Origin of the sequence: Chitinasiproducens palmae, from assembly GCF_900095735.1 — a bacterium.
Classification (GTDB): Bacteria; Pseudomonadota; Gammaproteobacteria; order Burkholderiales; family Burkholderiaceae; genus Chitinasiproducens; species Chitinasiproducens palmae.
In genome coordinates, this window is record NZ_FNLO01000010.1 from 143,436 (window position 1) to 232,025 (window position 88,590).

The 88,590-nt window shown below is 65.7% G+C and carries 71 protein-coding genes, 3 tRNA genes, 2 pseudogenes and 1 riboswitch (1 of these 77 cut by a window edge); of the genes and pseudogenes, 30 read left to right on the plus strand and 46 right to left on the minus strand.

Annotated features, from left to right (window positions below; translation table 11 throughout):
• The 4 genes from rpoD to BLU54_RS16480 form a co-directional block, all read right to left on the minus strand.
• Positions 1–386 carry the 5' portion of an RNA polymerase sigma factor RpoD gene (gene rpoD / locus BLU54_RS16460; protein ID WP_091910964.1) on the minus strand. 1,669 nt of this gene lie to the left of the window's left edge, so the window shows 386 of its 2,055 coding nt (coding positions 1–386); the start codon lies at positions 384–386; its stop codon lies off the left edge, out of view.
• A 1,017-nt stretch (positions 387–1,403) separates the two neighbouring features.
• Complete coding sequence (gene dnaG, locus BLU54_RS16470; protein ID WP_091910966.1) at positions 1,404–3,368, minus strand: DNA primase; 1,965 nt, start codon at positions 3,366–3,368, stop codon at positions 1,404–1,406.
• Positions 3,369–3,455: 87 nt separating this feature from the next.
• Positions 3,456–3,905 carry a GatB/YqeY domain-containing protein gene (locus BLU54_RS16475; RefSeq protein WP_091910968.1) on the minus strand — a complete coding sequence of 150 codons (450 nt, stop codon included), beginning with the start codon at positions 3,903–3,905 and terminating at the stop codon, positions 3,456–3,458.
• A gap of 117 nt (positions 3,906–4,022) precedes the next feature.
• The gene (locus BLU54_RS16480; RefSeq protein WP_091910970.1) at positions 4,023–5,237 is read right to left on the minus strand and encodes a BaiN/RdsA family NAD(P)/FAD-dependent oxidoreductase; all 1,215 of its coding nucleotides are present in this window, start codon (positions 5,235–5,237) and stop codon (positions 4,023–4,025) included.
• A gap of 423 nt (positions 5,238–5,660) precedes the next feature.
• Here BLU54_RS16480 and tsaD point away from each other — a divergent pair, with 423 nt between their 5' ends.
• Positions 5,661–6,704, plus strand: a complete 1,044-nt coding sequence (gene tsaD / locus BLU54_RS16490; protein WP_091910784.1) for a tRNA (adenosine(37)-N6)-threonylcarbamoyltransferase complex transferase subunit TsaD — start codon at positions 5,661–5,663, stop codon at positions 6,702–6,704.
• 130 nt (positions 6,705–6,834) lie between these two features.
• Here tsaD and folE2 read toward each other — a convergent pair whose 3' ends face one another.
• The 4 genes from folE2 to BLU54_RS16510 form a co-directional block, all read right to left on the minus strand.
• Positions 6,835–7,650, minus strand: coding sequence for a GTP cyclohydrolase FolE2 (gene folE2, locus BLU54_RS16495; protein WP_091910786.1), 816 nt, complete (start codon positions 7,648–7,650; stop codon positions 6,835–6,837).
• Between the two features lie 346 nt (positions 7,651–7,996).
• Positions 7,997–9,904 carry a 1-deoxy-D-xylulose-5-phosphate synthase gene (gene dxs / locus BLU54_RS16500; protein WP_091910788.1) on the minus strand — a complete coding sequence of 636 codons (1,908 nt, stop codon included), beginning with the start codon at positions 9,902–9,904 and terminating at the stop codon, positions 7,997–7,999.
• 182 nt (positions 9,905–10,086) lie between these two features.
• A complete protein-coding gene (locus tag BLU54_RS16505; RefSeq protein ID WP_328586141.1) occupies positions 10,087–10,953 on the minus strand; it encodes a polyprenyl synthetase family protein in 867 nt (288 codons plus the stop codon).
• A 40-nt stretch (positions 10,954–10,993) separates the two neighbouring features.
• The gene (locus BLU54_RS16510; RefSeq protein ID WP_407919438.1) at positions 10,994–11,284 is read right to left on the minus strand and encodes an exodeoxyribonuclease VII small subunit; all 291 of its coding nucleotides are present in this window, start codon (positions 11,282–11,284) and stop codon (positions 10,994–10,996) included.
• A 273-nt stretch (positions 11,285–11,557) separates the two neighbouring features.
• Between BLU54_RS16510 and BLU54_RS16515 the strand changes: the two genes are divergently transcribed.
• Positions 11,558–12,664, plus strand: coding sequence for an aromatic ring-hydroxylating oxygenase subunit alpha (locus tag BLU54_RS16515; protein ID WP_091910793.1), 1,107 nt, complete (start codon positions 11,558–11,560; stop codon positions 12,662–12,664).
• A gap of 319 nt (positions 12,665–12,983) precedes the next feature.
• On the opposite strand, the gene polA is transcribed toward BLU54_RS16515, so the two are convergent.
• Positions 12,984–15,737, minus strand: coding sequence for a DNA polymerase I (gene polA / locus BLU54_RS16520; RefSeq protein ID WP_091910795.1), 2,754 nt, complete (start codon positions 15,735–15,737; stop codon positions 12,984–12,986).
• Between polA and BLU54_RS16525 the strand changes: the two genes are divergently transcribed.
• Positions 15,738–16,481, plus strand: a complete 744-nt coding sequence (locus tag BLU54_RS16525) for an LOG family protein (protein WP_091910797.1) — start codon at positions 15,738–15,740, stop codon at positions 16,479–16,481.
• Between the two features lie 16 nt (positions 16,482–16,497).
• Here the strand turns inward: BLU54_RS16525 and BLU54_RS16530 are convergent, their stop codons facing one another.
• Positions 16,498–17,997, minus strand: a complete 1,500-nt coding sequence (locus BLU54_RS16530; protein ID WP_091910799.1) for an AMP nucleosidase — start codon at positions 17,995–17,997, stop codon at positions 16,498–16,500.
• A gap of 192 nt (positions 17,998–18,189) precedes the next feature.
• Here BLU54_RS16530 and BLU54_RS16535 point away from each other — a divergent pair, with 192 nt between their 5' ends.
• The 3 genes from BLU54_RS16535 (at position 18,190) to BLU54_RS16545 (ending at position 20,537) form a co-directional block, all read left to right on the plus strand.
• On the plus strand, positions 18,190–18,627 hold the full coding sequence (locus BLU54_RS16535) for a hypothetical protein (RefSeq protein ID WP_235837996.1): 438 nt from the start codon (positions 18,190–18,192) through the stop codon (positions 18,625–18,627).
• Positions 18,628–18,715: 88 nt separating this feature from the next.
• On the plus strand, positions 18,716–19,693 hold the full coding sequence (locus BLU54_RS16540) for a homoserine kinase (RefSeq protein ID WP_091910801.1): 978 nt from the start codon (positions 18,716–18,718) through the stop codon (positions 19,691–19,693).
• A 52-nt stretch (positions 19,694–19,745) separates the two neighbouring features.
• On the plus strand, positions 19,746–20,537 hold the full coding sequence (locus tag BLU54_RS16545; protein WP_091910803.1) for a BPSS1780 family membrane protein: 792 nt from the start codon (positions 19,746–19,748) through the stop codon (positions 20,535–20,537).
• Positions 20,538–20,738: 201 nt separating this feature from the next.
• Here BLU54_RS16545 and BLU54_RS16550 read toward each other — a convergent pair whose 3' ends face one another.
• On the minus strand, positions 20,739–23,042 hold the full coding sequence (locus tag BLU54_RS16550) for a UvrD-helicase domain-containing protein (RefSeq protein ID WP_091910977.1): 2,304 nt from the start codon (positions 23,040–23,042) through the stop codon (positions 20,739–20,741).
• A gap of 588 nt (positions 23,043–23,630) precedes the next feature.
• Here BLU54_RS16550 and BLU54_RS16560 point away from each other — a divergent pair.
• Both BLU54_RS16560 and galU read left to right on the plus strand, forming a co-directional pair.
• Complete coding sequence (locus BLU54_RS16560) at positions 23,631–26,522, plus strand: valine--tRNA ligase (protein WP_091910807.1); 2,892 nt, start codon at positions 23,631–23,633, stop codon at positions 26,520–26,522.
• A gap of 96 nt (positions 26,523–26,618) precedes the next feature.
• Entirely contained in the window at positions 26,619–27,500 is an 882-nt protein-coding gene (gene galU, locus BLU54_RS16565; RefSeq protein ID WP_091910809.1) for a UTP--glucose-1-phosphate uridylyltransferase GalU, read from the plus strand.
• A gap of 150 nt (positions 27,501–27,650) precedes the next feature.
• Here galU and BLU54_RS23435 read toward each other — a convergent pair whose 3' ends face one another.
• Positions 27,651–28,472 carry an AraC family transcriptional regulator gene (locus BLU54_RS23435; protein WP_139169731.1) on the minus strand — a complete coding sequence of 274 codons (822 nt, stop codon included), beginning with the start codon at positions 28,470–28,472 and terminating at the stop codon, positions 27,651–27,653.
• Between the two features lie 191 nt (positions 28,473–28,663).
• Between BLU54_RS23435 and BLU54_RS16580 the strand changes: the two genes are divergently transcribed.
• From BLU54_RS16580 to BLU54_RS16585, 3 genes are all read left to right on the plus strand, one after another.
• Complete coding sequence (locus tag BLU54_RS16580) at positions 28,664–30,940, plus strand: TonB-dependent siderophore receptor (RefSeq protein WP_211435369.1); 2,277 nt, start codon at positions 28,664–28,666, stop codon at positions 30,938–30,940.
• Positions 30,941–31,113: 173 nt separating this feature from the next.
• Positions 31,114–31,311, plus strand: coding sequence for a hypothetical protein (locus tag BLU54_RS23440; protein ID WP_235837997.1), 198 nt, complete (start codon positions 31,114–31,116; stop codon positions 31,309–31,311).
• Between the two features lie 42 nt (positions 31,312–31,353).
• Positions 31,354–33,591, plus strand: coding sequence for a phosphocholine-specific phospholipase C (locus BLU54_RS16585; RefSeq protein WP_091910814.1), 2,238 nt, complete (start codon positions 31,354–31,356; stop codon positions 33,589–33,591).
• 233 nt (positions 33,592–33,824) lie between these two features.
• Here the strand turns inward: BLU54_RS16585 and BLU54_RS16590 are convergent, their stop codons facing one another.
• From BLU54_RS16590 to BLU54_RS16610, 5 genes are all read right to left on the minus strand, one after another.
• Entirely contained in the window at positions 33,825–34,052 is a 228-nt protein-coding gene (locus BLU54_RS16590; protein WP_091910981.1) for a sulfurtransferase TusA family protein, read from the minus strand.
• 190 nt (positions 34,053–34,242) lie between these two features.
• Entirely contained in the window at positions 34,243–35,277 is a 1,035-nt protein-coding gene (locus BLU54_RS16595; RefSeq protein ID WP_091910816.1) for a threonine aldolase family protein, read from the minus strand.
• Between the two features lie 85 nt (positions 35,278–35,362).
• Positions 35,363–38,008, minus strand: coding sequence for an alanine--tRNA ligase (gene alaS / locus BLU54_RS16600; RefSeq protein ID WP_091910818.1), 2,646 nt, complete (start codon positions 38,006–38,008; stop codon positions 35,363–35,365).
• A 522-nt stretch (positions 38,009–38,530) separates the two neighbouring features.
• Positions 38,531–40,261 (minus strand): gamma-glutamyltransferase, encoded by a 1,731-nt coding sequence (ggt, locus tag BLU54_RS16605; protein WP_091910820.1) that lies wholly within the window; start codon positions 40,259–40,261, stop codon positions 38,531–38,533.
• 373 nt (positions 40,262–40,634) lie between these two features.
• Complete coding sequence (locus BLU54_RS16610; RefSeq protein ID WP_235837998.1) at positions 40,635–40,895, minus strand: hypothetical protein; 261 nt, start codon at positions 40,893–40,895, stop codon at positions 40,635–40,637.
• 268 nt (positions 40,896–41,163) lie between these two features.
• Between BLU54_RS16610 and BLU54_RS16615 the strand changes: the two genes are divergently transcribed.
• The gene (locus BLU54_RS16615) at positions 41,164–42,867 is read left to right on the plus strand and encodes a glutamine--tRNA ligase/YqeY domain fusion protein (protein WP_091910823.1); all 1,704 of its coding nucleotides are present in this window, start codon (positions 41,164–41,166) and stop codon (positions 42,865–42,867) included.
• A gap of 114 nt (positions 42,868–42,981) precedes the next feature.
• Here the strand turns inward: BLU54_RS16615 and BLU54_RS16620 are convergent, their stop codons facing one another.
• Positions 42,982–43,230 (minus strand): hypothetical protein, encoded by a 249-nt coding sequence (locus BLU54_RS16620; protein WP_091910825.1) that lies wholly within the window; start codon positions 43,228–43,230, stop codon positions 42,982–42,984.
• Positions 43,231–43,595: 365 nt separating this feature from the next.
• Between BLU54_RS16620 and trxA the strand changes: the two genes are divergently transcribed.
• Entirely contained in the window at positions 43,596–44,444 is an 849-nt protein-coding gene (trxA, locus tag BLU54_RS16625) for a thioredoxin (RefSeq protein ID WP_091910827.1), read from the plus strand.
• A gap of 191 nt (positions 44,445–44,635) precedes the next feature.
• On the opposite strand, the gene BLU54_RS16630 is transcribed toward trxA, so the two are convergent.
• Positions 44,636–45,481: a tRNA threonylcarbamoyladenosine dehydratase gene (locus BLU54_RS16630; protein WP_091910830.1), complete on the minus strand. Its 846-nt coding sequence runs from the start codon at positions 45,479–45,481 to the stop codon at positions 44,636–44,638.
• Between the two features lie 115 nt (positions 45,482–45,596).
• On the opposite strand from BLU54_RS16630, the gene pdxH reads away from it, so the two are divergent.
• Positions 45,597–46,235, plus strand: coding sequence for a pyridoxamine 5'-phosphate oxidase (gene pdxH / locus BLU54_RS16635; protein ID WP_091910833.1), 639 nt, complete (start codon positions 45,597–45,599; stop codon positions 46,233–46,235).
• Positions 46,236–46,331: 96 nt separating this feature from the next.
• Positions 46,332–47,630, plus strand: a complete 1,299-nt coding sequence (locus BLU54_RS16640) for an SAM-dependent methyltransferase (RefSeq protein WP_091910835.1) — start codon at positions 46,332–46,334, stop codon at positions 47,628–47,630.
• A gap of 509 nt (positions 47,631–48,139) precedes the next feature.
• On the opposite strand, the gene msrA is transcribed toward BLU54_RS16640, so the two are convergent.
• Positions 48,140–48,682, minus strand: coding sequence for a peptide-methionine (S)-S-oxide reductase MsrA (gene msrA, locus BLU54_RS16645; RefSeq protein ID WP_091910985.1), 543 nt, complete (start codon positions 48,680–48,682; stop codon positions 48,140–48,142).
• A 157-nt stretch (positions 48,683–48,839) separates the two neighbouring features.
• Here msrA and kynB point away from each other — a divergent pair, with 157 nt between their 5' ends.
• The gene (gene kynB / locus BLU54_RS16650) at positions 48,840–49,484 is read left to right on the plus strand and encodes an arylformamidase (protein WP_091910837.1); all 645 of its coding nucleotides are present in this window, start codon (positions 48,840–48,842) and stop codon (positions 49,482–49,484) included.
• 29 nt (positions 49,485–49,513) lie between these two features.
• Here the strand turns inward: kynB and BLU54_RS16655 are convergent, their stop codons facing one another.
• The gene (locus BLU54_RS16655) at positions 49,514–50,152 is read right to left on the minus strand and encodes a peroxiredoxin (RefSeq protein WP_091910839.1); all 639 of its coding nucleotides are present in this window, start codon (positions 50,150–50,152) and stop codon (positions 49,514–49,516) included.
• Between the two features lie 1,044 nt (positions 50,153–51,196).
• Here BLU54_RS16655 and BLU54_RS16660 point away from each other — a divergent pair.
• The 3 genes from BLU54_RS16660 to BLU54_RS16670 all read left to right on the plus strand — a co-directional run bounded on the left by BLU54_RS16660 (position 51,197) and on the right by BLU54_RS16670 (position 52,359).
• On the plus strand, positions 51,197–51,484 hold the full coding sequence (locus tag BLU54_RS16660; protein ID WP_328586142.1) for an ElaB/YgaM/YqjD family protein: 288 nt from the start codon (positions 51,197–51,199) through the stop codon (positions 51,482–51,484).
• A 78-nt stretch (positions 51,485–51,562) separates the two neighbouring features.
• A complete protein-coding gene (locus BLU54_RS16665; RefSeq protein ID WP_091910844.1) occupies positions 51,563–51,949 on the plus strand; it encodes a phage holin family protein in 387 nt (128 codons plus the stop codon).
• Positions 51,946–52,359 carry a hypothetical protein gene (locus tag BLU54_RS16670; protein WP_091910846.1) on the plus strand — a complete coding sequence of 138 codons (414 nt, stop codon included), beginning with the start codon at positions 51,946–51,948 and terminating at the stop codon, positions 52,357–52,359. Before BLU54_RS16665 ends, BLU54_RS16670 begins: the two co-directional genes overlap by 4 nt.
• A 721-nt stretch (positions 52,360–53,080) precedes the next feature.
• On the opposite strand, the gene BLU54_RS23445 is transcribed toward BLU54_RS16670, so the two are convergent.
• From BLU54_RS23445 to glyA, 5 genes and pseudogenes are all read right to left on the minus strand, one after another.
• Positions 53,081–53,710 carry a hypothetical protein gene (locus tag BLU54_RS23445; RefSeq protein WP_139169732.1) on the minus strand — a complete coding sequence of 210 codons (630 nt, stop codon included), beginning with the start codon at positions 53,708–53,710 and terminating at the stop codon, positions 53,081–53,083.
• A complete protein-coding gene (locus tag BLU54_RS16680) occupies positions 53,707–54,816 on the minus strand; it encodes a prepilin-type N-terminal cleavage/methylation domain-containing protein (protein ID WP_170845185.1) in 1,110 nt (369 codons plus the stop codon). The genes BLU54_RS23445 and BLU54_RS16680 overlap by 4 nt, the downstream gene beginning before the upstream one ends.
• Positions 54,809–55,729, minus strand: coding sequence for a hypothetical protein (locus BLU54_RS16685; protein ID WP_091910852.1), 921 nt, complete (start codon positions 55,727–55,729; stop codon positions 54,809–54,811). The genes BLU54_RS16680 and BLU54_RS16685 overlap by 8 nt, the downstream gene beginning before the upstream one ends.
• A 1,100-nt stretch (positions 55,730–56,829) precedes the next feature.
• Positions 56,830–57,303: pseudogene (gene nrdR / locus BLU54_RS16690) on the minus strand (transcriptional regulator NrdR); the annotation flags it as partial.
• 8 nt (positions 57,304–57,311) lie between these two features.
• Positions 57,312–58,559, minus strand: a complete 1,248-nt coding sequence (gene glyA, locus BLU54_RS16695) for a serine hydroxymethyltransferase (RefSeq protein ID WP_091910857.1) — start codon at positions 58,557–58,559, stop codon at positions 57,312–57,314.
• A gap of 117 nt (positions 58,560–58,676) precedes the next feature.
• Positions 58,677–58,773, minus strand: a riboswitch (ZMP/ZTP riboswitch).
• A 192-nt stretch (positions 58,774–58,965) separates the two neighbouring features.
• Here glyA and ybgC point away from each other — a divergent pair.
• The 10 genes from ybgC (at position 58,966) to BLU54_RS23825 (ending at position 68,980) form a co-directional block, all read left to right on the plus strand.
• Positions 58,966–59,418 (plus strand): tol-pal system-associated acyl-CoA thioesterase, encoded by a 453-nt coding sequence (gene ybgC / locus BLU54_RS16700; RefSeq protein WP_407919435.1) that lies wholly within the window; start codon positions 58,966–58,968, stop codon positions 59,416–59,418.
• Between the two features lie 59 nt (positions 59,419–59,477).
• Entirely contained in the window at positions 59,478–60,155 is a 678-nt protein-coding gene (gene tolQ / locus BLU54_RS16705; RefSeq protein WP_091910859.1) for a protein TolQ, read from the plus strand.
• Positions 60,156–60,221: 66 nt separating this feature from the next.
• The gene (gene tolR, locus BLU54_RS16710; protein ID WP_170845186.1) at positions 60,222–60,668 is read left to right on the plus strand and encodes a protein TolR; all 447 of its coding nucleotides are present in this window, start codon (positions 60,222–60,224) and stop codon (positions 60,666–60,668) included.
• Positions 60,665–61,795, plus strand: coding sequence for a cell envelope integrity protein TolA (gene tolA, locus BLU54_RS16715; protein ID WP_091910864.1), 1,131 nt, complete (start codon positions 60,665–60,667; stop codon positions 61,793–61,795). Before tolR ends, tolA begins: the two co-directional genes overlap by 4 nt.
• 87 nt (positions 61,796–61,882) lie before the next feature.
• Positions 61,883–63,166 carry a Tol-Pal system beta propeller repeat protein TolB gene (tolB, locus tag BLU54_RS16720; protein ID WP_091910990.1) on the plus strand — a complete coding sequence of 428 codons (1,284 nt, stop codon included), beginning with the start codon at positions 61,883–61,885 and terminating at the stop codon, positions 63,164–63,166.
• Between the two features lie 17 nt (positions 63,167–63,183).
• Entirely contained in the window at positions 63,184–63,696 is a 513-nt protein-coding gene (pal, locus tag BLU54_RS16725) for a peptidoglycan-associated lipoprotein Pal (protein ID WP_091910866.1), read from the plus strand.
• A 14-nt stretch (positions 63,697–63,710) separates the two neighbouring features.
• Entirely contained in the window at positions 63,711–64,454 is a 744-nt protein-coding gene (gene ybgF / locus BLU54_RS16730) for a tol-pal system protein YbgF (RefSeq protein WP_091910868.1), read from the plus strand.
• 267 nt (positions 64,455–64,721) lie between these two features.
• Positions 64,722–64,798: transfer RNA gene (locus BLU54_RS16735), tRNA-Pro, on the plus strand.
• 298 nt (positions 64,799–65,096) lie between these two features.
• Entirely contained in the window at positions 65,097–67,799 is a 2,703-nt protein-coding gene (locus BLU54_RS16740) for a class I SAM-dependent methyltransferase (RefSeq protein ID WP_091910870.1), read from the plus strand.
• The gene (locus tag BLU54_RS23825; RefSeq protein ID WP_170845187.1) at positions 67,799–68,980 is read left to right on the plus strand and encodes a glycosyltransferase; all 1,182 of its coding nucleotides are present in this window, start codon (positions 67,799–67,801) and stop codon (positions 68,978–68,980) included. Before BLU54_RS16740 ends, BLU54_RS23825 begins: the two co-directional genes overlap by 1 nt.
• 190 nt (positions 68,981–69,170) lie before the next feature.
• On the opposite strand, the gene BLU54_RS16750 is transcribed toward BLU54_RS23825, so the two are convergent.
• The 20 genes and pseudogenes from BLU54_RS16750 to BLU54_RS16850 form a co-directional block, all read right to left on the minus strand.
• Positions 69,171–69,683, minus strand: a complete 513-nt coding sequence (locus BLU54_RS16750) for a nucleoside 2-deoxyribosyltransferase (protein WP_091910872.1) — start codon at positions 69,681–69,683, stop codon at positions 69,171–69,173.
• A gap of 253 nt (positions 69,684–69,936) precedes the next feature.
• Complete coding sequence (gene cls / locus BLU54_RS16755) at positions 69,937–71,226, minus strand: cardiolipin synthase (protein ID WP_091910874.1); 1,290 nt, start codon at positions 71,224–71,226, stop codon at positions 69,937–69,939.
• A 450-nt stretch (positions 71,227–71,676) separates the two neighbouring features.
• On the minus strand, positions 71,677–72,393 hold the full coding sequence (locus BLU54_RS16760) for an extensin-like domain-containing protein (RefSeq protein WP_091910876.1): 717 nt from the start codon (positions 72,391–72,393) through the stop codon (positions 71,677–71,679).
• 701 nt (positions 72,394–73,094) lie between these two features.
• The gene (gene map, locus BLU54_RS16770) at positions 73,095–73,883 is read right to left on the minus strand and encodes a type I methionyl aminopeptidase (protein ID WP_091910881.1); all 789 of its coding nucleotides are present in this window, start codon (positions 73,881–73,883) and stop codon (positions 73,095–73,097) included.
• 402 nt (positions 73,884–74,285) lie between these two features.
• Positions 74,286–74,361 (minus strand) — tRNA-Lys (locus tag BLU54_RS16775).
• Between the two features lie 152 nt (positions 74,362–74,513).
• A pseudogene (locus BLU54_RS16780) lies at positions 74,514–74,798 on the minus strand (MerR family transcriptional regulator); the annotation flags it as partial.
• A gap of 37 nt (positions 74,799–74,835) precedes the next feature.
• Positions 74,836–75,240, minus strand: coding sequence for an integration host factor subunit alpha (locus BLU54_RS16785; RefSeq protein ID WP_091910885.1), 405 nt, complete (start codon positions 75,238–75,240; stop codon positions 74,836–74,838).
• 45 nt (positions 75,241–75,285) lie between these two features.
• Entirely contained in the window at positions 75,286–77,718 is a 2,433-nt protein-coding gene (gene pheT, locus BLU54_RS16790; RefSeq protein ID WP_091910888.1) for a phenylalanine--tRNA ligase subunit beta, read from the minus strand.
• 51 nt (positions 77,719–77,769) lie between these two features.
• Complete coding sequence (pheS, locus tag BLU54_RS16795) at positions 77,770–78,789, minus strand: phenylalanine--tRNA ligase subunit alpha (protein ID WP_091910891.1); 1,020 nt, start codon at positions 78,787–78,789, stop codon at positions 77,770–77,772.
• A 164-nt stretch (positions 78,790–78,953) separates the two neighbouring features.
• Positions 78,954–79,307, minus strand: coding sequence for a 50S ribosomal protein L20 (gene rplT, locus BLU54_RS16800; RefSeq protein ID WP_091910893.1), 354 nt, complete (start codon positions 79,305–79,307; stop codon positions 78,954–78,956).
• A gap of 25 nt (positions 79,308–79,332) precedes the next feature.
• On the minus strand, positions 79,333–79,530 hold the full coding sequence (rpmI, locus tag BLU54_RS16805; protein ID WP_091910896.1) for a 50S ribosomal protein L35: 198 nt from the start codon (positions 79,528–79,530) through the stop codon (positions 79,333–79,335).
• A 151-nt stretch (positions 79,531–79,681) separates the two neighbouring features.
• Entirely contained in the window at positions 79,682–80,203 is a 522-nt protein-coding gene (infC, locus tag BLU54_RS16810) for a translation initiation factor IF-3 (RefSeq protein WP_091910899.1), read from the minus strand.
• A gap of 38 nt (positions 80,204–80,241) precedes the next feature.
• Positions 80,242–82,149 carry a threonine--tRNA ligase gene (gene thrS, locus BLU54_RS16815; RefSeq protein ID WP_091910901.1) on the minus strand — a complete coding sequence of 636 codons (1,908 nt, stop codon included), beginning with the start codon at positions 82,147–82,149 and terminating at the stop codon, positions 80,242–80,244.
• 271 nt (positions 82,150–82,420) lie between these two features.
• A tRNA-Val gene (locus BLU54_RS16820) sits at positions 82,421–82,497 on the minus strand.
• A 70-nt stretch (positions 82,498–82,567) separates the two neighbouring features.
• The gene (locus tag BLU54_RS16825) at positions 82,568–84,802 is read right to left on the minus strand and encodes a RelA/SpoT family protein (protein ID WP_091910903.1); all 2,235 of its coding nucleotides are present in this window, start codon (positions 84,800–84,802) and stop codon (positions 82,568–82,570) included.
• Between the two features lie 147 nt (positions 84,803–84,949).
• Positions 84,950–85,303 carry a RidA family protein gene (locus BLU54_RS16830; protein WP_091910905.1) on the minus strand — a complete coding sequence of 118 codons (354 nt, stop codon included), beginning with the start codon at positions 85,301–85,303 and terminating at the stop codon, positions 84,950–84,952.
• A gap of 38 nt (positions 85,304–85,341) precedes the next feature.
• Entirely contained in the window at positions 85,342–86,244 is a 903-nt protein-coding gene (locus BLU54_RS16835; RefSeq protein WP_091910908.1) for an alpha/beta fold hydrolase, read from the minus strand.
• Between the two features lie 63 nt (positions 86,245–86,307).
• On the minus strand, positions 86,308–86,958 hold the full coding sequence (locus BLU54_RS16840; protein ID WP_091910911.1) for a CoA transferase subunit B: 651 nt from the start codon (positions 86,956–86,958) through the stop codon (positions 86,308–86,310).
• A gap of 2 nt (positions 86,959–86,960) precedes the next feature.
• Positions 86,961–87,665, minus strand: coding sequence for a CoA transferase subunit A (locus BLU54_RS16845; protein ID WP_091910913.1), 705 nt, complete (start codon positions 87,663–87,665; stop codon positions 86,961–86,963).
• A gap of 131 nt (positions 87,666–87,796) precedes the next feature.
• Positions 87,797–88,216: an acyl-CoA thioesterase gene (locus BLU54_RS16850; RefSeq protein ID WP_139169734.1), complete on the minus strand. Its 420-nt coding sequence runs from the start codon at positions 88,214–88,216 to the stop codon at positions 87,797–87,799.
• Between the two features lie 262 nt (positions 88,217–88,478).
• Between BLU54_RS16850 and BLU54_RS23450 the strand changes: the two genes are divergently transcribed.
• Positions 88,479–88,590, plus strand: a 112-nt coding sequence (locus BLU54_RS23450; protein WP_139169735.1) for an FAD-binding protein, incomplete at its 3' end; no start/stop codon positions are given.

The following is an 88,590-nucleotide window of genomic DNA, read 5'->3' on the forward strand; positions in this document are numbered from 1 at the left end:
GCGTTCGGCGCATTGTCGTTGAGCAGCAGCGTCTCGGCATCCGGCGCCTGCTCGTAGACCGACACGCCCATGTCGCTGAACGTGCCGATGATGTTCTCGATCGCCTCGGCCTCGACGATGTCGTCGGGGAGGTGGTCGTTGATTTCGGCGTAGGTCAGGAAGCCGCGCTCCTTGCCCAGCTTGATCAGCGCGCGCAGCTTCTGGCGCCGTTCCTCGAGCTCCTCGGCCGTGCCCGGCTGGTGCGAAGCGAACGCGTCCTTGAGCAGCGCCTTTTCCTTGGCCCGGCGGTCGCGCGCCTTCTGCTTTTCGACCTTGCCGGTGCTGGCGCTTTCCGGAGCCGGTGTGGTCTCTTCGTCGTGGGAAACTTCGTTCAACGGTTTCTTCATGGAGTTCGCCATAGCGGCCTCGTTGCCGTCGCATGTCGCGACGTGAAAGTCGGCCGGATGTTCCGTAATGCAATACGCCGTCCGTACCGCGCTGCCTGTCCGACAAGGCTGCGACCCGGGCCTGCTGCCCTGTCGTGCCCGCTCACCGGCATGCATGCCGGGTACTATTGGCCGTCGCTCGCGGCCATCGGGGGGCCGATTCCGAGGTGTCCCGTCGCGCCATGCCCACTCGCATGCCGCCTCCACCCGTCTTGCGCGTCGCTCCACTGGAGCCGATCATGGCGTCATCCCGGCCCTGTCGCCGGCGCCTTGTGCGCTTGGGTAGAGACACTCGTTCACGGAAACCCTCGATTATAGCACGCCATCAGCCTTTTTCCGGGCTAATTGCTTGTTTCGATGCGGCTATCTCGTCGGCAGGGAAGCAGATAGGGGTCGAATCCGCGATCACAAGAGGGGAAGGACGCACTGCCTGTGCCGAAGCGCAGCGGGATGCACACGGCCATTGCGCAGCCCCCAGCCGCAGTAGCATCGCGCCCCGCAACCCGGGCAGCGGCGCGGCAAGCGCGCCGGGCGCTCGGGGCACAAACCGGGGCCAGCACCCAGACAAGCAATCAGTGTTCAGTGCTCGAACACGGAACGCGAGACCCGGCTTTCGGCACGATGCCGGATCGCGCATGTGAGCGGAACGCGCGCACCGGCGACACCGCGTTCCAGCAGGCGGCCGTCGCCTGGGAAGCGCCCTTGCCGGGCATGCGCCCGCCCTTCGATCGCCGGCCATGTGCACGACAACCGTGACGAATCATGGCATTTGAGGGTGTCGCCGGCGCCCGACACCGTGAATCCGAGCCGCACTGCCGCCGGGGCCGCGATCGATGTAAGCCGCGATTTAAGCCCTGATGCAAGCCCTGATGCAAGCCCTGATGCAAGCCCTGATGCAAGCCCTGATGCAAGCCCTGAGGGTAAGCTCCGATGCAGCCCCGAGGCAAGCCAGCAGGGAGTCACCGGCCAGCCCTCCCTTCAGGCTTCGGTTGACGACACCGGCGCCAGGCCGCGCTTGAGTTCGATCGCCAGGCGCGAGAGCGCCGCGAACTCGGCCGTCTCGTCGGCGCTGAGCGCGCCCTGGCGGCTCAGGCGGCTGAGCCGTTCGCAGCAGGCGTCATACCGCATGCGGGCCAGCGCCCCGTGTACTTCCGCTTCCGCCGATTGCTCCAGCTCGCGATGGCGAGCGGCCTGCGCGGCGTCGCTCGGATCGTAGAGCAACAGGTCCCGCGCATTTTCGTCGTAGCTGAGGATCTCGTCGAAGGCATCGACGAAGGTTTCCGCATAGGCGCTGCGGCGCAACGCATCGGCGAGATGCCGGAACTCGGCGTCGTCGCCGAGCGCCCGTGCCTGCTCGATGACCTCGGCGAACAGCGCGTGGTGGCGCGCGCAGAGCGCCAATGTATCGGTGGCGTCCGCATCCAGTGCCGCCGCGACCCGCGGGAACATCAGCAGGTTGCGCAGCGCCCGCTGCTCGGTGCCCACCACGCGCCGACGCTCGGCGAACGGCGCGGCCGCGACCCGGCGCGGGGCGGCGCTGGCGGCATGCAGCTCCACCTCGCAGAGTTCGGCCACTTCACCGACCGACAGCCCCAACCGATCGGCCAGCGCGTGCAGGATCTGCACGCGCAATGCGTTCTTCGGCAACGCGCGCAGCAACGGTTTTGCGTCGAACAGCGCCTTGGCGCGTCCTTCGGGACGGTCCAGCGCCTTGCCGGCAACCGCTTCGCTCAGCAGGAAGTCGGAAAGCGGCGTGGCCCGCGCGATCTCCCCGGCGAAGGCCTCGCGGCCGAACTCGCGCACGAAGCTGTCCGGATCGTGCTCGGCCGGCAGGAACAGGAAGGCGATCTCGCGCTGATCGGCTGCATGTGGCAACGCGGCCTCGAGCGCGCGGCGCGCGGCGCGGCGGCCGGCCTTGTCGCCATCGAAGCTGAACACGATGCGATCGGTCTGGCGCACCAGCTTCTGCACGTGCACCGGCGTGCAGGCGGTGCCGAGCGTGGCAACCGCATTCGGAAAACCCAGCTGCGCCAGCGCGACGACGTCCATATAGCCTTCGACGACCAGCACGAAACCCTGTTCGCGGATCGCCTGGCGCGCCTCGAACAGCCCGTAGAGTTCGCTGCCCTTGCTGAACAGCGGCGTTTCCGGGGAATTCAGGTATTTCGGTTCGCCGCTGCCCAGCACCCGCCCACCGAAGGCGATGACCTTGCCGCGGCTGTTGCGGATCGGGAACATGATCCGATCGCGAAAGCGGTCATAGCGCCGCCCCTCGCCGTCCGGCCCGGATTTCTTCTCGCTGACCAGCACCAGTCCGGCGTCGACCAGCGCCGCGCTGTCGTAATCCACGCCCGCGGATGCGAGATTCTGCCAGCCGTCGGGCGCATAGCCGAGGCCGAAGCGCGCCGCGATCTCGCCGCTCAGCCCACGCCCTTTCAGATACTCGATCGCGACCGGCGCGCCGCGCAGTGCCCGACGATAGTAATCGCAGGCCAGTTGCATCACTTCCACCAACGGCGCCGCTTGCCGCGCGCTGGCCGCCGGCACCGCCGCCTCGACGTGCGAGCCATCGCCGTCCGGAGAAGCCGGCCCATCGCCGCCATGGCTCGCACCGGCGCGTGGCGGCGCGCCACGCCCGCCCGGCCGGTTCGACTCCTGCGGCACGGTCAGGCCCTGGCTGTGCGCGAGGTCGGCGACCGCTTCCGGGAAACTCAGTCCCAGATGCTCCATCAGGAAGCTGATCGCGCTGCCATGCGCACCGCAGCCAAAGCAATGGTAGAACTGCTTGGTCGCGCTGACCGTGAACGACGGGCTCTTTTCGTTATGGAACGGGCACAGGCCGCTGTAGTTCGCACCGGCCTTCTTCAGTTTGACGTGCCGGCCGACCACCTCGACGATGTCGACGCGGTTCAGCAGGTCCTGGAGGAAGGCGTTCGGAATCATGCGCGGCCTCCGCAAGGCAGCCGCGGCCATGCCCGGCGCGCCGAACGCGGCGCCGGCATCGCGTGCCCCTGGACGACCTTCATCGGCTCACTGCCCGGCAAGCGCCGCCTTGACCTGCGCCGAGACCGCCGACATGTCCGCCTTGCCCGCCAGGCGGGGCTTGAGGAGCGCCATCACGCGGCCCATGTCCTGCGGCCCCGACGCTCCGGTCTCGGCCACGGCAGCGGAGACCTGCGCGGCGACCTCGGCGGCGTCGAGCTGGGCAGGCATATAGGCAGCGAGCACGGCCTGCTCGGCTTCCTCGCGCTCGGCCAGGTCCTCGCGGCCCGCGTTGCGGTATTGCTCGATCGCATCCCGTCGCTGCTTGATCAGTTTCTCGACCACCTGCGTGACCTGCGCGTCGTCCAGCGCGATCTGCTCGTCGACCTCGCGCTGCTTGATCGCCGCCAGCAGGAGTCGGATGGTGCCGAGGCGCGCCGTGTCGCGTGCGCGCATGGCGGCCTTCATGTCATCGGAGATACGTTCTTTCTGGCTCATCGTGGCGTCGGCATGTGAAGCGCGCGCGCTCGTCATGCGGCGCGCGGCGGCCGCGGCGGGTTCGTCGCGGCGGATGCGCCGACTATAGCATGGGCTTCCCCGGCACCGCCGGCCGCCTCAGGCGGCGCGCGTCTGCTCGGCCGCGGCGCGCGCGGCGGCCACGCCGGACGCCCACGCCCACTGGAAGTTGTAGCCGCCAAGCCAGCCCGTCACATCGACCGCCTCGCCGACGAAGTACAGGCCCGGCACGGCGCGCGCCGCCAGCGTGGACGACGACAGGTCGCGCGTGTCGACGCCGCCACGGGTCACTTCGGCCTTGCGCCAGCCTTCGGTGCCGGCAGGCAGCACCTGCCATGCATTGACCGCGGCGCCGAGCGCGCGCAGCGCGCGGTCCGGCAGGTCGGCCAGCCGCGCGTCGCCAGTCACGCCGGCGCGCGACAGGGCAGTCGCCACCAGGCGGGCCGGCATTGCGTCGGCGAGCATGGTCGCGACGCTGCGACGGGCGCCATGCTTTTCGCCGATCAGCCATGCCGCCAGATCGCGTCCGGGGGCGAGGTCGATGACGATCGGTTCACCGCTGCGCCAGTAGCTGGAGATTTGCAGGATCGCGGGACCCGACAGCCCCCGATGCGTGAACAGCAGATCCTCGACGAAGCGGCCGGCGCTGGCGCCGGCACCGGTGCTCACGCCTGCTTCGACGGACAGGCCGGCCAACGCCGCGTAGGCATCCCACTGCGCGGTGAAGGTCAGCGGAACCAGCGCCGGCGTCGGCGACACGACGCGCAGACCGAAGCGTTCCGCAAGCCGATAGGCGAAGTCGCTGGCGCCGATCTTCGGGATCGACAGGCCTCCCGTGGCAATTACCAGCGCTGGCGCGGCCAGCGGACCGGCATCGGTGTGCAGCAGGAACGAGCCGTCGGACTCGCGCTGATAGTCGCGCACTTCGACCGGATGGCGGATCGCGACCTGACCGGCGGCGCACTCGCGGCGCAGCACCTCGATGACCTGTTCGCTGGAGTCGTCGCAGAACAATTGCCCGCGATGCTTCTCATGCCAGCGCACACCATGCCGATTCAGCAGCGCGATGAAGTCGGCCGGCGTGTAGCGCGCCAGCGCGGAGCGACAGAAGCGGGGATTGTCCGACAGGAAGGCCGCAGGTCCGGCATCGCGGTTGGTGAAGTTGCAGCGTCCGCCGCCCGAGATGCGGATCTTTTCGGCGATCCGCTTCGCATGGTCGAGGACCACGACGCGCCGGCCAAGCTGTCCAGCAACCGCGGCACACATCAAACCCGCGGCGCCGGCGCCGAGCACCGCAATATCGAATTTTTCCATCCGGCATTGTAACGGCTGGCGCATCTGGCGGCGCATCTGGCGGCGCATCTGGCGGCGCATCTGGCGGCGCATCTGGCGGCGCATCTCGAGGCGCATCTCGAGGCGCATCTGGAGGCGCATCTGGAGGCGCAGCCAAATGCACATCGGAGGCATCGGAGGCATCGGCGCGGTCGTCGGCTGCCACTGCCCGGCGCGGGAGGGAGCCGGGCAAACGCGGTATACTCGCGCGGCCAGTTTGGTCCCGCTTTGCCGTGCTTCGGCGCCGCTTCGGTCGTCGTCTTCGCTGGCTTCGCCCGACGCAACGCGCGCCCTGGCGTTGCTCGATACCGAGAGGCGAGGCAGCGAGCGCCCGATGACGCCATCGCTCGTGCCGCTGCGACCCTGCCCTTCGCCACACTCCCCATCCGTTTCCGGCACCAACCCATGCTCGTTCTCGGCATCGAAAGTTCCTGCGACGAAACCGGCCTCGCGCTCTACGAGACCGGTCACGGCTTGCGTGCTCATGCGCTGCATTCGCAGATCGCCATGCACCGCGAGTACGGCGGCGTGGTGCCGGAACTGGCGTCGCGCGATCATATCCGCCGCGCCTTGCCCCTGCTGGAAACCGTGTTGGCGGAAGCGGGCGTCGGGCGGCAAGCGATCGATGCAATCGCGTACACGGCCGGCCCGGGTCTTGCCGGCGCGCTGCTGGTGGGCGCGAGCGTGGCGAATGGGCTGGCCTTTGCGCTCGACCGCCCGGTCGTGCCGATTCATCACCTCGAGGGTCATCTGCTCTCGCCCCTCCTTGCAGACCCGCCGCCGGCTTTCCCGTTCGTTGCCCTGCTGGTATCCGGCGGTCACACGCAACTGATGCGCGTCGACGACGTCGGCGAATACACGATACTCGGCGAAACGCTGGACGACGCGGCGGGCGAGGCCTTCGACAAGACGGCCAAGCTGCTCGGCCTTGGTTACCCCGGTGGTCCGGCGGTGTCGGCGCTTGCGGCACAGGGGCGGCCGGGCGCGGTAACGCTGCCGCGGCCGATGCGTCATTCCGGCGATCTGGATTTCAGCTTCAGCGGTCTGAAGACAGCCGTCCTGACGCAGGTGCGGGCGGCTGAACGCGACGGACGGCTCGACGACGCGTGCCGCGCCGACATCGCACGCGGCTTCGTCGACGCGGTCGTCGACGTGCTGGCCGAGAAGTCGCTCTCGGCGTTGCGGGCGAACGGGCTTGGCCGTCTGGTCGTCGCCGGCGGTGTCGGCGCCAACCAGCAGTTGCGCGAGCGGCTGAACGCGCTGGCTGCCAAGCGACGCTTCACCGTCCACTACCCCGATCTGGCCCTCTGCACGGACAACGGGGCGATGATTGCGCTGGCCGGCGCCTTGCGGCTCGCGCGTTGGCCCGAACAGGCGACCCGCGACTATCGCTACGGCGTCAGCCCGCGCTGGGAACTGGGCAAGCCGCAGCCGCGTCGCGCCGCCTGAAACGGGCGCACCATGCGGCTCGAATCGCCGTCCCTACAAACAAAACGCCGCCGACGAAGAAGCCTTCGCCGGCGGCGTTTTCATTTCGGCTGCCGCGGCCGGGCCGCCGCGCTAGCAGCGCGAACCGGTCTCAGCGCAGCGCAATGCGCTTGTCGTGCTCGATCAACGCATAGGCGCTGTGATTGTGGATCGACTCGAAGTTCTCGGCTTCGAGCACATAGGCTGCAACCGCCGGCTCGGTGTTCAGGCGGACAGCGATGTCGCGCACCAGATCCTCGACGAACTTCGGGTTCTCGTAGGCGCGCTCGGTGACGAACTTCTCATCCGGACGCTTGAGCAGGCCCCACAATTCGCAGGACGCCGCTTCCTCGGCGATGCGCACTAGCGCATCGATCGAGATTTCGCCCGACAGTTCCGCGTCGATCGTGACGTGGGACCGCTGGTTGTGTGCGCCGTATTGCGAAATTTCCTTCGAGCACGGGCACAGGCTCGTCACCGGTACCAGCACCTTCAGGCGCAGACCGGCCGGCTGCCCCGCGCGTGCATGGGCGACCAGCGTGACCTGGTAGTCCAGCAGGCTGCGCACGCCGGACACGGGCGCCACCTTGGAGATGAAATACGGGAAGGTGACGGCGATCCGGCCCGACTCGGACTCCAGACGCAACAACATCTCCTGCGCCATCGCGCCGAACGACGCGGCATCGAAAGGCTGCGCATGGTCTTCCAGCAGCGCGACGAAGCGCGACATGTGCGTGCCCTTCTGCTCCGGCGGCAGATGCACGTCTAGGTCGAAGGTGCCGACGCTCGGTTGCACGCCGCCGTCGGCCGTGCGCACGCTGATCGGGTGGCGCACGCCACGCACGCCAACGCGCTGAATCGGGATCTGGCGCGTATCGACGCTGCTCTGCACGTCCGGCATCGCGAAGCCAGGGATCATTTGGTTCATGACGTTATTCACCGGCTATCCGGTTGTTTCGGCCGCATCTTGTCGACCGGAGTGAAAAACGAGGCGCGGCGGACGGCGCACCGAACGAAGCCGCCGAGCTTGTCGATTCCGCGGCGCGGCGGCCCACGAGGGCACGGCAGTCTGTCGAAAACCGGACACGTCCAGAGGCGTCGGCATGACGCCGCGACCCGGCTGCGGCCCTAGTCCGTTCCCACGCCGAAAGGCACCGCCACGATCGGTCTCATCGACCCGCTTCATCAACCCGCCTCATCAGCCCGCTTCACCGACCCGCCGCGCCATGCCTGACCATACGGCATGCACGCGGGCGATCGAACGGCCGCCATGCTCAGGCGACCAGCTTGCTTGCCTTCGCGGCCTCGGCCGACTGCTCGGGGAAACGCGTCCGGATCGATGCGGCGATGCCGGCGGCGTCGAGACCGCAAGACGCCAGCAGCTTCGCCGGATCGCCATGATCGATGAAGCGATCGGGGAGGCCCAATTGTAGTACGGGCGGATTAACCCCACGCTGCAACAGGGCTTCGACGCACGCGGAGCCCGCGCCGCCCATGATCGCGCCTTCCTCGACGGTGACGAATGCATCGTGCGTTGCAGCCAGCGACAGCAGCAACGCCTCGTCGACCGGCTTCACGAACCGCATGTTCACGACGGTCGCGTCGACGATCTCGCCGGCGGCAAGCGACGGCGCGACCATCGACCCGAAGGCCAGGATCGCCACCCGCGGCGCCGTGCCGATCGCCCGCGCGGTCTCGCGCACCACTTGCCCCTTGCCGACCGGCAGGGCTTCCAGCTTCTTGACGGTGGCGACGCCCGCGCCGGCACCACGCGGATAGCGTACCGAGGCCGGCGTGCCAAGTTGCACGGCGGTGTACAGCATCTGCCGGCACTCGTTTTCGTCCGCCGGCGCCATGATCGTCATGTTCGGCAGGCAACGCATGAACGGGATGTCGTAGGCCCCCGCGTGGGTCGCGCCATCGGCGCCCACCAGTCCGGCCCGGTCGATCGCGAAGGTCACCGGCAGGTTCTGCAGCGCCACGTCGTGCACCAGTTGATCGTAGCCGCGTTGCAGGAACGTCGAGTAGATCGCCACCACCGGCTTCAGGCCTTCGGCGGCGAGCCCGCCGGCGAACGTCACCGCATGCTGTTCGGCAATACCGACGTCGAAATAGCGTGCCGGGAAGCGCTGCTCGAATTCCACCAGCCCCGAGCCCTCGCGCATGGCCGGCGTGATGCCGACGATCTTCGGGTCGAGCTCGGCCATGTCGCACAGCCATTCGCCGAACACCTGCGTGTAGGTCTTCTTGCTCGCCGCGGCCGGCTTGATGCCTTCGGACGGATCGAACTTGCCGGGGCCGTGATAGAGCACCGGGTCGGCCTCCGCCAGCTTGTAGCCCTGCCCCTTCCTGGTGACGACGTGCAGGAACTGCGGCCCCTTGAGCTGCTTCAGGTTCTGCAGCGTCGGAATCAGTGAATCGAGGTCGTGGCCGTCGATCGGTCCGATGTAGTTGAAGCCGAATTCCTCGAAAAGCGTCGCCGGTACGACCATGCCCTTCGCGTGCTCTTCCAGCTTGCGCGCCAGTTCCAGCACCGGCGGGGCAACGCGCAGAACGCGTTCGACGTTCTTCTTCGCGGTCGCGTAGAACCGACCGGACATCAACCGGGCCAGGTAGCGGTTCAACGCGCCGACCGGCGGCGAGATCGACATGTCGTTGTCGTTGAGCACGACGATCAGCGGCACATCGTCGAGCACGCCAGCGTTGTTCAGCGCCTCGAACGCCATGCCCGCGGTCATCGCGCCATCGCCGATCACCGCGATCGCATGCCGGTCCTCGCCTTTCAGCCGGCTCGCCACCGCCATGCCGAGCGCCGCCGAGATCGACGTGCTCGAGTGCGCGGTGCCGAACGTGTCGTATTCGGACTCGCTGCGGCGCGGGAAGCCTGAAATGCCGCCGAGCTGACGCAGCGTCGACATCGCGTCGCGGCGGCCGGTCAGGATCTTGTGCGGATACGTCTGGTGGCCAACGTCCCAGACGATGCGGTCCATCGGCGTGTCGAACACGTAATGCAGCGCGATGGTCAGTTCGACCGTGCCGAGATTCGACGACAGATGGCCGCCCGTCTGCGAGACACTTTCGAGCAGGTAGGCGCGCAATTCGTCGGCGAGCGCCGGCAGCGAGGCGCGCTCCAGCCGGCGCAGCGCGGCCGGATCGTCGATGGTTTTTAACAGATCGTACATGTCGTTCAATTCTAGAAGACTTGGGCACCGGCGCCAGTGCCGTTACATTTGACTACGTTGCCGTGCGATCGGATGGCGCGGTAGCCGGCATATCCGCCGTATGCCCGAAGCCAGGGGCGCGTCGGCGGCCACTGAGCGTCGGCTACCGCCCGCCATGCATCGGCGCGCTCGACCGCCGCGCTTCAGTACGCGCGCTCCACCACGAAATCGGCCAGTTCACGCAGCCGGCGGGCGCGCGCCCCGAACGGCTCGAGTGCCCGTCCGGCGTCGGCCCGCAAGGCCCGCGCCAGTGCCCGGGCTTCGTCCAGCCCCAGCAAGGAAACGTACGTCGGCTTGTCGTTCTCCGCGTCCTTGCCAGCCGTCTTGCCCAGCGTCGCCGAGTCCACCGTCACGTCGAGAATGTCGTCGACCACCTGGAAAGCCAGCCCGACCGCCGCGGCGTACGCATCGAGCGCCTCGCGCGCGGCCGCATCGGGCGCCTGCGGCGCACACAACGCACCCAGGCGAACCGCCGCGCGCAGCAGCGCGCCGGTCTTCATCCGGTGCATGGTCTCCAGCGCCGGCCGGTCGAGCGCCACCCCGACGCTCATCAGATCGATCGTCTGACCGCCGGCCATGCCCAGCGAGCCGCTGGCGTGCGCCAGCTCGCGCGTCAATGCCACCTGCTGCGTGGCCGGTACCGGACAGGCGGCAATGGTCTCGAATGCCTGCGACTGCAGCGCATCGCCCACCAGCAACGCAGTGGCCTCGTCGTAGGCGACATGCACGGTCGGCTTGCCGCGCCGCATCGCGTCGTCGTCCATCGCCGGCATGTCGTCGTGCACCAGCGAGTAGACGTGAATCATCTCGATGGCCGCCGCCGCCGCGTCCAGCGCGTCGACCGGCGCGCCAAATACCGCCCCGGCCGCATGGCACAGCAGCGGCCGCACGCGCTTGCCGCCGCCGAGGACCGCATAACGCATGGCCTCGTGCAAGCGGCCCGGCGCCTGCGACGCGGGCGGCAACGCCCGGTCGAGCGCCGCTTCGGTGCGGGCGGCAATGCCTTCCATCCAGGCGCGCAGATCGTCCCGATCGTCGTGCACCGGTGCCTCAGACATCGTCGCCTCCCGCGGCGCGCAGACGCGCCGGGTCCAGCGCCACGGTGGCATCGGCCTCCAGCACGCGAACCTGCTGTTCCACCTGCTCGAGCTGGGCCTGGCAATAGGCGACCAGGGTCGCGCCGCGGCGATAGGCGGCCAGCGAATCTTCCAGGCTCAATGCCCCACCCTCCATCCGGGCGACCAGGGTCTCGAGTTCGGCGACCGCGTCCTCGTAGTTGCGCGGGGCGTCGGCAGCGCCCGACTCCGGCCGTTCGTCGGTGGCATTCATGGTCTTGTGCACGTCGGGCATGCGCGGCGGGGTGGGCATTCGGGACAAGCGGGCCATTTTACGGCAAACGGGCCGAACCGGCCCACGGCCGACCAGAAGTTTCGGCAAGCCCCGGCCGCGCCCGCCGCGCCGCCCACCGACGCCCCACCGAGCGCGCCTGCGGCCACACCGGCGACGGCGCGCCGCACGGACCCGCGTAGCGGGAAGATGTATAATCGATCGCTTTACTTCAATTTGCGCAACGGTTGCGTTGTTCGCTACTTCACGTATCAATTGGGAGTGGGAATGTCCAATCTGAGCCAGGCGCTTGCCCTGCAGGCCGCCCAAAGCCAACTGCCCGTTTCGGCGTATTTCGACGAAGCGCTCCATCGCCGCGAGTTGGCGACTCTGTTCGCGAACGGTCCCCGCTATGTCGGCCACGAACTGATGGTGCCGGAGAAAGGGGACTACTTCGCACTGCCCGCCGAGAAGGAAGGCCGGGTGCTGGTGCGAAGCGACGAGCAACGCATCGAGCTGTTGTCCAATGTGTGCCGTCATCGCCAGGCCATCATGCTGAACGGCCGGGGCAAGGCCGACAACATCGTCTGCCCGTTGCACCGCTGGACGTACGATCTGAATGGACAGTTGCTCGGCGCGCCCCACTTCGCGAACAAGCCGTGCGCGAACCTGCGCGGCACGCCGCTCGTCAACTGGCAGGGTTTGTTGTTCGAGGCGTCCGGGCGTGACATCCAGGCCGACCTGGCCTCGCTGGGCACCGCGCAGCACTTCAATTTCGCCGATTACCGCTTCGACCACGTCGAAGTGCACGAGTGCGCATACAACTGGAAGACGTTCGTCGAGGTCTACCTCGAGGACTACCACGTCGTGCCGTTTCATCCGGGGCTGGGCAGCTTCGTCTCGTGCGACGACCTGAAGTGGGAATTCGGCAACGCGTACAGCGTGCAGACGGTCGGTGTGCACAAGGCGCTGGAAAAGCCGGGCAGCCCGATCTACCGCAAGTGGCACGACGAGGTGCTGCGCTTCCAGGGCGGCCGCACGCCGCCGTTCGGTGCGATCTGGATGCTGTACTACCCGAACCTGATGATCGAGTGGTATCCGAACGTCCTGGTGGTGTCCTGGCTGATTCCGCGCGGCCCGCAGCATACGACGAACATCGTCGAGTTCTACTACCCCGAGGAAATCGCGCTGTTCGAGCGCGAATACGTCGAGGCAGAGCGCGCCGCCTACATGGAAACGGCGGTGGAGGACGACGAGATCGCGCTGCGCATGGATGCCGGACGGCTGGCGCTGTTCGAGCGCGGCGAGGATGACGCCGGACCCTACCAGAGCCCGATGGAAGACGGCATGCAGCACTTCCATGAGTATCTGCGTCGGGAACTGGGGCCGATCTGAGCGTTCCAGCCGCGTTGACCGCGCACTACGGCAGGCATGACGGCGGTGCCGCCATGCCTGCCATGCCTGCCATGCCTGCCATGTCCGCCGTGGTCGCCGTGGTCGCTGTCCCCGCCGCGCCTGCAAGCCGTGGGCGCAGGCAAACGCGAGCGTGGCAAGACTGGGCGGGCCTGTCGCACCCGTCCTGACCGCTTCCGCTTCCGCTTTCGCTTCCGTTTTCGTTTCCGTTCACTGACGAACCGGGCAACCGGCGCCGCGCCGCCGCGATGTATCCCGCAGTCCAGGCGCCTGCCGCGACGTCCACCCGACCGCGCACGATTCAGTGTGCGCGTTCCCAGTTCGGTCCGACACCCACCTCCGCCAGCAGCGGCACCTTCAGTTCGGCCACGCCGCACATCAGCGCGGGCAGCCGCGCCTTGACCTCGTCGAGCACCGATGCGGGCGTCTCGAGGACCAGTTCGTCGTGCACCTGCATGACCAGCCGGGCGGGCGACCCGCTCGCCTCGAGCCAGTCCTGCACGGCGATCATCGACAGCTTGATCAGGTCGGCCGCGGTGCCTTGCATCGGCGCATTGATCGCGGCCCGCTCGGCCGCCTGGCGGCGCGGGCCGTTGCCGCCATTGATTTCGGGCAGCCACAGGCGCCGTCCGAACACCGTCTCGACATAGCCCTGCGCGCGCGCCCGGATCCGCGTTTCCTCCATATAGCGCGCAACGCCTGGATAACGGGCGAAGTAGCGGTCGATGTAGACCTTGGCCGCGTCGCGCGCGATGCCCAGGTTCGACGCCAGTCCGAACGCGCTCATGCCGTAGATCAACCCGAAATTGATCGTCTTCGCCACTCGCCGCTGCTCGGTCTCGACCGCGTCGGGCGCGACGCTGAAGATTTCCGCGGCCGTCGCACGGTGCACGTCCTCGCCGCTGGCGAAGGCCTTGAGGAGATTCGCGTCGCCCGAGATGTGCGCCATGATGCGCAATTCGATCTGCGAATAATCGGCGGAGACGATCACATTGCCCGGCCCGGCCACAAACGCCTCGCGAATGCGGCGCCCTTCGGCCGTGCGCACCGGAATGTTCTGCAGGTTTGGCTCGTTCGAAGTCAACCGCCCCGTCACCGCCACCGCCTGTGCGTAATTGGTATGAACGCGCCCGGACGCCGGATCGATCATCTTCGGCAGCTTGTCCGTGTAGGTCGACTTCAGTTTCGACAGTGCGCGGTAATCGAGCAGCCGCTTTGGCAGCGGGTAGTCGTCGGCCAGCTTCTGCAGCACTTCCTCGTCCGTCGACGGCGTGCCGCTCGGCGTCTTCTTGACGACTGGCAGCCCGAGCTTGCCGAAGAAAATCTCACCGATCTGCTTCGGCGAATTCAGATTGAACGGGCCGCCGGCCAGGTCGTACGCCTCGGCCTCCAGCTCGATCAGGCGCTTGCCGATCTCGTGGCTCTGGCGGCCCAGCAGATCGCGATCGATCAGGACGCCGTTGCGTTCCATCACCTGCAGCACGCGCGCGACCGGCAACTCGATGTCCCGGTAGACGCGCAGCAAGCCCGCTTCCGCCTCGATCTGCGGAAACAGCGTGCGATGCAGCTGCAGTGTGACGTCGGCGTCTTCGGCCGCATACTCGCAGGCGCGCTCGAGGTCGACCTGCTCGAAACCGATCTGGCTCGCCCCCTTGCCGCACAGCGACTCATAGGTGATCGTCTTGATGCCGAGGTGGCGCTGCGCCAGCCCGTCCATGTCGTGATTGCGATGCGACTCGAGCACGTAGGATTGCAGCAGCGTGTCATGCGCGATCCCGGCGAGCTTGATGTCGTAATTGCCGAGCACATGCGCATCGTATTTCAGATGCTGGCCGACCTTCGCGCGCGCCGGATTTTCCAGCCACGGCCGCAGGCGCGCCAGGACTTCGTCGCAGGGCAACTGGATGTCGTCGCCCAGACCCACGTGCCCGACCGGCACGTACGCGGCATGGTGGGGCTCGACGCAGAACGACAGCCCGACCAGGCGCGCCTTGAGCGCGTCGAGCGACGTGGTTTCCGTGTCGAACGCCGTCAGCTCCGCCTGCTCGATTCGTTCGAGCCATGCGTCGAAGGTCGGCCAGTCGGTCACCAGCTCGTAATGGCGCGGCACGTCGACGGTGGCGGCCGGCGGCACGCCGCTGTCGGCCGGATAGGCGCCCTCCTCGCCCTGCGTCTCGGCTTCGAGCTCGCGCAGCCAGGTCTTGAAACCATGCCGGTTGTAGACGTCGCGCATCTCATCGCGCGCTTCGGGCTGGCCATGCAGCGACGCCTCGATCGATTCGAGATGCGGCGCCAGATCGCAGTCCGTGCGGACCGTGACCAGACGCCGCGCCATCGGCAGCCAGTCCAGCGCCCGCCGCAGGTTGTCGCCGACCACGCCCTTCACCGCTTCGGCGTGTTCGATCACGCCGTCGAGCGAACCGTATTGACCCAGCCACTTGACCGCGGTCTTCGGCCCGCATTTCTCGACGCCCGGCACATTGTCGACGGTATCGCCGACCAGCGACAGGTAGTCGACGATGCGGTCCGCCGGCACGCCGAATTTCGCGACGACGCCGGCCGGGTCGAGCGTCTCGTTCGACATGGTGTTCACCAGCGTCACGCGTTCGTTGACGAGCTGCGCCAGATCCTTGTCGCCGGTCGACACGACGACGTTCATGCCGGCTTCCGCCGCGCGCGTGCACAGGGTGCCGATCACGTCGTCCGCCTCCACGCCTTCGATCGACAGCAGAGGCCAGCCCAGTGCGCGCACGGTGTGATGGATCGGCTCGATCTGACGCGACAGATCATCCGGCATCGAGGGCCGGTTGGCCTTGTAATCGCTGTAGAGATCGTCCCGGAATGTCTTGCCACGGGCGTCGAAGACGCACGCGATATACTCTGCCGGATACTCGCGCCGCAGGCGCCGCAGCATGTTGATCATCCCGTACAGCGCGCCTGTCGGTTCACCGTCGGGCCCGCGCAGATCGGGCATCGCATGGTAGGCCCGATACAGATAGCTCGACCCGTCTACCAGCAACAGGGTTTTGCCCTGCAGGATTTGTTTTACCGACATATGACGAAAAGAAAGGTGATTCCGAGTCTGCGTTCGCTCGCAGATCAAGACCGCGCGACGGCCATGAAAGCGCGCGCATCGTGGCAGCTGTTCACGATTATGGCAGAGTTCATCGAGGCCACGGAGTACCTGTCGGAGATACGGCCAGCCGTCAGCATCTACGGCTCGGCACGCCTGAAGCCAAACACCAAGTACTACAAGCTGGCGCAGAAGATTGCCCGAAAACTGTCCGACGAGGGCTTCGCGGTGATCTCCGGCGGCGGTCCCGGCATCATGGAAGCGGCCAACAAGGGCGCGCACGGCGGCCAGGCACCGTCGGTCGGACTGAATATCGAACTGCCGCATGAACAGTCCGGCAACCGCTACCAGGACATCATGCTGCGCTTCCGGCACTTCTTCACGCGCAAGGTGACGTTCGTGAAGAACTCGGACGCGGTGATCGTGATGCCGGGCGGTTTCGGCACGCTGGACGAACTGAGCGAGGTGCTGACGCTGATCCAGACGAAGAAGTCACGCCTGGTGCCGATCATCCTGGTGGGCACGACGTTCTGGCAGGGACTGCTCGACTGGTTCCGCGACGAACTGCTCGCGATGAAACTGATCGGGCCGCACGACCTGGAGCTGATCCAGGTGATCGACGACCCGGACGAGGTGCGCGACGCGGTCCTGCGCTTCTACGAAAAACAGGACGCCGGCAAGAAGAAGCCGGTGAAGGCGCAGGACGACGACATGTTCTACCTGTAAACGAAGCGCGCCGCGGTCACTGGAACGCCACCTCGGCGAAGCTGCGCAGCTTGCGGCTGTGCAGCTTCTCAAGACCGTCGCGGCGCAACAGCTCCATCGCGCGCACGCCGATCTGCAGGTGCTGTTCGACCTGCCTGCGGTAGAAACTGTCGGCCATGCCGGGCAGTTTCAGTTCGCCGTGCAAGGGCTTGTCGGACACACACAGCAATGTGCCGTAAGGCACCCGGAAACGGAATCCGTTCGCGGCGATCGTCGCACTTTCCATGTCGAGCGCGACCGCGCGGCTTTGCGACAGACGCTGCACCGGCTCGCGGTGGTCGCGCAACTCCCAGTTGCGGTTGTCGACCGTGGCGACGGTGCCCGTGCGCATGATGCGTTTCAGTTCGACGCCTTCCAGGCGCGTGATCTGCGCGACGGCCTGCTCCAGCGCCACCTGCACCTCGGCCAGCGCCGGCACCGGCACCCAGAGCGGCAGGTCGGCGTCCAGCACGTGGTCCTCGCGCACATAGCCGTGCGCCAGCACATAGTCCCCCAGCCGCTGCGTGTTGCGCAGGCCGGCGCAATGCCCGAGCATCAGCCACGCGTGCGGCCGCAGGACGGCGATGTGATCGGTGATCGTCTTCGCGTTCGACGGGCCGACCCCGATGTTGACCATCGTGATCCCGGAACCGTCGGCGCGCTTCAGATGGTAGGCCGGCATCTGTGGCAGGCGCGGCGGCGCCGCGCCCTCGCCCACGCGCTCGCCGAGATTGGCGTTGTGCGTGACCCGATCGCCCGGTTCGACGAACGCGACGTACTGCGCGCGGTAGGCCCGTTCTTCCGGATCGTCGGTGGCGGTCATCAGCCGCTGCCCGAGCGCGACGAATTCGTCGATGTAGAACTGGTAGTTCGTGTACAGCACGTAGTTCTGGAAATGCTGCGGCGAAGTCGCGGTGTAGTGGCGCAAGCGGTGCAGCGAAAAGTCGACCCGCGCCGCGGTGAACAGCGCCAGCGGCCGGCTCTCGCCCGGCGCCGGTTCCCACGTGCCGTTGACGATGCGGTCATCCAGCGTGGCCAGATCGGGCGTATCAAAGATGTCGCGCATCGCGCGCAGGCGCGCCTGATCGAGTTCGCCTTCGAGATGGATGCCTTCGGCAAACGCAAAATGGATCGGCACCGGCTGCTCGGATTCACCGACCTCGATGCGCGTCGGCGGGTGGTTGCGCTTGATCAGCCGCAATTGCTCGCGGTAATAGTCACCGAACAGATCCGGCCGCGTCACTGTCGTCTCGAAGGTGCCCGCGCCCGCGACAAAGCCGTAGGACAGGCGCGAGTCGACGTGGAAGCTCGAATCGGTGGTGATCCTGATATACGGATAGCAGGCGCGGATGCCGGTGCGCGGCGGCTCGCCGGCCCGGAAACGCGCGAAGGCCTCGCGCAGCGTCGCCGTGTTGGCTTCGTAGATTTCGGCGACCCGCGCGACTGCCTCGACCGGATCGTCGTAGAACTTTGCCGCCTCGCTGCTCGTCTTGCTCATTGTTTCCCCACTTCGTTATATCCGTGCGCCGCCGGCGCTCACCGCCGGCTGGATCGGCGTCGTGCCACATTCTAAGCCTGGCCCGATGACGCGGGATCCGCGGCGTTTCGCACACCCTGCGCGTTCACGGCTATCGAATGTGCCGACGCGTGACGCCATTTGGTAGAATCGGCCCACCTCCGGAGAACTACCATGAAATTGACGATGGCCGCCGCCCTGCTGACCGGCACCCTGTTCGCCAGCACTGCCGCCATCGCCCAGGCGGTCGGTGCCGGTACCGTGCCTGCCGCGCCTGCCGTACCAAGCGCGCCGCAGAATGCCGCGGCATCGGAACGCGCCGCCAACGAGGCGGCCGGCCTGCCGGACCTCGATCAGGTCAATCGCCGCGACGCGGGCGGCAAGAGCGGTGTCGAGCTCAACGTGCAACGTCAGCCGAGCTTCTACACGCGCAGTGCCGGCGGCACGGCCGTCACCGAATACCGGGATCGGGGCAAGGCCACCGAGATCGACGTGCAATCGGGTTTCGGGACGCGCTATCAAATGTCGGCGCCCAGCGATATCTCGCCGCGTGTGCAGAACAGCGGCCCGACCAGCAACAACCGCCTGCCGTCGGTACGACTCAGCTACTGACGCCGCCAGGCGCAGACCCGGGCGATAGCCGCCCGGCCTGCGCACCCGTTCCCGTTCCGCCCTTAACCGCGCCCGCGCCGCTCCCTGCATGGCCGTTTTCACCGCCATCGGCGACGCTGAACTGCGTCGCTGGCTCGCCGACTATTCGCTCGGCGACGTTCTGTCGTTCGAAGGCATCGCCTCCGGCATCGAGAACAGCAACTTCTTCCTGACGACCACGGCGGGAGCCTACGTCCTCACCATTTTCGAGAAGCTTGCCGCACACGAACTGCCGTACTACCTGGAACTGATGCGGCATCTGGCGTCGCACCGCGTGCCGGTGCCCGACCCGATACCACGTCGCGACGGCGCGCTGTTCGGCCTGTTGGCAGGCAAGCCCGCGTCGATCGTCACGCGCTTGGCCGGCCGCGCACAGCTCGCGCCCGACGCGCGGCACTGCACCGAGGTCGGCACCATGCTCGCGCGCGCCCATCTCGCCGGACGGGACTTCGCGCTGGCGCAGCCGAACCTGCGCAGTCTCGACTGGTGGCTGTCCGTCGCGCCGGCCTTGCACACGCACCTCTCGCCCGCCGAGCGCAGGCTGCTCGATGCCGAACTCGCGACACAGCAGGCGTTCTTCGCCAGCGCCGACTATGCGCGCCTGCCGGGCGGACCATGTCATTGCGATCTGTTCCGAGACAATGCGTTGTTCGTCGAGGACGATCATGCCCCGCCGCGGCTCGGCGGCTTCTTCGACTACTATTTCGCCGGCAACGACAAATGGCTGTTTGACCTCGCGGTGACGGCCAACGACTGGTGCATCGATCTGGCGAACGGCGCACTCGATGCGGTGCGCCTCGACGCGCTGCTGCGCGCCTACCAGGCGGTGCGGCCCGCCACCACCGACGAGGCACGGCACTGGCCAACGATGTTGCGCGCCGCCGCGCTGCGCTTCTGGGTCTCGCGCCTGTACGATTTCCATCGGCCGCGCGCCGCGGCGTTGCTGACCCCGCACGACCCGGGTCATTTCGAGCGCATCCTGCGCGAACGCATCGCGCATCCGCCAACGCGGCCGCTGACTGCGTGATCTGGCCCGCCCGCTCTCCCTCCCTGCTCATGCCGAACAGAAACACGACGCCATGCATCTGAAACAGGTTCCCGCGAAGGAAGGCTATCAGTGGTTTCGTCAGGGCCTGACGATCTTCCGGCGCAATCCGGCCGGCATGCTGCTGACCTTCTTCTCCTATCTGCTGGTGGTCGGCCTGCTGTCGGCGATGCCGCTCGTCGGACACTTGCTCACGATGCTGCTGGTGCCGGCCGTGTCCGTCGGCTTCATGGCGGCGTGCCGCGACGTGCTGCTTGGCAAGCGGATCGGACCGTTGACGCTGCTTTCCGGCCTGCGCGAGCACGGCGCACTGGCGCGCCGCCGCTTGCTGTGGATGGGTCTGGTCTATCTGGTCTGCTCGACCGTCGTGCTGGCCGTCGCGGCCGCGATCAACAGCGACATCCTTGCCGACGTCCTGCCGGTCGATGCGCCGACGGGCAAGGAGGGCGAACTGCCGTCGATGTGGCCGATCGTGCTGTTCATGCTGCTGATGATCCCGGTCGGCATGCTGTTCTGGTTCGCGCCGGTGCTCAGCGCCTGGCACGACACCGGTGTGCGGCAGGCAATCTATATCAGCTGGCTGGCGGTGTGGCGCAACAGGGCGGCGTTCGTGGTCTACGGCCTGCTGTGGCTCGCGCTGATGCTGGTCGTGTCGTTGGCGGTCGCGATCCTGTTCCGGCTGCTGGGCGGCGCGACGCTGCCGACGCTGCTGATGATCCCGTTTTCGCTGGTGCTGACCACGATGCTGTTCTGCTCGTTCTATGCGACCTACCTGGGCTGCTTCGAAGGCCCGGAGATGGACGGCTTTCCGAACGTGCCGGCCTGACTCGCCGCGGCGTCGTCCGCCCCCCGAGCCTGGACTCCCGAGCCCGAAGTCCCGAAGCACGAAAGCACCTGGGCGGCCGTTCCGCCTGCCCCGACCGGCACGCCTCGAATGCCGCCGCCCCTCGCGCCGGCCACCGCCGCGACGCTGACCGCAGCGGCGTCGCGGCCGATCACGGCGGCCCGTCCGCCGCCACCTGGTCGGTCAATCGACGATCTGCAGCTTGGCCACGGCCAGCGACAGCCATTTCGCGCCGTGACGCTGGAACGACACGTGAGCACGCGCATCGGTGCCGCTGCCTTCCAGGCCAATGATCGTGCCTTCGCCGAACTTGTTGTGGAACACGGTCTGACCGGTGCGGTATCCCGTATCCGCGGCCCGCTGCTTGTCGGCCAGCGCGGTCTCGATATGGCTCGGCGGCGCGAACCAGTCCCGGCCCCAGCCCGCGTTGTCCCGTGCGCCGCCCCAACGGGCGCCGGCCTCGATGCGGGGCGTGAGCCACTTCAGCGTGTCGGCGGGCAGTTCGTCGAAGAAACGTGACCGTACGTTGTAGCGGGTCTGGCCGTGCAGCATCCGGCTCTGCGCGAACGACAGGTACAAGCGCTCGCGCGCGCGCGTGATCGCCACGTACATCAGGCGCCGCTCCTCCTCCAGGCCATCGATCTCGACCGCGCTGTTCTCGTGCGGGAACAGCCCTTCCTCCAGCCCGCTGATGAAAACCGCCATGAACTCGAGGCCCTTGGCGGCGTGTACCGTCATCAGCTGCACCGCGTCCTGTCCGGCTTGCGCCTGATTGTCGCCCGCCTCCAGCGACGCATGCGACAGAAAGCCGGCGAGCGGCGTCATCTGACGCACGAGCGGGGCACCCGCATCGATCACCTCGACTGCATCGCTGTCGTCGGTCAGCGCCGGCGCTGCGCTCGCGCCCGGCGCCATCGGCAGCGAGCGCGCCGGCACGTCCCGCCCATAGCCTTCCTCGGCGGCGAAGGCGGCTGCCGCGTTCACCAATTCCTGCAAGTTTTCGAGCCGTTCCTGGCCTTCCCGTTCCTGTTCGTAGTACGTGTTCAGTCCGCTTGCCGCGAGCAGGTGCTCGACCGTCTCCGGCAGGTTCAACGGCGCCGTTTCCGCGCGCACCTGTTCGATCAGCCGCATGAAGCTGGCCACCGCGGCGCCGGCCTTGCCGGTGAGCAGCGGTGCGGCCGCGGCCAGCGAACACTGGTGCAGCCGCGCCGTGTCGCTGAGCAGTTCCAGCGAGCGCGCACCGATGCCGCGCGTCGGGAAGTTGACCACGCGCAGGAAGGCCGTGTCGTCGTCCGGATTGTCGATCAGCCTGAGGTACGCGAGCGCGTGCTTGACCTCCTGCCGCTCGAAGAAGCGCAGGCCGCCATAGACCTTGTACGGCACGCCGGCCGCGACCAGCGCATGTTCGACGACGCGCGACTGGGCATTGCTGCGGTAGAGGATCGCGATCTCGCTGCGCGACATTCCCTGGTCCAGCAGCGCCCGGATCTCGTCGACGATCCAGTTGGCTTCCTGCTGGTCGGTGGCGGCCTCGTAGACGCGCACCGGTTCGCCGGCGCCGGCATCGGTGCGGAGATCCTTGCCCAGCCGGCGCGAATTGCGGGATATCAGGTGATTGGCGGTGTCGAGGATATTGCCGTGGGAGCGGTAGTTCTGCTCCAGCTTGATCCGGTGCCGTACCGCGAATTCGCGCTCGAAGTCGAGCATGTTGCCGACGTTGGCGCCGCGAAACGCATAGATGCTTTGGTCGTCGTCGCCCACCGCGAAGATCGCGCTGTGCTCGCCGGCCAACAGCTTCAGCCATGCATACTGCAGGCGGTTCGTGTCCTGGAACTCGTCGACCAGGATGTGCGAGAAACGCTGCTGGTAGTGCGCGCGCAGCGCGCGGTTCGAGTCGAGCAGCTCGTAGGAGCGCAGCAGCAGCTCGGCGAAGTCCACCACGCCCTCGCGTTCGCACTGGCTCTCGTACATCGCGTACAACTCGACGAAACGGCGGTTGAACGCATCGTTCGCATCGACCCGCGACGCGCGCAGGCCCTCTTCCTTCGCACCGTTGATGAAGTACTGAAGGTTCTTCGGCGGATACTTCTCGTCGTCGATATTGTTCGCCTTCAGCAGGCGTTTGATCGCCGAGAGCTGGTCCGCACTGTCCAGAATCTGGAACGCGCTGGGCAGGCCGGCGTCGCGATGATGGGCGCGCAGCAGCCGGTTGCACAGGCCGTGGAAGGTGCCGATCCACATGCCGCGCGTATTGATCGGCAGCATCGCGCCGAGCCGCGTCATCATCTCGCGGGCCGCCTTGTTCGTGAAGGTGACCGCCAGGATACCGGACGGGCTGACGCGGCCGCCCTCGATCAGCCAGGCAATGCGGGTGGTCAACACACGCGTCTTGCCGCTGCCGGCGCCGGCGACGATCAGCGCCGATTCATCGGGCAAGGTCACCGCGGCGTATTGTTCGGGATTCAGGTTGGCAAGCAGGTCAGGCATCGCAAAGGCATATAAGGGCACGGGGGCGTGCGAGGCGGACATGACGCGTTCGCCGGTTCCGAGGCCGACCGCTGGCCAGCCGGACCACCGCACCGCGCGTGGCACCGGCGAAGCGCGCGGCAGGCCAACATCGTCGAAGGACGCGCCACACGCAGCGATCGCGGCACCGGCGCGGGGTAGGCGCACAAACGGTGCAAAAACGGCGCAAAAACGGTACGGCGTCGGCGCGGGCTCGCGCACACAGCACGACAGCGCTCAACGGCGCACACGGCGGCGCACACGGCGGCGCGCACCACGGCAAGCACCACAGCGGCGCCGGAACGGCACAGCGCAACCGCAGCACATCGCGCGCCGATCCTGGCGGTACCGGGCCGATCGCGACGCAGCGGCGCTCGGCAACGTCGCTCATTATAGGCGCGTCCGCCCGCTGACCGGTGCGGCGCGCCGCTGCACGGTGGCCGCGCCGCGCCGTCAAGCCTTGCCGGCGCGCGGCGGGCGCGGCGGTTTGGCGCCGGATCGGCGCTTTTGCGACAGGACGAAACGTATAATCGGAGGTTTCCGGTTTTATCGCGGCATTTCCAAGAAACTATGAGCGACAGCGACTCCAACCTGGCCAAGAGCTTCGACCCGCAGACCATCGAAGCGCACTGGGGACCCGAATGGGAGCGGCGCGGCCTGGCCCGCCCTACCCTCGATCCGACGCGGGACGATTTCTCCATCCAGTTGCCGCCGCCGAACGTCACGGGCACGCTGCACATGGGCCATGCGTTCAACCAGACGATCATGGACGCGCTGACCCGCTACCACCGCATGCGCGGCGACAACACGCTGTGGGTGCCGGGCACCGACCACGCGGGCATCGCCACCCAGATCGTGGTCGAACGTCAGTTGGACGCTGCCGGGGAATCGCGCCACGATCTTGGCCGCGACGCGTTCGTGCAGCGCGTGTGGCAGTGGAAGGAGCAGTCCGGCTCGACGATCACCGGACAGATCCGCCGGCTGGGCAGTTCGATCGATTGGTCGCGTGAATATTTCACGATGGACGAGAAGATGTCGCGCGCGGTCGCCGAGGTCTTCGTGCGTCTGTACGAGCAGGGACTGATCTATCGCGGCAAGCGCCTGGTGAACTGGGATCCGAAACTGCTGACCGCCGTCTCGGATATCGAGGTGGTGTCCGAGGAAGAGGACGGCTACCTGTGGCACATCAGCTACCCGCTGGTGAATGGCGAGGGCACGCTGACGGTGGCCACGACGCGTCCGGAAACCATGCTCGGCGACGTCGCCGTGATGGTGCATCCGGAGGACGAGCGCTACGCGCACCTGATCGGACAGCATGTGATCCTGCCGCTCTGCGATCGCGAGATTCCGATCATCGCGGACACCTACGTCGACCGCGAATTCGGCACCGGTGTGGTGAAGGTCACGCCGGCCCATGACTTCAACGACTACCAGGTCGGCCAGCGCCATGGCCTGGCGCAGATCGAAATCCTGACGCTCGACGCGCGGATCAACGACAACGCACCGGCCTGCTACCGCGGCCTGGACCGCTACGAAGCGCGCAAGCGCATCGTGGCCGACCTGGAAGCGGCTGGACGCCTGGAAGCGACGAAGGCGCACCGCCTGATGGTGCCGCGCGGCGACCGCACCGGCGTCGCGATCGAACCGATGCTCACCGACCAGTGGTTCGTCGCGATGAGCAAGCCGGCGCCGGCCGGCACGCTGAACCCCGGCCGCTCGATCGCCGAGGTCGCGCTCGATGCGGTGCGCAGCGGCGAGATCACGTTCATCCCGGAAAACTGGAGCACGACGTATTACCAGTGGCTCGAGAACATCCAGGACTGGTGCATTTCGCGGCAACTGTGGTGGGGTCACCAGATCCCGGCCTGGTATGACGCCGAAGGCCGTGTCTATGTGGCGCGCAGCGAGGCCGATGCGCAAGTGCAGGCGCGCGCGGCCGGCTTCGACGGACCGCTGCGTCGCGACGAGGACGTACTCGACACCTGGTTCTCGTCCGCGCTGGTGCCGTTCTCGTCGCTGGGCTGGCCCGAGCAGACGCCGGAACTGAAGCACTTCCTGCCGTCGTCGGTGCTCGTCACCGGTTTCGACATCATCTTCTTCTGGGTGGCGCGCATGGTCATGATGACCACGCATTTCACCGGCCAGGTGCCGTTTCGCCAGGTCTACATGCACGGTCTGGTCCGCGACGCGGAGGGCCAGAAGATGTCGAAGTCGAAGGGCAATACGCTCGACCCGATCGACATCATCGACGGCATCGACGTCGAACGCCTGGTGGCAAAGCGCACGACCGGCCTGATGAACCCGAAGCAGGCCGCGTCGATCGAAAAGAAGACACGCAAGGAGTATCCGCAAGGCATCACCGCGACCGGCACCGACGCGCTGCGCTTTACCTTCGCGTCGATGGCCACGCTGGGACGCAATGTCAATTTCGATCTGGCCCGCTGCGAGGGCTATCGCAATTTTTGCAACAAGCTGTGGAACGCGACGCGCTTCGTGCTGATGAACTGCGAAGGCCACGATTGCGGCGTCGGCGCATGCGTCGGCGATTGCGGTCCGGAAGGCACGCTGCACTTTTCGTCGGCCGATCGCTGGATCACCTCGCTGCTGCAACACGTCGAAGCCGAGGTCGAGAAAGGCTTTACTGAATTCCGGCTCGACAACATCGCGAGCACCTTGTATCGCTTCGTCTGGGACGAGTACTGCGACTGGTATGTCGAGTTGGCCAAGGTGCAGTTGCAGACCGGCAGCGCCGCGCAGCAGCGTGCCACCCGCCGCACGCTGCTGCGCGTGCTGGAAACCATTCTGCGGCTGGCGCATCCGATCATCCCGTTCATCACGGAAGCGCTCTGGCAGAAGGTTGCGCCGCTTGCCGGGCGCTATCCCGATCACGCGGATAACGCGGACAAGGCGGATAACGCGGACAACGCGCCGGCGTCGCTGATGACGCAGACCTACCCGCGCAGCGTGCCGGAAAAGATCGATCCGGCTGCTGAAGCGTGGGTGGCCGAACTGAAGTCGGTCATCGATGCATGTCGTAATCTGCGCGGCGAGATGAGCCTGCCGCCGTCGCAACGCCTGCCGCTGCTGGCCAGCGGCGACACCGCGCGGCTGCAAGAATTCGCGCCCTACGTGCGTGCGCTTGCCCGTCTGTCGGAAGTGGCGATCCTCGACGACGAGGCCGCGCTGGACGCGCGCGCCTCTGGCGCGCCGCTGGCGGTGGTCAGCCGGTTCAAACTCGCGCTCGAAGTCGAGATCGACGTCGCCGCCGAGCGCGAACGGCTGGGGCGCGAAATCAAGCGGCTCGAAGGCGAAATCGCGAAGGCGCGGGGCAAACTGGGCAACGCGTCGTTCGTCGAGCGCGCGCCGGCGGCAGTCGTCGAACAAGAGCAGAAAAGATTGTCAGAATATGAGACCATCTTTGAGAAGCTGATCGCTCAGATGGACCGCCTCAAGGCAGCCTGAGGCCCTCCGCGATGAGGCAGCGGTCCGCGTTCGTGACGCGGACCGCACTGCCGTACTAGAACAACACTCAGCATCCAACCGATCGAGGTTCTCGCCATGCTAAAAGTAACAAAAGCCGTCTTCCCTGTAGCGGGACTCGGTACCCGGTTCCTGCCGGCGACGAAGGCCAGCCCCAAAGAGATGCTGCCGGTGGTGGACAAGCCCTTGATCCAATATGCCGTCGAGGAAGCGATCGCCGCGGGAATTACCGAGATGATCTTCGTGACCGGCCGCAGCAAGCGGGCGATCGAGGACCATTTCGACAAGTCGTACGAGATCGAAGCGGAACTCGAGGCGCGCGGCAAGGAAAAGCTGCTTGACCTGGTGCGCAAGATCAAGCCGGCCAATGTCGATTGCTTCTATGTGCGGCAACCGGAGGCCCTCGGCCTGGGCCACGCGGTGCTGTGCGCGGAAAAGCTGGTGGGCGACAATCCGTTCGCGGTGATCCTGGCGGACGACCTGCTGTACGGCAAGCCGCCGGTGCTGACGCAGATGGTCGAGGTGTTCGATCACTACCACAGCTCCGTCATCGGCGTTGAGGACATCCCGCGCGACGAGACTGCGTCCTACGGCATCGTCGATGGCAAGGAGTGGGAAGACAACATCATCAAGCTGTCGGGCATCGTCGAGAAACCGAAGCCCGACGTGGCACCTTCCACGCTGGGCGTGGTCGGCCGCTACGTGTTGAAGCCGCGCATTTTCCAGCATATCCGCAACCTGAAGACCGGCGCGGGCGGCGAATACCAGCTCACCGACGCGATTCAGGCTCTGCTCGCCGACGAGCAAGTGCTCGCCTACAAGTACCATGGCACGCGCTTCGACTGCGGCAGCAAGATCGGCTATCTGAAGGCAACGGTGGAATTCGCGCTGCGTCACCCGGAAGTGAAGGACGAGTTCGACGAGTACCTGCGTACCCGTTCGCCGATCCTCGAAGAGTGAACGGCGCGCCGGGACACTGCGCCCAGCGTGTCCCGGCTCCATGCGCTTTCCCAGGCGGCACCCGCTCGGGTCGCCGCCCTGTCGTGTGCCCCACCGACGCGTGCTTCACCGACCCGTTCTTCACCGACGCGTTCTTCACCGACGCGTTCGTCAGCCGACGTCCTGCCGCCTCAAGTAGCGCTGCGGGGTCTCGCCGAGTGTCTTTCTGAACATCGAGATGAAGGCGCTGGAACTTTGGTATCCCAGCTCCGCGGCGATCGTCGCGACCGGCATGCCCAATGCCAGTCGGGCAATCGCCTCCGTCAAGCGCAGCTGCTGACGCCACTGGCCGAAACTCAGGCCCGTCTCCTCCCGAAAAAGCCGGGCCAGCGTGCGCGCACTGGCACCGACGCGCTCGCTCCAACGCTCGATCGTGTCATTGTTGTCTGGCGCGGCGAGCATCTGCTGGCAAATCGCGCGCAAGCGCCGGTCGCTCGGCAGTGACAGCGTGCCACTGGAGATCGGCACGGCCCTGGCCAGTTCGAGCCTGAACAAGGCCAGCATCAAATCGAAGCGCTGGCTCGCATCGCAGTCCGCCCCGTCGGTCAACGCAACGAGCAATGCGTCGAGCAATGCATCGACGCGTAACGCCCGGCAACTGCGCCATCCGCCGTTCTGGAACGTGGCGTCGCTGTGCACATAAGCGGTCCGCACCGTCACTTCGCCGATCGCGTGCAACTCGTGCAGCGCGGCAGCAGGCAACCAGATGCCCTGAAACGGCGCGAGCGTCCAGATGCCGTCCACCGTCAGCACGCGCAGCACGCCGCGCGTGACGTAGATCAGTTGTCCTTCGTCGTGCGCGTGCCACAGTTCGCGAAAACCGCTCTCGTATTCCCACTGCCGACCGACTACCGGTACGTCGGCATCGGTGCGAATCGGCGCGTAGCGGTCACGCCACAATGGACGCTCTTGCTCTATTTCAATCTGTTCCATCGCAAACCGGCAACAAATCGTCCCGTTCGAGCAATTTGATGGCAGTACGTCTCGTTCCCGTCAGCAGTATGCTCGCTCAACATTTCGCGCGGCCGCATGCCGGCCTTTTTTGGAAATGCTTCTCATTATATTGCGACGGTGAGCGACGCGATCGAATGTCGCCGCCGAGGTCACGGGAACAGAAATCAACCATGCGAAAAATCGGGGCGCGGGAAGCACGGGGCGGCGCTTCGCCTGCGCGAGCAAAGGCCAAACTGGCAAAACACGTCGGCCGCAAGCCACGCGCAACGCCGACACACTGCGGCAACCCTCCCCCGCTCGGCGCCCGGGCGTCGCGGTATGTCGTGCTTGCAGCCGGCCTGCTGGCCGGCACGGCAGCGGCCCAACCTTCGAGCGGGACCGTCGATGACAGCCTCAGTGCGCTGCCGGCGGTGACCGTCAGCGGCCGCAGCGATCCCGCCACGTCCGTGGGGCCGGGCATCGGCTACACCGCCGCGCGCAGCGCGACCGGCAGCAAGACCGACACGCCGCTCGCGGAGATTCCGCAGGCGATCTCGGTGGTCACTGCGGAGCAGATGCGCGACCAGGAAGTTCAGTCGATCGGACAGGCGCTGCGCTACACACCAGGCGTGATCGGCGAGCAGTTCGGCGGACTGAACACGACAATCGACTACTTCGTGGTGCGCGGCTTTCCAAACCAGTTTCCGTTCATCGACGGGCTGGCAACCGAAACCTTCTTCACGTTGCTGGCGCCCGCGGTCGACCCGTATGCACTCGAACGCATCGATGTCCTGCATGGGCCCGCATCGGTGCTGTACGGCCAGACGGTACCGGGCGGCATGGTCAACCTGGTAACGAAGCGTCCGACGCGCGAGGCGCTACACGAAATCTCCGTGGAGTCCGGCAGCTACGGCAACGTCGGTGGCCGCCTCGACCTGAGCGGTCCGGTCACGCAGGATGCCCGCCTGCTGTACCGGTTCACCGCCGCGCTCGGCAGCAGCGGTTCGCAGCAGGATTATTATCAGGACAAGCGTGTCTACGTGGCGCCATCGCTGACCTGGCAGCCCTCGGCCGACACCACGTTCACGCTGCTGTCGCACTTCAGCTACCGTCGCAGCGGTTACCCGAGCGCCGATCTTCCGGCCGATGGCACGCTCTATCCGACTGCGCGCGGCCGCATCGGCACTGGCCTGTTCGACGGCGAGCCGGAGCACAATACGGTCCGTCGTGCCGAAAGCGCGATCGGCTACGAATTCGAACACCGCTTCAGCGACACGGTCACGGTCCGGCAACGCGCCCGCTACACCCATGTGGCACTGAATGAGGACGTAGTGGGGAACGCGGGTCTACAGGACGACTTCGAGACCATCGACCGGTACGGCTTCGCCGCCAAGGCGAGTGCCGACATCTTTGCGATCGACAACCAGGCGCAGTTCAAATTCGATACCGGGCCGCTGCGCCACACGGTTCTGCTTGGGCTGGACTACCTGCGCTCGATCGATCGTTGGGCGGAAAACGATGCGCTCTCCGTGCCATCGCTCAATCTCTATCGGCCATCGTACGGCGGCGCGATCGAATACGGCGGGGTCGACTACAGCGTCACCCACCATTTGAACCAGACCGGCCTGTATGCGCAGGATCAACTGCGCTTGGGCAAATGGGTCGCCACCTTCGGCGTCAGACAGGACTGGGCCAGAACCGACGAGTACGACCGCCTCGCCAATGTCACGACCCAGGAAAATACAGCCCGACGCCTGACCTGGCGCGCGGGGCTGGTGTACCTGTTCGACAACGGCTTCGCGCCCTACCTCAGCTACGCGACGTCGTTCCAGCCCGGCTTGGGCAGCACCTACAACGGCGCCGCACTCAAGCCGACTACCGGGCAGAGCGTGGAGGCCGGCATCAAATATCAACCGCCTGGCCAGAGCAGTTTTGCGATGCTGTCCCTCTACGACACGCTGCAAAAAAACGTGACAGAGCCGGACTACCTGCACCCGGACGGAAGCTTCGTGGTGCAGACCGGTGCGCAGCGGGTCAAGGGCGTCGAGCTGTCGGGCGTGCTGGACCTGGGCACCGGCCTGAAGGCGACCGCATCGTACAGCTATATGGACGGCACGATCACCGCAAGCGATCAGGGCTTCGCCGGCAATCGCGCGGTCAACGTCCCGCGCAACACCGTCAGCGCCTGGCTGGACAAGACGTTGTCGCAAGGGTTGTTCGCCGGCTTCGGCGTCGGCGCCGGGGTCCGCTACATCGGACGGCAATACGGCGACAGCGCGAATACCGTACGGATGCCGTCGGTCACGCTGGTCGACGCTGCGCTGCATCTCGACCTGGATCGTCACTGGCGCTTCTCGGTCAACGCGGCCAATCTGTTCGATCGCGTCTACGTCAACTGCCAAGCGGCCAACTATTGTGCGTATGGCCTGCGCCGCAACGTGATCGGACGCGCCACCTACGTCTGGTAAGCGGTCTGCATGGCGCCACTGCGAGCAGCGGTGTCGTGCCGCCGAAGGTCGAGGCGCCGGAAGCGCCCCCTCGCGATTCTTTCATTTGCTTGTCACTTCCGCTGTTTAGCCTTGCCGCAGCGCGCATCCGGGACACCGGCGCGGCGCGCTTCCCATCACGCAAGGCTATCCCCATGTCCAAACCGCTACCTCTGCTGAGCCGCCTGGCCATGCTCGCCGGGCCGCTCGCGCTGGCGAGCCTGCTGACCGCTTGCGGCGGCGACCACACGTCATCGCCGACCGCGCCCGGCACGGGCACCACGCCTGGCACGACACCAGGAAACGAGCAGCCGGGCAGTGCGCCGGCACCGCAGATGCGCTGCGCCCCCTGACCTGACGCCGCCGCTCACGCCGCCACCGGACAAGCAAAAACAATGACCTCTCGTCGCCAATTCCTGCAATCCGCCACCGGCGCCGGCCTCGCCGCCGCCGCGCTGGCCGCTTTCCCGCTGAGCATCCGCAAGGCGCTCGCGATCCCCGCGAACAACGCAACCGGTACGATCAAGGACGTCGAACACGTCGTGATCCTGATGCAGGAAAACCGGTCGTTCGACCATTACTTCGGCACGCTGAAGGGCGTACGCGGCTTCGGTGACCGCTTCCCGATACCGATGCCCAACGGCCGCAAGGTGTGGCAGCAGGAGCGCAGCAACGGCGCGCTGCTCACGCCCTACCATCTGGACGGAACCGCCAACAACGCGCAGCGCAGCAGCGGCACGCCGCACTCGTGGGTCGACAGTCAGCAGGCCTGGGACCACGGCCGCATCGCTCAGTGGCCGCGCTACAAGACCGACACGTCGATGGGCTACTTCAAGGAGCAGGAAATCCCGTTCCAGTTCGCGTTGGCCAACGCGTTCACCCTCTGCGACGCCTATCACTGCGCGATGCATACCGGCACCGATGCGAATCGCACGGTTCACCTGACCGGCACCAACGGACCGACCGCGCAGAACGTCGCGTATGTGAACAACGAATGGGACTGGATCAGCGGCACGCCCGGCTCGGACGCGGTCGGATACTCGTGGAAGACCTACGCGGAGCGGCTCGAGGATGCCGGTATCGACTGGATCTGCTACCAGAACATGCCGGACGAATGGGGCGACAACATGTTGGGCGCGTTCCGCCAGTTCCGTGCCGCCAACCTCGCATCCGGTTTCCCGGTTTCCAGCGGCGGCGAGCCGAATTCGCCGTATGCGGACACTGGACAGGCGCTGCCCTACCACGCGTACGACCGCAGCACCGACAACGCGCGTCAGCCGCTGTACAAGGGCGTCGCCAACACGCTGCCCGGCACCACGCCCGACACCTATCTCGATGCTTTCCGGCGCGACATCCGCGAGGGCAAGCTGCCGCAGGTGAGCTGGCTGAACGCCCCGTCGATCTATTGCGAACACCCGGGCCCGTCCAGTCCGGTGCAAGGCGCCTGGTTCATCCAGGAAGTCCTCGACGCGCTCACCGCCGTACCGGAGGTATGGAGCAAGACGGTTCTGCTGGTCAACTTCGACGAGAACGATGGCTACTTCGACCATGTCCCCTCGCCGTCCGCGCCGTCGCGCAATGCGGACCTGAGCCTGGCGGGCAGGAGCACCCTGTCCGAGACGGACATGGCGGCGGAGTACTTCACGCAGCCGCCGCCCGACGGCAGCACCAGCCAGCCGGCGCCGGACGGCCGCGTGTTCGGGCCCGGGCCGCGCGTGCCGTTGTTCGTGATCTCGCCGTGGAGCCGCGGCGGCTGGGTCGATTCGCAGGTCTTCGACCATACGTCGGTGCTGCGCTTCCTCGAAGCCCGCTTCGGCGTGCAGGAGCCGCACATCAGCCCGTACCGCAGGGCGATCTGCGGCGACCTCACCAGCGCCTTCAATTTCGCGACGCCGAACGACGAGGTGCTGCCCAAGCTTGCCGGGCGACTCTCGCGAGCCGCCGCGGACCAACTGCGCGCGCGTCAGGAAGCGCTGCCGGCAATGCCGCTGCCCAGCGACGTGCAGCTGCCGATCCAGGCGAGCGGTACGCGTCCTTCGCGCGCGCTGCCGTACGAACTGCACACCAGCGCGCGTTGCGACGCCAGCGGCACGGTCAAGCTGCTGTTCGCGAACACCGGCAAGCAGGCCGCGGTGTTCCATGTGTACGATCGCCATCATCTCGATCGGCTGCCGCGACGCTACGTCGTCGAGGCCGACAAGACGCTCGACGACACCTGGAACGCCGCTGCCGATTCGCTCGGGCGCTACGATCTGTGGGTGCTCGGCCCGAACGGCTATCACCGTCACTTCGTCGGCGACACCGCGCGGCTGGCCGACACGCACGTGCAAGCGGAAATCCGTGTCTGCTATGACATTGCGAACGGGAATGTGTACGCGGATCTGATCAACAGCGGCACGGCCGAATGCACGTTCACGGTGGCCGCGCCGGTATATCGGGACGACGGTCCGTGGACCGTGACCGTGCCGGCGGGCGGCGAGCAGTCGCTGCATTGGGAACTGGCCGACAGTGGCCGCTGGTACGACTTCGAAGTGAAGTGCAGCCACGACGCCACGTTCCTGCGGCGCTTCGCAGGACGCGTCGAAACCGGCGAGCACTCGGTCAGCGATCCGGCAATGGCCACCGACGCCTGAGCGACATTGAGCGGCGCGCGACCCAGGCACGGGTTGCGCGCCTGGCGGCCGACCTTGGTTTCGATGCCGGCTTTGCCGTTGGCGTCGACCCCGCAGCGGACCGCGATGTCGACCGCAATGTTGACCGCAACGTCACGGTGGCGCCCCGGCCGGGGGCGCCGGGCGCGCCGTCGATGCCATGCGCCCGGCAGGCGGCGCGTGCCAAGGCGACGCGCCGCCTGCCGGGCTTGCGGCTAGCGCCGCCGCATCAGGAACACGAACACCTTGTCCTCGACAGAGGACTCGACAATCTGATTGCCCGTCTGTTTCGCGAACGCAGCGAAATCGCGCTGCGAACCGGGGTCCGTGGCGAGCACACGCAGCACCTGACCGCTGTCCATGTCCGCAAGCGCCTTCTTCGCGCGCAGGATCGGCAGCGGACAGTTCAGGCCGCGTGCGTCGACTTCCTTGCTAACCTCGATCATCGTCTTTCTGCTGGCTGTAATTGTCTGGATCCATCGCTCACGGTCACGACGCGCAACACGCGTCGGCGGGCAGTGCAAGCCGTGCGTGCGCAGGCCCCGCGCCGAAACACCGGCGAGAGAGCGGCAACAACGCAGTGGCGGCAACGCACTGACGGCAAGGCAGCGGCCGCTTCGCGCGCGACGCGCGTCAGGCCGCCTGGCAAAACGTGCGCAGCTCGGCGGCAAAGCGTTCGACCGTCTCGGCCTCAGTATCCCACGCGCACATCAGACGCGCGCCGCCCGCACCGATGAAGTCGTAGAAGCGCCACCCCGACGCACGCAGCGCATCGGCCGCCTGCGGCGGAAATTCGGCGAAAACCGCATTCGCCTCGGTCGGGAAAACGATACGCACGCCCGGGATCGTGCGCAGCCGGTCGGCGAGCAGACGCGCCATCGCATTCGAATGACGCGCGTTGCGCAGCCAGACGTCGTTGTCGAGCAGCCCGAGCCACGGCGCTGAGATGAAGCGCATCTTCGACGCCAACTGGCCGGCTTGCTTGACCCGGTACTGGAATTCGGTGGCCAATGCCCTGTCGAAAAACACCACCGCTTCACCGACCGCCAGACCGTTCTTCGTGCCGCCGAAGCACAGCACGTCGACGCCGGCGCGCCATGTGATATCGGCCGGGTGCACGGCGAGACTCGCCACCGCGTTCGCGAACCGGGCACCGTCCATGTGCACTTTCAGGCCGTGCCGCTTCGCGACCTCGGCGATCGCGCCGACCTCGCCGGGCCGGTACACGGTGCCCACCTCGGTCGCCTGCGTGAGGGTGACCACACGAGGGCGCGGGTGATGCATGTCGCTGCGCCGGGTGATCGTGCGCTCGACCGCGTCGGGCGTCAGCTTGCCGTTGTCGCCCTTCACCGTCAGCAGCTTGGAGCCATTCGAGAAGAATTCCGGCCCGCCGCATTCGTCGGTCTCCACGTGTGCAAGCTCGTGGCAGATCACCGAGTGATACGACTGGCACAGCGAAGCGAGCGCCAACGAATTGGCTGCGGTGCCGTTGAAGACAAAGAACACTTCGCAGTCGTGCTCGAACAGAGCGCGGATGCGGTCGCATACACGTGCCGTCCATCGGTCATCGCCGTAGGCCTGCTCGTGGCCGCTGCCGTTGCATTGGACCATGTAGTCCAGCGCTTCCGGGCAGATGCCGGCGTAGTTGTCTGAGGCAAAGTGCTGCATCGTCCGCCTTTCTTCGGTGCAGGCCGCGCCGCGGCCCGTTGATCAGAGCGAGCGTGATTCGAGCGGCGCCGCGCGCCGCCCGCGCTCAGCGCAACCGTTCGCCGACCCAGCCCGGCACGTCGGTCAACGCAGCGGCCAGCCCGCTTGCATCGGTACCGCCGGCCTGCGCCATGTCGGCTCGGCCGCCGCCCTTGCCGCCGACGCGCTGCGCGACGAAGTTCACCAGCTCGCCCGCTTTCACCGTGCCGTTATCCGGCGCGGTGACGCCGGCGACGAGGCTGACCTTGTCGTTGCTGACTGTCGCCAGCACGATGGCCGCGCGGCCGAGCTTGTCCTTCAGGCGGTCGACCATTTCCCGCAGCGACTTCGGATCCACGCCGTCGACCGAGGCAGCCAGCACCTTGAGGCCGCCAACGTCGACCGCACCGGCAAGCAGTTCGTCGCCGCGGCTCGCCGCCGCCTTCGACTGCAGTTGCGCGAGGGATTTTTCGAGCGTGCGAAGCTGTTCCTGCAACTGCGCGATACGCGGCGCGATTTCGGTCGGCTGAACCTTCAGTGCCGCCGCCGCCTGCCCGAGTCGGCTGTCGAGTTCCTGCACGTAGCGCACCGCGTTGTCGCCGGTGATCGCTTCCACCCGGCGAATGCCGGCCGCCACGCCGCTTTCCGCGACGATCTTGAACAGGCCGATGTCGCCGGTGCGGGACACGTGCGTGCCGCCGCACAGTTCGCGCGAGGAGCCCAGGTCGAGCACGCGCACGGTGTCGGCGTACTTCTCCCCGAACAGCGCCATCGCCCCGCTCTTCACCGCGTCGTCGAAGTCCATCGTGCGGATCTGGGCCGGCGAATTGGCAAGCACCTCGGCGTTGACCAGCGCTTCGACGCGCGTGATTTCGTCCGCGCTCAGCGGACCGTGGTGCGCAAAGTCGAAACGGGTGCGCTCCGGATCGACCAGCGATCCTTTCTGCTGCACGTGTGTGCCGAGCACGTCGCGCAAGGCCTTGTGCATCAGGTGCGTTGCCGAGTGGTTGCGCGCGGTGCGGGCCCGGCGCATCGCGTCGACCTCCGCCTTCACCACATCGCCCACGCGCAGCGTGCCCTGCTCGACCCGGCCATGGTGGCCGACCACGTCGGCCATTACCTTGAGCGTGTCGCGGACCGCGAAGCGCACGCCGTCGGCCGCGATCACGCCCTGGTCGCCGGCCTGGCCGCCCGACTCCGCGTAGAACGGGGTGCGGTCGAGCACCACGACCGCGTCCTGGCCGGCTTGCACCTGCTGGGCGGCCGTGCCGTCGACATATAGCGCCACGACCGAAACGTCGTCGGCGACGATCGCTTCGTAACCGGTGAATGCGGTCTTGTCGCCGCGATATTCGAGACCCTGCGCCATCTTGAACTTGCCGGCGGCGCGCGCCTGGTCGCGTTGCCGCGCCATGGCGGCATCGAAGGCCACTTCGTCGACGCTCAGGCCGCGCTCGCGGCACACGTCGGCAGTGAGATCGAGCGGGAAGCCGTAGGTGTCATGCAGCTTGAACGCCACATCGCCAGCGAGCTGCCGCGGCGCATCCGGCTGCGCCGTGCTCGCCGTCTCGATGTCCGCGATGGCGTTTTCGAGGATCGACATGCCGTGCTCGATCGTTTCGAAGAAACGGGTTTCCTCCTGGCGCAGGATGTCGGTCACGCGGGCGCGCGCATCGGCGAGTTCCGGATAAGCGCCGCCCATTTCCTCGACCAGGTCGTCGACCAGACGATGGAAGAATGGCTGCTTGCGGCCCAGCTTGTAGCCGTGACGGATCGCACGACGCACGATGCGGCGCAGCACGTAGCCGCGTCCCTCGTTGCCCGGGATCACGCCATCGACGATCAGGAACGAGCACGCCCGGATGTGGTCGGCAATGACCTTCAGCGAGTTGTTGCCGAGATCGTCGATGCCGGTCTCGCGCGCCGCCGCGCGAATCAGCCGCTGGAACAGGTCGATCTCGTAGTTGCTGTGCACATGCTGCAGCACCGCGGCGATGCGCTCCAGTCCCATGCCGGTATCGACGCAGGGCTTCGGCAGCGGCGTCAGCGTGCCGGTCGCGTCGCGGTTGAACTGCATGAACACGAGATTCCAGATCTCGATGTAGCGGTCGCCGTCTTCTTCCGGGGATCCCGGCGGCCCGCCCCACACGTCCGGGCCATGATCGTAGAACACTTCCGAGCAAGGACCGCACGGACCCGTATCGCCCATCTGCCAGAAATTGTCCGATGCGTAGCGCGCGCCCTTGTTGTCGCCGATGCGGATGATCCGCTCGGTCGGCACGCCGATTTCCTTGGCCCACAGGTCGTAGGCTTCGTCATCCTCGTGGTAGACCGTCACCCACAGCTTGTCGGCCGGCAGCCGGTAGACCTCGGTCAGCAGTGTCCACGCATAGCGGATCGCGTCACGCTTGAAATAGTCGCCGAACGAGAAGTTGCCGAGCATCTCGAAGAACGTATGGTGGCGCGCCGTGTAGCCGACGTTCTCCAGGTCGTTGTGCTTGCCGCCCGCGCGGACGCTGCGCTGGGCGCTGGTCGCACGGCTATAGGGACGCTTGTCGACGCCGAGGAACACGTCCTTGAACTGCACCATCCCGGAGTTGGTGAACAGCAAGGTCGGGTCGTTGTTCGGCACGAGGCTGGACGATCGGACGATCGTGTGCCCCTGCGAAGCAAAGAACTGCAGGAATTTATCGCGAATCTCGGCGGCTTTCATGGCGTTCGGTCGGCTGGGGGGAGCCCTGGCAATGCACCGGCGAATGCCGGCAAACGCTCGATTATAAGAGATGGCGGTGCCGCCGGGTCGGCGGGCCATGCCAGGCTGCCGGAACGTCATGCCGAGCCAGGCCACGGTCGGCCGAGCTTGCGGTGCTGCCCCGCTGCGGCGGCTGCCGCCAGCGCGGTCCCGGCGCGCCGTCGAGACGCGCCGCCTGGCGCCTTACCGATAGTCGCGCCGGCCCGCGCGCCCGCTGCCTTGCCGGTGGTCGTGCGCCGCCCCGCCGGCCAAGCCGTCATCGGCTGGCGTCGGCGGGGAAACACCGACCGAGGGCCAACCGAGGGCCGACCGAGGGCGAGCGGCCGGTCGGCGGCGCCGCAGGGAACGAGCCGCGCAGAGCGCGCCCATGGGCCCGCATCCAGGCCCGCAATGGGCCTGAACACTGGCCGCGAAAACCCGCCCATCGGCGGCACAGCGGCCCGCATACGCGCCGCAGACAGTCCGGACCCCGGGGGCCGACGCTCAGCGGATGGTCAGCGTCACGCCCCGTCCACGCGGATCGGCGACCGGCAGCGGCGTGCGCTCCAGCACCTGGATCGCCTCCACGTCGCCATTGAAGGCCTGGCTCTGCAGCACGTAGCCGCGCGTCTTCAACGCTTCGGCGAGCGCGCCAGTAGCTGGCATGTACGGCTCGAAGTACAACGTGTTCTCTGGCAGCAACTGGTGATGGAAGCGCATCGCGGCCACCGCCTGCGCGAGCGGCAGGTGGAAGTCGTAGAGGTTCGTCACCACCTGGAAGATCGTCGTGAAGATGCGCGAACCGCCGGGCGTGCCGACGACCAGCGCAACCCGGCCGTCCCGCGTCAGGATCGTCGGCGTCATCGACGAGAGCGGCCGCTTGCCGGGCGCGATCGCGTTGGCATCGCTGCCCACCACGCCAAACATGTTCGGCACGCCGGTCTTGGCGGAGAAATCGTCCATCTCGTCGTTGAGCAGGAAGCCCGCGCCCGAGACGATCACGCCGGCGCCGAAATAGCCGTTGATCGTATAGGTGTTCGAGACCGCGTTGCCCCACTTGTCGACCACCGAGAAGTGCGTGGTTTCGGCGCGCTCGGGCATCGCGGTGCCCAGGCCCGGCTGAACGTCGCGCGTCGGGCTGATGGCGTCCGGGCGCACTTCGGCGGCCCGACGCGCGATGTAGGCGTCGTCGGTGAGCCGTGCGACCGGCACCTTGTAGGCGTCCGGGTCGCCCAGGTACTGCGCGCGATCCGCGAACACGCGCTTCTCGATCTCGGCGAGCAAGTGGATGTACTGCGGCGAATTCAGCTCGACGTTCTGGAAATCGGCCGCGCGCGCCGCCTTCATCTTCAGCAGCTGCACCAGCCCGATGCCGCCCGAGCTCGGCGGCGGCGCCGTGATCACGTCGTAGCCCTGCCAGCTTGCCTGGATCGGTGCCCGCCAGACGGCCTTGTAGTTCGCCAGGTCGCGCCGGTCGATCAGGCCATGGCCGCGCATCGCCTGCTCGATCAGGTCGGCGGTCTTGCCGCGATAGAAATCCTGGGCGCCATCGTTGGCGATCCGTTCGAGCGTGCTCGCCAGTTCTGGCTGGCGGAACACCTGCCCCTCGCGCATGCCGCCGAAGTACACGGCGAAGTTCGTGCGCCCGGCGAAGGTCTTCAGCGCCGCGTCACGCCGCTCGATCAGTTGCGCATCGACCACGAAGCCGTCGCGCGCCAGCGCAACGGCCGGCGCCAGCACCGCTTTCCACGGCAGGCGCCCAAAGCGGCGGTGCGCCTGCCACATGCCGTCGACCGTGCCGGGCACGCCGGCGGCGCGATAGCCGACCAGGCTCATGTCCTTCACGACCTCACCCTTTGCATCGAGGTACATGTCGCGCGTCGCGGCGACCGGCGCGCGTTCCCGATAATCAAGGAAATAGGGCTTGCCGTCGACGTAGAGCGTCATGAAGCCGCCGCCGCCGATATTGCCCGCCTCCGGATAGGTAACCGCCAGCGAGAACGCCATCGCAACCGCGGCGTCGACCGCATTGCCGCCGGCCTTCATGATTTGCGCCGCCGTGGTGGCCGCGTAACGGTCCGCGGCGGCCACTGCGCCGGCGTCCAGAACCGGCGTTGGCGGACTCTTCGCCAGCGCCAGATCGGGCAGCGGCAGAAAGGCGAGTGTCAGCGCGCCGCTTGCCGCCCAGCCGCGCAACCGCCGCCAGATTCCGATTCGTCCCGTGTCACGCGTCATCTCGCTCACGCTGTCCTCTCCCGTGCGCCCGGAATGGGCCGTCGGCTATCTTGCCGACAGCAGGCCCGTTTCGGCAAGTGGCAATGGTCCCGACGCCGGCCGCGAACGCATGAAAACGGCACACGGGACGCGGGACGGACGGCAACAGACAGCGACGGGACGGGAAGGACAAGGAAGGACAGCGACGGACAGCGATCGCAACGAGATCGGGGCGATGCGGGAGCGCGCGTCGGCTGGGCGCTCATCGACGGACACCGCAGTGCAACGGCGCTTCGATCAGACTTCGCGCTGCGTTCGAGCTGTGTTCGACCTGCGCTGCAGCGAACGCCGACTGCGTCGGAGGCGTCGCATCGAGTCAGGAACGGCTGGCGGGTCAGCGATGCGCGCCGATCGCGCCGCCCACCACCGCACCGCCGATGGTTCCGATCGGACCGCCGGTCAGCACGTAGCCCAGCGCGCCGCCCGCCGCCGCGCCCACTGCCGCGCCCTTCTGCGAGCGGCTCATCGATGCGCAACCGCCCGCCTGTGCCAGCACACCGACCGCCACCAGGCCGATGGCGGCGCGGCGTAATGCGGCGCGCACGCCGCGCTTGCGCGTCTGAGAAGCAATGGTGCGGGAGCCGTGCTGATTCATCTTTTTTTCCTTCCTGGGGCCGCGCAGTCCGCGCGGCGCATGCTTTGCAAATTCCACGCCGAGTGTAGCGGCATCGGTGCGCGGCGCGGCCACGGTTTTACGCGACGTTACAGCTGATGCAAATCGGCAAGACCCGGCTCCGCGGCGCGGCGCCCGCCCGCCGACCGGATCGAACGGCGGCATCGAACGGCGGCATGCCGCAGGCGGCCCCTGGCGTGCGGTAGAATCGCCGCTCCATCGCGCGCCATTGAAGAGACAGCCTGAGCGTATGAGCACCCCAACCAACGACGCGGTCGTCGCGTCGAATTTCATCCGGAACATCATCGACGAGGACGCGCGGACCGGCAAATGGCAGGGTCGCGTCGAGACGCGGTTCCCGCCGGAGCCGAACGGCTATCTGCACGTGGGTCATGCGAAAAGCATCCATGTGAATTTCGGACTGGCGCGCGACTACGGCGGCGTTTGCCACCTGCGCTTCGACGATACGAATCCCGAAAAGGAAAGCACCGAGTACGTCGACTCGATCATCGACGCGGTACAGTGGCTTGGCTTCTCGTGGGAGAAGGACGGCAACGCGCACCTGTACTACGCAAGCGACTATTTCGAGAAGCTGTACGGTTTCGCGTGCCTGCTGATCGAACGCGGCCACGCCTATGTCGACAGCCAGAGCGCCGACGAGATGCGGGCCGCGCGCGGTTCGCTGACCGAGCCCGGCAAGCCGTCGCCGTTCCGCGACCGCACGCCCGCCGAAAACCTCGACCTGTTCGCGCGCATGCGGGCGGGCGAGTTCGCCGACGGCGAGCATGTGCTGCGTGCCAAGATCGACATGGCCTCGCCGAACATCAATATGCGCGACCCGGTCATCTATCGGATTCGCCACGCGCACCATCACCGCACCGGTGATGCCTGGTGCGTCTATCCGATGTACGACTTCACGCACTGCGTGTCGGACGCGCTCGAGAACATCACGCACTCGCTTTGTACGCTGGAATTCGAGGACCACCGGCCGCTGTACGACTGGTTCCTCGACCGGCTCGCGGAAGCCGGACAGTTCGCGCGGCCGCTGCCGCAGCAGATCGAATTTGCCCGTCTCAAGCTGACCTATGCGATCACCAGCAAGCGCAAGCTGATCCAGCTCGTGCAGGAAGGCCACGTCGACGCCTGGGACGACCCGCGCCTGCCGACCATCATCGGCCTGCGTCGCCGCGGTTACACGCCGTCGGCGATCCAGCTGTTCTGCGATCGCATCGGCGTCTCGAAAGCGGATTCGTGGATCGACATGAGCACGCTCGAACAGGCGTTGCGCGACGACCTGGATCCGGTCGCCCCGCGAGCGATCGCGGTTCTCGATCCGCTCAAGCTGATCGTCGAGAACTTCCCGGAAGACGGCCGCGAGCCGTGCAGCGCGCCGGTGCATCCGCATCATCCGGAACGCGGACAGCGCGACTTCGTGTTCACCCGCGAACTCTGGATCGAGCGGGACGACTTCACGGAAACGCCGCCAAAGGGCTATTTCCGTTTGTTCCCCGGCAACAAGGTCAGACTGCGCTACGGCTTCGTGATCGAATGCATCGGCGCGGACAAGGACGCCGACGGCAACGTCGTGGCGGTCCGTTGCCGCTATTTCCCCGACAGCAAATCCGGTACCGAAGGTGCCAACACCTACAAGGTGAAAGGCAACATCCATTGGGTCAGCGCGACCGACGCGGTCGCCGCCGAGGTGCGTCTGTACGATCGTCTGTTCGCCGAGCCGCAGCCCGACGCCGGCGGCCGCGACTTCCTGCAAGCGCTCAATCCGAATGCGAAGCGCACGGTACGAGCGTTCGTCGAGCCGTCCGCAGGCGCGCTGGCGGCCGAGGCGCGCGTACAGTTCGAGCGCCACGGTTACTTCGTTGCCGACCGCCGCGACTCGGCGCCCGGACGCCCGGTGTTCAATCGTGCCGTCTCGTTGAAGGACAGCTGGGGCAAATAGGCCTGACCGCATGACCCGCTGAAACGAAAAACGGTCTGCCGAGGCAGACCGTTTTCTCATCCGCGCCCGGCAGGCTTCACCGGGCGGGCATCGACGCGTGAGCGACCGATCGTCTTACTTGTTGGCCGGATCGACGCTCGACGCGCCGTTGTTGCCCGCGCCAGCAGCCGAGTTCGTGCTGGTCGTGTCCGAATGCTTCATGTGACGATGCGACTTGCTCTTGTGGGTGCTGCCCGTCGGGGCCGCCGGTGCGATCGCCGCCGGGGCCGAAGCCGACGTGTCGGCTGCCGGCGACTGGGTCGCTTGTGCGAAAGCGGAGCCAGCGAACAGGGTGGCGGACAGTGCGATCAACAGTTTGTTCATATCAACGTACTCCAGATGTCGAGTTGCTTCGAAAAGCGATCACGATGCTCGTGAGGGTGTCGACGCCGCGTTCCACACCGCGGCGCGCAACCCCGACATGATTGCCTCGCTCCGACTCAGGCACGCATGACTCATGCCTGCCCGAACGCCGGCAGCCGACGCGCCAGACGACGCTACCGACGCATGGCCGGTGCGACCGAGCTAAACGCCTGCGCAGGAAGGCTTATTGCCACGAATGCGCGCCTTGCGCAGGGCGAGCGCGCCGCGCGGAACATCGGGGACGGTTGAGATCGCCTGGACCATCCCCAGATGATTTTTCGAAATTACGTGCAACCACGCGTAGATTTGCTCGCAAGGAGAAAGAAATGGACACCACGTTGGACACTTTCGAGGCAGACGTCATCGCGGCCTCGCATCAACTGCCGGTACTGGTCGATTTCTGGGCGCCTTGGTGCGGCCCCTGCCGAGCGCTCGGGCCGTTGCTGGAACGACTGGAAAGCGAATTTGCGGGGCGCTTCCGGCTGGTGAAGGTGAATTCCGACGAGAACCCGGAGTTGGCCGCACAGTTCCAGGTGCGCAGCATTCCGTTCGTGCTGGCCTTCGTCGGCGGCCGTCCGGTCGATCAATTCGTCGGCGCGTTGCCCGAGGGCGAGTTGCGCCGCTTCATTGCGCGGCTGCTACCGCCACCCGAAGTTCTTGCACGGCAGCGCGCCCAACAGGCGCGCGCCGAGGGCCGGCCGCAGGACGCCTACGCGGCGCTGCACGAAGCGCTCGGCCTCGCCGACGGCTTCGACGATGCACGCCTGGATCTGATCGAGTGGCTGCTCGCGGATGAACGCTACGACGAGGCGCGCGAGCAGGTCGGCAAACTGTCGCCAAAGACCACGCAAGGCATCGATGCACGTTTCAACGCGCTGAAGACACGACTGGACGCGGTCGATCGCAGCGCCGACCTGCCCGGCGCGGATGCGCTGCGCGCGCGGATCGAACAAGACCCGGCGGACTTGGCGGCGCGCTTCGACCTGGCCAATGCGTTGATCGCGGCAAGCCGCTACGACGAGGCACTGGCGCAGTTGCTCGAAATCGTCAAACGCGATCGCACCTACCAGGACGACGTCGGACGCAAGACGATGCTGTCGGTGTTCGAACTCGCTGCCGACCAACCCGCGCTGGTCGGCAAGTGGCGCAAGCAACTGGCCAGTACGCTTTATTGAAGCCCAGCCACGGGCATAACGCACCGCTTGCAAGGCGCGGCACCACGGCCCGGGCGGCGGCACGCACGGCGCCGGTCCCGGTGCAAAGCACGATATCAACCTGTTTCAGCCGGCGCCCTGCGTCGTCGACTGCCACGTTCTGCCGGCATGGGCGATGGATGCGCTTATTGGATGGCCGACCAGGCGGCCGACTAGTCTGCTGACTGCGCGGCTGACTGCGCGGCTGACTGCGCGATCGCTTGAAGCGCCTCGCCGGCGGCCACGAAGCCGAACGCGGCGGTGACGATCACGCTGGAACCGAAGCCGGCGCAATTCAGCCGTGCGCCGACCGGCGCGTCACTGTCACTGGCTGGCGGCTGGCGCAGCGCTTCATCCGAATACACGGCGCGAATTCCCATCTTGCCGCGCTTCGGCCCTGGAAAGCCATACTCGCGCCGCAAACGGCCGCGCACCTTGGCGAGCAACGGATCCTGAACCGTGCGCGCCAGATCGTCCACCCTGATCCGGGTCGGATCGACTTGTCCGCCCGCGCCGCCGACCGTGACGATGGCCTGTCCACGGCGGCCCGCCCACGCCAGTAGCGCAACCTTCGCCTTGCTGTCGTCGATGGCATCGACGATGAAGTCGTAGCCGTCGCCGAGCAGCGCCTCGACCGTGTCCGGCTCGACGAATTCGTCCACGGCATCGACCCGGCACGACGGGTTGATCAGCGCGATGCGTTCACGCATCGCATCGACCTTCGCCTTGCCGAAATTGCCATCGAGTGCGTGCAATTGCCGGTTCGTGTTGCCGAGCGCGACGTGATCGAGATCGAACAGGGTCAGATGCCCGATGGCGCTGCGCGCCAGTGCCTCGACCGTCCACGAGCCGACGCCGCCGATGCCGATCACCGCAACCCGCGCAGCTTGGAAGGCGCGGTAGGCGGGCTCGCCATACAGGCGAGCCACGCCCGAGAACCGGCGCGCCAGTTCGTCTCCGGCAACGGCCGGCGCGAAACCGTCGTCCAGCGCACCGATTTCAGGAAGTTTTTCTGACATTTTGAAAGTTATCGCGTAAATGCCCTTTATTTCGGGAGGAAACGCGAAGAATCGACTATCCGCAAGAATTACCTGCTTTGGTTATACTGCAAGCGTTGACCGTCAGTGAGCAATCGTGGACAAGTTAGCAGACCTGCGTCGGAGCTACGCACAAGGGGTTCTCCTGGAGGCGGACGTCCAGTCCGATCCGATCCAGCAGTTCGAACATTGGTTCGCCGACGTACTGGCGTGCGAACTGCCCGATCCCAACGCGATGACGTTGGCCACCGCCAGCCGCGACGGCCGGCCCAGTGCGCGCATCGTACTGCTGAAAGGCATCGTGGATGGCGGCTTCCGCTTCTTCACGAACTACGACAGCCGCAAGGGCCGCGATCTCGCGGAAAACCCGCACGCAAGCTTATCCTTTTATTGGGTCGGCCTCGAACGCCAAGTGCGTATCGAGGGCACCGTCGCAAAGACCAGCGCCCAGGACAGCGACGAGTATTTCTTCTCCCGGCCGGTCGAATCGCGTCTGGGCGCATGGGCGTCCGAGCAGAGCCAGCCGGTCGCCGACCGTGCCGCTCTCGAGCAGCGCGAACGGGAGTTCAAGGCCCGCTTCGGCGATGACCCGCCACGGCCGCCTCACTGGGGCGGTTATCAGTTGTCCCCTCAAACCATCGAATTCTGGCAGGGCCGCCCTTCCCGGCTCCACGATCGCCTGGTCTATTCGCGCAACGCGGACGGATCGTGGACGCTGTCGCGACTCTCCCCCTGAATCCCGCGCCGCAACGTACGGCGCGCGGGGTCGCGTCGCCGCGCGACGGAGTGTTCAACGGCCGGGCAGGCCAACCGCATGTCTTGGGAGATAACAATGTTTTGGGAGAAAAAACTGGCGCACTGGGTCGACGCGGTGCGGGCCAATGCCAACGTCCCGGCGCGTCTTGTTCTCTGGAACGGTCAACAGTTCGACTTCGGGACGTTCGACGCGCCGCGCGTGACGCTGCGCGTCAATTCCGCCGCCGCGGTGCCGATGCTGCTGGAGCCGAGCCTGGACAATCTGGGCGAAGCCTACGTGAAGGGCAAACTGGATGTCGAAGGACGCCTGCCTGACGTCATCGAGATCGGCTACGCGCTGGCCCGGGGTTTTGTCTCCACGCCAAGCAAGCTGGCGCGGGTGGCACGCCATTTCACCCACTCGAAGGCCAGCGACAAGAAGGCGATCCAGTATCACTACGACGTCTCGAACGCGTTCTATGAACAGTTCCTCGACCCGAACATGGTGTATTCGTGCGCGTATTTCGAGAACGGCGACGAGGATCTGGCGACCGCGCAAGTCAAGAAGCTTGACCACATCCTGACGAAGATCCAGTTGCGCCCCGGACATCGTCTGCTCGACATCGGCTGCGGCTGGGGCGCCCTCGTGATTCGCGCCGCGCAGCAGTATGGCGCGCAGTGCGTCGGCGTCACGCTGTCGCAAAACCAGTTCGATCTCGCGACCGCGCGCGTCAAGGCGGCCGGCCTGCAGGACAAGATCGAGATTCGTCTGCAGGATTATCGAGATGTCGACGGCGTGTTCGACCGCATCACCAGCGTCGGCATGTTCGAGCACGTCGGACGCAAGAATCTGTCCGGCTATTTCGGGAAGATCAATGCGCTGCTGGCCGACGATGGCGTAGTGATGAACCATGGCATCACGTCCACCGATCCGGACAGCGGCGAGACTTCGCACGGCGGCGGCGAATTCATCGATAAATACGTGTTTCCCGATGGCGAACTGCCGCACATCAGTTTCGCCATGCAGGCAATGCAGCAGGGTGGCCTGGAAGCGTTCGACGTCGAGAACCTGCGCCGCCATTACGCCCGTACGCTGGCGCTGTGGACCGAGAACTTCGAGGACCATGCGGAAACGATTCACGGCCTGGTCGACGAGGAACGGTTCCGCATCTGGCGCGTGTATCTGGCGGGCTGCTCCTACGCCTTCGAGCACGACGACGTCGCGATCTATCAGATCGTCGGCCGCAAGGCCGGTCAGTTGGCCAGCGGCCTGCCGTGGTCGAGGCGCTATATGTACGACCGCGCGAGTGTTTGTAATGCCACCAGTGCCGCCAGCGCCGCCAACGAACCGGTCGCGCCGAACGTGACGGCGCTCGACCAGGCTGCAAACGCGTAGCGCAACCGGCGCCGGATGGCAGGCGGCGAACGCCCGACCGTGGCCTGTATTGCGGTAAGCGCAGGCTTGGAGATGCGCATTTCAGCCGCTTGCGGTGGACGAACGGCGCATCGGACGGTGGCCGGCGGCGGGAAAGCGCCTGGGCCTGCCCGCGCACCGCACGCCGCCTTGCCACCGTGCCACCGTGCCACGTCCGGACGGTAGGGTGAGACCTTTTGGCCAGCACCGTTCACAAAGCCGGGCGCGCCGGGCTTGTCCATCGACGGGCCAACGGCAGGCCAACGATAGGCTGCGCCATCCGCGCCATCCGCGGCAGCCCGCGCCTGACAAGCCGCGCCTGACAAGCCGCGCCTGACAGCCTGACAGCATTACCGGCTGGTCAGCGTCGCGAGCCCTCGGCGCAACTCGCAAGATCAGAACGACCAGCACGACGCTGCGACCGCCACGCGGCGCATGGAAAGCGCCCCGGCCTCTTTTCCTACTTCCCGTCTCGTGCCAGCGCGACCGGTTCAGCGAAGTCGCGACGCAAACTGCTTGCGGAACTTCGCCACCTTCGGTGCGACCACGTAGGCGCAATAACCCTGGTTAGGGTGCTTGGCGTAGTAGTCCTGGTGGTAGGCTTCCGCCCTGAAATAATTGCCGGCCAATGCTTCGACCTGCGTCACGACGGGTCCGTCGAACACGCCCTCTTCGTTCAGCTCGCCGATTACTTCATGCGCAACCCTTGCCTGCTCGTCGGTATGCGTGAACACGACCGACCGATACTGAGTGCCGACGTCATTGCCCTGGCGGTTCAGCGACGTCGGGTCATGCGTCGCGAAAAAGATGCGCAGGATGTCGCGGTAGCTGATCTGCGCCGGATCGAAGGTGACCCGCACTACCTCGGCATGGCCGGTAGTCCCGTTGCACACGGCCTCGTATGACGGATGATCGATATGGCCGCCCGCGTAGCCGGACTCCACGTCCAGTACGCCCCTGACGCCCAAAAATACCGCCTCGGTGCACCAGAAACAGCCGCCACCGAGCGTCGCGATTTCTTCCTTCTGTTCCATCGTTTCCTCCTTCACTGGCGTGCCATTACGCGGCGCAGCGCGCGGCACGGCGATTTGTCCGATAAACAGGTTAGTTGGCAATTGGCGTGCCGCGTCATTCGACCACCTCGCAGTTCAAGGCTTTATGATGGCGACTTCCGATGGCAGGGATAGGGCAATGACAACGCAAACCACGCGCAGGACACTCTGGGACATCAGCCCGGCGATCGACGTCGGCTTTCCCACCTGGCCAGGCGATACACCGGTGGCAATCGAGCGGATGTGGCGTATCGAGAATGGTTCGCCGGTCAACATCGCCCGCCTGACGCTATCGCCGCACACCGGTGCCCACACCGACGCACCGCTCCACTACGACCGCGACGGAATGCCGATCGGAGAGGTTCCGCTGGACCGTTATCTAGGAAGATGCCGCGTCGTGGACTGCCGTGGCGCCGGCTCGCTGGTCAGGGCCGAGGCCTTGGCCGACGCACTCGACGACGTGCCCGAGCGCGTGTTGCTGCGCACCTACGAGCGGGCGCCGGTCGAGCGCTGGGATTCCGATTTCACCGCGGTCGACCCCGCAATCATCGACATCCTGCACGCCCGCGGCGTGAAGCTGATCGGCATCGACACCCCATCGCTCGATCCACAGGAATCGAAAACCATGGACTCGCACCACCGCGTCCGGGTCCATCGGATGTCGATCCTCGAAGGCATCGTGCTCGACGAGGTGCCTGCGGGGGACTACGAGTTGATCGCCCTGCCCCTGCGGCTCGCATCGCTCGACGCCAGTCCCGTGCGCGCGGTGCTGCGCGCGCTCTAATGCACTGGTGGCGTCGAGGCGGACGCCGCTTACTTGTTGGGCTGCGGGGTCATGCGCAGATACGGGCGCAGCGCCTTGTAGCCCTTCGGAAACTTCTGCTTGATGACCGCTTCGTCCTTCAACGAGGGGACGATCACGACATCGTCGCCATCCTTCCAGTTACCCGGAGTGGCGACCGAATGGCTATCGGTCAGTTGCAGCGAGTCGATCACGCGAAGCACTTCATCGAAGTTACGACCGGTGCTCGCCGGATAGGTGATGATCAGCCGCACCTTCTTCTTCGGATCGATCACGAACAGCGACCGTACAGTCACGGTCTCGCTCGCGTTCGGGTGAATCATGTCGTAAAGCGTGGACACCGTCCGATCCTTGTCCGCCAGGATCGGAAACCCGACCGATGCGGCCTGCGTCTCGTTGATGTCCTTGATCCAGTCCTGATGCGAGTCCGCAGTGTCGACCGAAAGCGCAATGGTCTTCACATTGCGCTTCTCGAATTCGTCGGCCAGCTTCGCCGTCAGGCCAAGCTCGGTCGTACAGACCGGCGTGAAGTCCGCCGGGTGCGAGAACAACACCCCCCAGCTGTCTCCCAGCCACTCATGGAACTTGATGCGCCCCTGACTCGAATCCTGCTCGAAGTCGGGTGCGGTGTCGCCAAGACGTAGCGTCATGATTCTTTCTCCGTGTCTTCGTTCTGCGGTGGATCGACAAAGGATACGCCAGAGCGTGCGCCGGCCGTGCAACTTTGTCGTCACTTCAACATGACTGCGGGTAATGGCCGGGTAATGGCCGGTAATGGCCAGTTGATGGCCGGTCAAGGTTCGGTGAAGAGCGGGCAACCGGCAAGCAACGGACTGGTCATGGATCGGTGATGGATCGGTGATGGATGGGAAACGGGCCAGCCGTGCGCCGATGACGCACCAGTCAGACATCGGTCAGCGGTCGGTCAGGTATCCGTGACCCATCGGCGGCGCAGCGTAGCGCGCTCTGTCCGAAACCGCGCGACGGGATCGCCTACTACCGCGGCGCCGACGGCTGCCTCGAATGTCGTGCAAGCGGTGCAACCCTTCCTACTCGTCGATGAACGCGCGATGCCACGACAGGCGAGGCCAAGCGCGCAAAGCGACGGCTGAGCCGGACGTCGCTGACTTGCCGATCGGTGGGCCGGCGTACCGCTACACCACCGCTACACCACCACTACACCACCACGACATTCACGCAGCAGATTGCCAGAGCTCCTGCTCCGTACTCTTTACGCCGGCACTCGCACACGCCTGCCCTCGCTAGCCTCGAAGGCCAGGCATTTCCAACGTCCGGGTCTCCTGGCATCGTGCCCCCCCGGCCTCCTGGCCTCCTGGCCTCCTGGCCTCCGGGCCTCCGGGCTTCCGGGCTTCCGGGCTTCCGGGCTTCCGGGCTTCCGGGCTTCCGGGCTTCCGGGCTTCCCGACTTCCCGACTTCCCGGCTTCCCGGCTTCCTGTTATTTGGTTTGCCGGTCTCCTGGTGTCAAGGCGTACAGACGCAGCGCGGCCCGGACGTCCGACAACCCGGGCATCGGCAATCGGCAATCGCGATCCGCTGTCGAGAGGCGAAACCGTCAGCCGTTTTGGCAATGTCTGTCACCGTTGTAACGGACGCTTGCGCCTCGTAACCAGCGTTTTCCGTTACGATAAACGGGGTGCACTGTGAAAGTCGCTCATAACTCGAACCACAATCCGATGGAGGACCGAATGACCGATATCAAAAGCGTTCTGACCGATGCCGAAGACCTGCTCAAGCAAGCCGCGTCGACGACTGGCGAGCGTGCCGCCGAACTGCGCGAGACGGCGTTGAGCAAGCTCAAGCAGGCCAAGGAAAAGGCTGCCGACGTGCAGGTCGTGGTGGTCGAGAAGGGCAAGCAGGCCGCCCGCGTGACCGACGACTATGTGCATGACAATCCGTGGCGCTCGATCGGCATCGCCGCAGTGGCCGGTATTGCACTCGGCCTGCTGCTGAACCGCAAATAAGCACGCGATTGTGCGGCCCGGCGGCATGAGTCCGCCGAGTCGCGTCGCCCCGTTCACCTACGTCGACAAGGAGTCTGGATGAGCAGTGGCAACCCGCCTGGGCCGATCGACTCGATCAGCCGCCTCGCCCAATCCTTCAGTGCGCTCGTCCAGACGCGCCTTGAAATTTTCAGCATCGAACTCGCCGAGGAGAAGGACCGCCTGCTGCGGTCCATCCTCGCGGGCCTGACCGCGCTGCTGTTCGCCGGGGCCACCCTGATCGCGTTCACCGCGCTGATCGTGGTGCTGTGCTGGGACAGCTACCGCTGGCAGTCCATTGCAGTGCTGACCGTTCTATACGCGTTGATCACCGTCTGGCTCGGACTGTCAGTGCGCAACGGCATCCGTCAGGCACCTCGCGCTTTCGATGCGACGATTCGTGAGTTCGAGAACGATCGTGACGCCTTCACACGGGGACCAAGATGAGCACCCATCACGATCGAACGCATTTGAACAACCGCGAAGTGCGGGCAGTCCGCAAGGAGTTGCTGGCGGCACGCGCGGCAGCGAACCGCAGACAGATCGCGGAAGCGCGCAACGAGTTGGCGCGAACGCTGACGCCTGCCGGTCTGTTCACACTGTTACGGCGCCGCTCTACGGGTGCATCGAACGGCCTGCCGCTCGGCGGCTTGTTGCGTGGCCGATCAGCACGATTCAATGGCGGACTTCAGGGCGCGCTTCCCACGCTGCCGACCTTGCTCGCGATTCCGGGGGCGGGACTGCTGCTGGGCCGGCTGTTCAGGCCGCTGAAGTGGGCTGCACTCGGCTGGAGCGCGTGGCAAGGCATTCGAGCCGGACGCGCAATCCGAGCGCGCCGGGTTCAGCCGCCACGTTGAGTCAGCGTCGCCCGAACCTGACCTTGCGGCCGCGGCCGACCGGTCGGCTGCCTATCCTTGCGCCCTGACGATCTCGGGGCCTCTTGATTCCGCGGCCTCACAATTTCGATCTTGCGGTCACGCGATGAGGCGCGATTCCCGCGCCGCATACGTCTGCGCGCCGGATCGAAACCCTGCGGGCCAGCAGGCACGCATCGCCCGCGCGGTCGGCGCCTCGGCGAGCGCTTCTTACAGGCACCGCGCAGCCGTCGTACAGGCGTCGCGCAGCCGTCGTACAGGCGTCGCGCACGCGTCGTGCGGTCGCTACGCTTGCGTCGTGCACGATCAGGTCGAACGCCATTGCGCTGCACCTTCTGACAACACGCCGCCGCAACGCGAAGCGGCTGCGAATCTTGGCAGCCGGCCAGTGCAGTACTCGGACAGCACGGGCATAGCACGCGAATAGCCCTGACAACGCGCCGGCAATGCGCGACGGGGTTGCAGGGCGCAACGCGCAACCGCCATCGCGAAGATGCAGCGGTGTGGCGGCATGGCCGCATGGCAATATCGCGGCATGGCTGTGTCGCGTGCCGCGCGGGTAAAGTAGGTTGGGTCGCCGAAGCATGCTGCAACGCGTTGAAGACCGTGTTACCCGACGCCCACAAGCGCGTGTCGGCTAGCCAGCGGCCGCACGCCAGACGCAACCGGCCTCGACAACCTCATCGATGACGACCTCATCCGGTCAGTTCATCACCGGGTCCAGCCACACCCAGTGGCGACCGTGTTTACCATCCGTGCACATCTCCAGCTGCAGCATACGGCTCGCTCGGCCTGAAGGCGAGCTGCCGATGACGGCAACCACTTCCCCATTTGGTTGGTCGTCGATCGGCCCCTTATTGCTGGATGAGGCAGCGTCAATGCGCCCAGCAGACGCGCAGTCTGCCGAACCCGCCGACCCAAACACGAACGTAGGGCTCGGGCCACTACGCAGAGTACGGGTATCCAATCCCGCACTTGCTGGACCTTCCACACCTTCCGCATTTTCACTACCTGCCGCACTTTCACTACTTTCAGCGCCGTCAGCTTGGCCAGTCTGGTCTCTGCGCGCGCCCTTCGTAAGTCGATTGCCAACCACCGTTTCGCGTGATGATGCCCTTTCGATGGTCCGTCTTGCCAAACACAGCGGCAGCGCTGCGTCAGCCGCATGGAAGGCCTGCACCGTTTCGACATCGATGCGCGCCTGCCGAACCTCGTCCGTCGCGCGCAGGAGCAGCGCCTGACAGATCGCGGCCAGCGCAGCGGTAAGTAACACGGCCAATAGCAGTACAGCGCCCCGGTCGCCGGTGGCGGACCGTCGCGAGCTTCGAGTCATGGCTGAATCCAGGACGGGACCCCGTCGGTAGGCAAGCGGCCGTTCCCACCCGAACGGTCGAGGAAACGCGCTCCGACGGCAGCGTCATTACGCGGCGCGATATGCAGATCGACGCGCCACGGCGGCGCCATGCCACTGTCGCCGTCGCTGGCACCGCCGCGCTCATCCGTCCGGTGCATGCCGCCAGCTTCCAAGCGGGCGACTGGGCGCGGGTGGTCCGCCATTGTTGGTCCGGTCCGCGTGGCTCGAGCAGGCCGCGTCGATTTGCCCACACCATCGACACTCACACTGACGCCGACAATGTCGCGTGGGTCCAGCGCTGTGGTGTCCGACAAAGCGTGCAACGATCCTCTTGCAACGACGTCAACACGCATTGTTCCGACGTTGTCGACCACCGGCTGCAAGCCATGCCAGGCCGGTGCGCGAACGTAGAGCGTCGACAGGCCGGTTGCCTTGTTGCGCACCATCAGCGTGCGTAGCGACGGGGCAGCGGCAGATGACGATCCATCGGCCCGAGCAGACCGGAGCGACTTGCCCGGTTTGACTGACTTGACTGACTTGACTGACCGAACCGACTCGACTGAGTTAACCGTCCTGCCGCGCTTGACGGATGTCCCGAATCTGCCCGACTTGCCGGTACGGGTCGGCCTTGCCGATCCGTCGCGCCTTCGTGGCTGCGTCGCCCTATCGACGAGCATCAACGAATCCGCAGCCGTTTGCTTGCGGCAACCACACTGCCCCTCCTCTGTCACTTCCGCATCGCGGCAAATCCGCACCGCACCGCCGAACAGTTGCTGCACCGGCTCGCCGTTGGACTTGTTGCCGCCATCCGTGCCGCTCTTCGACAGATCGGGCGCAAGCGATAGCCCGTCCCGACTGGCTCCTGCGAAGCGAATGTATGCCGTGAACAGGCGCCGTACCGTTCGCCTGTCCCTGGCTTCCGCCATCTGCTCATCGAAATGCAGCATTACGCGCTGCGTCAGGCGGCCCACGCTCACCAAGCTGCTGACAACGACCAGTCCCATCGACATCGCGAGCAACACTTCGAGCAATGTGAATCCGCTCCGGCACGCATGCCTTCCTCGCGAGACCTTGCGTTCAGCCATCATCCAATCCTGTGACTCCCAGAGCAAGGTGAAGACAAGCGGCCGCCGACCGCGGCTTGGGCCGTGATTCGATGTCGCTCACGATGCCTTTGTCATTGTCGCAACCAAGGTGGGACCGCATCCAGGCAGCGGCATCGCTGCGCCACAGAACGGTCAGGACGGCGGCGTCCTGCCCGGCGGTGAGCCTTACCTCACCGCCGGGCAGAGTCGCCGCGGCAGCCTCGCGCCACGGTGCGAGGGCGGCCTTCACCTGCGTGCAGTGGATTGTTGCTGACTGACCGGGATTCGTCTCCGACATCATCAACAAGCTTTCCACAGCATTGGTGCCAATCTCGACCGCCCGGATCTGCTGGTCGACAAAGCGGGCGATACGGGTCAGCTGCGCCGCGGTCGAAGCCGCGCCCGCGGCGGCAAGCAAGGCGATCGAGATGCCGAACAACACTTCGACGAAGGTTTCACCGCGGCTGTTACCGACGCCGCGCGTGGTCGCCACGCGAACGCGACGCATCGATGGATGGGGCGGGCGGCGACATAACGCCGACCGGCGTCCGCGACGACTCGACCGCGCGGCGGTGGGCGCCGATGCGGCAGCGTTTCTCGCGGCCTTGCAGCGCCCCTCCCGCACGCGCAGCCGCCCGGTCGCCGCCACAATCAGGCACCGTGGCGTGACGCGGCCCTCGGTTGTTGCGAGTTCGATGTTGCTCTCACTGGCGTGTGGCAACCCTGTCGCGGGACTGAACAGAAACGTATGCCGGCTCGGTTCGACCACAATGCCGGGCGGGAGGTCGATCGCCCGCGACATCTCTGCCACGCCGCTGACGTCTCTCCACGTCATCGTCAGCCGGCAAACGCCAGGCGATCGGTCGAACGCGCGCTGTGCCGACCGCAGCGGCACGATCGGCTCGGCCGACATCCGAGCCTGTGTAGAAGCGCTTCTGCCACTACGCGCGGCTCGCCCGCGAGCGACCCCTGCTGCCCGATCGAACGGCTCGGGCGGCAGCGACAAGGTACTCGACTGCCCCGTCCGCAACGCATGGTCGCCCGCCTGCCGAAACGCACTCACAAGCCGCTGCGTCGCGTCGCTCAAGCGCGATACCTCCCGCAAGCGGGCCGCCCCCGACAGCGTCAGAGACGCCCCGGTCAGCATGACCGCCATTGCACAAACGAGCTCGATGAGACTAAGTCCCGTGTCGGGAACAGCCTGGTGACGCGCGCGGCCGCATGCGCACGCCGCTCGGGAATGGCGAAGGCGTGGCAGCGCCCGACGATGGTAGGAGGCAAGCCGATGCATGACGTTTCCTGGCTGAAGACGGTGTATCGACTTTAGTGGGCGTCGGGTGCGCGATAAACTCGGCCGAAAGGCATAGGCCTTGGCGCAACGCGCTCTCGGAATCAGGAAAGTTGCGATGCGATTCGCATACGACGCCTGCGCGCCGACGACAGCCGGGCGTCTACGGACGACGCTCGACGTGCAATCTACAAGGGAAGGCATTCGGCGAGCGCGTCGGCCACATGCCGCCAGCGGAGCCAGGCATCAAGGTACAGGGCCTTGAAGCGGCGTCGCCGGATTGCCGCAATCGTGCAGCGTACAAAGGCGCTCAGCGAGTACCGCGAACGGCATACGACGCGGTTGGCGAGGGCTCGCGCCGCTAAAGACTTGAACGGCCGCGATCGACACGTCAGGCGGTGCCAGTGAACGGCATCGCGCGGCAAGGGGCGGCAGAGCCCCCACGGCACGGCAGCCGTGACCCGCCCAAGCCGCGGCCCTACTCGAAAAGGTGATTCGTCCAGTCGGAATAGACTGGCGAAGGATTGGGCATCAGGCCGATTGCCCGCATTGCCCGCATTGGCCGCATTGGCCGCATTGCCCGTAGGCGATGACAGTGCTGCCCGATGCCGGACAAGCCGCAGCGGGCCCAGCGCTCAGGAAGCGGGCGGCTCGCGGTCTTTCGGCTCGCGTGCGGCGCCATCGTCCACGGAACCAAGGCGCGGCGAAGCTGCCGATGCGTTGCCCGGCGTGACGCCCGGCGAGGCCGCATGCCGCTCGAATTCGTCGATGACTGCCTCGAAATCGGCGATGTCCTCGAAGCGGCGATAAACCGATGCGAAGCGGATGTAGGCAACCTTGTCGAGCCGGGCCAACTCGTTCATGACCCATTCGCCGATCCGTTCGCTGCGCACTTCGCGCTCGCCGGTCGCCTGCAATTGAAACTCGATGCGCGCCACGGCTTCGGCAATCGCATCCGCGCTGACCGGCCGCTTGCGCAGCGCCAGCTTCATGCTGCCTGTCACCTTGGCGCGATCGAATTCGGCGCGACTGCCGTCCTTTTTGACGACAAAAGGCAGCGTCAATTCGACGCGCTCGTAGGTCGTGAACCGCTTGTCGCATGCGGCGCACCGGCGGCGCCGACGGATCGCTGCGCCGTCCTCCGAGACCCGTGAATCGACGACCTGCGTGTCGTCGTGACGGCAGAACGGGCAGCGCATCGCGGGGCTTAGCGGTAGACCGGGAAACGGCGGGTCAGCGCCTGCACCTTCTCGCGCACGGTGGCGAGATTGGCTTCGTCTTCCGGATTCTCGAGTACGTCGGCGATCAGATCGGCCACCTGCTTCGCTTCCTCGGTGCCGAAGCCGCGAGTGGTCATCGCCGGCGAGCCGACGCGGATACCGCTGGTCACGAACGGCTTCTCCGGGTCGTTCGGGATCGCGTTCTTGTTCACGGTGATGTGCGCCTCGCCCAGCGCGGCCTCGGCCGCCTTGCCGGTGATGTTCTTGGCGCGCAGGTCGACGAGCATCACGTGGCTCTCGGTGCCGCCGGAGACGATGCGCAGGCCGCGCGCCGCCAGCTGTTCGGCCAGGACCTTGGCGTTGGCGACCACGCGTTCCTGATACGTCTTGAACTCCGGCGACAGGGCCTCCTTGAAGGCCACCGCCTTGCCGGCGATCACGTGCATCAGCGGACCACCCTGGATGCCCGGGAAGATGGCCGAATTGATCTTCTTCTCGAATTCCGCTTTCGACAGGATCACACCACCGCGCGGGCCACGCAGGCTCTTGTGGGTGGTGGTGGTCACGAAGTCGGCGTGCGGCACCGGATTCGGATACACGCCCGCCGCGATGAGGCCGGCGTAATGCGCCATGTCGACCATGAAGTAGGCGCCCACCGACTTGGCGATGCGGGACAGACGCTCGAAGTCGATCTTCAGCGAGAACGCCGAGGCGCCAGCGACGATCAGCTTGGGCTTGTGCTCGTTGGCCAGCTTCTCGGCGGTGTCGTAGTCGATGTCCTCGTTTTCGTCGAGTCCGTAGCTCACCACCTTGAACCACTTGCCGGACATGTTGACCGGCGAGCCGTGGGTCAAGTGGCCGCCGTGCGCGAGGCTCATGCCCATGATCGTGTCGCCCGGTTCGAGCATCGCGAAGAACACGCCCTGGTTCGCCTGCGAGCCGGAATTCGGCTGCACGTTCGCGGCCTCCGCGCCAAACAGCTGCTTGACCCGGTCGATCGCCAGTTGCTCGACCACGTCGACATATTCGCAACCGCCGTAGTACCGCTTGCCGGGATACCCTTCGGCATACTTGTTGGTCAGCTGGGAGCCTTGCGCTTCCATGACCGCCGGACTGGTGTAGTTCTCGGAGGCGATCAGCTCGATGTGATCTTCCTGGCGGCGGTTCTCGTTCTGGATGGCTTCGAACAGCTCGGGATCGATTTGCGAAATCTTGCTGGTGGCGCGGTCGAACATGGCACTCTCTCTATGGATAGCAGGGAACGATCGAAATGACGGATGTCGGTCGTGAACCGGCCGGTCCGGCGCATTGCGCGCCACGGAGTTCCAGACAGGACAAGCCAGTCGCTTCGAAACGGCTGCCCAGGCGAACGGCAAAAGACACTCTACGCTTCCCGGTGGTCGTCCACCTCGGGTGGGTGCACCCGTATCGCCAGTCACATAGAGGATCGTCGATTCTATTGGATCGGCGCCCGCAAGGCAATCGCGGCACGCCGTCCGCCCTCTACCACCGTGCCCCGTCCGCCCGCTTTTCGCGGGTCGCGCTCCCGAGTCTTTCCGAGCCGGCCTCTGGCTTACCCCGATTGTTTAAATGTGTAACAAGTTATTCCGCCGCCCGGGGGCGCCAGACGGTTCCGGTAATATGACCGCCATGAAAAATTCGACCGGCGTCCGAGACGGCACCTTGGCCTTTACTTGGCAGGTACGGGTCTACTACGAGGATACGGATGCGGGTGGTGTCGTCTTCTATGCGAACTACCTGAAGTTCTTCGAGCGCGCGCGAACCGAATGGCTGCGCGCTGCGGGCATCGAACAACAGCGGCTGGTCGACGAGCGGGGCATCGGTTTCGTCGTGCGGCGCACCGAAGTCGAATATCTCTCGCCCGCCCGCCTGGACGACGTGCTCCGCATTGAAACGCGCGTGGCCGAGACTCGCCGCTGCCAGGTCGTATTCGAACAGACCGCATGGCGCGGCGAGCAACGCCTCGCGCGCGGCTCGATTCAGGTAGTCTGTATCGATATGTCCGCCTTCCGGCCGATGGCGCTGCCTGCGGAGGTTGCCGCCTTGTTCGGAGCGGACAACGGCCTTTCGTGAAACACCATTGATCCGATCGTGAACGGCGCAACGGCGCCAGGGACGCAAACGCTCACCAAATGAACCACGCCGACGACCTGTCATTCATTTCGCTCGTAAGCAACGCAAGCCTGCTCGCCCAGGCGGTCATGCTGCTGTTGCTCGTGCTGTCCCTGATCTCCTGGACGATCATCTTCCGCAAGGGCATCGCGCTGCGGCGCGCTCGCGCACAGACCGAGCGCTTCGAACGCGCTTTCTGGTCGGGCGGCGACCTGAACACGCTCTACCAGAGCGCCAGCAGCAACCGTCATGCGACCGGCTCGCTGGAACGCATCTTCGAGGCAGGCATGCGCGAGTTCCTGAAGGGCCGTGAACGACGCCTGAACGACAGCGGCGCGACGCTTGACGGCGCACGCCGGGCCATGCGCGCCGCCTTCCAGCGCGAGATGGACGTGATCGAGGCAAGCCTGCCATTCCTGGCTTCGGTTGGCTCGGTGAGCCCCTACATCGGTCTGTTCGGAACGGTCTGGGGGATCATGAATGCGTTCCGCGGCCTGGCCAATGTGCAACAGGCGACGCTGGCCAACGTGGCGCCGGGCATCGCCGAGGCGCTGGTGGCGACGGCCATCGGCCTGTTCGCAGCCATTCCGGCGGTGGTGGCCTACAACCGCTACGCGAACAACATCGACCGGCTGGCCGTGCGCTTCGAGACTTTCATCGAAGAATTCTCGAACATCCTGCAACGCCAAGCGGGCTGAACGCCTGCCGGCGCGACGAGATAGTCGCGTCGCCTTAACTCTTCGAGACAGTTCAGGAACAAGACGATGGCAGGTTCGATGCGATCCGGAATGCGCGGCGGCAGATCGCGGCGCGCAATGTCTGACATCAACGTAGTGCCGTACATCGACGTGATGCTCGTGCTGCTGGTGATCTTCATGGTCACCGCGCCGCTCGTCACGCCGTCGCTGGTCAATCTGCCGACCGTCGGCGGCGCCTCGCCCGAGCAGCAGACGCCGCCGGTGATCGTCAACGTGCAAGCTGACGGTACGATGTCCGCCCGCTACAAGAGCGATGGCGGGCCCACCGAGGAACGTCCGATGACGATGGCCGATCTGACCGCGTTCCTGCAGGAGCGTCAGCAGAGCGCGCCCGATCAACCCGTCGTGATCGCCGGCGACAAGAACGTGAAATACGAGTCGGTGATGAACGTGATGTCCGAGCTGAAGGCGCAAGGCGTCAAGCGCGTCGGACTGCTGGTCAAATCGAAATGAGCAGGCACGCCGGCTCTCCGTTCGAGCCGCCCAGGGAGCATGGCACCGGCAAGGCGTTCGCCTACGCTGCGCTGGTCCATCTTTTGCTCATCGCCTTGCTGTTCTTCGGGATGCACTGGCAGACCAACAGCGAGGAAGGCGTGCAGGCGGAGATCTGGACCGAGGTGCCGGAGCTCGACGCGCCGCGCGCGCGGCCCCGCCCTGCCCCGCCCAAGGTAGCGACGCCCGAACCGACGCCGACGCCTCCGCCGGTGCCGACGCCCCGTGCCAGCGTTCGCGACGAGGACGCCGATATCGCGCTTGAAAAGCGCAAGCGGCAGCAGGCGGAAGCCGCTCGCCAGGCCGCCGAAGCCGAGCGTGCCCAGAAGGCGGCCGAGCAGCAGGCGCGCCTGAAGGCGGAGCAGGCCGAGCAGCAGAAACAGCAAGCGTTGCAGGAGCAGCGCCGGCACGACGAACAACGCAAGGAAGAGCAGGCCAAGGCGAAGGCGGACAAGCAGAAAGCGGACGCGGCCGCCAAGGCGGCCGAGAAGGCAGCCGCGGACAAGGCGGCCGCGCAGAAGGCAGCGGCGGCGGAGAAAGCTGAAAAGGCGGCGGCGGACAAGGCTGCCGCAGAGAAGGCGGCCGAAGACAAGGCGGCTGCCGAGAAGGCAGCAGCCGCGAAGGCGGCGCAAGCGAAGGCCGCGAAAGCGGCAGCGGACAAGGCAGCGGCGGAGAAAGCGGCGCAGGCGAAGGCTTCCGATCAGGCCCGGCAGGCCCGGCTGGCCGCGTTGCAAGGAATGGCCGCCGCCGGTTCGGGCGGCAATGGTGGTGGCAGCAGCGGCAGTGGCTCCGGTTCCAGCGGCGCGTCGGCTGGCTATGCGGACAAGGTGCGCCGGCGGGTGATTCCGAACATCGTGTATGCGGGGTCGACCAATGGCAATCCGGTGGCCGTCGTATCGGTGCACTGCGCACCGGACGGACGCATTCTGAGCCGGCAGATGACGAAGTCGAGCGGCAACCCGGCGTGGGATCAGGCCGTGCTGCGCGCGATCGACGCGTCGGATCCGATGCCGCGCGACACGGACGGTCAGGCACCGCGCAATTTCAACGTGCGGATGCGGCCTCTGGATGCGCCGGGTGCCGGCTGAAGCGCGACTGCGCTGTGCTGGACAGCGGCGGCCGCCGGTGGCAAGTCATGCTAAGGTATTCAAGTTCGTGAGGCTGAATCAATGGTGATGAATTTGTTCGGGAAATGTGGTTTGCGCGCACTGCTTGCCTCCTGCCTGCTGTCGGCGGCAGCGGCATCGCATGCGCAGATGACGATCGATATCGCAGGCGTTGGCGCAAGCCAGTATCCGATCGCAATCGCGACTTTCCGCAACGAAGCCAGCACGCCGCAACAGGTCAGCGCGATCGTGCGCTCCGATCTGGCGCGCAGCGGCCGTTTCACGAATATCGACGCAGGACCGAATCCGGTCGGGGAAACCGATTCGGTCGACCTGGGCAGTTGGAAGGCCCGGGGTGCCAATGCCTACGTGACCGGCAGCGTGACGCCGCTCGCGAACGGCCAATACGACGTGCGCTTCCGCCTGTATGACACGGTCACGCAGCAAAGCCTGGGGGGACTGTCGCTGGTCAGCCCGGCGAGCGGCCTGCGGATGAGCGCACACAAGGTTGCCGATTACATTTACGAGAAGCTGTTGGGCACCAAGGGCGTGTTCGCGACACGTCTGTCGTATGTCCTGCGCACCGGCGGCCGGTACCAGTTGCAGATCTCGGACTCCGACGGTCAGAACGCGCACATCGCGCTGTCGAGCCCGGAACCGATCATCTCGCCGACCTGGTCGCCCGACGGCACGAAGGTCGCCTACGTCTCGTTCGAAGGCAAGAAGCCGATCGTCTACGTGCATGACCTGCCGAGCGGCAAACGCAGCATCGCCTCGAATCAGAAGGGCGACAACAGCGCGCCGGCCTGGTCTCCGGACGGCCGACGGCTGGCAGTCGCGCTGTCGCGTGACGGCCACACGCAGGTCTATTCGGTCAATCCGAATGGCGGGGACCTGCGTCGTCTCAGCAACAGCTCGGGCATCGACACCGAGCCGACCTACTCTGCGGACGGACAGTGGATCTATTTCACCAGCGACCGCGGCGGCGGCCCGCAGATCTACAAGATGCCGGCGCAGGGCGGCAACGCCCAGCGTGTCACCTTCAAGGGCGCGTACAACACGAGCCCGCGAGTCAGCCCCGACGGCAAGACGCTTGCATACATCTCGCGCACCGGCGGCGGCTTCAAACTCTTCGTACAGGATCTCAGCACAGGCGAGGTGAACGGTCTGACCGACACCTCGCATGACGAATCGCCTAGCTTCGCGGCCAACGGTCAATACATCTTGTATGCGACCCAGTCCGGCGGGCGAGGCGTGCTCGCGGCCGTGTCGACAGACGGTCGTACTCGGCAGATCCTGTCGGTCCAGGGCGGCAGCGTTCGCGAGCCATCCTGGGGTCCATTTATGCAATGACAATACGGAGAGTAAAAATGGTGAAGCAATTTCGCGGGGTGATGGCTGTCGCGTTGGTTGGCCTGCTGGCCGCCTGCCATTCGGGCGTCAAGCCCGACCAGAACGCTGGCGCGAACGCCGGCCGCAACGGCTATCAGACGCAAGACCCGAACGCGGTCGCGCGTGTCAATGTCGATCCGCTGAACGACCCGAACAGCCCGCTGGCCAAGCGCAGCATCTACTTCGACTTCGACAGCTATTCGGTGCGTGACGACTACCAGTCGCTGCTGCAACAACATGCGCAATACCTGAAGTCGCATCCGGAGCGCCATCTGCTGATCCAGGGCAACACCGACGAACGCGGTTCGAGCGAGTACAACCTTGCGCTGGGCCAAAAGCGTGCGCAAGCGGTGCAACGCGCCCTCGGCCTGCTGGGTGTGCCGGAATCGCAGACCGAAGCGGTCAGCCTGGGCAAGGAAAAGCCGCAAGCGCAGGGTCATGACGAAGAGTCGTGGGCCCAGAACCGCCGCGCCGACCTCGTTTATCAATAAATCTGTTAAGCCGAATGCCGTCACGCCACCTCCTGGCTAGCACGGCTCGTTCGGCGCTGTTTGCATGGGCCGTCTCGCTTGCGATGCCGGCCCATGCGTTCAGCGACGACGAAGCCCGCAAGGCCATCCTCGATCTCCGCACCACGGTCAATGCGCTCCGCGACCAGCTCGGCGCGGCGCAACGCACGATTCTCGATCAGTCGAACCGGCTCGATCAGCTGCAAGGCGAAAACGCCCAGCTTCGCGGTCAGACCGAGGAAGCGCTGAACCAACTGAACACGATCCAGCTCACGCAGAAGGACTACTATGCGGACCTGGACAAGCGCCTGAAGAAGTTCGAACCGCAGCAGACCACCGTCGACGGCGTCGAAGGCGTGGTTCAACCAGGCGAGAACGACGCATTCAATGCCGCGCTCAAGCAGTTTCGCGATGGCAACTACAAGGCCGCCACCGGCGCCTTCTCGGACTTCATCCGGAAGTATCCACAGAGTCCGTACCAGCCGACCGCTCACTATTGGCTCGGCAATGCGTACTACGCACAGCGCGACTATGCGAAGTCGACCGCCGAACTCAATGGCGTCGTGAAGAACTATCCGACGCATCCGCGTGCGCCGGAAGCGCTGCTGTCGATCGCCAACAACCAGGCCGACCAGAATCAGAAGAGCGCCGAACGGCAGACTCTGCAACGTGTCATCAGCCAGTACCCGGGAACGCCTGCCGCCCAGAACGCACAGGAACGGCTGAGCAAACTGCGCTGAGCGCGGAGGTTGTCGGTAAGCGCCGGACGCCGTTCCGCGTAAGTATCGCCGGCTCGCCGCCCTACGCTGCCGATCGAATCGTCGCCCGTGGCGTCGCCAGGTCGTCAGCGGCTCGCGCCGACTCCGAGGCACCCACTGGACGTCCGCTGGGCGGTTCGCCTCCCGGCGCCGCGCCTATCCAGGGCCAACCGTTTCTGGCGGCCGCACGCCGCTCAGCTTCATGAAGATTGGCGGTTCCAGGCGTCTTCGGTTATACTTTTGGACTTTCGGGGCGTAGCGCAGCCTGGTAGCGTACCTGCATGGGGTGCAGGTGGTCGGAGGTTCAAATCCTCTCGCCCCGACCAAATATTCAAGCCCACGCGATCGGTGTATCGCGTGGGCTTTTTGTTTTCTGATGCATCAGGACAAGCAACGCGGTCCATGCCGCCAACCGGCGCGCGCGTCTGCGCGTAGGATGGCAACGCCCCCTTGTGCAAACGGCGCGGTCGCTGGCTGCCAATGCTGCGCAGTACTTTCGCGCCGCTTGCCACGGCTCGCGGCCCGCTGTAACTTTTTAACCATGCGGGACGACCGCACCAACTGAACACGATTCTGCTGGCTGCCTGAGCGGCGACGCGGCGTCGATCCCACACGCGAAGAAGAATGAACCATCAAGCCAGTGACGCCGACGGCGAGATCGATCCGTACGACGTTTCGGACCTGCTCGCCCCCGTACTCGCACCGCTGTTTTGGCGCGCCGACCGGATCGATCTGCGCAGCGCCTGGACGGAACACATTCCTTTCGGGCAGTGGATCGTGGCGGTCACGCGGCCCCGTCTGCTCGTCGAACTCGGCACCCATTCCGGCGTGTCCTATTCCGCATTCTGCCTGGCGGTCGAGCGAGCGCAACTCGACACGCGTTGCTTCGCGGTGGACACCTGGCAAGGCGACGCCCATGCGGGCGCCTACGATGACGCCGTCTTTGCCGACTTCGAACCCCACCATCGTACTCGCTTTGGCAGCTTCTCCACGCTGATTCGGGCATCCTTTGACGATGCGCTACAGAATTTCGCCGACGGTTCGATCGATCTGTTGCACATCGACGGCTTCCATAGCTACGAAGCCGTCGGCCATGATTTCGAATCGTGGCGCCCGAAGCTGAGCGAACGCGCGGTCGTGTTGTTTCACGATACCAACGAGCGCGCCGCCGGCTTCGGCGTATGGCGTTTCTGGGACGAAGTGCGCCGACGGCATCCGTCCTTCGAATTTCTGCACGGCCACGGTCTGGGCGTGCTTGCCTATGGCGCCAATGCCCCGCGCGCCGTCCTCTCGCTCTGCAACCAGCGCGGCGACGCGGCGAGTACGGTCCGTCACCGATTCTCTGTGCTGGGCGAGCGCTGGGAAGCCGAACGCCGCCTGCTGGCCGCCGACAGTTCGCAAAAGGCATCGTTCGATGTCGGAACCCGGCAGCAAGCCGCCCTTGAACAGGAACTTGATCAATGGCGCAACCGCAGCCAGGCGGCCGAAACCGCCTGTGCACAGGCCAATGCGCGGGTGGTCGCGCAGAACGACGAAAACCGTGAACTGCACGCTGCACTGCTGCGAGCGGAGAGCAAGGCCCGTAGTCTTGCAGCAAGTTTACAAAACGAGCGTGAAAGAACCGTGACAGGCGAAGCGGCCGCGACGTCCGGTTCGTCAGTCGTCGCCGACGCACAGCAGGCGCTCGCCGCCGAACGGGCGCGGCGTCTCGAGATCGAGAGCAGCACGGTCTGGCGGGCCACGAGCCAGATGCGTTCCTTCCTGGGCACACATCCGCGGCTAAGGCGTGCCGCTCACCTGGCGGCCCTCGGTGTCACCGGCAGCTTGCGGCAACACCTGTCGCTGCGCAAGCAGCATTTGAAAGACGCCGAGGTGGTGGCGGCTTCGTCGCTTTTCGACGCGCAATGGTACACCGCGCACTATGCCGATGCGGCCGCCTCGAAACTTCCACCGCATCTCCACTACGCGATCGTCGGCCGGGACGGACGCAGCCCTGGCCCGAACTTCGACGCGTTGCACTACCTTGAGCACAACGCCGACGTCCGCGCAGCCAATCTGAATCCGCTGGCCCACTTCGAACGGTTCGGCCGCAAGGAGAACCGGCCGATGCGCCCGGTGACCGGGCAGATCGCCACCCGAACGGCGGACGCGCCGATTCCTGTGCGCGAACTGCTTGACCGGCACTTCGCCAGCATCGCCCCGTTGCGCGTCTTCCGGGTCGCGGGCGAGCCGCGGCGGGTGACGATGGTTACCGACAGCATCAGTCGCGGCGCCTTGTTCGGTGGCGTCGCAACCGCCATCGTCTTCTCGACGATGCTCGCCGATCGTCTCGGATTGCCGCTGCGGCTTGTCACACGACTGGATGCACCCGATCCCCACGCCTACGCCGACATTTTGGCGCTGAACAACATACCGGCGAAACAGAACGTCGATTTCGTGCACTCGGGCCTCGCCGATGGCTATGAACTGTCCGTCGCCGACTCAGACCTGTTCGTCACGACCTCATGGTGGACCACGCGCTCGGTACGGCGCGCGGTGCCTGCCGATCGTATCGTCTACTTGCTGCAGGAAGACGAGCGCATGTTCTACCCGTTCGGCGACGAACGCCTTCGATGCGTGGAAATGCTCGCGGAGCCGGGCATCCATTTCGCCATCAACAGCGAACTGTTGTACCGCCACCTGACGTCAGGCAACGACGCGCTGCGCTCGGTGTCCGCGAACGGGCATTGGTTCGAGCCCGCGTTTCCGGCGATCAAACGAGCCGGCAGGCGTCCGGCATCCGGCAAGCGCAATTTCTTCTTCTATGCGCGTCCGAACAATCTACGGAACCTGTATTGGCGCGGCTTGGAAGTGATCAACGCGTGTCTCGAAGACGGCACACTCGCGCCCGACGAATGGGCGTTCCACTTCGCCGGCAAAGACATGCATCAGATCGTGCTGCCGCACGATGTGAAGCCGAACTACTATCGCAATCTCTCCTGGCACGAATACCTCGAACTGATCCAGGAGATGGACATCGGTCTGTCGCTGATGGATACGCCGCACCCCAGTTACCCGCCGATCGATCTGGCCGGCGCCGGCGCGGTCGTGGTAACCAACCAGCAGGGCCTGAAGACTTCGTTGGACAAGTATTCGCGCAATATCCTGTGCGTCGATCCGAGCATCGCCGAACTGAAGAAGGCGATTCGCGCAGCGGTCTCGCTGGCGGACGACAAGCACACGCTTGCGCAGAACTGGAGCGACGAAGGCATCGCCAAGGATTGGTCGCAAACCCTCGCGCCATGCCTCGACGCACTGGTGGCCAAGCTCGGTACGAGGGCCAAGTAATGTTCGCCTATTCGTCCGTTGCACCGGTTGAGTATCACAACCCGTGGGACCTGCCCTTCTCGGCGCGACTGTCATTGCTCCGGCGAAAGGAACGTCGAATCGCTTACTACTACGCGACGCCCGACAACAGCACATTCCGCTACCGTGCATTCAACATGGTGCAGGCGTTGACGGCGGACGGCGCATCAGGGGTTTCCGCGGGCTGGTTCCACCGGGGCGATCTTCCGTTCATGGAATCGGTCCTCGAGAACGTCGACGCCCTTGTCTTTTGCCGGACACTTCACTCGCCGGCGATCGGCCAATTGGTGAATCTCGCGCGCGAGCGCGGTGTGCAACTGCTGTTCGATGTCGACGACCTGGTCTTCGATACCGAGTTCACTGAACTTGTATTGAATACGTTGGATCAGGACACCACGCGCGAGGCATTACTGACCGAGTGGTACGGCTACTTTGCCCGACACGGAACGCTGCTCAAGCTGTGCGACCGGGCGGTAACGACTAACGCCTTCCTGGCTGGCAAGATCAAGGACTTCGCCCCGCATTTGGAAGTGGGTGTCGTGCCGAATTTCCTCGAGCGCCGGCAGCAGGAAATCTCCGCGCAACTTTTCGAGCGCAAGCGGTCGAGCGGCTTTGCGTCGGACGGCCACTTCCATATCGGCTATTTCAGCGGAACGCCCTCTCATCAGCGCGACTTCGCGGTAGCGGCCCCTGCCCTGGCGCGCATCCTCGACAGCGAGCGGAGCGCGCGGCTCACCCTGGTTGGCTACCTCGAGCCCTCGCCCGTTCTCGAACGGTTCAGGGATCGCATCGATCGCGTACCGTTACAGGACTATCTGAACCTGCAGCGCATCATCGCGCAGACCGAGATCAATATCGCGCCGCTGGTTGACAACACGTTCACGAACTGCAAATCCGAACTGAAGTTTTTCGAGGCCGCGATCTGCGGAACGGTCACGGTGGCGTCGCCGACCTTTTGCTTTCGGAATGCGATCACGGACGGCGACAACGGCTTTCTCGCACGATCCTACGAGTGGGAGAACAAGCTCTGGAGCGCCATTGCGCTGCTGCAGGACCGTGCCCGTTACGAAGAAATGGCATCGGTCGCACAACGCTACGCCGAAGCGCACTATGGTTGGAACCGACACGCGGCGACCATCGAGAGCGCGGTGTTTGGCGCATGAGAGGCAGTTGCCGCATCGTCGCGCAGCGCAGGCGATGCGGCCACGCACGCTCTGCGCGACGCTCGCGACAACTGCGGCGACGCCTGGTCGGGCGCACTGCCAGGCCGGCAGCGATGCCTTCGCGCGTACGTACCGTTATTAGCGGACCCGAGCACTTGTACGAACACACCCGGTGACAGGCCTTGCGTGATCATTGACCGCACGCTCCCGGCCCACGCATCCGCTCGAGACAGTCTCGCACGCTGCCCGCCACCACCGTTGCGGCGCAGGCCAGCATCAGATTGCGAGGCAACCCGAAGTCCTCGACGACGAAGCCATCGCGATCGATGGCCACGCCGGCCTTGTCGCTATTCTCCGGGTAGCGCAATTGATCGACGAGCGTACCGGCCTCATCCATATACGCCCACACCGGTTTGCCGAGCGCCGCTGCGAAGCCGATTTCGAATGCCGTACCGGAGTCGGGCTCCGCGCCGCGAAAGTTGTTCACGTTGGCCAACACGGCGTCTGCTTCGCGAATCATTGCAAGGTTGGATGCATAGATCCATTCCGCAAGCGCCCGTCCGGCAAGCCCGTCAGGTGCCGCTTTATCGAAGGGAAACCAGGCGTCGAAACCGTATTCGGCGCAGAGCGCCTGCAGCGTCTTGCCGCGAGCTGCACCGTCCTGGTAGAAGCCGTCAAAGCCCGCCAGATACAGGGTCGCCATCGATCCTCCTTGTCGAACGCTCGGCGAGCGCCTTATTTATCTCGCCCGAAGCGAGACAGTCGCGCTTGGTCGAGGCGCGGTTGGAAGGTGGTTGCAAGGTGGTTGGAACGTAGTCGGCACAGGCCACCATTACGCGGCCCCGCGCGCGTGAGGTCTGGCCGCGCGAGCACACACTACGCAGGTCTCGCCGACACCATCCCGGCCTTGCGTCAGACCGCAATCACGTCGCGTCCGACGCGGCTGTCGCCTATCCTCAAAGCAGCGGTCCGAACCACGCGAACAACCGTTCTATCATCTTCTCGCGCAAGGGGCGATTCTGCCATTCGTCAAATGTGACTCGACGCGCGTGCTGAACGTCGGCTTCGAATGCGCTGATCTGGCTGTGTGCAAGGTTGCCGTCGAATACATTGACGTTGGCTTCGTCATTCAGGCGAAACGAGCGTGCGTCGAAATTCGTCGAACCTACCGACACGAAACTCCCATCGACCACCATCACCTTGCAGTGGTACATGGTCGGCTGATATTCGTATATCTTGGCTCCGGCCGCCAGCAGCGGTCCCCAGTCGGCACGCGACGCCAGCCTTACCGTCTCGACGTCCATGTGCGGACCCGGCACCATCACGTGCACCGCGACCCCTCGGCGCAACGCTGCGAGCAGCGTGTCGCGCATCGCCTCGTCCGGTACGAAATACGAATTCGCGATGTAGATCGAATGCTGGGCGGCAGTGATCGCCAGCATATACATCAACGCGACGTTGGAGCCGCCAGTGGCTTCGCTGCTGAACACTTGCGCGGACGTACCGCCGACGCGAGGGATATCGGGGAAGTAGGCATCGCCATGCAGGACTTCACCGGTGGCCTTGATCCAGTTATCGATGGCGACCGCCTGCATCTGTCCCACCACCGGACCCTCGATGCGGAAATGCGAGTCGCGCCAGTGTGCGGCGTCTTGCGCATGTCCGGTCCACTCGGGCGCGATACCAACGCCACCGGTATAGCCGACGCGGCCGTCGATCACCAGCAGCTTGCGGTGCGTGCGGTTATTCATGCGATCCAGCGTGTACCAGCGCAACGGGCGATACTGGCGGAAGGCGACGCCGGCCTTGACCATCTTGTCGATCTGCTGCTTGTCCATACGCTGACTGCCGACCCAGTCGACCAGAACGTGCACCTTGACGCCGGCGCGCGCGCGGTCGGCCAGCGCATCGGCAAATGCATCGCCGATGCCTCCCGACCAGTAAATGTATGTCTCGAATTCGATCGTGCGTTTTGCGTTGCGAATGTCGCGCAGCATCGCGGGGAAGATCTGGTCGCCGTTGATCAGTGCCGTCACGTGGTTGCCGTCGACGATTCCGGGCCCCAGCAGGGTTCCCATCGTAAGACGGAACTGCGGGTCATCAACCGAGTAGAGCCGTGGAATCGCGCGCTTGACGTCGCTGACGTTGGAAGAAAAGTTGGCTACGATCAGCGTGGCGATGACGGTCAGGACGAACGTCAGCAGCACCGCGCACAGCGTGGCCTTGCGCTCGGAAGTGATCTTCATAAATCCGGCCGGTCTCCCCCTTATTGTTCCTTATGGCGCGGTTGCGCTTCGCACTGCTCGCGAACGCCGTTACCCGCGGTCGTCGCTCGAAACCGCTATCTGAGGCCGCTACCCGAGGCCGCTACTCAACCTCCTACTCAACCTCCTACTCGACGCCCTACTCAACGGCATTCCGCGGCGCAACGCCGAGGCGGCGCGGCACAGGCTTCGCATGCGCGTCGGTACACATCCTGCCCCGGCGCGGTGCCGCCAAGCGCTGCCCGGGAGTGTTACCCGGGGGTGCGGTGACACGCCGACGCGTCGTGTCACGGCGTTGGTCTGGGCGTGCTTAAGCAAAGGTAGTGCCGAGCGGCGTGAGCCGTGGATCCGGCAAAGGTCGGCACCATCGCGCCTGCGGCGGTGGCGGTTGCGCCGACGATTCGTTCGCTGATGCGACGCATCGATGGATGCCTATCGGCAGGTTCGGAAGCGGCCCATGTCGACGTGAAAGTGATTCTGGTGCAGAGCGTTGTATTCCGGTCCGAGCACGATGTGAAAATACTCGCAGGCAGCGTCGAATACTTGATGAAGAAAACGACCTGCATCGCCGTTGTCGCGCCAGCCGCCGCTGACCGTGATTCGCCGCCCGTCGGCAAGGACGAAGGCACTTAGGTCGAGTGCATTGGCGTGTGCATGCTCGCTCCGGCGGCCACTCGCTGCATGGTTGATGTTTCGGCATGCATAGCTGCCGAGGTGTTCGACACGACGTACCGGCTGTCCGTACACCGCTTGTGCGGCCGGTTGCAAGCCGTGGTGCTCGAACAAGGCGTAGGCCGCGGCAAGCTCGCAGGTCGCCATGAAACTGCTGCTAAGCGCCGTGCCCGTGCGCGAGATCCGATAGACGTCGTGCAGGCCGCAGCCATCATCGTCGTCGCGGTCCGGCAGTGGCGTTACTGAAAAATCCGCGCTGGCCAGCGCGCGGTCGCAATATTCGCGATCGTTGGCGGCCCGCCAAAGCTTGAAAGGGGTGACCGCCGTCGGTGGCTGCCGCACGTCGAGGTCGCTGAACGGGTTGTAGCGCGCGGGCAGCCAGCCGCGTTCGAACGCGTACTTCGACAGCTGTAGCGTCAGCCCCATCACCGCGAGCAGAGTCGCGACGAAAAACAATACGGAAAGAAGTGCACGCATCGGTCTGCAACCGTCTGGGCGCCTGTCGCGGCGCGATCGAGCCGGGTGCCATCCCCAGCCGCGCCAAAACCCGCAAGTTGCGGTCCTGCGAAGGGTCGCACCGCGCGACACGGCATGCATCGCCCAATGCAGCCGCGGCGCCACGCCAGCGCAAGGTGGCATGGGCCACGTGCGGCAAGACGACGGCAGAGGGTCCGCGTGGCATTGGTGCACGCCAAGCCGAAGCGGTCCGGCAGGGCAACGCGTGCGGGAAGCCGGAAGTCATACGCGAGCGGCAATGCGCGAGAGTCAATGCGTAAGACGCGATGCCCATGGCGCGATGCGCAGGCGGTGACGCGCCAGTGGCGATGCGCAGGCGGTAAGTCGCCGGCTGTCATGCAGTGAAAATGGCGCGAGACTGTAGGTGCGAGATGGCAGGCGCGGGACGGCAGGCGCAAGATGGCAGGCGCGAAACGGTGTAGCGGAGCGCGCAACGCCAAGATGGCCAGGCCGCTCTCGTCACCGCCGACACCGCCAACAACACTCAGCGCCTTCCCGCCGCGTTCGGCCGGGCACTGCAGTGCTCTGTCAATACTCGATCGTCGGCGGTCAGGCTGGAGCGCGCCTCAGGCAGCGCCGCGTTGATCGCGAGAAGTTCGCGCCCACGATGTCACTGCACCGTCTCACTGCGCCGCATCGCTGCGCCGTCTCACTGCGCCATCTCACTGCGCGGCGGCAGACGCCGGCCGGTCGGACGGCCAGGGCGTCAGGATTTCGGCACCGTCGTCGGTGACCGCGATCATATGCTCCCACTGCGCGGACAGCGAGCGGTCCTGCGTGACGACGGTCCAGCCGTCAGTCAGTTGGCGGACTTCCCGGCGTCCCGCGTTGATCATCGGCTCGACGGTGAAGGTCATGCCCTTCTTCAGAAGCAGCCCGGTGCCGGGCTTGCCATAGTGCAGAACCTGCGGTTCCTCATGGTACACACGACCGATGCCGTGCCCGCAGTACTCTCGCACGACCGAATAACCGTTCGCCTCGGCCAGCGTCTGAATCGCGTGTCCGACGTCGCCCAATCGGGCGCCCGGTCGGACCGCGGCGATCCCCGCCATCATCGCATCGAAAGTGGTATCCATCAGCCGTTGCGCGTCGACGCTTGGCGTGCCTGCGCAATACATCCGGCTGGTGTCGCCATGCCAACCGTCCTTGATCACGGTGACATCGATGTTGACGATGTCGCCGTCCTGCAGGACCTGACTCTTGTTCGGAATGCCATGGCAGACGACCTCGTTGACCGATGTGCAAAGGGTGTTTGGAAAGCCGTGGTAACCGACATTGGCCGGCGTCGCCTTCTGCACCTGGCGGATGAAGTCGTGGCAGCGCCGGTCGAGTTCCTCGGTCGTCACGCCGGGTACGACGTATTCGGCGATCATTTCCAGCACATCTGCGGCCAGACGTCCGGCCACGCGCATGCCCTGGATTTGTTTTTCGGTTTTCGGCAAGACGGCCATCTGGCGGACTCCAGTGAAGCGGAGAAGGTTGAACACGCTACTCGTCTCGTCGCCTCGTCAATGCGTCGCCCCGTCCGCTTGTGGGCGGTTGCGGCGGCAATGCAGCAGGCACGCAAAGGCCCAGCTCGGAGGCGTCCGCGCCGAGCGCGAGACAGTCAACAGTTGCGACTGCAATAGGAAACGTTTCGCAGTCAGCGGCCTGCGCCGATAACATCAGTAACGCAGGCTTGGGTTTCCCACGGGACTGCTTGTCTACCGGGCGCGCGGTAGCGGGCCGGCAGGTCTTGTGGTTTGTGGTTTTGTGGTCTTGCGGCATTGCCACTTACGGCAAGAGATCGAAGCACCGCAAAGACCTGGCGCAGATGTGCGAAGGGCCTGGGAATGATCCCAAGCCCCTTGTTCTGGTAGGCCGTGCGTGACTCGAACACGCGACCAACGGATTAAAAGTCCGCTGCTCTACCAACTGAGCTAACGACCCGAAGTCCGCCACTATAGCTTCGTGACAGTTTCCTGTCAATCGCGCTGGGGCACGGGCACACTTTGACCCGCTGCGCCGCTCAACGACGTCAGCAGCGCTTCGAGCTCGCCGCGCAGTTCGTTCAGCAGCGCATGCTCGGGCGTGGGCCCTTGCGGTTCGTCCTGGGCGCCGCGTCCGCTGCGCACCGAATCGAGACGATTGCGCGCGCCGCTGATCGTGAAACCTTGCTCGTAGAGCAGCTCGCGGATGCGACGGATCAGCAGCACCTCATGGTGCTGATAATAGCGCCGATTGCCGCGACGCTTCACTGGCTTGAGCTGCGTGAACTCCTGCTCCCAATAGCGCAGCACATGAGCCTTCACACCGCACAACTCGCTGACTTCTCCGATCGTGAAGTAACGCTTGGCGGGAATGGCTGGCAGATTGTTCTTTTCCATTGCCTAGGGTCGAACGCCAGAAAGGACGACGCGCATCTTACTCCGCCGTGTCCTTGCCTGCGTGGCCGACCAGTGCCTTGAGCTTGGGGCTCGCATGGAAAGTCACGACGCGCCGGGCAGCGATCGGAATCGCGACGCCGGTCTTCGGATTGCGGCCCGGTCGCGGTGGCTTGTCGCGCAGCTGGAAGTTGCCGAACCCCGACAGCTTGACGCCCTCACCCCGTTCGAGGACGCCGCGAATCACGTCGAAGAATGCCTCGACCATGTCCTTTGCTTCGCGCTTGTTCAGACCGACTTCGTCGAACAGCAGTTCGGCCAGCTCCGCCTTGGTCAGCGTAGCGCTATCCGTTGCCTCGCCGGCCCCGCTCGCGTGCTCCCGTGCAAGCGCCTGCCGCTGAGCGGCGAGCAAGGCTTGAAATTCACTCGAGTCCATTTCGTTCATATCTAAACCGGCGCTCGTTTCGTCGCCACGACCCTCCGGGCCGGACTAGCTGCGCAAGCGCGCTCCATGTTCTCGAGCCACGCGACCAACCAGGGCATCCATCGCGAGATCGATGTCCTGGTCGTTAAGCGTCGACTCAGTATCTTGCAAGGTGATACGGAACGCAAGGCTTTTGTCGCCCGCGGCAAGGCCGCCGGCACCCTCCTCGCGCGGCTTGTACTGGTCGAACAGGACGATCTGCCGCACCGCCTTGCAGGCCGGTTCGGCCGCGCCCGCGAGCAGCGAATCGAGCACGGCCTGGGCCCCCACTTCGTCGCGAACGACGAGCGCAATGTCGCGCCGCACCGGGGGAAAACGCGACACCAGCGATGGCGCCGGCAAGGCGCGCAGCGACGCCGCCGCGAGGTCGATCTCGAACACGATCGGCGCGCGGGGCAGCTCGTATTTCTGCTGCCAGCGCGGGTGAAGCTCGCCGATGAAGCCGACTTCCACACCGTCGAGCCAGACCGACGCCGCACGGCCCGGATGCAGCGCGGGATGGGAAGTCTTGTCGAAGCGCGCGACGCGCGGTGCCAGCAGCGCTTCGAGGTCACCCTTGACGTCGAAGAAGTCGACGGGCCGCGTGGCTTGCGCCCATTGCTCCTCGTCCGCAGGTCCGTAGGCAAGTGCGGCGACCCGCAGCGGCTGCGCGATGCCCCGCACGGCCAGCGGGCCGGCCTCCGCCGCCGACTGCGCGCCGAACACGCGGCCGGCCTCGAACACACGCACGCGGTCGGCCTTGCGGTTCAGGTTGTAGCGCAACACATCGATCAGGCCGCCAAGCAACGTCGAACGCATCACCGACAACTGGCTGGCGATCGGATTGAGCAGGCGCAGCGGCGTGGCGTTGCCGGCCAGATCGCGCTCGTAATCGGCGTCGACGAAGCTGAAATTGACGGTCTCGACATAGTCGCGCGCCGCGATGCGGCGCCGCACGCCATGCAAGCCACGCTGCGTTTCGGGCAAGCCCCGCATCGACGACGGTGCCACCGGAGGACGTACCGGGATGCGGTCGTAGCCATAGATGCGCGCCACTTCCTCGATCAGGTCCTCTTCGATTTCGAGATCGAAGCGATAGGACGGCGGCCGCACCACGAAGCGGTCTTCCTGCCGATCGAACGGCAGGTTCAGACGCGTCAGGATGTCAGCGATCTCGTCGGCGGCGATGGTCACGCCCAGTACCTTCACGAGGCGCGCGACGCGCAGCGTCACCGGCTGGCGCGCCGGCAGCGCGACGACCTGGTCGTCGACCGGCCCTGCATCGCCGCCACAGATGTCGATCAGCAGACGCGTGAGCAGTTCGACATGTTCGACGGTGGTCGCGTAGTCGACGCCGCGCTCGAAGCGATAGGCGGCGTCGGTCGAGAAGTTGTAGCGGCGGGCCCGGCCACGGATCGCATCGGGCCACCAGAACGCGGCTTCGATGTAGACGTTGCGGGTGTCGAGCGACACCGCGGTGCTATCGCCGCCCATGATGCCGGCCAGGCTTTCGACCGAATGCTGGTCCGCGATGACGCCGACATCGGACGCCAGCGTCACGGTCTGACCGTTGAGCAGCTGCAGCGATTCGCCGTCGCGCGCCCAGCGGACTTCGAGACCGCCCGAAATCTTGTCGAGATCGAACACGTGCGACGGACGGCCAAGCGCAAGCATCACATAGTTCGAGATGTCCACCAGCGCCGACACGCTGCGCTGCCCGGCGCTGGCGAGGCGGCTGACCATCCACGCCGGCGTGGCCGCGCGCGCGTTGACGTTGCGAACGATCCGTCCGGAGAAACGGCCGCACAGGTCGGGCGCAGCGATGCGAACCGGCAGCCGCTCGTCGAGCGAAGGCGCGACCGGCGCGACGGCCGGCGCCTCGAAGGCCGCGCCGGTAATCGCCGCAACATCGCGCGCCAGCCCCATCACCGACAGGCAGTCCGCCTTGTTCGGCGTGAGCTTGACCTCGAAGATCGTGTCGTCCATGCCGAGATAGTCCCGGATGTCCTGCCCGACCGGCGCGTCGGCCGGCAGCAGCAGCAGACCGCCGTGATCTTCCGACAACTTCAGTTCGCGCGCCGAGCAAAGCATGCCTTCGCTCTCGACGCCGCGCAGCTTGCCCTTCCGGATGCGGAACGGCTCGCCCCCGGCTTCGGCGGGCGGCAGCTCGGCACCGACCAGCGCGCAGGGCACCCGCACGCCAGGCGCTACATTGGGCGCGCCGCACACGATGTTGAGCAGGCGCTCACCCCCGACATCGACCTGGCAAACGTTGAGCCGGTCGGCGTCGGGATGCTTCGACACGTCGACCACGCGGGCCACCACCACGCCCGAACAAGGCGGCGCGCTGGGACGCAGCGATTCGACTTCCGCGCCGCCCATCGTCATTGCGTGAGCCAGCGCTTCGGTGTCGAGCGCGGGATTGACGAAGCTGCGCAGCCAGGATTCTGAGAATTGCATCGTGTGATCGGTCGATTTCTACAGGGGGCGCGGCACGGCCGCTGCGACGCGTCAGGCGAACTGACGCAGGAAGCGCAGGTCGCCGTCGAAGAACGGGCGCAGGTCCTGCACGCCGTAGCGCAACATCGTCAGACGCTCCAGACCGCTGCCGAACGCAAAGCCGATGTAACGCTCCGGGTCCAGCCCCATGTTGCGGATCACCGTCGGGTGCACCTGACCGGAGCCCGAGATTTCGAGCCAACGGCCGGCCTGTGCGCCCGCCTCGAACTTCATGTCGATTTCGGCCGACGGCTCGGTGAACGGAAAATAGGAAGGCCGGAAGCGCACGACGATGTCGTCACGCTCGAAGAACTGGCGCAGGAAGTCCGTGTAGACGCCCTTCAGGTCGGCGAAGCTGACGTTCTCGTCGATCCAGAGGCCTTCGACCTGATTGAACATCGGCGAGTGCGTCGCGTCGCTGTCTACGCGATAGGTTCGGCCCGGCACGATCACCTTGATCGGCGGGCGGTGCAGCTTCGCGTAGCGCACCTGCATCGGGCTGGTGTGGGTACGCAGGAGCAGCGGGCGACCGCCCTCATCCTTCGCATCCACATAGAAAGTGTCCTGCATCGAACGCGCCGGGTGATTCTCCGGGCTGTTCAGCGCGGAGAAGTTGAACCAGTCGGTTTCGATCTCGGGACCATCGGCGACGTCGAAGCCGATCGACGAGAAGATCTGTTCGACACGCTCACGGGTTTGCATCACCGGATGCAGCGTGCCGGTCGCTGCGCGTCGTCCCGGCAGCGTCACGTCGATCGCCTCGGCGGCGAGTCGCTGGTTGAGCAGCGCGTCGGCCAGGGCCTGACGGCGTCCAGTGAGTGCTGCCTCGATCGCCTGCTTGGCCGCGTTGATCCGTGCGCCTTCGGCCTTGCGGGTCTCCGCGTCCAGCTTGCCGAGGCCCTTGAGCAACTCGGTCAACTGGCCGGACTTGCCGAGAAAACGCGCCTTCTCGTTTTCGAGGGCGGTGTTGTCAGCCGCATCGGCGAACGCGCGTTGCGCGGTGTCGACTATCTGGTCGAGATCGTGTGCCATGTGTCGATGAGTCGTCCGGCGCTCCGCGCCAAGAAAAAAGGGGCTCAGCGAGCCCCGTCACTACTTGTCCTACATGGTCCGTCGCGAACCGCACCCTTCGCCGAACGCGACGCACCGGGCGGCAAGTCCGGGCGCCGCAGCGCCCTGCCTCGCCGCATCGTCCGTCAGGCGGCCGAACGGACCTGCGCGACGATGGCCGCGAAGGCCGGCTTGTCGAACACCGCCATGTCGGCGAGAACCTTGCGGTCGAGTTCGATCGACGCCTTCTTCAGGCCGTTGATGAACACGCTGTAGGTCATGCCGTGCTCGCGGGTCGCAGCGTTGATACGTGCGATCCACAGCGCGCGGAACACACGCTTCTTGTTGCGACGGTCACGGTACGCGTACTGACCGGCGCGCATGACCGCTTGCTTGGCAATGCGGTAGACGTTATTGCGACGGCCGCGGTAACCCTTGGCAGCGTCGATGACCTTCTTGTGGCGGGCCCGTGCGGTAACCCCACGTTTTACTCGAGGCATTTCTTCTCTCCGTAGTCAGTCAGGCTTAGGCGAACGGCATCATCGCGCGAACCGACGCGACGTCCGACTCGTGAACGCCCACTGCACCACGCAGATGACGCTTGTTCTTGGTGGTCTTCTTGGTCAGGATGTGACGCTTGAAGGCTTGACCGCGCTTGACGGTACCACCCGGACGCACGACGAAGCGCTTCGCAGCGCTTTTCTTCGTCTTCATCTTCGGCATAACAAACTCCAGCACTTTTTAGACATGCGGGCGGGTGTGCGACCCATTGGTCGCCCTTGTCAAACCCTCTCGCACTTATTTGCGACAGCCGTTCCGGCTGCCGTTTCGACGGCTCGATGTCCGTCGAATTCTTGCGCACGACCGTTCAGCCCTACTTGCGCTTTTTCGGCCCCATCACCATCACCATCTGCCGGCCTTCCATCTTTGGCATCTGCTCGACCTGGCCGTACTCTTCCAGATCGGTCCGCAGGCGCTCAAGCATCCGCATGCCGATTTCCTGGTGAGCCATTTCGCGGCCCCGGAAGCGCAGCGTGATCTTCGCCTTGTCGCCTTCCTCGAGGAAGCGCGTCAGGTTGCGCAGCTTCACGCCGTAGTCGCCGTCGTCGGTACCCGGGCGGAACTTCACTTCCTTGAGCTGCACGATCTTCTGTTTCAGCTTCGCGTCATGCGCCTTCTTGGACTCCTGGTACTTGAACTTCCCATAGTCCATCAGACGGCAGACCGGCGGCACAGCCTGCGGCGCGATCTCGACGAGATCGACATCGGCCTGTTCCGCGTATCGGAAGGCCTCGGCAAGCTTGACGATGCCGATCGGCTCTCCGTCGACACCAACCAGACGCACTTCCGGCGCGTGAATCTCGCCGTTCATGCGGTTCGACTTGTCAGTAGCGATGTTACGTTCCTCTGTGAAATAGCCTCAACCGCCGGACCTCATTCAAACGACTGGCGCTTCGATCTCAGCAGGTCGCAGAACTGCGTGATGGGCATCACGCCAAGATCCTGGCCGCCTCGGGCCCGCACGGCAACGGTTTGCGAATCGCGCTCTTTATCGCCCACCGTGAGCAGGTAGGGAATCTTCTGAAGCGCGTGCTCGCGTATTTTATATCCAATTTTCTCATTGCGCAAATCGGACACCGCCCTAAGCCCTTGTTTTTGCAACGTTTGAACAACAGACTGGGCGTATTCTGCCTGGCCGTCGGAAATATTCAGTACCGCGGCCTGCACCGGCGCAAGCCATGCCGGCATCGCACCCGCATGATTTTCAATCAAAATCCCGATGAACCGCTCCAGCGAACCGAGGATGGCGCGGTGCAACATCACCGGACGGCGGCGCGTGTTGTCCTCGGCCACGTACTCGGCATCGAGCCGTTCCGGCAGCACGAAATCGAGCTGCAAGGTGCCGCATTGCCACGAGCGGCCGATCGCGTCCTTGATGTGGTACTCGATCTTCGGGCCATAGAACGCGCCTTCGCCTGGCAGTTCCTCCCACTCAATGCCGCAGGCGGCCAGCGCATGCCGCAGGCCGGCTTCCGCGCGATCCCACACCTCGTCGCTGCCAGCGCGCTTCTCCGGCCGCAAGGACAGCTTGACAGCCACGTGCTCGAAGCCAAAATCCTGGTAGACGCTCATCGCGAGCGTGTTGAAGGCAATCGCCTCGACGTCGATCTGGTCTTCCGTACAGAAAATGTGGGCGTCGTCCTGGACGAAGCCGCGAACGCGCATCAGGCCATGCAGCGCGCCGGAAGGCTCGTTGCGGTGGCAGGAGCCGAACTCGGCATAGCGCAGCGGCAGGTCGCGATACGAGCGCAGGCCGTGATTGAAGATCTGCACGTGACCCGGGCAGTTCATCGGCTTGATCGCGTAGTCCCGCTTCTCGGATTCCGTCGTGAACATGTTTTCACGATAGTTTTCCCAGTGGCCGGACCGCTCCCACAGCGAACGGTCCATCACCATCGGCGTACGGATCTCCTGGTAGCCTGCCTCGTTCAGGCGCTCACGCATGTATTGCTCGATGCTCTGCCACAGCGACCAGCCGCGCGGATGCCAGAACACCATGCCCGGCGCCTCTTCCTGCAGGTGGAACAGGTCCAGCTGCTTGCCCAGCTTGCGGTGGTCACGCTTTTCCGCCTCTTCCAGCCGGTGCAGATACGCCTTCTGCTCCTCGGGCCGGGTCCAGGCCGTGCCGTAGATGCGCTGCAGCTGTTCGTTGCGCGCGTCGCCGCGCCAATAGGCGCCGGCCACCTTCATCAGCTTGAACACCTTCATCTTGCCCGTGCTCGGCACGTGCGGGCCGCGGCACAGATCCGTGAAGCCGCCATGCGAGTACAGCTTGATTTCTTCCTGGGCAGGGATCGACGCGATGATCTGCGCCTTGTAGCGTTCACCGATCCCTTCGAAATAGGCCACCGCCTCGTCGCGCGAGACGACGCGGCGCGTCACGACTTCGTCGCGCTTGGCCAGTTCGTGCATGCGCTGCTCGATGCGCTCCAGATCCTCGGGCGTGAACGGTCGCGCGTAGGCGAAGTCGTAGTAGAAACCGTCGTCGATCACCGGGCCGATCGTCACCTGCGCCTCGGGAAACAGCTCCTTGACCGCGTAGGCGAGCAGGTGGGCCGTCGAGTGGCGGATGATGTCCAGGCCTTCCGGATCCTTTTCGGTGATGATCGCGAGCGACGCATCGTGATCGATCGTCGTCGACAGGTCGACCTCGCGACCGTCCACCCGGCCGGCCAACGCGGCCTTGGCAAGACCGGGACCGATCGAGGCCGCAACCTCGGCCACCGTGACCGGCTTGTCGAATTGTCGTACCGAACCATCGGGCAGGCGTACCGAAACCATCTTCTTCTCCGACGACCGCCATGAGGCGATCCGCTTGCAGGGACAAATACGAGGACAAAAAAAAAGCGGCCTCTACGAGGCCGCTTTTTTATCGCTGAATTGCGAACGATGAACCGGTCCCGACTAGGCAGGCTTGCTTGCGGTACCGGTCAGCGTTCGCGGATGCATGTTCAGCGCTTTATGTTCAAGAGACGCTTCGAAAGACGATGCCCTCGATACGACCCAGGTTTCAATACAGCGGATGCCCAACAACGACACCCGCGCTTTTCGTTGGTAGGCTCGATTGGACTCGAACCAACGACCCCCACCATGTCAAGGTGGTGCTCTAACCAGCTGAGCTACGAGCCTGAAGAAGCTGAAATTATAAAGACCTTTCCCAGGAATGCAAGCTTTTTCTGGGATTTTCCTCGCAGCGCGCCTAGCGCACGTCCGCGCGACGGCTCGCTCGCACGACGCCGGACACCTCGGACAGCACTGCAAGCGCACGCTGCAAACGCGAGGCGTCGGCGACCTCGACCGTGAACTGCATCAGTGCCACGTCGCGCTTCGACGCCGTCTGCACGCCGATCACATTGATCTTCTCCCGCGAGAAGACTTCCGAGATGTCGCGCAGCAAGCCTTGCCGATCGGTGGCCTCGATGACAAGGTCGACCGGATACACGGTGCTGCCCTGCCCTTCGGACCAGGCAGTCTCCAACACCCGCTCCGGCGCGCGTTCGGCCATCTTGCGGAAGCTCGGGCAGCCGATGCGGTGAATCGAGACACCCTTGCCGCGCGTGACGAAGCCTGCGATCGGATCCGGCGGCGCCGGGCGGCAGCAGCGCGCGAGCTGCGTCATCAACGCGCCGACCCCGACCACCAGCACGCCGCTGGACGCGCCGCGGGCGACACTGCTGCCGCTGCTCTGCTTGGTGACGATTTCGGGCGGACGCTCGGCCGCTTCCGACGGTGCGTCGGACAGCGCCTGTTCGACCAGGCGCAGACTGAGCTCATCCTTCGCCACGGCGGTGAACAGCGCGTCGGGCGCCTTGAAACCGAGCTTGTTGGCGAGCAGGTCGAGGTTGACCGCCGTCTTGCCCTCGCGCTGCAGGGTTTTTTCCACCAGCGCCCGGCCGTTCGCGACCGTTTCCTGAAGGTCTGCGGCATTGAACCAAGCGCGCACCTTGGTGCGCGCGCGCGGGCTGCGCAGATAGCCCAGTTGCGGGTTGAGCCAGTCGCGCGACGGCGCGCCCTGCTTGACCGCGATGATCTCGACCGTCTGACCGTTGGCCAGCGGCGTGTTCAACGGCACCATCACGCCGTCGACGCGCGCACCACGACAGCGGTGCCCGAGCTCGGAATGCACGTGATACGCGAAGTCGACCGGAGTCGCACCCTGCGGCAGCGCAACCACGCGCGCCTGCGGCGTGAGCACGTAGATGTGGTCGTCCGGCTCGGTCTGCTTGATTTGCGTCCAGGGCTCGACCACATCGCCGCTGTCGTTGACGACCTCGTCCTTCCACGACAGCAACTGCCGCAGCCAGGCGATGCGGTCGTCGTACGCCTCGTTGGCGACCGACTGGCCGGCATAGCCTTTGGCGCCTGCTTCCTTATAGCGCCAGTGCGCCGCCACGCCGTATTCGGCGAAACGATGCATCTCCTGCGTACGAATCTGCACCTCGAAGGCGCGGCCGTCGTCGCCGATCACCACCGTGTGCAGCGACTTGTAGCCGTTCGGCTTGGGCCGCGAGATGTAGTCGTCGAATTCCTTCGGAATCGGCTGCCAGATGTGATGGACGAGTCCGAGGACCGCGTAACAGTCCTTGACGTCGGCGACGATCACCCGGAACGCGCGCACGTCGTACAGCTCGCTGAAATCCAGCTCCTTGCCGCGCATCTTTCGCCAGATGCTGTAGATGTGCTTCGGCCTCCCGCTGACCTCGGCCTCGATGCCGGCCGCCGCCAGCTCGGCGCGCAGGCGCTCGATCGCACCGGCCACGAACGCCTGCCGCTCGATGCGCTTTTCGTCGAGCATGCGGGCAATGCGTCGGTAGGTGTCGGGGTCGACGAAACGGAACGCCAGATCCTCCAGCTCCCATTTGAACTGCCAGATGCCGAGTCGATTGGCCAGGGGCGCGTAGATCTCCAGCGTTTCGGCCGCCACATGCGGCTCGGGCTCGCTCTTGCTGTTCGCGTGGAAGCGTAGCGTCTGCAGACGCGAGGCCAGCCGGATCAGCACGACCCGGATGTCCTGCGCGAACGCCAGCAACAGCTTGCGCAGCGACTCGACGTCGGCCAGGCGTTGCGCCTCCGCTTCGCGCGAGCCGGCGGCGGCGAGCGATGCGCGGCTGCCGACCACGCCCAGCTCGGACAGCCGCCGCGTGTCCGAGACGAGGCGGGCGACTTCTTCGCCGAAACGGTCCGCGATCGCACGATCGAGACGCTCGTCGCCGGCGAAGCGCGCCGGACAGAGAATCGCCGCGACCAGCGCGGGCCGGTCGACCTCCAGCGTGGTGAGCAAGCGGGCGGTGCCCAGCGCGTGCTCGAGGACCGGCTCGCCGGAGGCGAGCGTCTTGTCCGCGCCCTGTTCGGCAACGAAGGCCAGCGCGTCAGCTATGCCAGGATCGGCTTCGAGGGCAAGCCGGTCCTGTTCGACGTTGTGTTCTGATTCCATGACGAATAGTCGCACGCGGCACGACGGCGAGCGACCGCCGGACGCCGCGGCGTCCGGCCGGGCCTATGGTGTCGCCCGGCGTCGCCCCGTGTCGCCCCGCGCTGCGCCGGGCAGCGCGGGGCGACGCCGGGCGGCCGGCTTGTTGACTCAGTCGCGCTGCGCGGCCACGACGACAATCTCGACCAGGCAGGCGGGATTCGCCAGCCGGGCCTCGACGGTGGCGCGCGGCGGCGTGTTGCCTTCGGGCACCCATTCGTCCCACACCGCGTTCATGCCGTCGAAGTTGGCCAGGTCCGACAGGAAGATCTGCACCGACAGCAAACGGGTCTTGTCGGTGTTGGCCTGTTCGAGCAGGCGGTCGACATGGCCGAGCACCTCGCGGGTCTGGGCGACGATGTCGCCGCCGGTTTCCTCGGCGATCTGGCCCGCCAGGTAGACGGTGCCGTTGTGAATGGCAGCTTCGGAGAGGCGTTTGCCGACGTGCAGTCTTTCGATGTCCATATCCAGGTGAAGTGACAGGTGGGTGGAAGCAGTCGCGTTCAATACGCGACTGTCTGGAGAAAATCGCGGACGACCGCGATCTGGGCGGGATCGACGAGCGTCGGCGCATGTCCGACGCCGGCGATCTCCACCGCGCGTGCCCGTCCGCCGGCCCGCGCCAGCATCTCGTCGACGGTCGCCGCGCCAAGCAGCGTCGAGCAGGCGCCACGCAGCACGAGGATCGGACACTGGATCGCGTCGTATGCCGTCCACAACATGGTTTCGGCCGCGTGCAGCGACGCCGGTGACAAAGCAGCTTCGGCCCGGAACGGCTGGGCGATCTGCGGATCGTAATGCAGCACCACGCCCGGCCCCGCGTCTTCGGCGACCAGCATCGCGTCGTTGAGCATGCGCCATTGCGCATCCGAGTGCGGTCCGAAACCGTCCATGATGCCGCGCAGGTAGGCGAGACCGGCCGCGCGGCTCGGAAAGCGGCGCGCGGTGCCGGCGTACGACGCGATCTTCGCCAGCCCCTCCGCCTGTAGCCTCGGCCCGACATCGTTGAGCACCAGACTGCGCACCGGCGACTCAGGCAGTGCCGCGACGCCAATGCCGATCAGCCCACCCATCGACGTGCCGACCCAATCCAGCGCGTCGACACGCAGTTGCGCCAGCAGCGCGATCATGTCCGACACGTACTGCGCGATGCTATAGCCCGCCGGATGCGGCAGCCAATCGGAGCGCCCCCGGCCGACCACGTCCGGGCAGATGACACGCCACTCACCGCTCAGCGCCTGCGCGAGCGGATCGAAATCACGACCGGTCCGCGTCAGTCCGTGCACGCAGAAGAGTGTGCGCGGCGCCGACGGATCGCCCCATTCGACATAGGCGACGCGGTGCATGCCGCCCGCGTGCGGACACCATGCCTCGCCCCGGCGCGGTGCCAGCGCGGCGGCCGTCATGCTGCCGACCGCCCGCAAGGCGACGCGTGGCGCATCCGGACCCGCGGCGCGCGTTTCACCGTCTTACTGCGCGCTGGCCGATACGTCTGCACGGATCGGCGCACCGGTCTTCGCCTGTAGCTCCTCGAAGGTGACGCCGGGCGCCATTTCGACGAGACGCAAGCCTTCCGCATCGACATCGAGCACGGCCAGGTCGGTGATGATGCGGTCGACCACGCCGACCCCGGTCAACGGCAGCGAGCAGGTCTTGAGGATCTTGTGCTGATCGCCCTTCGCGACGTGTTCCATCAGCACGATCACGCGCTTCACGCCGGCGACCAGGTCCATCGCGCCGCCCATGCCCTTGATCATCTTGCCGGGGATCATCCAGTTGGCCAGATCGCCGTGCTCGCTGACCTGCATCGCGCCGAGAATCGCCAGATTGATATGGCCGCCGCGGATCATCGCGAACGAGTCCGCGGACGAGAAGATCGACGAGCCAGGCAGGGTCGTCACCGTCTGCTTGCCCGCGTTGATCAGATCGGCGTCGACTTCATCCTCGGTCGGCGACGGGCCGATGCCCAGCAGGCCGTTTTCCGACTGCAGCCAGACCTCGACACCGGCCGGCACGTGATTGGCCACGAGGGTCGGCAAGCCGATGCCCAGGTTGACGTAGAAGCCGTCCTGCAGTTCGCTCGCCGCGCGCGCGGCCATTTCGTCACGAGTCCAGGCCATGGTCAGTCTCCTTTCGCGCGGACGACGCGCTGTTCGATGCGTTTCTCCGGCGTCGCGTTCAAGACCAGACGCTGCACGAAGATACCCGGCGTGTGGATGTGATCGGGATCGAGCTCGCCGACCTCGACGATTTCCTCGACCTCGGCCACGGTAACCTTGCCGGCCATCGCGCACATCGGGTTGAAGTTGCGCGCCGTGCGGCGATAGATCAGGTTGCCCGACTTGTCCGCCTTCCATGCCTTGACGAGCGCGACATCGGCCGTCAGCGACCGCTCCAGCACGTAGTGATTGTCACCGAACTGCCGCGTCTCCTTGCCGTCGGCGATCACCGTGCCGTAGCCGGTGTTCGTGAAGAAGGCGGGGATGCCGGCGCCGCCCGCGCGCAGCTTCTCGGCCAGCGTACCCTGCGGCGTGAACTCGAGCTCCAGTTCGCCGGCGAGGTACTGCCGTTCGAATTCCTTGTTCTCGCCGACGTAGGACGAGATCATCTTCTTGATCTGACGGGTTTCGAGCAGTTGGCCGAGACCGAAGCCGTCGACGCCGGCGTTGTTGCTGATGCAGGTCAGTCCCTTGACGCCGGTGTCGCGAAGCGCGGCGATCAGCGCCTCCGGAATGCCGCAGAGACCGAAGCCGCCGACCGCGAACGTCTGGTCATCGGCCACGATGTCGGCCAGTGCCTCGCGGGCGCTGCCGTAGATCTTGTTCATCACTGTCCCCCTTCTCTTTTATCGCTTGTTGCGCAACGCGTGCGAGCCGGCGCGCGGGTCTCGCGACGCGCGCGCCGGGTACGATTTGACCGACCGTAGAATAGCAGACTGCTGCCTGCTTTCAGCCGCTTTCAGCCTGCTTCGCCATCCGGCAGACAGGCGCGCAGCGCCTCCGGCCAGGGCACCGAACGGCCTGCCGCATAGTCCACCCACACGATGCGCGCGTCGCCATCCGCGTACAGAGTGTCCGGATCATCGGTGCGTCGCAGCTCGAAATGCGTGTCCAGGCTGCTGCGCCCGGGCCGCGCACAGCTCATCACGCCGAGCAAGGTGCCCGGATAGTGCAGTTGCTTGCGGAAATTCATCGATGCGTTGACGATCACCGGCCCCTGCCCCGGGAAATCGTTGGCCACGCCGTGCGAATCGAGCCACTCGATCCGCGTCTGTTCCATGTAGCGGAAATAGACCGTGTTGTTCACGTGGCCGAATGCGTCCATGTCGCCCCAGCGGATCGGCATCTCGCACGTGAATACCGTTGTGTACCCTTCCATCGACTTCTTCTCCTGTACGGCGTTTGCGAGCCGCTCCGCGGCGCGACAGCCGCCGGTGGGCGGGTGCGCGCCGCGTGTTGTTGTCTGTTCCCGGCGCCGAACGGCTGAGCCGTCGCGGCCGGCCCGGCCGTGGCGTCTCTCGCACCGTCCAGCGCCGATGCTGCAACGCACGATCGTACTACGACGTTGCGCCGGTTGCGGCGCATGGCGGCTTCCCCGACAATGGCGCGAACGAAAAAGTCACAATACGGAGAATTGCCCCATGACGTCCCCGGCCTGGCTCGAGCAATACGGTCCACGCGAATCGATGGAGTACGACGTGGTCGTGGTCGGCGGCGGCCCCGCGGGACTGTCCGCGGCGATCCGGCTCAAGC

Excerpts from the sequence above, each read along its gene's own strand:
- dnaG (WP_091910966.1), bottom strand. The coding sequence starts at position 3,368 with ATGATTCCGAACGCCTTCCTCCAGGACCTGCTGAACCGCGTCGACATC.
- BLU54_RS16475 (WP_091910968.1), bottom strand. The coding sequence starts at position 3,905 with ATGAGCCAGAAAGAACGTATCTCCGATGACATGAAGGCCGCCATGCGC.
- BLU54_RS16480 (WP_091910970.1), bottom strand. The coding sequence starts at position 5,237 with ATGGAAAAATTCGATATTGCGGTGCTCGGCGCCGGCGCCGCGGGTTTG.
- tsaD (WP_091910784.1), top strand. The coding sequence starts at position 5,661 with ATGCTCGTTCTCGGCATCGAAAGTTCCTGCGACGAAACCGGCCTCGCG.
- folE2 (WP_091910786.1), bottom strand. The coding sequence starts at position 7,650 with ATGAACCAAATGATCCCTGGCTTCGCGATGCCGGACGTGCAGAGCAGC.
- dxs (WP_091910788.1), bottom strand. The coding sequence starts at position 9,904 with ATGTACGATCTGTTAAAAACCATCGACGATCCGGCCGCGCTGCGCCGG.
- BLU54_RS16505 (WP_328586141.1), bottom strand. The coding sequence starts at position 10,953 with ATGGAAGGCATTGCCGCCCGCACCGAAGCGGCGCTCGACCGGGCGTTG.
- BLU54_RS16515 (WP_091910793.1), top strand. The coding sequence starts at position 11,558 with ATGTCCAATCTGAGCCAGGCGCTTGCCCTGCAGGCCGCCCAAAGCCAA.
- polA (WP_091910795.1), bottom strand. The coding sequence starts at position 15,737 with ATGTCGGTAAAACAAATCCTGCAGGGCAAAACCCTGTTGCTGGTAGAC.
- BLU54_RS16525 (WP_091910797.1), top strand. The coding sequence starts at position 15,738 with ATGACGAAAAGAAAGGTGATTCCGAGTCTGCGTTCGCTCGCAGATCAA.
- BLU54_RS16530 (WP_091910799.1), bottom strand. The coding sequence starts at position 17,997 with ATGAGCAAGACGAGCAGCGAGGCGGCAAAGTTCTACGACGATCCGGTC.
- BLU54_RS16535 (WP_235837996.1), top strand. The coding sequence starts at position 18,190 with ATGAAATTGACGATGGCCGCCGCCCTGCTGACCGGCACCCTGTTCGCC.
- BLU54_RS16540 (WP_091910801.1), top strand. The coding sequence starts at position 18,716 with ATGGCCGTTTTCACCGCCATCGGCGACGCTGAACTGCGTCGCTGGCTC.
- BLU54_RS16545 (WP_091910803.1), top strand. The coding sequence starts at position 19,746 with ATGCATCTGAAACAGGTTCCCGCGAAGGAAGGCTATCAGTGGTTTCGT.
- BLU54_RS16550 (WP_091910977.1), bottom strand. The coding sequence starts at position 23,042 with ATGCCTGACCTGCTTGCCAACCTGAATCCCGAACAATACGCCGCGGTG.
- BLU54_RS16560 (WP_091910807.1), top strand. The coding sequence starts at position 23,631 with ATGAGCGACAGCGACTCCAACCTGGCCAAGAGCTTCGACCCGCAGACC.
- galU (WP_091910809.1), top strand. The coding sequence starts at position 26,619 with ATGCTAAAAGTAACAAAAGCCGTCTTCCCTGTAGCGGGACTCGGTACC.
- BLU54_RS23435 (WP_139169731.1), bottom strand. The coding sequence starts at position 28,472 with ATGGAACAGATTGAAATAGAGCAAGAGCGTCCATTGTGGCGTGACCGC.
- BLU54_RS16580 (WP_211435369.1), top strand. The coding sequence starts at position 28,664 with ATGCGAAAAATCGGGGCGCGGGAAGCACGGGGCGGCGCTTCGCCTGCG.
- BLU54_RS23440 (WP_235837997.1), top strand. The coding sequence starts at position 31,114 with ATGTCCAAACCGCTACCTCTGCTGAGCCGCCTGGCCATGCTCGCCGGG.
- BLU54_RS16585 (WP_091910814.1), top strand. The coding sequence starts at position 31,354 with ATGACCTCTCGTCGCCAATTCCTGCAATCCGCCACCGGCGCCGGCCTC.
- BLU54_RS16595 (WP_091910816.1), bottom strand. The coding sequence starts at position 35,277 with ATGCAGCACTTTGCCTCAGACAACTACGCCGGCATCTGCCCGGAAGCG.
- alaS (WP_091910818.1), bottom strand. The coding sequence starts at position 38,008 with ATGAAAGCCGCCGAGATTCGCGATAAATTCCTGCAGTTCTTTGCTTCG.
- ggt (WP_091910820.1), bottom strand. The coding sequence starts at position 40,261 with ATGACGCGTGACACGGGACGAATCGGAATCTGGCGGCGGTTGCGCGGC.
- BLU54_RS16610 (WP_235837998.1), bottom strand. The coding sequence starts at position 40,895 with ATGAATCAGCACGGCTCCCGCACCATTGCTTCTCAGACGCGCAAGCGC.
- BLU54_RS16615 (WP_091910823.1), top strand. The coding sequence starts at position 41,164 with ATGAGCACCCCAACCAACGACGCGGTCGTCGCGTCGAATTTCATCCGG.
- BLU54_RS16620 (WP_091910825.1), bottom strand. The coding sequence starts at position 43,230 with ATGAACAAACTGTTGATCGCACTGTCCGCCACCCTGTTCGCTGGCTCC.
- trxA (WP_091910827.1), top strand. The coding sequence starts at position 43,596 with ATGGACACCACGTTGGACACTTTCGAGGCAGACGTCATCGCGGCCTCG.
- BLU54_RS16630 (WP_091910830.1), bottom strand. The coding sequence starts at position 45,481 with ATGTCAGAAAAACTTCCTGAAATCGGTGCGCTGGACGACGGTTTCGCG.
- BLU54_RS16640 (WP_091910835.1), top strand. The coding sequence starts at position 46,332 with ATGTTTTGGGAGAAAAAACTGGCGCACTGGGTCGACGCGGTGCGGGCC.
- msrA (WP_091910985.1), bottom strand. The coding sequence starts at position 48,682 with ATGGAACAGAAGGAAGAAATCGCGACGCTCGGTGGCGGCTGTTTCTGG.
- kynB (WP_091910837.1), top strand. The coding sequence starts at position 48,840 with ATGACAACGCAAACCACGCGCAGGACACTCTGGGACATCAGCCCGGCG.
- BLU54_RS16655 (WP_091910839.1), bottom strand. The coding sequence starts at position 50,152 with ATGACGCTACGTCTTGGCGACACCGCACCCGACTTCGAGCAGGATTCG.
- BLU54_RS16660 (WP_328586142.1), top strand. The coding sequence starts at position 51,197 with ATGGAGGACCGAATGACCGATATCAAAAGCGTTCTGACCGATGCCGAA.
- BLU54_RS16665 (WP_091910844.1), top strand. The coding sequence starts at position 51,563 with ATGAGCAGTGGCAACCCGCCTGGGCCGATCGACTCGATCAGCCGCCTC.
- BLU54_RS16670 (WP_091910846.1), top strand. The coding sequence starts at position 51,946 with ATGAGCACCCATCACGATCGAACGCATTTGAACAACCGCGAAGTGCGG.
- BLU54_RS23445 (WP_139169732.1), bottom strand. The coding sequence starts at position 53,710 with ATGACTCGAAGCTCGCGACGGTCCGCCACCGGCGACCGGGGCGCTGTA.
- BLU54_RS16680 (WP_170845185.1), bottom strand. The coding sequence starts at position 54,816 with ATGGCTGAACGCAAGGTCTCGCGAGGAAGGCATGCGTGCCGGAGCGGA.
- BLU54_RS16685 (WP_091910852.1), bottom strand. The coding sequence starts at position 55,729 with ATGTCGGCCGAGCCGATCGTGCCGCTGCGGTCGGCACAGCGCGCGTTC.
- glyA (WP_091910857.1), bottom strand. The coding sequence starts at position 58,559 with ATGTTCGACCGCGCCACCAGCAAGATTTCGCAAATCGATCCCGAGCTG.
- ybgC (WP_407919435.1), top strand. The coding sequence starts at position 58,966 with ATGACCGCCATGAAAAATTCGACCGGCGTCCGAGACGGCACCTTGGCC.
- tolQ (WP_091910859.1), top strand. The coding sequence starts at position 59,478 with ATGAACCACGCCGACGACCTGTCATTCATTTCGCTCGTAAGCAACGCA.
- tolR (WP_170845186.1), top strand. The coding sequence starts at position 60,222 with ATGGCAGGTTCGATGCGATCCGGAATGCGCGGCGGCAGATCGCGGCGC.
- tolA (WP_091910864.1), top strand. The coding sequence starts at position 60,665 with ATGAGCAGGCACGCCGGCTCTCCGTTCGAGCCGCCCAGGGAGCATGGC.
- tolB (WP_091910990.1), top strand. The coding sequence starts at position 61,883 with ATGAATTTGTTCGGGAAATGTGGTTTGCGCGCACTGCTTGCCTCCTGC.
- pal (WP_091910866.1), top strand. The coding sequence starts at position 63,184 with ATGGTGAAGCAATTTCGCGGGGTGATGGCTGTCGCGTTGGTTGGCCTG.
- ybgF (WP_091910868.1), top strand. The coding sequence starts at position 63,711 with ATGCCGTCACGCCACCTCCTGGCTAGCACGGCTCGTTCGGCGCTGTTT.
- BLU54_RS16740 (WP_091910870.1), top strand. The coding sequence starts at position 65,097 with ATGAACCATCAAGCCAGTGACGCCGACGGCGAGATCGATCCGTACGAC.
- BLU54_RS23825 (WP_170845187.1), top strand. The coding sequence starts at position 67,799 with ATGTTCGCCTATTCGTCCGTTGCACCGGTTGAGTATCACAACCCGTGG.
- BLU54_RS16750 (WP_091910872.1), bottom strand. The coding sequence starts at position 69,683 with ATGGCGACCCTGTATCTGGCGGGCTTTGACGGCTTCTACCAGGACGGT.
- cls (WP_091910874.1), bottom strand. The coding sequence starts at position 71,226 with ATGAAGATCACTTCCGAGCGCAAGGCCACGCTGTGCGCGGTGCTGCTG.
- BLU54_RS16760 (WP_091910876.1), bottom strand. The coding sequence starts at position 72,393 with ATGCGTGCACTTCTTTCCGTATTGTTTTTCGTCGCGACTCTGCTCGCG.
- map (WP_091910881.1), bottom strand. The coding sequence starts at position 73,883 with ATGGCCGTCTTGCCGAAAACCGAAAAACAAATCCAGGGCATGCGCGTG.
- BLU54_RS16785 (WP_091910885.1), bottom strand. The coding sequence starts at position 75,240 with ATGAACGAAATGGACTCGAGTGAATTTCAAGCCTTGCTCGCCGCTCAG.
- pheT (WP_091910888.1), bottom strand. The coding sequence starts at position 77,718 with ATGCAATTCTCAGAATCCTGGCTGCGCAGCTTCGTCAATCCCGCGCTC.
- pheS (WP_091910891.1), bottom strand. The coding sequence starts at position 78,789 with ATGGCACACGATCTCGACCAGATAGTCGACACCGCGCAACGCGCGTTC.
- rplT (WP_091910893.1), bottom strand. The coding sequence starts at position 79,307 with ATGCCTCGAGTAAAACGTGGGGTTACCGCACGGGCCCGCCACAAGAAG.
- rpmI (WP_091910896.1), bottom strand. The coding sequence starts at position 79,530 with ATGCCGAAGATGAAGACGAAGAAAAGCGCTGCGAAGCGCTTCGTCGTG.
- thrS (WP_091910901.1), bottom strand. The coding sequence starts at position 82,149 with ATGGTTTCGGTACGCCTGCCCGATGGTTCGGTACGACAATTCGACAAG.
- BLU54_RS16825 (WP_091910903.1), bottom strand. The coding sequence starts at position 84,802 with ATGGAATCAGAACACAACGTCGAACAGGACCGGCTTGCCCTCGAAGCC.
- BLU54_RS16830 (WP_091910905.1), bottom strand. The coding sequence starts at position 85,303 with ATGGACATCGAAAGACTGCACGTCGGCAAACGCCTCTCCGAAGCTGCC.
- BLU54_RS16835 (WP_091910908.1), bottom strand. The coding sequence starts at position 86,244 with ATGACGGCCGCCGCGCTGGCACCGCGCCGGGGCGAGGCATGGTGTCCG.
- BLU54_RS16840 (WP_091910911.1), bottom strand. The coding sequence starts at position 86,958 with ATGGCCTGGACTCGTGACGAAATGGCCGCGCGCGCGGCGAGCGAACTG.
- BLU54_RS16845 (WP_091910913.1), bottom strand. The coding sequence starts at position 87,665 with ATGAACAAGATCTACGGCAGCGCCCGCGAGGCACTGGCCGACATCGTG.
- BLU54_RS16850 (WP_139169734.1), bottom strand. The coding sequence starts at position 88,216 with ATGGAAGGGTACACAACGGTATTCACGTGCGAGATGCCGATCCGCTGG.